This window comes from Reyranella sp. GW821-FHT14A01 (assembly GCF_058803965.1).
In genome coordinates, this window is sequence record NZ_JBXAPM010000007.1 from 163,587 (window position 1) to 275,503 (window position 111,917).

General features: G+C 66.8%; 107 protein-coding genes and 1 pseudogene (2 of these 108 cut by a window edge). 54 read left to right on the forward strand and 54 right to left on the reverse strand.

From position 1 onward, the window contains the following. Window positions 1–763: the beginning of an ATP-binding protein gene (locus tag AC1ROX_RS13955; RefSeq protein ID WP_493126503.1), read on the reverse strand. Its footprint begins 2,684 nt before the window's first position; the window shows 763 of its 3,447 coding nt (coding positions 1–763); its start codon is at window positions 761–763; its stop codon lies beyond the left edge, outside the window. Window positions 764–839: 76 nt separating this feature from the next. On the opposite strand from AC1ROX_RS13955, the gene ettA reads away from it, so the two are divergent. Both ettA and AC1ROX_RS13965 read left to right on the forward strand, forming a co-directional pair. Beyond that, the gene (ettA, locus tag AC1ROX_RS13960; RefSeq protein WP_493126505.1) at window positions 840–2,516 is read left to right on the forward strand and encodes an energy-dependent translational throttle protein EttA; all 1,677 of its coding nucleotides are present in this window, start codon (window positions 840–842) and stop codon (window positions 2,514–2,516) included. Window positions 2,517–2,533: 17 nt separating this feature from the next. After that, on the forward strand, window positions 2,534–3,127 hold the full coding sequence (locus tag AC1ROX_RS13965) for a hypothetical protein (protein WP_493126507.1): 594 nt from the start codon (window positions 2,534–2,536) through the stop codon (window positions 3,125–3,127). A gap of 103 nt (window positions 3,128–3,230) precedes the next feature. On the opposite strand, the gene AC1ROX_RS13970 is transcribed toward AC1ROX_RS13965, so the two are convergent. After that, the gene (locus AC1ROX_RS13970) at window positions 3,231–3,917 is read right to left on the reverse strand and encodes a hypothetical protein (protein WP_493126509.1); all 687 of its coding nucleotides are present in this window, start codon (window positions 3,915–3,917) and stop codon (window positions 3,231–3,233) included. Window positions 3,918–4,024: 107 nt separating this feature from the next. Next, entirely contained in the window at window positions 4,025–5,677 is a 1,653-nt protein-coding gene (locus AC1ROX_RS13975; protein WP_493126511.1) for a hypothetical protein, read from the reverse strand. Between the two features lie 102 nt (window positions 5,678–5,779). Between AC1ROX_RS13975 and AC1ROX_RS13980 the strand changes: the two genes are divergently transcribed. After that, the gene (locus AC1ROX_RS13980) at window positions 5,780–6,445 is read left to right on the forward strand and encodes a response regulator transcription factor (protein ID WP_493126513.1); all 666 of its coding nucleotides are present in this window, start codon (window positions 5,780–5,782) and stop codon (window positions 6,443–6,445) included. Beyond that, window positions 6,442–7,761 (forward strand): ATP-binding protein, encoded by a 1,320-nt coding sequence (locus AC1ROX_RS13985; RefSeq protein WP_493126515.1) that lies wholly within the window; start codon window positions 6,442–6,444, stop codon window positions 7,759–7,761. The genes AC1ROX_RS13980 and AC1ROX_RS13985 overlap by 4 nt, the downstream gene beginning before the upstream one ends. Here AC1ROX_RS13985 and AC1ROX_RS13990 read toward each other — a convergent pair. Beyond that, window positions 7,751–8,344, reverse strand: a complete 594-nt coding sequence (locus AC1ROX_RS13990) for an energy transducer TonB family protein (RefSeq protein ID WP_493126517.1) — start codon at window positions 8,342–8,344, stop codon at window positions 7,751–7,753. The two genes, AC1ROX_RS13985 and AC1ROX_RS13990, sit on opposite strands and share 11 nt — an antisense overlap. A gap of 159 nt (window positions 8,345–8,503) precedes the next feature. Here AC1ROX_RS13990 and AC1ROX_RS13995 point away from each other — a divergent pair, with 159 nt between their 5' ends. Then, window positions 8,504–9,325 carry an FTR1 family iron permease gene (locus AC1ROX_RS13995; RefSeq protein WP_493126519.1) on the forward strand — a complete coding sequence of 274 codons (822 nt, stop codon included), beginning with the start codon at window positions 8,504–8,506 and terminating at the stop codon, window positions 9,323–9,325. Window positions 9,326–9,366: 41 nt separating this feature from the next. After that, entirely contained in the window at window positions 9,367–10,467 is a 1,101-nt protein-coding gene (locus tag AC1ROX_RS14000) for an NAD(P)/FAD-dependent oxidoreductase (RefSeq protein ID WP_493126521.1), read from the forward strand. Here the strand turns inward: AC1ROX_RS14000 and AC1ROX_RS14005 are convergent. Then, window positions 10,464–10,991 (reverse strand): hypothetical protein, encoded by a 528-nt coding sequence (locus tag AC1ROX_RS14005; RefSeq protein WP_493126523.1) that lies wholly within the window; start codon window positions 10,989–10,991, stop codon window positions 10,464–10,466. The two genes, AC1ROX_RS14000 and AC1ROX_RS14005, sit on opposite strands and share 4 nt — an antisense overlap. Window positions 10,992–11,193: 202 nt before the next feature. Next, entirely contained in the window at window positions 11,194–12,027 is an 834-nt protein-coding gene (locus AC1ROX_RS14010; RefSeq protein ID WP_493126525.1) for a sugar phosphate isomerase/epimerase family protein, read from the reverse strand. A 150-nt stretch (window positions 12,028–12,177) separates the two neighbouring features. On the opposite strand from AC1ROX_RS14010, the gene AC1ROX_RS14015 reads away from it, so the two are divergent. Then, entirely contained in the window at window positions 12,178–13,551 is a 1,374-nt protein-coding gene (locus AC1ROX_RS14015; protein ID WP_493126527.1) for a DUF1254 domain-containing protein, read from the forward strand. A gap of 91 nt (window positions 13,552–13,642) precedes the next feature. Then, entirely contained in the window at window positions 13,643–13,861 is a 219-nt protein-coding gene (locus tag AC1ROX_RS14020) for a hypothetical protein (protein WP_493126529.1), read from the forward strand. On the opposite strand, the gene cysE is transcribed toward AC1ROX_RS14020, so the two are convergent. The 3 genes from cysE to AC1ROX_RS14035 form a co-directional block, all read right to left on the reverse strand. Next, entirely contained in the window at window positions 13,858–14,670 is an 813-nt protein-coding gene (gene cysE / locus AC1ROX_RS14025; protein ID WP_493126531.1) for a serine O-acetyltransferase, read from the reverse strand. The two genes, AC1ROX_RS14020 and cysE, sit on opposite strands and share 4 nt — an antisense overlap. Window positions 14,671–14,781: 111 nt before the next feature. Then, window positions 14,782–15,360, reverse strand: a complete 579-nt coding sequence (locus AC1ROX_RS14030; protein ID WP_493126533.1) for an MlaC/ttg2D family ABC transporter substrate-binding protein — start codon at window positions 15,358–15,360, stop codon at window positions 14,782–14,784. Between the two features lie 87 nt (window positions 15,361–15,447). Continuing rightward, window positions 15,448–16,242, reverse strand: coding sequence for an MlaA family lipoprotein (locus AC1ROX_RS14035; protein ID WP_493126535.1), 795 nt, complete (start codon window positions 16,240–16,242; stop codon window positions 15,448–15,450). A gap of 249 nt (window positions 16,243–16,491) precedes the next feature. On the opposite strand from AC1ROX_RS14035, the gene AC1ROX_RS14040 reads away from it, so the two are divergent. The 8 genes and pseudogenes from AC1ROX_RS14040 to AC1ROX_RS14075 all read left to right on the forward strand — a co-directional run bounded on the left by AC1ROX_RS14040 (window position 16,492) and on the right by AC1ROX_RS14075 (window position 27,730). Then, complete coding sequence (locus tag AC1ROX_RS14040) at window positions 16,492–17,472, forward strand: ArsR/SmtB family transcription factor (RefSeq protein ID WP_493126537.1); 981 nt, start codon at window positions 16,492–16,494, stop codon at window positions 17,470–17,472. A 29-nt stretch (window positions 17,473–17,501) separates the two neighbouring features. Further along, a complete protein-coding gene (gene metF, locus AC1ROX_RS14045; protein WP_493126735.1) occupies window positions 17,502–18,389 on the forward strand; it encodes a methylenetetrahydrofolate reductase [NAD(P)H] in 888 nt (295 codons plus the stop codon). Next, window positions 18,386–22,096 (forward strand): annotated as a pseudogene (metH, locus tag AC1ROX_RS14050) (methionine synthase). The gene metF and the pseudogene metH overlap by 4 nt, the downstream one beginning before the upstream one ends. A 214-nt stretch (window positions 22,097–22,310) precedes the next feature. Beyond that, entirely contained in the window at window positions 22,311–23,900 is a 1,590-nt protein-coding gene (locus tag AC1ROX_RS14055) for an ABC transporter substrate-binding protein (protein WP_493126539.1), read from the forward strand. Next, on the forward strand, window positions 23,900–24,847 hold the full coding sequence (locus AC1ROX_RS14060; RefSeq protein ID WP_493126541.1) for an ABC transporter permease: 948 nt from the start codon (window positions 23,900–23,902) through the stop codon (window positions 24,845–24,847). Before AC1ROX_RS14055 ends, AC1ROX_RS14060 begins: the two co-directional genes overlap by 1 nt. A 1-nt stretch (window position 24,848) precedes the next feature. Then, window positions 24,849–25,745: an ABC transporter permease gene (locus AC1ROX_RS14065; RefSeq protein WP_493126543.1), complete on the forward strand. Its 897-nt coding sequence runs from the start codon at window positions 24,849–24,851 to the stop codon at window positions 25,743–25,745. 33 nt (window positions 25,746–25,778) lie between these two features. Further along, window positions 25,779–26,750 carry an ABC transporter ATP-binding protein gene (locus tag AC1ROX_RS14070; RefSeq protein ID WP_493126545.1) on the forward strand — a complete coding sequence of 324 codons (972 nt, stop codon included), beginning with the start codon at window positions 25,779–25,781 and terminating at the stop codon, window positions 26,748–26,750. Further along, window positions 26,747–27,730, forward strand: coding sequence for an ABC transporter ATP-binding protein (locus AC1ROX_RS14075; protein WP_493126547.1), 984 nt, complete (start codon window positions 26,747–26,749; stop codon window positions 27,728–27,730). The genes AC1ROX_RS14070 and AC1ROX_RS14075 overlap by 4 nt, the downstream gene beginning before the upstream one ends. Window position 27,731: 1 nt before the next feature. On the opposite strand, the gene AC1ROX_RS14080 is transcribed toward AC1ROX_RS14075, so the two are convergent. From AC1ROX_RS14080 to AC1ROX_RS14090, 3 genes are all read right to left on the reverse strand, one after another. Continuing rightward, the gene (locus tag AC1ROX_RS14080; RefSeq protein WP_493126549.1) at window positions 27,732–30,161 is read right to left on the reverse strand and encodes a TonB-dependent siderophore receptor; all 2,430 of its coding nucleotides are present in this window, start codon (window positions 30,159–30,161) and stop codon (window positions 27,732–27,734) included. A 118-nt stretch (window positions 30,162–30,279) separates the two neighbouring features. Then, window positions 30,280–31,263, reverse strand: a complete 984-nt coding sequence (locus AC1ROX_RS14085) for a FecR family protein (protein WP_493126551.1) — start codon at window positions 31,261–31,263, stop codon at window positions 30,280–30,282. Between the two features lie 82 nt (window positions 31,264–31,345). Continuing rightward, complete coding sequence (locus tag AC1ROX_RS14090) at window positions 31,346–31,855, reverse strand: RNA polymerase sigma factor (protein WP_493126553.1); 510 nt, start codon at window positions 31,853–31,855, stop codon at window positions 31,346–31,348. A gap of 170 nt (window positions 31,856–32,025) precedes the next feature. Between AC1ROX_RS14090 and glgX the strand changes: the two genes are divergently transcribed. From glgX to AC1ROX_RS14115, 5 genes are all read left to right on the forward strand, one after another. After that, complete coding sequence (glgX, locus tag AC1ROX_RS14095) at window positions 32,026–34,251, forward strand: glycogen debranching protein GlgX (RefSeq protein ID WP_493126555.1); 2,226 nt, start codon at window positions 32,026–32,028, stop codon at window positions 34,249–34,251. Window positions 34,252–34,305: 54 nt separating this feature from the next. Beyond that, window positions 34,306–35,028 carry a sulfite exporter TauE/SafE family protein gene (locus AC1ROX_RS14100; protein WP_493126736.1) on the forward strand — a complete coding sequence of 241 codons (723 nt, stop codon included), beginning with the start codon at window positions 34,306–34,308 and terminating at the stop codon, window positions 35,026–35,028. Window positions 35,029–35,079: 51 nt separating this feature from the next. Beyond that, window positions 35,080–35,613, forward strand: coding sequence for a hypothetical protein (locus AC1ROX_RS14105; RefSeq protein WP_493126557.1), 534 nt, complete (start codon window positions 35,080–35,082; stop codon window positions 35,611–35,613). 97 nt (window positions 35,614–35,710) lie between these two features. After that, a complete protein-coding gene (locus tag AC1ROX_RS14110) occupies window positions 35,711–36,574 on the forward strand; it encodes a phytanoyl-CoA dioxygenase family protein (protein ID WP_493126559.1) in 864 nt (287 codons plus the stop codon). Between the two features lie 214 nt (window positions 36,575–36,788). After that, the gene (locus AC1ROX_RS14115; protein WP_493126561.1) at window positions 36,789–37,301 is read left to right on the forward strand and encodes a DUF992 domain-containing protein; all 513 of its coding nucleotides are present in this window, start codon (window positions 36,789–36,791) and stop codon (window positions 37,299–37,301) included. Window positions 37,302–37,308: 7 nt separating this feature from the next. Here AC1ROX_RS14115 and AC1ROX_RS14120 read toward each other — a convergent pair whose 3' ends face one another. The 5 genes from AC1ROX_RS14120 to AC1ROX_RS14140 all read right to left on the reverse strand — a co-directional run bounded on the left by AC1ROX_RS14120 (window position 37,309) and on the right by AC1ROX_RS14140 (window position 42,962). Continuing rightward, window positions 37,309–38,163: a TauD/TfdA dioxygenase family protein gene (locus AC1ROX_RS14120; RefSeq protein ID WP_493126563.1), complete on the reverse strand. Its 855-nt coding sequence runs from the start codon at window positions 38,161–38,163 to the stop codon at window positions 37,309–37,311. 22 nt (window positions 38,164–38,185) lie between these two features. Continuing rightward, window positions 38,186–39,163 carry an AEC family transporter gene (locus AC1ROX_RS14125; protein ID WP_493126565.1) on the reverse strand — a complete coding sequence of 326 codons (978 nt, stop codon included), beginning with the start codon at window positions 39,161–39,163 and terminating at the stop codon, window positions 38,186–38,188. 118 nt (window positions 39,164–39,281) lie between these two features. Further along, window positions 39,282–40,424, reverse strand: a complete 1,143-nt coding sequence (locus AC1ROX_RS14130; protein WP_493126567.1) for an acyl-CoA dehydrogenase family protein — start codon at window positions 40,422–40,424, stop codon at window positions 39,282–39,284. Between the two features lie 40 nt (window positions 40,425–40,464). Beyond that, window positions 40,465–41,673, reverse strand: a complete 1,209-nt coding sequence (locus tag AC1ROX_RS14135; protein WP_493126569.1) for an acyl-CoA dehydrogenase family protein — start codon at window positions 41,671–41,673, stop codon at window positions 40,465–40,467. A gap of 92 nt (window positions 41,674–41,765) precedes the next feature. After that, on the reverse strand, window positions 41,766–42,962 hold the full coding sequence (locus AC1ROX_RS14140) for an acyl-CoA dehydrogenase family protein (protein WP_493126570.1): 1,197 nt from the start codon (window positions 42,960–42,962) through the stop codon (window positions 41,766–41,768). Between the two features lie 184 nt (window positions 42,963–43,146). Between AC1ROX_RS14140 and AC1ROX_RS14145 the strand changes: the two genes are divergently transcribed. Continuing rightward, window positions 43,147–43,617: a DUF2867 domain-containing protein gene (locus tag AC1ROX_RS14145; RefSeq protein WP_493126571.1), complete on the forward strand. Its 471-nt coding sequence runs from the start codon at window positions 43,147–43,149 to the stop codon at window positions 43,615–43,617. A 2-nt stretch (window positions 43,618–43,619) separates the two neighbouring features. On the opposite strand, the gene AC1ROX_RS14150 is transcribed toward AC1ROX_RS14145, so the two are convergent. Then, window positions 43,620–44,825, reverse strand: a complete 1,206-nt coding sequence (locus tag AC1ROX_RS14150) for a CaiB/BaiF CoA transferase family protein (protein WP_493126573.1) — start codon at window positions 44,823–44,825, stop codon at window positions 43,620–43,622. Between the two features lie 104 nt (window positions 44,826–44,929). On the opposite strand from AC1ROX_RS14150, the gene AC1ROX_RS14155 reads away from it, so the two are divergent. Together AC1ROX_RS14155 and AC1ROX_RS14160 are read left to right on the forward strand one after the other, a co-directional pair. Next, complete coding sequence (locus tag AC1ROX_RS14155; RefSeq protein ID WP_493126575.1) at window positions 44,930–46,057, forward strand: CaiB/BaiF CoA transferase family protein; 1,128 nt, start codon at window positions 44,930–44,932, stop codon at window positions 46,055–46,057. After that, window positions 46,057–47,262, forward strand: coding sequence for an MFS transporter (locus AC1ROX_RS14160; protein ID WP_493126577.1), 1,206 nt, complete (start codon window positions 46,057–46,059; stop codon window positions 47,260–47,262). The genes AC1ROX_RS14155 and AC1ROX_RS14160 overlap by 1 nt, the downstream gene beginning before the upstream one ends. Before the next feature lie 49 nt (window positions 47,263–47,311). Here the strand turns inward: AC1ROX_RS14160 and AC1ROX_RS14165 are convergent, their stop codons facing one another. The 3 genes from AC1ROX_RS14165 to AC1ROX_RS14175 form a co-directional block, all read right to left on the reverse strand. Further along, window positions 47,312–48,460 (reverse strand): DSD1 family PLP-dependent enzyme, encoded by a 1,149-nt coding sequence (locus tag AC1ROX_RS14165; RefSeq protein ID WP_493126579.1) that lies wholly within the window; start codon window positions 48,458–48,460, stop codon window positions 47,312–47,314. Beyond that, window positions 48,457–49,335 carry an SDR family NAD(P)-dependent oxidoreductase gene (locus AC1ROX_RS14170; protein WP_493126581.1) on the reverse strand — a complete coding sequence of 293 codons (879 nt, stop codon included), beginning with the start codon at window positions 49,333–49,335 and terminating at the stop codon, window positions 48,457–48,459. Before AC1ROX_RS14170 ends, AC1ROX_RS14165 begins: the two co-directional genes overlap by 4 nt. A 76-nt stretch (window positions 49,336–49,411) precedes the next feature. Beyond that, on the reverse strand, window positions 49,412–50,614 hold the full coding sequence (locus tag AC1ROX_RS14175) for a pyridoxal phosphate-dependent aminotransferase (protein WP_493126582.1): 1,203 nt from the start codon (window positions 50,612–50,614) through the stop codon (window positions 49,412–49,414). A gap of 78 nt (window positions 50,615–50,692) precedes the next feature. Here AC1ROX_RS14175 and AC1ROX_RS14180 point away from each other — a divergent pair, with 78 nt between their 5' ends. Both AC1ROX_RS14180 and AC1ROX_RS14185 read left to right on the forward strand, forming a co-directional pair. Beyond that, entirely contained in the window at window positions 50,693–51,541 is an 849-nt protein-coding gene (locus tag AC1ROX_RS14180; RefSeq protein ID WP_493126583.1) for a LysR family transcriptional regulator, read from the forward strand. Window positions 51,542–51,597: 56 nt separating this feature from the next. Next, window positions 51,598–52,755, forward strand: a complete 1,158-nt coding sequence (locus tag AC1ROX_RS14185) for a M23 family metallopeptidase (RefSeq protein ID WP_493126584.1) — start codon at window positions 51,598–51,600, stop codon at window positions 52,753–52,755. Between the two features lie 95 nt (window positions 52,756–52,850). Here AC1ROX_RS14185 and ppc read toward each other — a convergent pair whose 3' ends face one another. Together ppc and AC1ROX_RS14195 are read right to left on the reverse strand one after the other, a co-directional pair. After that, on the reverse strand, window positions 52,851–55,625 hold the full coding sequence (gene ppc, locus AC1ROX_RS14190) for a phosphoenolpyruvate carboxylase (protein ID WP_493126585.1): 2,775 nt from the start codon (window positions 55,623–55,625) through the stop codon (window positions 52,851–52,853). Window positions 55,626–55,665: 40 nt separating this feature from the next. Beyond that, on the reverse strand, window positions 55,666–57,513 hold the full coding sequence (locus tag AC1ROX_RS14195; RefSeq protein ID WP_493126586.1) for an AMP-binding protein: 1,848 nt from the start codon (window positions 57,511–57,513) through the stop codon (window positions 55,666–55,668). Between the two features lie 121 nt (window positions 57,514–57,634). Between AC1ROX_RS14195 and oxlT the strand changes: the two genes are divergently transcribed. After that, window positions 57,635–58,885, forward strand: a complete 1,251-nt coding sequence (gene oxlT / locus AC1ROX_RS14200) for an oxalate/formate MFS antiporter (RefSeq protein WP_493126737.1) — start codon at window positions 57,635–57,637, stop codon at window positions 58,883–58,885. Here the strand turns inward: oxlT and AC1ROX_RS14205 are convergent. Continuing rightward, window positions 58,882–59,979, reverse strand: a complete 1,098-nt coding sequence (locus AC1ROX_RS14205; RefSeq protein WP_493126587.1) for a mandelate racemase/muconate lactonizing enzyme family protein — start codon at window positions 59,977–59,979, stop codon at window positions 58,882–58,884. The genes oxlT and AC1ROX_RS14205 overlap by 4 nt on opposite strands. Window positions 59,980–60,089: 110 nt before the next feature. Between AC1ROX_RS14205 and AC1ROX_RS14210 the strand changes: the two genes are divergently transcribed. Both AC1ROX_RS14210 and AC1ROX_RS14215 read left to right on the forward strand, forming a co-directional pair. Beyond that, entirely contained in the window at window positions 60,090–61,313 is a 1,224-nt protein-coding gene (locus tag AC1ROX_RS14210) for an acyl-CoA dehydrogenase family protein (RefSeq protein ID WP_493126588.1), read from the forward strand. Between the two features lie 75 nt (window positions 61,314–61,388). Continuing rightward, window positions 61,389–61,757 carry a YidH family protein gene (locus tag AC1ROX_RS14215; RefSeq protein ID WP_493126589.1) on the forward strand — a complete coding sequence of 123 codons (369 nt, stop codon included), beginning with the start codon at window positions 61,389–61,391 and terminating at the stop codon, window positions 61,755–61,757. Window positions 61,758–61,808: 51 nt separating this feature from the next. Here the strand turns inward: AC1ROX_RS14215 and AC1ROX_RS14220 are convergent, their stop codons facing one another. Beyond that, the gene (locus AC1ROX_RS14220; RefSeq protein ID WP_493126590.1) at window positions 61,809–62,414 is read right to left on the reverse strand and encodes a VOC family protein; all 606 of its coding nucleotides are present in this window, start codon (window positions 62,412–62,414) and stop codon (window positions 61,809–61,811) included. 86 nt (window positions 62,415–62,500) lie between these two features. On the opposite strand from AC1ROX_RS14220, the gene AC1ROX_RS14225 reads away from it, so the two are divergent. The 5 genes from AC1ROX_RS14225 to AC1ROX_RS14245 all read left to right on the forward strand — a co-directional run bounded on the left by AC1ROX_RS14225 (window position 62,501) and on the right by AC1ROX_RS14245 (window position 67,352). Then, the gene (locus AC1ROX_RS14225; protein WP_493126591.1) at window positions 62,501–63,136 is read left to right on the forward strand and encodes a TetR/AcrR family transcriptional regulator; all 636 of its coding nucleotides are present in this window, start codon (window positions 62,501–62,503) and stop codon (window positions 63,134–63,136) included. Further along, window positions 63,133–64,134, forward strand: a complete 1,002-nt coding sequence (locus AC1ROX_RS14230) for an HlyD family secretion protein (RefSeq protein ID WP_493126592.1) — start codon at window positions 63,133–63,135, stop codon at window positions 64,132–64,134. Before AC1ROX_RS14225 ends, AC1ROX_RS14230 begins: the two co-directional genes overlap by 4 nt. A gap of 10 nt (window positions 64,135–64,144) precedes the next feature. Further along, window positions 64,145–65,071, forward strand: a complete 927-nt coding sequence (locus AC1ROX_RS14235; protein WP_493126593.1) for an ABC transporter ATP-binding protein — start codon at window positions 64,145–64,147, stop codon at window positions 65,069–65,071. A gap of 132 nt (window positions 65,072–65,203) precedes the next feature. Then, window positions 65,204–66,355, forward strand: coding sequence for an ABC transporter permease (locus tag AC1ROX_RS14240; protein ID WP_493126594.1), 1,152 nt, complete (start codon window positions 65,204–65,206; stop codon window positions 66,353–66,355). Window positions 66,356–66,425: 70 nt separating this feature from the next. After that, a complete protein-coding gene (locus tag AC1ROX_RS14245; protein WP_493126595.1) occupies window positions 66,426–67,352 on the forward strand; it encodes a DMT family transporter in 927 nt (308 codons plus the stop codon). Window positions 67,353–67,377: 25 nt separating this feature from the next. Here AC1ROX_RS14245 and AC1ROX_RS14250 read toward each other — a convergent pair whose 3' ends face one another. Beyond that, a complete protein-coding gene (locus tag AC1ROX_RS14250; protein WP_493126596.1) occupies window positions 67,378–67,977 on the reverse strand; it encodes a hypothetical protein in 600 nt (199 codons plus the stop codon). Window positions 67,978–68,200: 223 nt separating this feature from the next. On the opposite strand from AC1ROX_RS14250, the gene AC1ROX_RS14255 reads away from it, so the two are divergent. The 4 genes from AC1ROX_RS14255 (at window position 68,201) to AC1ROX_RS14270 (ending at window position 71,539) form a co-directional block, all read left to right on the forward strand. Further along, a complete protein-coding gene (locus tag AC1ROX_RS14255) occupies window positions 68,201–68,971 on the forward strand; it encodes a glucose 1-dehydrogenase (RefSeq protein ID WP_493126597.1) in 771 nt (256 codons plus the stop codon). Window positions 68,972–69,037: 66 nt separating this feature from the next. Continuing rightward, window positions 69,038–69,832 carry a 3-oxoadipate enol-lactonase gene (pcaD, locus tag AC1ROX_RS14260; protein ID WP_493126598.1) on the forward strand — a complete coding sequence of 265 codons (795 nt, stop codon included), beginning with the start codon at window positions 69,038–69,040 and terminating at the stop codon, window positions 69,830–69,832. Between the two features lie 31 nt (window positions 69,833–69,863). Continuing rightward, window positions 69,864–71,030 (forward strand): acyl-CoA dehydrogenase family protein, encoded by a 1,167-nt coding sequence (locus tag AC1ROX_RS14265; RefSeq protein ID WP_493126599.1) that lies wholly within the window; start codon window positions 69,864–69,866, stop codon window positions 71,028–71,030. A gap of 125 nt (window positions 71,031–71,155) precedes the next feature. Next, a complete protein-coding gene (locus tag AC1ROX_RS14270) occupies window positions 71,156–71,539 on the forward strand; it encodes a hypothetical protein (RefSeq protein ID WP_493126600.1) in 384 nt (127 codons plus the stop codon). Here AC1ROX_RS14270 and AC1ROX_RS14275 read toward each other — a convergent pair whose 3' ends face one another. Both AC1ROX_RS14275 and AC1ROX_RS14280 read right to left on the reverse strand, forming a co-directional pair. Continuing rightward, on the reverse strand, window positions 71,540–72,091 hold the full coding sequence (locus tag AC1ROX_RS14275) for an SRPBCC family protein (protein WP_493126601.1): 552 nt from the start codon (window positions 72,089–72,091) through the stop codon (window positions 71,540–71,542). Continuing rightward, window positions 72,088–72,453, reverse strand: a complete 366-nt coding sequence (locus tag AC1ROX_RS14280) for an ArsR/SmtB family transcription factor (RefSeq protein ID WP_493126602.1) — start codon at window positions 72,451–72,453, stop codon at window positions 72,088–72,090. The genes AC1ROX_RS14275 and AC1ROX_RS14280 overlap by 4 nt, the downstream gene beginning before the upstream one ends. 121 nt (window positions 72,454–72,574) lie before the next feature. On the opposite strand from AC1ROX_RS14280, the gene AC1ROX_RS14285 reads away from it, so the two are divergent. Beyond that, window positions 72,575–72,889 carry a hypothetical protein gene (locus AC1ROX_RS14285; RefSeq protein WP_493126603.1) on the forward strand — a complete coding sequence of 105 codons (315 nt, stop codon included), beginning with the start codon at window positions 72,575–72,577 and terminating at the stop codon, window positions 72,887–72,889. Here the strand turns inward: AC1ROX_RS14285 and AC1ROX_RS14290 are convergent, their stop codons facing one another. Then, complete coding sequence (locus AC1ROX_RS14290) at window positions 72,890–73,312, reverse strand: VOC family protein (protein WP_493126604.1); 423 nt, start codon at window positions 73,310–73,312, stop codon at window positions 72,890–72,892. 67 nt (window positions 73,313–73,379) lie between these two features. Between AC1ROX_RS14290 and AC1ROX_RS14295 the strand changes: the two genes are divergently transcribed. Genes AC1ROX_RS14295 through AC1ROX_RS14305 form a run of 3 tightly spaced genes read left to right on the forward strand, consistent with a single transcriptional unit; the run spans window position 73,380 to window position 76,543 of the window. Continuing rightward, complete coding sequence (locus tag AC1ROX_RS14295; protein ID WP_493126605.1) at window positions 73,380–74,519, forward strand: alpha/beta fold hydrolase; 1,140 nt, start codon at window positions 73,380–73,382, stop codon at window positions 74,517–74,519. Further along, the gene (locus AC1ROX_RS14300) at window positions 74,516–74,995 is read left to right on the forward strand and encodes a GNAT family N-acetyltransferase (RefSeq protein ID WP_493126738.1); all 480 of its coding nucleotides are present in this window, start codon (window positions 74,516–74,518) and stop codon (window positions 74,993–74,995) included. Before AC1ROX_RS14295 ends, AC1ROX_RS14300 begins: the two co-directional genes overlap by 4 nt. A gap of 18 nt (window positions 74,996–75,013) precedes the next feature. Continuing rightward, window positions 75,014–76,543, forward strand: coding sequence for an MFS transporter (locus AC1ROX_RS14305; protein WP_493126606.1), 1,530 nt, complete (start codon window positions 75,014–75,016; stop codon window positions 76,541–76,543). Here the strand turns inward: AC1ROX_RS14305 and wrbA are convergent, their stop codons facing one another. Together wrbA and AC1ROX_RS14315 are read right to left on the reverse strand one after the other, a co-directional pair. Further along, window positions 76,544–77,143, reverse strand: coding sequence for an NAD(P)H:quinone oxidoreductase (gene wrbA, locus AC1ROX_RS14310; RefSeq protein ID WP_493126607.1), 600 nt, complete (start codon window positions 77,141–77,143; stop codon window positions 76,544–76,546). It lies immediately after the preceding gene. A gap of 49 nt (window positions 77,144–77,192) precedes the next feature. Continuing rightward, window positions 77,193–78,062 carry a pirin family protein gene (locus tag AC1ROX_RS14315; RefSeq protein ID WP_493126608.1) on the reverse strand — a complete coding sequence of 290 codons (870 nt, stop codon included), beginning with the start codon at window positions 78,060–78,062 and terminating at the stop codon, window positions 77,193–77,195. Between the two features lie 91 nt (window positions 78,063–78,153). Between AC1ROX_RS14315 and AC1ROX_RS14320 the strand changes: the two genes are divergently transcribed. Then, complete coding sequence (locus tag AC1ROX_RS14320) at window positions 78,154–79,047, forward strand: LysR family transcriptional regulator (RefSeq protein WP_493126609.1); 894 nt, start codon at window positions 78,154–78,156, stop codon at window positions 79,045–79,047. A gap of 14 nt (window positions 79,048–79,061) precedes the next feature. On the opposite strand, the gene AC1ROX_RS14325 is transcribed toward AC1ROX_RS14320, so the two are convergent. Further along, window positions 79,062–80,327 carry a M28 family peptidase gene (locus AC1ROX_RS14325; RefSeq protein WP_493126610.1) on the reverse strand — a complete coding sequence of 422 codons (1,266 nt, stop codon included), beginning with the start codon at window positions 80,325–80,327 and terminating at the stop codon, window positions 79,062–79,064. Window positions 80,328–80,330: 3 nt separating this feature from the next. Beyond that, on the reverse strand, window positions 80,331–81,209 hold the full coding sequence (locus AC1ROX_RS14330) for a LysR family transcriptional regulator (protein WP_493126611.1): 879 nt from the start codon (window positions 81,207–81,209) through the stop codon (window positions 80,331–80,333). A 116-nt stretch (window positions 81,210–81,325) separates the two neighbouring features. Between AC1ROX_RS14330 and AC1ROX_RS14335 the strand changes: the two genes are divergently transcribed. The 5 genes from AC1ROX_RS14335 to AC1ROX_RS14355 all read left to right on the forward strand — a co-directional run bounded on the left by AC1ROX_RS14335 (window position 81,326) and on the right by AC1ROX_RS14355 (window position 85,872). Continuing rightward, the gene (locus AC1ROX_RS14335) at window positions 81,326–82,090 is read left to right on the forward strand and encodes an amino acid ABC transporter ATP-binding protein (RefSeq protein ID WP_493126612.1); all 765 of its coding nucleotides are present in this window, start codon (window positions 81,326–81,328) and stop codon (window positions 82,088–82,090) included. A gap of 25 nt (window positions 82,091–82,115) precedes the next feature. Continuing rightward, a complete protein-coding gene (locus AC1ROX_RS14340) occupies window positions 82,116–82,925 on the forward strand; it encodes an ABC transporter substrate-binding protein (RefSeq protein WP_493126613.1) in 810 nt (269 codons plus the stop codon). Between the two features lie 79 nt (window positions 82,926–83,004). Continuing rightward, window positions 83,005–83,670 carry an amino acid ABC transporter permease gene (locus AC1ROX_RS14345; RefSeq protein WP_493126614.1) on the forward strand — a complete coding sequence of 222 codons (666 nt, stop codon included), beginning with the start codon at window positions 83,005–83,007 and terminating at the stop codon, window positions 83,668–83,670. Next, complete coding sequence (locus AC1ROX_RS14350; RefSeq protein WP_493126615.1) at window positions 83,670–84,926, forward strand: M20/M25/M40 family metallo-hydrolase; 1,257 nt, start codon at window positions 83,670–83,672, stop codon at window positions 84,924–84,926. The genes AC1ROX_RS14345 and AC1ROX_RS14350 overlap by 1 nt, the downstream gene beginning before the upstream one ends. Before the next feature lies 1 nt (window position 84,927). Beyond that, entirely contained in the window at window positions 84,928–85,872 is a 945-nt protein-coding gene (locus AC1ROX_RS14355) for an arginase family protein (RefSeq protein ID WP_493126616.1), read from the forward strand. A gap of 83 nt (window positions 85,873–85,955) precedes the next feature. On the opposite strand, the gene AC1ROX_RS14360 is transcribed toward AC1ROX_RS14355, so the two are convergent. Together AC1ROX_RS14360 and AC1ROX_RS14365 are read right to left on the reverse strand one after the other, a co-directional pair. Further along, on the reverse strand, window positions 85,956–86,741 hold the full coding sequence (locus AC1ROX_RS14360; protein ID WP_493126617.1) for a dienelactone hydrolase family protein: 786 nt from the start codon (window positions 86,739–86,741) through the stop codon (window positions 85,956–85,958). Window positions 86,742–86,778: 37 nt separating this feature from the next. Continuing rightward, window positions 86,779–87,759, reverse strand: coding sequence for a Bug family tripartite tricarboxylate transporter substrate binding protein (locus AC1ROX_RS14365; RefSeq protein WP_493126618.1), 981 nt, complete (start codon window positions 87,757–87,759; stop codon window positions 86,779–86,781). Between the two features lie 60 nt (window positions 87,760–87,819). On the opposite strand from AC1ROX_RS14365, the gene AC1ROX_RS14370 reads away from it, so the two are divergent. After that, a complete protein-coding gene (locus AC1ROX_RS14370) occupies window positions 87,820–89,505 on the forward strand; it encodes an N-acyl-D-amino-acid deacylase family protein (protein WP_493126619.1) in 1,686 nt (561 codons plus the stop codon). A 6-nt stretch (window positions 89,506–89,511) separates the two neighbouring features. Here AC1ROX_RS14370 and AC1ROX_RS14375 read toward each other — a convergent pair whose 3' ends face one another. From AC1ROX_RS14375 to AC1ROX_RS14430, 12 genes are all read right to left on the reverse strand, one after another. Then, window positions 89,512–91,974 (reverse strand): TonB-dependent siderophore receptor, encoded by a 2,463-nt coding sequence (locus AC1ROX_RS14375; protein WP_493126620.1) that lies wholly within the window; start codon window positions 91,972–91,974, stop codon window positions 89,512–89,514. A gap of 117 nt (window positions 91,975–92,091) precedes the next feature. Next, window positions 92,092–93,078, reverse strand: a complete 987-nt coding sequence (locus AC1ROX_RS14380) for a FecR family protein (protein ID WP_493126621.1) — start codon at window positions 93,076–93,078, stop codon at window positions 92,092–92,094. A 69-nt stretch (window positions 93,079–93,147) separates the two neighbouring features. After that, complete coding sequence (locus AC1ROX_RS14385; RefSeq protein WP_493126622.1) at window positions 93,148–93,651, reverse strand: sigma-70 family RNA polymerase sigma factor; 504 nt, start codon at window positions 93,649–93,651, stop codon at window positions 93,148–93,150. Window positions 93,652–93,708: 57 nt separating this feature from the next. Beyond that, entirely contained in the window at window positions 93,709–96,177 is a 2,469-nt protein-coding gene (locus tag AC1ROX_RS14390; RefSeq protein ID WP_493126623.1) for a TonB-dependent siderophore receptor, read from the reverse strand. A gap of 127 nt (window positions 96,178–96,304) precedes the next feature. Then, window positions 96,305–97,303 (reverse strand): FecR family protein, encoded by a 999-nt coding sequence (locus AC1ROX_RS14395; protein ID WP_493126624.1) that lies wholly within the window; start codon window positions 97,301–97,303, stop codon window positions 96,305–96,307. 85 nt (window positions 97,304–97,388) lie between these two features. Further along, window positions 97,389–97,901 carry a sigma-70 family RNA polymerase sigma factor gene (locus AC1ROX_RS14400; RefSeq protein ID WP_493126625.1) on the reverse strand — a complete coding sequence of 171 codons (513 nt, stop codon included), beginning with the start codon at window positions 97,899–97,901 and terminating at the stop codon, window positions 97,389–97,391. An 84-nt stretch (window positions 97,902–97,985) separates the two neighbouring features. Further along, window positions 97,986–98,387, reverse strand: coding sequence for a Fur family transcriptional regulator (locus AC1ROX_RS14405; protein WP_493126626.1), 402 nt, complete (start codon window positions 98,385–98,387; stop codon window positions 97,986–97,988). 4 nt (window positions 98,388–98,391) lie between these two features. After that, the gene (locus AC1ROX_RS14410) at window positions 98,392–99,135 is read right to left on the reverse strand and encodes an energy transducer TonB (RefSeq protein ID WP_493126627.1); all 744 of its coding nucleotides are present in this window, start codon (window positions 99,133–99,135) and stop codon (window positions 98,392–98,394) included. Beyond that, entirely contained in the window at window positions 99,132–99,545 is a 414-nt protein-coding gene (gene exbD / locus AC1ROX_RS14415; RefSeq protein ID WP_493126628.1) for a TonB system transport protein ExbD, read from the reverse strand. Before exbD ends, AC1ROX_RS14410 begins: the two co-directional genes overlap by 4 nt. A 3-nt stretch (window positions 99,546–99,548) precedes the next feature. Continuing rightward, entirely contained in the window at window positions 99,549–100,397 is an 849-nt protein-coding gene (exbB, locus tag AC1ROX_RS14420) for a tonB-system energizer ExbB (RefSeq protein ID WP_493126629.1), read from the reverse strand. Next, the gene (locus tag AC1ROX_RS14425; RefSeq protein WP_493126630.1) at window positions 100,397–100,717 is read right to left on the reverse strand and encodes a DUF3325 domain-containing protein; all 321 of its coding nucleotides are present in this window, start codon (window positions 100,715–100,717) and stop codon (window positions 100,397–100,399) included. The genes exbB and AC1ROX_RS14425 overlap by 1 nt, the downstream gene beginning before the upstream one ends. Window position 100,718: 1 nt before the next feature. Then, window positions 100,719–101,009, reverse strand: a complete 291-nt coding sequence (locus AC1ROX_RS14430; RefSeq protein WP_493126631.1) for a hypothetical protein — start codon at window positions 101,007–101,009, stop codon at window positions 100,719–100,721. 175 nt (window positions 101,010–101,184) lie between these two features. Between AC1ROX_RS14430 and AC1ROX_RS14435 the strand changes: the two genes are divergently transcribed. The 3 genes from AC1ROX_RS14435 to AC1ROX_RS14445 are packed head-to-tail and all read left to right on the forward strand — an operon-like array spanning window position 101,185 to window position 104,225. Next, window positions 101,185–102,429, forward strand: a complete 1,245-nt coding sequence (locus tag AC1ROX_RS14435) for an MgtC/SapB family protein (RefSeq protein WP_493126632.1) — start codon at window positions 101,185–101,187, stop codon at window positions 102,427–102,429. Between the two features lie 19 nt (window positions 102,430–102,448). After that, a complete protein-coding gene (locus AC1ROX_RS14440) occupies window positions 102,449–103,522 on the forward strand; it encodes a patatin-like phospholipase family protein (RefSeq protein ID WP_493126633.1) in 1,074 nt (357 codons plus the stop codon). Between the two features lie 10 nt (window positions 103,523–103,532). Continuing rightward, the gene (locus AC1ROX_RS14445; RefSeq protein WP_493126634.1) at window positions 103,533–104,225 is read left to right on the forward strand and encodes an alpha/beta fold hydrolase; all 693 of its coding nucleotides are present in this window, start codon (window positions 103,533–103,535) and stop codon (window positions 104,223–104,225) included. 90 nt (window positions 104,226–104,315) lie between these two features. On the opposite strand, the gene AC1ROX_RS14450 is transcribed toward AC1ROX_RS14445, so the two are convergent. From AC1ROX_RS14450 to AC1ROX_RS14470, 5 genes are read right to left on the reverse strand one after another with little or no spacing between them, the layout of a single operon-like run. Beyond that, entirely contained in the window at window positions 104,316–105,185 is an 870-nt protein-coding gene (locus AC1ROX_RS14450; RefSeq protein ID WP_493126635.1) for a DUF3592 domain-containing protein, read from the reverse strand. A 3-nt stretch (window positions 105,186–105,188) separates the two neighbouring features. Next, window positions 105,189–106,151 carry a Bug family tripartite tricarboxylate transporter substrate binding protein gene (locus tag AC1ROX_RS14455; protein WP_493126636.1) on the reverse strand — a complete coding sequence of 321 codons (963 nt, stop codon included), beginning with the start codon at window positions 106,149–106,151 and terminating at the stop codon, window positions 105,189–105,191. Between the two features lie 14 nt (window positions 106,152–106,165). Beyond that, the gene (locus AC1ROX_RS14460) at window positions 106,166–106,849 is read right to left on the reverse strand and encodes a hypothetical protein (RefSeq protein ID WP_493126637.1); all 684 of its coding nucleotides are present in this window, start codon (window positions 106,847–106,849) and stop codon (window positions 106,166–106,168) included. After that, window positions 106,846–107,613 (reverse strand): SDR family NAD(P)-dependent oxidoreductase, encoded by a 768-nt coding sequence (locus tag AC1ROX_RS14465; RefSeq protein WP_493126638.1) that lies wholly within the window; start codon window positions 107,611–107,613, stop codon window positions 106,846–106,848. The genes AC1ROX_RS14460 and AC1ROX_RS14465 overlap by 4 nt, the downstream gene beginning before the upstream one ends. 10 nt (window positions 107,614–107,623) lie before the next feature. Beyond that, complete coding sequence (locus AC1ROX_RS14470; RefSeq protein ID WP_493126639.1) at window positions 107,624–108,490, reverse strand: aldose 1-epimerase; 867 nt, start codon at window positions 108,488–108,490, stop codon at window positions 107,624–107,626. Between the two features lie 57 nt (window positions 108,491–108,547). On the opposite strand from AC1ROX_RS14470, the gene AC1ROX_RS14475 reads away from it, so the two are divergent. Continuing rightward, entirely contained in the window at window positions 108,548–109,330 is a 783-nt protein-coding gene (locus AC1ROX_RS14475) for an HpcH/HpaI aldolase family protein (RefSeq protein WP_493126640.1), read from the forward strand. A 4-nt stretch (window positions 109,331–109,334) separates the two neighbouring features. Next, the gene (locus tag AC1ROX_RS14480) at window positions 109,335–110,522 is read left to right on the forward strand and encodes an amidohydrolase family protein (protein ID WP_493126641.1); all 1,188 of its coding nucleotides are present in this window, start codon (window positions 109,335–109,337) and stop codon (window positions 110,520–110,522) included. Here AC1ROX_RS14480 and AC1ROX_RS14485 read toward each other — a convergent pair. Together AC1ROX_RS14485 and AC1ROX_RS14490 are read right to left on the reverse strand one after the other, a co-directional pair. After that, window positions 110,519–111,298, reverse strand: a complete 780-nt coding sequence (locus AC1ROX_RS14485; protein ID WP_493126642.1) for a 3-hydroxybutyrate dehydrogenase — start codon at window positions 111,296–111,298, stop codon at window positions 110,519–110,521. The genes AC1ROX_RS14480 and AC1ROX_RS14485 overlap by 4 nt on opposite strands. Before the next feature lie 33 nt (window positions 111,299–111,331). Beyond that, a protein-coding gene (locus AC1ROX_RS14490; RefSeq protein ID WP_493126643.1) for an IclR family transcriptional regulator crosses the window boundary here: on the reverse strand, window positions 111,332–111,917 show its 3' portion. It continues 182 nt past the right edge of the window; only the last 586 of its 768 coding nucleotides appear in the window; the start codon falls outside the window, past its right edge; it ends in the stop codon at window positions 111,332–111,334.

The window sequence follows — 111,917 nt, forward strand, 5'->3', positions numbered from 1 at the left end:
GCAGCGACATCACCACCCAGGTGAGCGGCGAGCCCTCGCGCGTCAGCCGGTCGGCCAGCGCCGGCGCCTCGGCCAGGCGCGTCGCCATGTCGACCGGACCGTCGAACAGGAACCACACCACGAAAGGCCCGACCGCCAGCAGCGCCAGCAGCTTCACCACCGATTCGAAGGCGATGGCCAGCATCATGCCACGATGCTGCTCGGAGGCCTGCACGTTGCGCACGCCAAAGAGAATGGTGAACAGCGCCATCAGCGCCGCCACGATCAGCGAGGTATCGGCATGGACCACGCCCGGCGCGCCACCGACCCAGGGCGAGGGCGCGGCGATGGTGCGGAACGACGAGGATACGGCCTGGAGCTGCAGCGCGATGTAGGGCAGCACGCCCACCGTGGCGAACAGCGTCGCCGTGACGCCGACGGCGCGGCTCTTGCCGTAGCGCGAGGCCAGGAAGTCGGCGATCGAGGTGACGTTGTGCTGCTTGGCCAGCCGCACCATGCGGCGCAGAATCGGGTAGCCCAGGGTCACGACCAGGACCGGCCCGGTATAGATCAGGATGAAGTCGATCCCCGAGGTCGCCGCCCGCCCGACCGCGCCATAGAAGGTCCAGGAGGTGCAGTAGATGGCCAGCGACAGGCCATAGACCACCGGCGCCACCGAATTCCGCGACCAGTCACGCGCATGCCGGTCGCCGAAATAGGCGACGGCAAAGAGCAGCCCCAGATAGGCCAGCGACAGGGCCAGGACAGCCGGTTCGACCAGCATGCGTGCGCGTTTCTCCCGGCCATCATTGAACCGTCTGGGCGGGGCCGCTACAAGCTCCGCACACCAAGGAATCAGAATGGCTTCTTACCAGTACATCTACGTGATGAAGGGTCTGAACAAGACCTTTCCCGGCGGCAAGCAGGTCCTGAAGGACATCTGGCTCTCGTTCCTGCCCGGCGCCAAGATCGGCGTGCTCGGCCTCAACGGCTCGGGCAAGTCCACCCTGCTCAAGGTCATGGCGGGGCGCGACGACAATTTCACCGGCGAGGCCTGGGCGGCCGAGGGCGTGAAGGTGGGCCTGCTGGAGCAGGAGCCGGGCCTCGACCCTGCCAAGGACGTGCTGGGCAACGTCATGGACGGCGCCGGCGACATGGCGAAGGCGCTGGCGCGCTTCGAGGAGGTCTCCAACGCCTTCTCCGACCCCGACGCCGACATGGACAAGCTGATCGCCGAGCAGGCCGAGCTGCAGGAGAAGATCGACGCCGGCAACGGCTGGGACCTCGGCCGCACCGTCGAGATCGCCATGGACGCGCTGCGCTGCCCGCCGTCCGACGCCAATGTCGAGAAGCTCTCGGGCGGCGAGAAGCGCCGCGTGGCGCTGTGCCGCCTGCTGCTTAGCAAGCCCGACATGCTGCTGCTCGACGAGCCGACCAACCATCTCGACGCCGAGTCGGTCGCCTGGCTGGAGCGCCATCTCGCGGAGTTCCCCGGCACCGTCGTGGCGGTGACCCACGATCGCTACTTCCTCGACAACGTTGCCGGCTGGATCCTCGAACTCGACCGCGGCGCCGGCATCCCGTGGGAAGGCAACTACTCGTCCTGGCTGAAGCAGAAGGACAAGCGCCTCGAGCTGGAAGAGAAGACCGCGGACGCCCGCCGCCGCACCATGCAGCGCGAACTCGAATGGATGGGCACCAGCCCCTCGGCCCGCCGCTCCAAGAGCAAGGCGCGTATCGCGGCCTATGAGCAGATGGTGGCCGAGGACAGCCAGCAGACGCTCGACCGCGCGCAGATCGTCATCCCCGCGGGTCCGCGCCTCGGCGATCATGTCATCCGCGCCGAGGGCATCTCCAAGGGCTTCGGCGACCGGCTGCTGATCGACAATCTCACCTTCAACCTGCCGCCGGGCGGCATCGTCGGCGTCATCGGCCCCAATGGCGCCGGCAAGACGACGCTGTTCAAGATGATCACCGGGCAGGACAAGCCCGACAGCGGCACCTTCTCGGTCGGCCCGTCGGTGAAGCTGGGCTATGTCGACCAGAGCCGCGAGACGCTCGATCCCAACAAGAGCGTGTGGGAGGAGCTTTCGGGCGGCCTCGACATCATCAAGCTCGGCAGCAAGGAAATCTCCAGCCGCGCCTATTGCGGCTCGTTCAACTTCAAGGGCGCCGACCAGCAGAAGAAGGTCGGCCAGCTCTCGGGCGGCGAACGCAACAGGGTGAACCTCGCCAAGATGCTGAAGAGCGGCGCCAACGTGCTGCTGCTCGACGAGCCGACCAACGATCTCGACGTCGACACCTTGCGCGCGCTCGAAGAGGCGCTGGTCGAGTTCGCCGGCTGCGCCGTCGTGATCTCGCATGATCGCTGGTTCCTCGACCGCACCGCCACCCACATGCTGGCCTTCGAGGGCGACAGCCATGTCGAGTGGTTCGAGGGCAACTACCAGGATTACGAGCTCGACCGGCATCGCCGCCTCGGCACCGACGCCGACCAGCCGCACCGCATCAAGTACAAGCCGCTGGTCCGCAGCTAGGGGCGCACGGAGGTCACATGAACCCGCTCCAGGAAGTCGAGTGGGGCGTCGACTGGGCATGGGGTATCCCCTTGACCGCCCTCACCTGCGTCATCCATGTCCTGTGCATGGCGCTGTTCACGTCGCGGGTGGAGTACGCGATCGACCACGTGAAGCACCGCCGCCACTTCTCCATCACCTTTTCCTGGGTGATGGCGCTCGCAGTGACGCTGGTCACAGCGCTGCACATCGTCGAGGGCGCCATCTGGGCGATCGCCTACCGGTGGACCGGCGCCATTGCCGACAACCGGTCGGCGATGCTCTATTCGCTGGGCGCCCTCACGACTTACGGCGACACCAATATCCATGTCGAATACAGATGGAAGATGCTGGGCGCGCTGGAAGCCCTGAACGGCATGCTGCTGTTTGGCCTCACGACGGCCTTCCTGTTTGCGATGATACAGCGGGTATGGCCAGCGTCAGCGCGCTACACATCCCGTTCCAGTCAACTGAGGGACGGGCTCGACGGCCGTAAGGCAGACGCCCGGCCTACGCAGCTTCCCGCCGGCAGAGACACGATGCCCGCACCAGCATCTCCGGCCGCGCCGACGCGAGATCCAGGCGCGCCGTGATCGGCGGCGGCTCGGTGAACGGGCACGCTGCCGTTCAAGCTTATGAACCGCCTTCCTGTTCGCGATGATCCAGCGGATGCTGCCGGCGCCGAATCGGTGACCGCTACTTAACCAGCGCGCCGGCTTCGGTCGCCGCCCATGCCGCGAGGTCGCGCGCTGCCGCGTCGAATTCGCTGCGCACCCTCGTGGGCGAATCCGCGCCCATGAAGTAGCGGGTGAGCGTTTTGTGACTGCGGAAAATCACCACCTGGTCCGGCGACTTCGCTTGCGCGCGAGCCTGCAGGAGGGCTTCCGACTTAGGCTGCAGATTCAACGCACCGACGAACTGCAACGGGCGCTGTTCGCCGCCGAGTGAGTAGTGAATATAGAAAGTGAGGACAGCGTCGGCTGTCGAGGCATTGAGAGCGGCATCCCATTCCTGGGAGGAGCGGGCAACTTTCGGCGAGACGCGGATCCGGGTGGTGTCGACACCAGCAAAGGCCTGCTGCGTCGCCTGCAGCGTGTCATCCCCGTAGTTGAACGTTGCCAGGGCCTTATTGACCAGGTCGACGCGCTCCATGAGCAGGCCCTTCCCCAAGCCGCTCGAGATGCCCGTCGCCAGGTTCGTTCCGGGGGCCGGCATTGCCGAGGCATAGATAGGAGCCTGGAACTGGGCGACGACGACCTCGATGCTCCCCACCTTGCCGCGGGCGTCCGGCACCAGCGGGATCTTCGTGTACGGAAACGGCGGCTCCTCGCAACCGCTTAGCGCGAGAGCGGCGAGAACGATGGCAATGAGCCTGAGATACATGAGTGTCCGATGCGATGGCTGGCGATGCAGGGACGCCAACCTAGACACTCCCGGCGAAATGACGAAGAGATTTTCGCCGGTTTGTTGCTGACCAGGCGACGCCCGATCTAAGCGGCTTCCCGTCGGCAGAGACATGAAGCGCGGACAGGGAATTCCGTCCGAGCAGAAGCCAAGTCGAGACGCGCCTTGATCAGCGGCGCCTCGACCGTCTCGCCGCGGCGGACGAGGCATTCGTGGAGGCCGTGCAGGCTCCAGACGTTCTCGGGATGCCAGCAGGCGCGGTTGGTCTTGCCGTCGAAGCCGAGGTCGGCACGATAGACCGCCTCGGCCTCGGCGAGATGGCCCTGCTCCAGCAGCAGCGCGCCGAGCGCATGGCGGGTCGGCTGCATCCAGCCCCAGGGCTCGTCGTAGGGCAGCGAATCGTCGAGCTCGACGGCGCGGCGCAGGTGGGCGAAGGCGAGATCGAAGTTGCCGCGGCGATATTCGAGCTCGCCGGTCAGCATCTCCTCGCCGATCGCCAGCAGGTCGCGCATCGTGTTGTTGTGCAGGCGCCGGCTCTCCGGCACCCGCGCGCAGGCGGCGCGGAAGTCGGCGCGCGCCTGCTCGGCCTTCTCGATCTGGCCCAGCACCGAATGCGCCACGCCCCTGGCGTAGAGCGTCATTGCCGTGGTCCCGCAGTAGAGGTCCGGGTCCTGGGGCAGCTCCTGGGCGATGATCTCCTCCCACTTGCCGAAACGCACCAGCACATGCTGCTTCATCGAGAGATAGCCCTCGATGAAGTCGGCCATCGGCGGCGAGGGAATGCGCAGCAGCTCCTCGGGCGTGGTGTCGATCAGCTCCTGCGCCGCCTTGAGGGCCGGCGTGTACTGGCCGAGGAACATGGCGCCGTAGACGATGAAGTGATGGTCGTGGCTGCGATAGAGCGAGTAGACGTTCATCGCGCCCTCGCGAGCCAGGAACTTGCGGTCGACCGTGACGGCTTTCTGGTTGTAGACCACGACGTCGCGATAGTTGCCGCACAGCACGTCGATATGGGTCGGCATGTGCACCAGGTGCCCGGAGTCCGGCACGAGGTCGCGCAGCCGGTCGCCCGCGCGCAACGCCCGCTGCGGGAAGGGCGACATCTCCATCAGGTGGACATAGAGGTGCAGCAGGCCGGGATGGTCCCAGCTCGCCGGCATGTCGCGAAAGGCGCTCTCCAGCACCTCGACCGCCTCGTCCGTGCCGGCGCCCGGCGTCGCCTTGCCGGTCTTGAGATCCCACATCTGCCACGGCGTCTCGTTCATGATCGATTCGACGAAGACCGAGCGCAGGTCGAGATCGTCGGGATGGGCCTTGAAGAGCTTGCGCATCTCGACGGTGAATTCCTTGTCCCAGCTCGTCTGGTCCTCGATCGCCTCGCGCTGCGGATAGCGCGCCGGCAGGGCGCGGATCAGTGCCTGCTCGACCGGCGAGGCGTTGGGCGCGGCCGCAAGGGCTGCCTGCATGGCGTCGTAGGAGGCTTCGAGCGCCCGCGCCTTGCCTGCCGGATCGTAGCGGTGCCAGGGCAGATTGTAGTTCGGGCCGGCGGCGTAGGAGATGCCCCAATGCGCCATGGCGCAGCCGGGATCGTGCTCCAGCGCCTTGCCGAAGCATTTGATCGCCTCGGCATGGTTGAAGCCGTAGAGCCAGTTGAGGCCGCGGTCGAACCAGGTCTGCGCCTCCGGCGACGTGGTCGTGACGGTACGCTTGTAGGCGCCAAGATCGTAATAGTCGTCCATGGCCTTCTCCCCGCTGTGGTTCGAGGCCCATGGTGCCGCCCAGAGCGGGCGGTCTGCAACACCGGCGCGCGCCTCTTCCGGATGATCTAGACTGAAGCCGCGATGCGTATCCTCCTCATCGAAGACGATCCCATGATCGGCCAGGGGCTTTCCCGTGCGCTTCACGAGCAGGGGATCCAGGTCGAATGGGCGCGCGACGCCGAGCGCGGCGAGGCCGCCTGGCGTCGCGGCGACCATTCCGCCGTGCTGCTCGATATCGGGCTGCCCGGGCGATCGGGGGTCGACCTGATGAGGTCGATGCAGGCCACGGACATCGACACGCCCGTGCTGGTCGTCACCGCCCGGAGCGAGATCGAAAGCCGCGTCGCCGTGCTCGACCTCGGCGCCGACGACTATATCGTGAAGCCCTTCGAGCTGCGCGAACTGCTGGCGCGGGTCCGCGCGGTCATGCGCCGCCATGACAAAATCGGGCGGTCCGTCCTGGCGGCCGGCGAGCTTGCCATCGATCTCGCGACCCATCTGGTGAGCTACCGGCAGAAGTCCATGAGGCTGCCGGCGCGCGAGTTCGCCCTGCTGCAGATGCTGGTGCGGCAGGCCGGCAGGATCGTGCCGCGCGATTCGATCGAGCGAGAGATCTACATCGCCGGGGAAGAGATCGAGAGCAATGCCGTGGACGTGCTGATCCACGGCATCCGGCGCAAGTTCGACCGGGAGATCATCCGCAACGTGCGCGGCGCCGGCTGGCTGGTGATCCGGGAGACGTCGTGACGTCCGTCCGCTGGACGGCCTACCGGTGGATCGTCTCGGTCCTCGCCGTCGTCGCCGTGATCAGCACGACCGTCTCCTACCTCGCGGGCCGGGACGAGGCGAATCACGTTTTCGACGGCCAGCTGGCCCAGATCGCCCTGCATGTCGGCAGCGACACCCGCGCGCCGCCGCCCGGAGTGCCCAAGCCGGATCCCGAGGACGAGTTCGTCGTGCAGATCTGGGACGAGCGGAACCAGCCGGTGCGGGCAACAGGCGGTGCCGACATTCCCCGGCAAGGCACCCCGGGCTTCGCGGATCTCACGGTCGGCGACACCGCTTGGCGCGTGTTCACGACCATGGACAAGGGACAGACCATCCAGGTCGCGCAGCGCCAGAAGGTGCGCGACACGCTGGCCGAGCATCTGGCGCTCGCCGCGGCGCTGCCCCTGCTCGCCGCGATCCCCCTCGCCTGGGGCTTCTTCGTGTTCGGCCTCGGGCGGTTGTTCAGGCGCCTCGACCTGGCCAGCACGAACCTCGCGCACCGCAGTGGCGATCCCACGGCGCTGCTGCCGCTCGACATCGCGCCCAGCGAAGTGAGACCGCTCATCGTCGCCATGAACGAGCTGCTTCAACGGCAGCGGGCCGCCGGTATGCAGCAGCGGCAGTTCGTGTCGGATGCCGCGCATGAGATTCGCACGCCCCTGGCGGCGATCCAGATCCTCGTCGACACGCTGGCCGAGCGATCGTCGACACCGGGCGCGGCTGTCGCCGACATCGTCGGCGACTTGTCCCTGGCGGCGGGCCGGGCACGGGCGCTGTGCAATCAACTGCTGAAGCTGGCCGAGCTCGATGCAGGCAAGGACCGGACGCCGTCGACGGAAATCGACCTGCATCGCCTGCTCCTGGAGGTGGTCGCCGGCCATGTGCAGTTCGCTTCCCGCAAGGGAATCGAACTGAGCCTGAACGTCACGGCCGAGCTTCGGGTCAAGGCGGAGAAGACCGACCTCGCGAGCCTCTTCTCCAATCTCGTCGACAATGCTGTCCGCTATGGCGATGCCGGAATCGTGGAGATTTCGATGCGGGCCGCGCCCGACGGGTCCGGGCTGATCGAGGTCGTCAACGGCGGCAGCGGGATTCCCGCCGAGGCCCTGCCGCGGATCTTCGACCGCTTCTTCCGCGCGGCGTTGCAGGAGATCGAGGGAACGGGCCTCGGCCTCGCGATCGCCAAGGCGACGGCCGACCGCTACCGCTTCACCCTGGCGATCGCGAACCGGCCCGCGGGCGGTGTGATGGCCTCGGTCGTCATCCCGGCTGAAGTGCTGCTGATCAACGCCTGAGCGAGAATTCCACCGGCACGACGATGCTCAACGTGTCGCCCGATTGCTCCTGCGGAAATCCCGGCAGAGGCTCTGCCCCGCGCACCATCTCCATTCCCGCCTGATCAAGGGCAGTGAAACCAGAGGTTTGAAGGACGTGCGCCTCCAGCACGCGGCCGTCGCGGCACATCGTGAAGACGATGTGGGGCGTTCCTTGCTGCCCTTTCCGCTGCGCCTCCGCAGGGTATCGCTTGTAGCGATCCAGGTGATGCTGCAGGGCGCCCTGCCATTCCTTCAGGGTCGTCTGCGTCTGCTTCTCAGGGTCGGCCGCCTGCGGATCGCAGGTCGGTGGGGTCTCCGCCGTGTTCGGTGCCGTTCCTTCCGGGTCCACCGAGGGAGGCGGTTGATCTTGCGTCTCGGCCCTCTCGGGGTCCGGCACGATCTCCGTTTCCACCGGCAGCGGCGAGAGTTCCAGCAGGATCGCCGGGAGCGGCGGCAGGGAGGTTTCCTCCGTGTGGCCCTTGGCGAGCAGCATGCCGATCGCCAGGGCATGCAGCGCCACGGCGAGGGCGAAGCTGAAGGTCCAGCGGAGGGCAGCGTACATGCCGGCGATTATCCGACAGCGGCCGCCGCACTGATTTAGGGAGCGCTAATTCTCGGGCAATTCTTTGCTCCGGATGACCGCGGATTGACACGCCGAACACCCCGAACCTATGTTGCAATCGATACGCAATTGCAGATACTGGAGGTTGTAAATCCGCCGATGATCGCGGTCCTCGTCATCGTGTTCCGGGAAGTCCTGGAGGTGGGCCTCGTCGTCGGCATTGTCCTCGCGGCAACCCGCGGGGTCGCCGGCCGCGGCCGATGGATCGGCGCGGGCATCGCCGCAGGAATCGCGGGCGCCGTGGTCATGGCGGGCATCGCCGACCAGCTCGGCGACGTCTTCGATACGGCCGGCCAGCACCTGTTGGACGCCGCCATCCTGAGCGTCGCCGTCGTGATGCTCGCCTGGACGGTGGTGTGGCTGTCCGTGCACGGCCACCAGATGACCGCCGCCATCAAGAAAGTCGGCCGCGACGTCGCCGAGGGTCGCAAGCCCCTGAAGGCGCTGGCGGTGGTGGTCGGCGTGACGGTCCTGCGCGAAGGCTTCGAGATCGTCCTCTTCGTCTACGGCGCGGTGGCCGCCGGGAACCTCACGACCCTCGATGTCGCGGCGGGCGTCGGCCTCGGCGTGCTCTATGGCGCGGCGATCGCCGGCGCGCTCTATCTCGGCCTGGGCACGATCCCGCTACAGCATGTCTTCAAGGTGATCTCCGTGCTCATGACCCTGCTCGCCGCCGGGCTGGCCGCACAGTCGGTAGGGCTGATGCAGTCGGCTGGCTACCTACCCTTCTGGTCGGGACAGGCGTGGGACACGTCGCAGGTCCTGCGCCAGGACAGCATCGTCGGACGGATCCTGCACACGCTCATCGGCTACCTACAGCGCCCTACCGGCCTGCAGGTCGTGGCCTACGCCGTGACGATCGTCGCGATCGTCATTGCGATGCTGTCGGTCGAACGGACCCGCGCCCGGAGCCGGCGCTAGCACCGGGCAGCGCCGGTCGTTTCGCGCTAGTCTCGGCGGGCATGAAAGACCCGGGACGCATCGTTATCTGCGGCGGCGGCGCCATCGGCACCGCCATCGCCTATTTCCTCAGCCGGCGCGGCGCCAGGCCGATCGTCGTCGAACGCCACGAGGTCGCGGGCTCGGCGTCCGGCAAGTCCGGCGGCTTCCTGGCCTTCGACTGGTGCCGCGGCACGGCGCTCGACCGGCTGGCGCGGCGCAGCTTCGCGCTGCATGCCGAACTCGCGGGAGAGCTGGGCAATCCGTGGGGCTACCGGACGCTCTCAACCTATGCAGGCCATGCCGCTGCGGGCCGAAACACGCACGGTCGCGCCGGACGTCCGTGGCTGTCGCCCGACGTCACGTTGACCGGCCAGATCGGCTCGCCGCAGACGACGGCCCTGGTCGAGCCGCGCGCCTTCACGACGGGACTGATGCGCGCGGCCGAAGCCAACGGCGCCGAGCTGCGCCACGGGACGGTCGTGGACCTGCTGCGCGGCCCCGCAAGCGAAGCGCGTGGCGTCGTGCTCGAGGGCGGCGAGACCGTCGAGGGCGACGGCGTGGTGATCGCGATGGGGCCCTGGTCGATCCTGGCCTCGCGCTGGCTGCCCCTGCCCGCGGTCTACGGCTTCAAGGGCCACAGTCTCGTGTTCCGGACCGGCGATGCCGTGCCCGCCGAGGCGCTGTTTCTCGAATACGAGGAAGCGGGCGGCGAGACGCTGACGCCCGAGATCTTCGCGCGCGCCGACGGCACGGTCTGGGCCTGCGCCGTGTCGAGCACCGCAGCGCTGCCGGTCGATCCTGCCGACGTTGCGGGAGACGACGGCGCGCATGAGCGGCTCGAAGCGCTGTGCCGGCAGGTCTCGCCTGCGATCGCCGCCGCCCCCATCGTGGCGCGCCAGGCCTGCTTCCGCCCCGTCACCGACGACGGCTTGCCGCTGATCGGCGCCGTGCCAGGCGTAGACGGCGCCTGGATCGCGACCGGCCACAGCGTCTGGGGCATGCTCAACGCGCCCGCGACGGGCGAGGCGATGGCCGAGCTGATTCTCGATGGGGCAACCAGTCACGTTCAGCTCAGGCATTTCGATCCGCGCCGGCTGAAAGCTTTTGCGGGGCTGCGTTAGCTTTCCGGCTTGCTCGTCCACCGTGGCGGCAGCAGCCGCGTGTTGAGGACGAAGGGCGCGCTGTTGTCGCCGAGGCGGATCATGCCGATGAAGGGCAGGTCGTAGGTGGCGCGGAAATAGATCTGGGAGCGGTGGACGACGCTGTAATCCTCGTTGAACGGCGGCAGGCCGAACAGCGCGCGGAAGGGGCACTTGAAGGTCGCGGACTCCCCCGGCTTCAGCTCCGCGGCCGATCCGTCGGGAAACCGCACGTCGGTCGCCTCGATGAGGGTCGGCTCGCGGCCCGAGGCGCGCACGTAGTCGAGCACGCAGGCGAACTTCAGTCCCTTCATCGCAAACCACGGGCTCGTGTTTTCCGCGGTGAAGGTCGCGTCGAACGGCGAGCCGGCCTTCTGCTCTTCCGACGCGTAACTCGGCGTAGGCCGAATAGACCAGGCGCCGATCCCTGCGCCCGCGATCACGACCAGCACGGCGAGGAAGACGATCAGGCTCTGCAGCGACTGCGCACCGCTATGCGCCATCATGCGCAATTCCTGCTGCAGGGTCGTTGTCGGCGGCGGCAGTGGCCTAGGCCTCGCTGGCAGTGCAGCCTTCTTGCGCGCCCTTGGCTTGGAGCCGGAAGGAGGGGGCTTCGAGCCGGAAGAGGCGCTCTTCCGGGGTTTGCTCGGGGACTTCTTCTTCTGCGCCATGGCTGGCAGGCCTAACGCATCCCGCGATGTGCCACCATCACGCCGCTGGTCGCAGGGCTTCCTCCAGTTCGCGCCGCGTCGCCGCAGCACCCTCGCGCGCGGCATCGACGGCGGGCTGCGCCCAGTGTGCGGGATTGGGTGCTTCGTAGCTCACCCACCCCTCATAGCCCTTGGCGGCGAGCGCCTGGAACAGCTCGCTCCAACGCACCACGCCCTTGCCCGGCGCCAGACGATCGACCGGCGGCGCGGCATTGGGCGGCGCATCGGGCACGTCGCTGTACTGCACATAGAAAATCTCGGAACCCGGCACCTCCTCGAAGCCGCGGCCGGGACGGCCGCCGCGCTGCAGGTGATAGGCATCGAGCAGCAGGCCGACGCTCTTCTGCCCCGCCTTGGCGATCAGCTCGCGCAGGATTTCCAGGCGGCTCACGATCGGATGCTGGAACTGGTATTCGAGCGCCAGCCGCAGACCATGCCGCGCCACGATCTCGCCGGCGTGCCGGATGTTCGCCACGCCCTCTTCCATGGACGCGGTGCCCGTACCGATGCCGCTCATCACCGTCGCGCAATCGAGCGTCACCGCCCGCTCGCAGGCCTCTTCCAGCGAGGCGAACAGCCGCTCGCGATCGTCCTTCGCCGCAAAGGTCCAACCGTACTCGCAGCCAACGGCGCTCACCGGCAAGCCATTGGCTTTCACCCGACCCAGCACCTCGGTGTTCGACAGACCGCGCTCCTCGGCGCGCTTGAAGTCGACGCGCCGCAGCTCGACCGCATCGAAGCCGCCCTCCTTTGCCGCAGCAAGCGCTGCCTCGAACGGTGTCGTGTCGACGGTCCAGAGATGGAGCGCGATACCGCGGAACTTGTGATGCATCGGAGACTTCCTCATTCGTTCATTGCCGTGGCCTGCGAAGGCGATGCAGCCTCCGCCAAGTAAGGTACCTGACGCCAAGCTTACGCCAGATGATCGTTGCCGGCCTGCAGCGAGCGGCGCAGAATCAGGCATCTGCACCTGGAGGTCCAGATGAGTGTTTCCCGTCGCGCCACGCTCGCAGGCCTCGGCACTCTCGCCCTCACGCCGATGGCCCACGCCCAGATCCCGCCGCGCCCGACGCCGACCCTTGCCGAGGCGACGGCCATCGCCAAGGGGGCATGGATCTACGCCTATCCGATGATGGAGAACTACAACACGATGTACCTTCAGGCGGTGGACGCGACGTCGCCCGCCTATGTCGGCGGCTTCAACAAGTATCGCCACTATGCCGAGCCCTTCACGCCGGCAAACAAGGACATCGTCACGCCCAACAACGACACGCCCTATTCGTGGGCGTGGCTCGACCTGCGGGCCGAACCGATCGTGCTCACCGTGCCGACGGTTCCGAAGGACCGCTACTACGTCTGCCAGTGGTTCGACCTTTTCACCTACAACTTCGCCTATGTCGGCGTGCGCGCCACCGGCTTCGAGGGTGCGAGCTATCTGTTCGCTGGTCCCAGGTGGCAGGGTGAGACGCCGCACGGCATCAGGAAGGTCTTCCACGCCGAGACCGAGCTCGTCGGTACACTCACCCGCACCGCTCTCAACGGACCTGACGATGTCGCCAACGTGCGCGCCATCCAGGCCGGAATGAAGCTGCAGCCACTCTCCTCGTTCCTCGACCAGCAAGCACCGCCAGCGGCGCCCGTCATCGACTTCCCCGTTCCCGACAAGACCAAGCAAGCGTCCACCGACTTCATCGACTATCTGAATTTCCTGCTGCAGTTCGCCGTGCCACCGCATCCCGCGGATGTGGGCCTGCGCGAACGCTTCGCCCTGATCGGCGTCGCACCCGGCGGACGTTGGGATCCGCGGAATTTCGATCCGGCGCTGCTGGTCGCAATCGGCGAAGGCGTTCGCGAGGGCCAGCGGGAACTGCGACACAGGGTGGATGCCACCGCGAGTTCCAACGGCCTGTTCGGCCCGCGCAATCCACACCGGCCCAACTATCTCGAACGCGCGGTCGCCGCCAACCTGGGCCTCTACGGCAACTCACGCGAGGAAGCCTGGTACGGCGGCTATGTCGGCGTCGGCACGAGACGATCCACCATCCGCTTCGACAGCGGCAAGCTTCCGCCCGCCGACTTCTTCTGGTCGGTCACGCTCTACACCCTGCCCGAACGCCAGCTCTACGCCAACGCCATCGACCGCTATTCGATCGGCGATCGCACCAAGGGCGTAAAATACGGCGCCGACGGATCCCTCACGCTCACCGTCAGCCACGAACCGCCGGCCGAGCCCGACGCCCGGCCGAACTGGCTTCCCGCGCCGACCGGTCCCTACAGCTTGGTCGTCCGTGTCTACGGTCCCAAGCCGGAACTCCTGAACGGCTCCTGGAAACTGCCGCCGCTGCGGCCCGCGTAGCGATGGCCGTGTCGGGAGAACGCTCAGGACGGAATGATGTAGTTCAGGATCGCGATTTGTAGCGCGCATCGATCTGCTGGATCTCGATGCCGTGATCGAACTCGATGTGTCGATGAAGGCCAACGCCAATCACCTCGCCCGCCACGTCGGGCGTGATCGCGAGGACATGACGGCTGCGATGTGGCCCGGCAGCCAGCCCATGATGCAGATGACGGCGATCGTGCTGATCGCCGGCACGACGAGGACGATCCAGGCGAAAAGATCGAGACCCGACATGCCTCTCTCCCGAGGCCGGGCGCTGCCCGACTAGATGCGGTGATCCATGTCCAGCGCCGGCTCCGGCACGTCGACGCAACCGATGATGCGGGCGGGGACGCCGGCGGCGGTGCAGCCGGCCGGGACGGGATCGAGCACGACGCTGCCGGCCGCGATCTTGGCGCAGGCGCCGATCTCGATGTTGCCCAGCACCTTGGCACCGGCGCCCAGCAGAACGCCGCGCCGCACCTTCGGGTGGCGGTCGCCGCGTTCCTTGCCGGTGCCGCCCAGGGTCACGCCGTGCAGCATGGAGACGCCGTCTTCCACGACGGCGGTCTCGCCGATCACCACGCCGGTGCCGTGGTCGATGAAGATGCTCTTGCCGATCACCGCGCCGGGATGGATGTCGAGACCGAACAGCGCGCTCGACCGGCTCTGCAGGAAGTGGGCAAGCGTCCGCCGGCCCTGCAGCCAGAGCCAGTGCGCCGCACGATAGGTCTGCAGCGCGTGGTAGCCCTTGAACCAGAGCAACGGGTCGAGATGCGAGGTGCAGGCGGGGTCGCGGTCGGCGACCGCCATGATGTCGGCGCGGGCAGCGAGGCCGATCCCGGGATCCGATGCCAGCGCCTCCTCGAAGGTCTGGCGGATCAGGGCGGCGGGCACCTCGGTCGTGCCGACGAGCCGCGCCAGGTGATAGCTGAGGGCGCTTTCGAAGCGCGGCTGGCTCAGGATAGTCGCATGAAGCGTTCCCGCGAGCACGGGTTCGGCGGCGGCGGCCGACTGGGCGGCCTCGCGGATCCGGTCCCAGACCGGATCGACCGATCTCAAATGCTCGGCCGGGCTCTTGGCAACTGCGCTGTCCATGTGGCGCTCTCCTCCGCTCCGCTCTCGTCCCTGCGACGCCCGCGGGAGCGATCGACGCGCCTCCCTGTCGAGAGCCTACGCCGAGCGCCTCACGGAGGCAATTGAAGCGACCTAGCGGGCCGCTCGCGCTTCCAGTTCCTTGACCAGCGGCTCGACCTTGCCGCCATTGTTCTGGATGTAGGAATTGAAATCCGAACGTCTAGTCATGACCATGCTGACGCCCTCAACCTTCACGTCGGTGATGCGGTCGTTGCGGATTTCCCATTCCAGCTTGATCGGCTGGCCGCTGGTCTGGTTCAGGCGGCTGTCGACGATCGACACGCCGTTGGCACGCGGCGTCACCTTGCCGACGGTGAGGGTCTGGCCGGCATACTGGCCGAAACGGTCGGCATAGGCCTTGGCTTCCGCCGTGGCGACCGCCTTCATGAAGCGCGTACGCTCGTCTTCGGTCGCGGTATTCCAGTGGGTACCGAGCGCCGACCGCGCCATCGCGGGCATGTCGAAGCTGGTGTTGAGGACGCCCAGGATCGCGGCCTGCCGATCGGCCCCGGTCTTGTTCTTCACGATCTCGATGACCTGCTGCGCCGTCCCCTGCACGAGCTGCGCAGGATCGGCGGCGGCGGCCGGGAGGGCGGCAAGGATTGCGGTAGCGGCGGCAAGCTGCAGGACGACACGACGAGAGGCGAGCATCGACACCATGCGCTCCTTTGCAAGGATTGTGGGAGGGGTTTCTAGCCCAGTCGCCGGATCAACGCACCCTTTGCCGGGTGCGTTGCCCTAGCGCACCAGCGCCAGGCTGTCGCGGCGCTCCAGCTCGCTGCGCGTGTCGGTCTTCTCGCGCTTCTGGCGGATCAGGTCGGCGCGATTCTGGGTGTAGGCCGAGCGCAGCGCGGCGTAGTAGTCGACGCTGTTCTTTTCCAGGTCGTCGAGCGCGAAGATGGTGCGCGAGCGGTAGTCTACGGCGTTCAGGCCGTAGCGGGCGAACTGGTAATAATCCCAGTCGACGGCCAGGTTGAACGTCAGGATGCGGAACGGATCGACCAGGTAATCCATCATCAGGCCGGTGCCGTCGCGGGCATTGGACGGGCCGATGCCCGGCAGCATGAGATAGAAGCCGCCATTCTCCGGCTCGACGCCGGCCCACAGGCCGATCGTCTTGCCGAAATCCTCCTTGGTGCGCTCAAGGCCGAGGCTGGTCGCCACGTCGAAGATGCCGGCGACGCCGATGGTCGAATTCACGAGGAAGCGGGCCATGGTCGTCGCGGCGCGGTTCGGATCGCCCTGGAAGACCTCGTTGATGGCCGTCACCGGCTCACCGAGATTGTCGAGCAGGTTCCGCACGCCGGTCTGCGCCCGGTCGGGCAGCAGGTCGCGGTACATCACGGCCAGGGGCCGCAGCGCGATGATGTCGACGACGCGGTTGACCGAGAAGATGAAGCGGTTCGGGGTTTCCAGCGGATCCCAGACCTCGGCGGCCCCGGTATCGCCGGAGGCGCATCCCCCGACCATCGATCCGGCCAGGGCGACCGCGAGAATCCAGCGGTGGAAGAGTGCAGCAACGGCTTTCGTCACACCGAACATCAACGCCGACCTCGGATCCATCCCGCTGACCCAGGGACGCCGGGCCAAAAAAGCGTGACGCGACGTTCATTCGTCGCATTGGGGCCGGAGTGTTGCACACCGAAGCTGCAGATTGAAGTGATTAGGGGCAGAACGCCCACCGCTCGTGATTTCTTGTGTTTCGAGTGTTTCAGCGGCCACAAATTTCATCCCCCCGACCGGGTATTGCATACATAAAGATATGCTTATATCATTCTTCTCATGGAACGTCTTCTCACCCTCCTGCGGGCTGCCGCCGAGGACACCAGGCTGCGGATTCTTGCCTTGGCCGCGCGCGAGGACCTGACCGTCAGCGATTATGTGAACGTGCTGGGGCAGAGCCAGCCGCGGGTGTCCCGGCACCTGAAATTGCTGGTCGAAGCCGGCCTGCTGGAGCGGTTCCGCGAGGCCCAGTTCACCCGGTTCCGCCTGACCAACGGCGGCGAGGATGCCGCTTTGGTGCGCGAGTTCGTGCGCCGTCTCGATCCCAAGCATCCGCGCATCGCCACCGACCGCGCCCGGCTCGACGCCGTCCAGCAGCGCCGCCAGACCGCCGCCGCCCGCTTCTTCCGCGACAATGCCCAGCGCTGGGACGAGTTGCGCGCCCTGCACGTGGCCGACCGCGAGATCGAGCGGGCGCTGGTCCATCACCTGCCGATCGGCGCCCGCCGCCTGCTCGACATCGGCACCGGCACCGGCCGGCTGCTCGAAGTCCTGGCGCCCAAGGTCGAGCAGGCGATCGGCGTCGACCAGAGCCGCGAGATGCTGGCGCTGGCGCGCGCCAACCTCGCCCGCGCCGGCATCGACAATGCCGACATCCGCCAGGGCGACATGTATGCCCTGCCCTTCGAGTCCGACTGGTTCGACGTCGTCACCATCCACCACGTGCTGCACTACGCCGACGATCCGGCCGCGGCGCTGGCCGAGGCGGCGCGCGTCGTGAAGCCCGGCGGCTCGGTGCTGGTCGTCGACTTCTCGCCGCACGATCTGGTCGAGCTGAAGCGCGAGCATGCGCATGTCCATCTGGGCTTCGCCGACAACCAGGTGCAGGGCTGGCTGCGCAGCGCCGGCCTCAACCCACTGGAGCCCATCCACTTTCCCGGCCGCCGCCTGATGACGGGCATCTGGCGCGGCGAGCGCGAGCTCGCGGCCGTCGCCGCCGCGCGGCCCGCCCCTGTTTCTTCCCTTGGAGTTTCACGATGAGCCCCGACACCGGTCCGATCGGTAACCCGATGAGTACGACCGCGACTGAGTTCCCCGCGCGCGCGCCGCAGCGTCTCGCCGTGTCGTTCGAGTTCTCGCCGCCCAGGACCGACGCCGCGGAGAACACGCTGTGGGAGACGGTGAAGCGCCTGACGCCGCTCCATCCCTCCTTCTTCTCGGTGACCTACGGTGCCGGCGGCTCGACGCGCCAGCGCACCCACGACACGGTGGCGCGCCTCAAGAGCGAGACCGGCATCGACGCCGCCGCGCACCTGACCTGCGTCGCCGCCACCCAGGGCGAGATCGACGATATCGCGCGCGCCTACTGGGATGCCGGCATCCGCCACATCGTGGCCCTGCGCGGCGATCCGCCGGGCGGCATGGGCGGTGCGTACACGCCGCATCCCGGCGGCTACGCCAATGCCGCCGCACTGGTGACCGGCCTGAAGAAGATCGGCGACTTCCAGATCAGCGTCGCGGGGTACCCTGAGAAGCACCCGGCTTCGGCCGACGAGAAGGCCGACCTCGACAACCTGAAGGCCAAGGTCGATGCCGGCGCCGACCGCTGCATCACGCAATTCTTCTTCGAGGCCGAGGATTTCCTGCGCTTCCGCGACCGTGCGGCGGCGGCCGGCATCAACGTGCCGATCGTGCCCGGCATCATGCCGGTGTCCAACTTCTCGGCCGTGAATCGCATCGCCGGCCTGTGCGGCTCCAAGGTGCCGCCGTGGTTCTGCAACATGTTCGCAGGACTCGACGACGATCTCGAGACGCGCCGCATGATCGCGGCCACCGTCGCCGGCGACCTCTGCCGCCGCCTGCACGACGAGGGCGTGGAGCAGTTCCACTTCTATACGCTGAACCGCGCCGATCTCACCTTTGCGATCTGCCACCTGCTGGGAGTGCGCCCGCAATGACACGCCAGGAAAAGGCCGAGCAGCTCCGCGAGATCGGCTCGGAGCGCATCCTGATCAAGGACGGGCCCTACGGCTCGATGATCCAGAGCTACAAGCTCGACGAGGAAGGCTTCCGCGGCGGCCGTTCGTTCAACCATGACCAGAAGGGCAACAACGACCTTCTGAACCTGACGCGCCCCGACGTGGTGGGCGAGATCTGCAACGCCTATCTCGACGCCGGCGCCGACATCGTGGCGACCAACACGTTCAATTCGAACTCGATCAGCCTGTCCGACTACGGCATCACCGGCATGGCACGCGAGATCAACATCGCCGCGGCAAAGCTGACGCGCGCCTGCGCCGATGCCGCCACGGCGCGTGATCCGTCCAAGCCGCGCTTCGTGGCGGGCGCCCTGGGGCCGACCAACAAGACGCTGTCGGTGTCGCCCAAGGTCAGCGATCCCGGCTTCCGCGCCGTCACCTTCGACGAGGTGAAGGACATGTATCGCGAGCAGATCGACGGCCTGCTCGACGGCGGCGTCGACTTCATCCTGGTCGAGACGGTGTTCGACACGCTGAACGCCAAGGCAGCCCTCGTCGCGGCCGACGAGGCGGGCGAGGCGCGCGGCGAGGTCCTGCCCGTAATGGTCTCCATGACGCTAACCGACTTGGCCGGCCGCAACTTGTCGGGCCAGACGGTCGAGGCCTTCTGGCATTCGGTGCGGCATGCCAAGCCGATCACCATGGGCCTCAATTGCAGCTTCGGCGCCACCGAGCTTCACCCCTACGTGCAGGCGCTGAACCCGCAGGTCGACAGCATGCTCTGCGTCTATCCCAATGCCGGGCTGCCCAACGAGCTCGGCGCCTACGACGAGCCGCCGGAGATGACCGGCAAGCTGGTCCAGGGCTGGGCCAAGAACGGCTGGATCAACGTTGTCGGCGGCTGCTGCGGCACGACGCCGGGCCACATCAAGGCGATCGCCGAGGCGGTCAAAGGCATCAAGCCGCGCACGTGGCATGTGCTACCACCCGCCCTGCGTCTCAGCGGCATGGAACCGGCGAGCTTCTTTTAAATGTCCCAGGATATCGACAACGACAACAAGCCCGCGCCGCGCGCGATGTTCATCAACATCGGCGAGCGCACCAACGTCACCGGCTCGGCCCGCTTCAAGAAGCTGATCATCGAGGGCGACTACACCGCCGCCATCGAGGTCGCGCGCCAGCAGGTCGACAGCGGCGCGCAGATCATCGACATCAACATGGACGAAGGCCTGCTCGACGCCGAGCTGGCGATGGACACGTTCCTGAAGCTGATCGCGTCCGAGCCCGACATCGCGCGCGTGCCGATCATGATCGACAGTTCCAAGTGGAGCGTGATCGAGGCCGGCCTGAAATGCGTCGCCGGCAAGCCGATCGTCAACTCGATCTCCATGAAGGAAGGCGTCGGGCCCTTCATCGCCCATGCCCGCAAGGTCCGCCGCTACGGCGCCGCGGTCGTCGTCATGGCCTTCGACGAGAAGGGCCAGGCCGACACCAAGGAGCGCAAGGTCGAGATCTGCGCCCGCGCCTACGACATCCTGGTGAACCAGGTCGGCTTCCCGGCCGAGGACATCATCTTCGATCCCAACGTGTTCGCGGTGGCGACCGGCATCGAGGAGCACAACAATTACGGCGTCGACTTCATCGAGGCAACGCGCGAGATCAAGCAGCGCTGCCCCGCCGCCAAGATCTCCGGCGGCGTCTCCAACCTCTCCTTCGCCTTCCGCGGCAACGAGCCGGTGCGCAAGGCGATGCACTCGGTGTTCCTCTACTATGCCATCCAGGCGGGCATGGACATGGGCATCGTCAATGCGGGCCAGCTCGAGGTCTACGACCAGATCCCGCAGGAGCTGCGAGACGCCTGCGAGGACGTGATCCTCAATCGCCGTCCCGATGCCACCGACCGGCTGCTCGAGCTGGCGCCGAAGTACAAGGGCACCGGCGCGGAAGCGGCGGATCCCAAGGATGCCGAATGGCGGAGCTGGCCGGTCGAGAAGCGGCTGGAGCATGCGCTGGTCAAGGGCATGGACCAGTTCGTCGTTGCCGACACCGAGGAAGCGCGCCTGGCGATCGCGCGGCCGATCGAGGTGATCGAAGGTCCGCTGATGGCCGGCATGAACGTGGTCGGCGATCTGTTCGGCGCCGGCAAGATGTTCCTGCCGCAGGTGGTGAAGAGCGCGCGCGTCATGAAGAAGGCAGTGGCGCACCTGCTGCCCTACATCGAGGCGCAGAAGACCGAGGGCTCGCGCTCCAAGGGCAAGATCGTCATGGCGACGGTCAAGGGCGACGTCCACGACATCGGCAAGAACATCGTGGGCGTGGTCCTGCAGTGCAACAACTTCGAGGTCATCGACCTCGGCGTCATGGTGCCGTTCCAGGACATCCTGAAGAGCGCTAACGACAACAAGGCCGACATCATCGGCCTCTCCGGCCTGATCACGCCCTCGCTCGACGAGATGGTGACCGTGGCCGAGGAGATGGCGCGCCAGGGGATGAACCTGCCGCTGCTGATCGGCGGTGCCACGACCTCCAAGGTCCACACCGCGCTGCGCATCGCGCCGCGTTACGCCGGCCCGACCGTGCACGTGCTCGACGCGTCGCGCGCCGTCGGTGTCTGCTCGGCGCTGGTCTCGGAGTCGGGCAAGCAGGCCGAGGAGTTCGCCAGCAAGGTCGCCGCCGAATACGAGGCGATCAGAATCGAACGCGCGGGCGGCTCCAAGGAAAAGGTGATTCCGCTCGAAGCCGCGCGCGCCAACGACTTCAAGATCGACTGGTCGGGCTACACGGCGCCGAAGCCGGCGCTCAGCGGCACGCGCGTGTTCGCCGAATATCCGCTGCACGAGCTGGTCGAGCGCATCGACTGGACGCCGTTCTTCCGCGCCTGGGAGCTGGCCGGCAACTATCCGGCGATCCTCGAGGATCCGGTGGTCGGCGAGAGCGCCCGCAAGCTCTACGCCGATGCGCGCAAGATGCTCGACCATGTCGTGCGCGAGAAGTGGTTGACGGCCAAGGGCGTGGTCGCCTTCTGGCCGTGCCGCCGCGACGGCGACGATGTCGTGATCTACAGCGACGAGACGCGCACCAAGGAGATCTCGCGCCTCTATTTCCTGCGTCAACAGATCGAGAAGCGCGCACCGCGGGCCAACATGTGCTTGGCCGACTTCATCTCGCCCGAGGCCGACTGGATCGGCGGCTTCGCCGTCACCGCCGGCCACGGCATCGAGGAGCATCTCGCCCGCTTCAAGGCCGACCACGACGATTACTCGGACATCCTGCTGAAGGCGCTGGCCGACCGTCTGGCCGAGGCTTTCGCCGAGCGCCTGCACGAGCGTGTGCGCAAGACGCTGTGGGGCTACGCGCCCGAGGAGGCGCTCTCCAACGAGGAGCTGGTGCGCGAGAAGTATCGCGGCATCCGCCCGGCGCCGGGCTATCCCGCCTGCCCCGACCACAGCCAGAAGCCCGAACTGTTCCGGCTGCTGAACGCGGGCCAGAACGCCGGCATCCAGCTCACCGAGAGCTTCGCGATGATCCCGACCTCGGCGGTCTCCGGCTATTACTTCGCCCATCCCGACGCGCAGTATTTCGGCGTCGCCCGCATCGGCAAGGACCAAGTTGAAGACTATGCCGCGCGGCGTGGTGTTTCGATTGAGCAGGCCGAACGCTGGCTGCGGCCGAACATCGGCTACTGATCCGGTCCCGATCTGCGCCCTAGTGCTCGTCGGCCCTGAAGGCGGCCGGCGACCACGTTTGACCAATTGTCAGGCAATCGTGCGTCGAGTGCACGCTTCGTAAACGCAATCGCCTGCGGGACGATCGTCGATTCTCTGCAACCTCTGCGATTCTGCACGTGGCACGAGAACTGCAGAGTGTATGTCGACTTCATCGCGGAACAAGGGTGTCCAGATGGCGATCGATCATAAGCAGATGTTGGCCAACACACTGGCGGCGCGCTTCGGTCGCCGCCGCATGCTCCAGGGCGCGGGCGCAACCGCCGCGGCAGCAGGTCTTCCCGCCGTTGCGCGCGCTGCGGGTGGCGGGCACATCAGGCTCGCCTGGATCGACTTCGTCGACACGCTCGACCCGCACTTCACCAGCTATCTGGGTGCCATCAAGATCCACAACAACATCTACAACGGCCTGCTGAAGGTCGAGTACGACGGCGAGAAGGTGTCGTTCGTGCCCGACCTCGCGGAGTCGTGGACCCTGCTCGACGACAAGACCCACCTGTTCAAGCTGCGCAAGGGCGTCAAGTTCCACGATGGCGAGATCTGCGACGCCGAGGCGGTGAAATGGAGCGTCGAGCGTGTCTGGCGCGGCACGCCCAAGTCGCCGCATGCCTGGAAGTACGACTATCTCGAGAGCGTCGAGGTCATCGACCCTCTGACCGTGAAGCTCAACTTCAAGAATCCCTATGCCTTCCTGCCGGTGGCGCTGACCGGCAGCACGGGCCGCGCCGGCACGATCGTGCCGCGCAAGGCTGTCGAGAAGTACGGCAAGGACTTCGGCCGCAATCCGGTGGGCACCGGGCCGTTCAAGTTCGTGAGCTGGAAGGAAAACGATTCGATCGTGCTCGAGAAGAACCCCGACTATTTCGAGCCGGGCCTGCCCAAGCTCGACCGGGCCACCTACCTCATCATGAAGGAGGCATCGAGCGCCGTGGCGGCGATGCTGGCCGGCCGCGTCGACGCCATGGGCAACAGCCCGCTGCAGTTCATCAGCCAGCTCAAGGCGAACCAGAACCTGACGGTCTACGGCGAGATCGAAGGCAACTACTCGCTGATGGCCATGAACTGCCGCCGCGCCCCGTTCGACGACATGAACGTGCGCCGTGCGGTCGGCTTCGCGATCGACCGCGAGGCGTTGATCAAGCAGGCGTTCTTCGGCATCGGCATTCCGGCCTACACGCCGATTTCCCCGCCCATGACCGGCTTCTTCGACAAGAACATCGCCAAGAGCGGCCGCGGCCAGTTCTTCGATCTGGAAAAGGCCAAGGCGTTCCGCGCCAAGGCGAAGACGCAGGGTCCGATCGAGGCCGTCATCCTGACGTCCGAGCAGGGCCAGTACGGCACGCGCGTGGCGCAGACCATCGTGCCGATGCTGGACAAGGTCGGCATCAAGGCCAAGCTCGAGCTGGTCGAACGCGCGGCCTGGATCAGCCGCCGCAATGCCGGCGAATTCGACATGCTGGACATGACTTGGACGGCCGACCTCGATCCCGACGAGACGATCTTTCCCGAATGGCATTCGGGCAACGCGTGGAATTTCTCGGCCTGGTCGAGTCCCGCGTTCGACAAGCTGGTCGAGCAGGCGCAGGTCGTCCTCGACGTGAAGACCCGGCGCGACCTCTACGTCAAGGCCGAGGACATCCTCATGGACGAGGCGCCGATGGCGATCCTGACGCACATGCCGGAGTTCAAGATCCTCAGCAAGAAGGTCAAGGGCTTCAAATACATCCCCGTCGACAGCCTGGATCTGCACACCGTGAGCCTCTGATGCTGCGCTGGACGCTGGCGAAGGTCCTGCAGACCGCCGCCGTCCTGCTGATCGTTTCGGCCGCCAGCTTCAGCCTGCTGAAACTGGCGCCGGGCGACCCGGTCGAGCTGATGCTCGGCGACGACTATTCGAAGGAATCGCACCAGTCGCTGATGGTCCAGCTCGGCCTCGACCGGCCTCTGCCAGAGCAATATGTCAACTGGCTCGGACGATTCGTCAGAGGCGATTGGGGGACGTCCTTCGTAAGCCGGACGCCGATCTTCCAATATGCCTTCGTCGAGGCCCTCCCCGTCACGCTCACCCTGTCGGCGGCGGCGCTGGGCCTTGCCCTCCTGATCGGCGTCCCGCTCGGCGTCCTCTCGGCTGTCCGCAAGGACTCCGCCTGGGATGCCGCGGCGGCAGCCTTCTCGCTGACCGGATCGGCGTTCCCCAGCTTCTATCTCGGCATCCTGCTGATCTGGATCTTCGGCGTCGCCTTCGGTCTGTTTCCCACCATGGGTTTCGTCGCGCCCTGGCAGGACTTCTGGGGCGGCGCCTATCATCTCGTGCTGCCGGCCATCACGCTCAGCACGCCCTTCATGGCGCTGATCGTGCGCATCACCCGCGCCAATCTCGTCGAGGTGCTGGAGCAACCCTACATCGCCGCCGCCCGGGCGCGAGGCGAGCCGGCCTGGCGCATCACCTGGGTCCACGGCATGCGCAACGTGCTGATGCCGCTGGCCACCATCGTCGGGCTCCAGCTCGGCGCGCTGCTGCACGGCGCCGTCCTGACCGAGACGGTATTCTCGCTGCCCGGTGTCGGACGCATGATCACCGATGCCGTGCTGAACCGCGAATACATGGTGGTACAGGCCGGCGTGATGATGACCGGTTGCCTGGTCATCTTCACCAACCTCGCGGTCGATCTCTCCTACCCCATCCTCGATCCGCGCCTGAGGCCGCGCTGACATGGCCGTCCGCGATCTCTCCGGGGCGGATCGCGGCGTGCGCCTGCGCGCGCCGGGGCTGCTGCGCTTCCTCGCCCGCCAGCTCGATGTGCGGCCCTTCTTCGTCATCGGCACGGCGGTTTCCCTGGCATTCCTGTTCGCCGCGATCTTCGCGCCGTGGGTGGCGCCCTATGCGCCGAACTTCCAGGATCCCGACGCCCTGATGGCGCCGCCGAGTGCCGCCCATTGGTGCGGCACCGATTCCTTCGGCCAGGATCTGCTGTCGCGTGTCATTTTCGGCACCCGCTATGTGTTCCTGATCGGATTCTCCTCGGTCATCATCGGTGCCCTGGGCGGCCTCGCGATCGGCCTCGCCGCCGGCTTGACGCACGGCGCCGTCGAGTGGGGCCTGATGCGGTTCGTCGACGCGATCCTGGCCCTGCCGTCGCTGATCATGGCGATCGCCTTCATCTCCATCCTCGGGCCGGGCATCGACAAGGTCATCTACGCCGTCGGCTTCGCCATGATCGGCCCCTTTGCCCGTACGGTGCGGGCCGATGTCCTCCAGGTCAGGGCCCAGGCCTTCGTCGAGGCGGCGGGGCTGATGGGGGTGGACCGGCTGCGCATCATCTGGCGCCACATCCTGCCGAACGTGATCTTTCCCCTCGCCGTCCAGGCGACGATCCGGATCGCCGAAGCGATTCTCGTTTCCTCGGCCTTGTCCTTTCTCGGCCTGGGCGTGGTGCCGCCGGCGCCCGACTGGGGGTTGATGATCTCCGAAGGCCGCGCCTTCATCAGCATCGTGCCATGGATCTCCGGCGTGCCGGGCGCCGCCCTGGCCCTCCTGCTGATCTCCCTCAGCATCGTCGGCGACGGCGTCCGCGAGCAGTTCGACCCCAAGCTGCGGGCAAACCGGTAGGCCCGGGACATGATCCAGCAATCCTTGCGACAAATGAACGTCCTGCCCTTGACGCGCCCCCGCGCCCCCCTGCTGTCCCTCGCCGACATCTCGCTCGCCCGCAACGGACATTCGGTGCTCGATCGCGTCAGCTTCGACCTCGGCCGCGGCGAGACACTGGGCCTGGTCGGCGAATCCGGCGCGGGCAAATCCACGATCGCGCTGGTCGCGATGGGTCTGCTTCGTCCCCCGGCGGTGACGCTCGAGGGGCGCATGCAATTCGCCGAGCACGAGAACCTGCTCGCCGAGCCGGAGGCCGGGTGGGCTGCGCTCCGCGGCCGGCGGATCGCCATGATCTTCCAGGATCCGGCATCGGCCCTGAACCCCTGCTTCACCGTCGGCCGCCAGCTCGGGGACCCGCTTCGCCGCCTGCTCGGTTTCGATCGCGCGGCGACCCGGCGGCGCTCGATCGAGCTGCTGGAGAGCGCGGGTCTCAACGATGCCGAGGCCAGGCTCGCCGCCTTCCCGCACGAGCTTTCCGGCGGCATGCAGCAGCGGGTGATGATCGCCATCGCGCTGGCCTGCAATCCCGAGCTGCTGCTCGCCGATGAGCCGACCAGTGCCCTCGACGTCACCATCCAGGCGCAGATCATGCAACTCATCCTGAGCCAGGTCCGCGCGCGCAACGCGAGCTGCATCTTCGTCCTGCACGACCTGGCACTCGCCTCGCAGGTATGCGATCGCATCGTCGTGCTCTATGCCGGCCAGGTGGTCGAGGCCGGACCGGCCGAAAGCGTCCTGCGGCACTCGCTGCACCCCTATACCAATGCGCTCAAGTCCTGCGTGATCGAACTCGACACCGAGACGCTGACGCCGCCGGAAGGCGGCCTGCCGGCGATCGGGGCCATGCCGGCGGGCTGCCGGTTCGCACCGCGCTGCTCGCGCGCCACCGCCCTGTGCGCCAGCCAGACCCCGCCGCTTCGTTCGATTGAGGGCCGCGACATCGCTTGCTGGCATCCGGGATGAGCGACACTGCGCCGATCTTCCGGCTGCTCGACGTCGAGAAGGTCTACCAGATCGATCGCGGCGGCTGGTCGCGTCTCGGCCGGCGCCCGCCGCGGCGGCTGGCCGCCCTCGATGGAATCCGGCTCACGGTACGGGCGGGCGACAGCGTCGCTCTGGTCGGCGAGAGCGGGTCGGGCAAGTCGACCCTGCTGCGCGTCCTGCTCGGATTGACGGAGAGCAGCGACGGTCGTGCGCTCTATCGCGGCGACGACATCGAGACCCTGACGGCCGACAAGCGGCGCTCGTTCCAGCGCGACGTCGCCATGATCTACCAGGATGCGCGCGCCTCGCTCAATCCGCGGCTCAAGGCGCTCGACCTGATCGGCGAGCCCATCCGCCAGCACGCGCTCTGCCCGGAGTCAGGCCTGCGCGATCGCGTCGCCGCTCTGCTTGCCCGTGTCGGCATGCCGGCCGACACGGCCGACCGCTATCCAAGCCAGTTGTCGGGCGGCCAGGTGCGGCGCGTCGCGATCGCCCGCGCCCTTGCCTCGGAGCCCAAGGTCATCGTGGCCGACGAGGCGGTCTCGGGCCTCGACGTGTCGACCCAGGCACAACTCCTCAACCTCCTGCGCGGCCTGCAGCAGGAGATGGGGCTGACGCTGATGTTCATCACCCATGACCTGGCCGTGGCGAGCTATCTCTGCCGCCGGATTGCGGTGATGTATCTCGGCCGGATCGTCGAGACCGGCCCGACGAAGGAGGTGCTGCGGCACCCGCTGCACCCCTACACGAGGGCGCTCCTCAACGCCTCTCCCCGCTTCTTCGAGCCGATTGCCGAGACATTGCCGGGCGAGATTCCGAGCCCGATCGACCTGCCGCCGGGCTGCCGGTTCGCCGGCCGCTGTCCCCGGGCGGCACAGGACTGCCGCACGCACGAACCACCGCTCGCCACGACGCGCACCAACCGCGAAGTCGCCTGCCTCCACCCGCTGATCGATTGACTCAGAAATCCGCTGACAACGAGACGAGCACCGTGCGCGGCGCGCCCATGGCCAGGCCGTACAGCGAGTTCGCCGATTCCCAGTAGTTGTTGTTGCCGACGTTCAGGACGTTGAGCTTGGCGCTGAGCGGCCGGCCCTGTAGCTCGAAGCCGTAGCGCGCACCCACGTCGAAACGGACCCAGCTCGGGATCTGCTGGGTGTTGGCATTGTCGTAATATTGCGCGCTGGTGTAGATCGCACGGCCCGTCAGGGTGAGGCCGCGCACCCAGGGCGTGTCCCATTCCAGTCCGACATTGAGCTGCACGTCGGGCACGCCCGTCGCGACCTTGCCGTCGGTGAGGCCGCTGGCGGTCTTCTGCAGCCGGCCCTGCAGGAAGGTCACGCCGCCCAGCACGCGCACCGTGTCGGTGAGCAGTCCCATCGCATTCAGCTCGATGCCGCGATTGCGCTGCTCGCCGTCGGCCGTGAAGGTGTTGGTCGCCGCATTGGCGATGCCGCTGGGCTGGGTGATCTGGAAGAGCGCCAGCGTGGTGATCAGGCGTCCCCAGTCGACCTTGGCGCCGACTTCGAACTGGTTCGACACGAAGGGCGGCAGCGCCTGGCCGGCATTCGCGAAGTTTGCGGGAACGATGCTGCCGGGCTGCAGGCCCTGCATGTAGCTGCCGTAGAAGGAGACGTTCTCCCACGGCTTGAAGAGCACGCCCACGGCCGGCGTCAGCGCGCCGCTCGAATAGTTGGAGGTCCGCAAACCCGAGACGTTGTTGTAGTTGTTGCTCTCGATCTGCTGTTGGCGCAGGCCCCAGATCAACTGCACGCGGTCTTCGGCCGCCGACATCGTGTGACCGAAGCCGTAGCTGTAGAAAAGCGAATCGCTGGAGCGGTTGGGATTGAGGAACGGCGTGACGGGCGCCGCGACGAAAGTCGGATTGTAGATGTTGGACGTGACGGTCGTCAGCGTCGGAAGCTGGTTCGACGTGACGGTAAACAGCCGGTTGCCGACCAGCGACACCTGGTGATGGATCGGCCCGGTCTCGAAGCGACCGCGGACACCCACTTCCTCGCTGTCGGTCTGGCTGAGGAACGGAATGTACTGGATCGGGTTCGTGAAGTTGCCCATCGCGTTGGTGATCGTCGGCCGCCCGCCGACGGCGTTCGACCGGGTCGTGCGGCCGCCGATCATTCCATAGACCGTCCAATCCTCCGAAATGTCGAACTCGCCGCGAAAGCTGCCGAACCTGTCCTCGATGTCGGAGTAGGTCCAGGGCTGCGCCGCATTGGACATGGCGCTCGGCGCCGCCGGAATGGCGATGCCGGGATTGATGCCGAAATTGCGGAAGGGCGCGGTCGCATATTGCCGCTGGTATCCGAGATCGACCGCCAGCCGCGCCCGCTCGCCGCGATAGTCGAGCGCAAGCGCCAGGAGACCCATCTCCTGCGACTGGTTCTGTACCGCCGTGTTGCCGCCGCGATAGCTGCCGTTGAAGCGGACGCCCCACTCCTTGTTGTCGCCGAAGCGGCGGCCGACATCGACATGGCCGCCGAACTGGCTGTTCATCGCGTAGTTCGTGGTGACCCGCGTCGTCGGCGTCTCCACCGCGCGCTTCGGGACAATGTTGAGCATGCCGCCGATGCTGCCCTGCGGTGGCATGCCGCTCACCAGCGCGCTGGGACCTAGCAGGAGCTCCACCCGCTCGACGAAGTCGGCGCTGATCGTCTGACCCGGCAGGACACCGTAGAGGCCGTTGAACGAGATGTCCCAGGGCGCAACGAAGAAGCCACGGATGTAGGTGGTCGGCACGAACGAGGTTTCCGACGTCGCCATGCGCACCGAGGGATTGTTGGCCAGCACCTCGGTAACGGTGCGGGCCTGCTGGTTCTCGACGGTCTCGGCCGTGTAGCTGGTCTGGCTGAACGGCGTGTTCATCACGCCCTTGTTCCCGAACAGGCCAAGCTGCGCGCCGGTTGCGACCTGGCCGCCGGCAAAAGGCGGCGGGACATTGTCGATGATGGCCTGCGGCGGCACGGTCGAACCCTGCACCTGTACCGGATCGAGCTGAAGCGCGCCGCTGCTGCTGCTATCGGACAGGCGCTGCAGCATCGCCGTGTTGCCGGTGATGCGATAGGTGATGCCGGTGCCCGACAGCAACCTGTCGAGCGCCTGCGTCGGCGTCAGGGCGCCGCTCGCGCCCGGCGAGGAGACGCCCTGGGCGAGGCCGGCGCTGATCGAGACCTGCATGCCCGATTGCTGGCCGAAGGCGGCGAGTGCGCCGGCCAGCGGCTGCGGCGGGATGTCGAAGGTCCGTTGCGCCTGGGCGACGTTGATCTCGGGCTCGGCCTGGGCCAACACCTCACCGCTCATGCCGGCGACCGTCGCCAGCGCCAACGCAGCACCTCGCAGGGCCTGCCGGCCCCCGTTGCGGACAACCGCCATACGCACTCTCTCCCCAAACGACTTGGCGCGGCGACCGGGTCTGCGGCGGCGTCTCAGATCGGCGCGTGGTCAATCAACGTCCGGCACAGGCAAAGTTTTTGAAAAAAGTTCGCGCGGGTCAGTTCGCGGAGACGACGATCAACCAGGGCGACACCTGGCGGACGAACCCGCCATGCACGCCAGCGGCCGCGCGCAGCGCCGCGACCGGATCGTCGAGATTGTAGACGCCGGTCACGCGCTGCCCTGCGAGCGCGCTGTCGGTGACGAGCACGATACCGCCATAGGAGCGGCGTACCTCTTCGACGATGTCCGAGATCGCGCGATCGCGGGCGACGATCTGCCCCCGCTGCCAGGCCGCGACCTCAGTCGGCGGCACGATCCCGCGCGCGAGGGCACCGTGCCCTTCCACCCTCACCCAGTCGCCCGCTTTCAGGCGCTCCGAGACACGCGGCGCGGCAGCCCGATCGACACGCACCTCTCCCTCGCGCACGGCGACGAACGCGCCCTCGTCCAGCAGCCTCACGTCGAACACGGTGCCGAGCACGGTCGTCTCGACGCCGCCGGCCTCGACACGGAACGGGCGCGCGCTGTCCGGCACCACTTCGAACAGCGCCTCGCCCCGCAGCAGCCGCACCCCACGGCCGGTTCCGGCCATCACCTCGATGGCGCTGCCGGGCGCCAGGCGCACCGCGGAGCCATCGTCGAGAACGACCGAACGGCTTTCGGCGACGGAAGTCACATGGTCAGCCCGCCATTGCAGCAATAGGCCAGGCAATGCCGCAAAAGCGAGGCAGGCGGCAATCGCCAGCGAAGCGGCCGACAGCGCGAACCGCCGGCGGCGCGCGCGGTCCAGATTGACGACAGGCCTGTCTGCTGCCGGCCGGGCGTCCCGGGCAGCACGATGCGCGACATAGGCCGGCGTGCCGACCGCCTCATAGACATCGGAAACGCCGGCCCAGGCGGCGGCATGCTCGGGGCTCTCCGCGAGCCATGCCTCGAACCGCTCGCGCAGTCCGGCATCGTCCGGCGAATCCTCCAGCGCCAGCAGCCAGTGGGCCGCCGCGACCGAAGCATCCTTGTCATCCTTGCCGTCGATCGACATGTCCATCCTTGGCCAGGGCAGCCGTCCACCCACGTCTCACCAGACGCTGCAGCATCCGGAAATTTTTGAAGAATCTTTTGGCCTACCGGCCCGCCTTCAGCCGGCGATGGCAATGCGCCAGTCCCTCGGCCACGATCTGGTAGGCGACGGGCACGGAAATGCCCAGCCGGGCGGCGATGTCCTTCAGCTTGCAGCCCTCGATGCGGCGCATCTCGATGGCGATGCGGGTGCGCTCGGGCAGCTCCTCCATCACCTCGATCAGCAAGCGGATATCCTCGCGCACAGAGGCCTGGACTTCGGGCGACGCCACGCCATCCGGCAGCGATTCCGCCTTGGACAGGTCCTCGTTCTCGACCACCCGTTCGCGCGCCATTCGGCGGCGACAGTCGACCGACAGGTTGCGCACGATGCGGTAGAGATAGCCGACCGGCTCTTCGAGCGAGCCCTTGGCCATGGCCGAGACGAAGCGCAGCCACGCTTCCTGGACGACATCCTCGGCACGCGCATGATCGCCGACGATGCCGCTCGCATAGCTCGTCAATGCAGGTCGATGCGCTGCGTACAGCGCCAATGCGGTCGGCTCGCCGCCCAAGCAGGGCTCCTCATTTGCGAATTATTCGCAAGTGACCTTATAGGCGCCCCCCAACGCCTCCGGCAAGCGCAGCAACGACTCGTTCCAGCGTGCGTTGAGCGGCGTATCGGGCACGGCCGGGGGACATACATGATCATCGCACGCAACACCGACATTGCCGGCCTTGGCTCGTGAACGACCATCGGCCCTCGCGGCTCAGCGAAGGACTTCCCTATCCGCTCGGCGCCACCTGGGACGGGCTGGGCGTCAATTTCGCGCTCTTCTCGGCGCACGCCACCAAGGTCGAACTCTGCCTGTTCGACTCATCGGGCGAGCGTGAGATCGAGCGGATCGTGCTGCCGGAATACACCGACGAGGTCTGGCACGGCTATCTGCCGGACGCGCGGCCGGGCACGATCTACGGCTTTCGCGTTCACGGTCCCTATGAGCCGGCTGCCGGCCATCGCTTCAATCCCAACAAGCTGCTGCTCGATCCCTACGCCAAACAGGTGATCGGCAAGCTGACCTGGAACCCCGCCCTCTTCGGCTACAAAATGGAGAGCGGCGACGATCTCACCTTCGACGATCGCGACAGCGCGCCGTTCACCTACAGAAGCTGCGTCATCGATCCGGCCTTCAGCTGGGGCCGCGCGCCGCGGCGGCACACCGCCTGGGAGAATACGATCGTCTACGAGGCCCATGTCCGCGGCCTGACGCAGCTTCATCCCGCCGTGCCCGAACCCCTGCGCGGCACCTATGCCGGCCTCGCCTCGGCCGAGATCACCAGCTACCTCTCCTCGCTCGGCGTCAGCGCCGTCGAGCTGCTGCCGGTGCACACCTTCGTCGACGACAGCAACCTGCTCGAGAAGGGGCTGAAGAATTATTGGGGTTACAACACGATCGGCTTCTTCGCGCCGGCCCGGCGCTACGCCGCCAATCCCGACTTCGCCTTCGCCGAGTTCAAGGAGATGGTGGCGCATCTCCATGCCGCCGGTCTCGAGGTCATCCTCGACGTCGTCTACAACCACACCGCCGAAGGCAACCAGCTCGGACCGACGCTCTGCTTCAAGGGCATCGACAACGCCTCCTACTACAGGCTGGCGCCCGAGCCGCGTTACTACATCAACGACACAGGCACCGGGAACACCGTCAACCTCAGCAATTCGAGGGTGCTGCAGCTGGTGATGGACAGCCTGCGCTACTGGGCAACCGACATGCGCATCGACGGCTTCCGCTTCGACCTCGCCACCATCCTCGGCCGCGAGCCGCACGGCTTCGAGGAGGAAGGACGCTTCCTCGATGCCTGCCGCCAGGACCCGATCCTGTCGGAGGTGAAGCTGATCGCCGAGCCGTGGGACATGGGACCGGGCGGCTACCAGGTCGGCCGCTTCTCGCCCGGCTGGGCCGAATGGAACGACGCCTTCCGCGACACGGTGCGCGCCTACTGGCGCGGCGACGAGGGCAAGCTGCCGCCGATGGCGGCGCGCCTCACCGCGTCCGCGGATCTTTTTGCCAAGCGCGGCCGCAAGCCCTGGGCCTCGATCAACTTCATTACCGCGCATGACGGATTCACCTTGGGCGATCTCGTCGCCTACAACGACAAGCACAACGAGGCCAACGGCGAGAACAACAAGGACGGTCACTCGCACAATCTCTCGAACAATTACGGTGCCGAGGGACCGACCGAGGATCGCGACATACTCGAGACGCGGCTGCGCCAGATGCGCAACATGCTGTCGACGCTCATCCTGTCGCGCGGCACGCCGATGCTGCTGGGCGGCGACGAGTTCGGCCGCAGCCAGAAGGGCAACAACAACAGCTACTGCCAGGACAACGAGATCTCGTGGGTCGACTGGCAGGGAATTGGCCCCGACCAGCGCGACCTCGCGGAGTTCGTGCGCAAGCTGATCATGATCCGCCACGCGCTGCCGATGCTGCGCCGCGGCCGCTTCCTCACCGGCGCCTTCGACGAGGAGCTTGGGGTGAAGGACGTGAGCTGGCTGACGCCGGCGGGTGCGGAGATGACCGACGAAAACTGGAACGACGGCAACGCGCGCTGCCTCGGCGTCCTGCTGGACGGCCGTGCGCAGGAGACCGGCATCCGTCGCGTCGGTTCGGATTCGACGTTGCTCATCATCCTGAATTCCCACACCGATACGGTGCCGTTCACCTTGCCCGAGGCGGTCGGCGGGTCGCGCTGGGTCAGGCTGATCGACACCAGCGATCCCGAGGGCGAGCCGCTGGCGCTGCGCGACTTCGGCCACGCCTACGACGTGTCGGCGCGCTCTTTGCACCTCTTCGTGCTGCAGCCTTCCCGTACGCCGCAGCGCGACACCGCCGCCGAGCGCTCGTTCCAGCGCGTGGTCCAGGCGATGGACGAAGCCTCGACGAAATCGGTGCGTTTCGGCTTCGACTGAGGTAGCCCTGATCGGGATGCGGCAGCACGCGGACCGAGGTAGGGAGACACGATGCTGAGCTATGCGCTGGTGCTGTTCGTCGGCCTGATTGCCGGGACGGTGAGCGGCGTCGTGGGCACCGGGGCGACGGTCATCCTGCTGCCGGTGCTGGTCATCGTCTTCGGGCCGCGCGAGGCGGTGCCGATCATGGCGGTGGTCGCGCTGATGTCGAACTTCGCCAAGATCACCGCCTGGTGGCGCTTCATCGACTGGCGCGCGGCCGGGGCCTATGCGCTGGGCGGCATTCCGACCGCGGCGCTCGGCGCCCGCACCCTGCTGGCCCTGCCCGAGAACACGGTCGAGACGGCGCTCGGTGTGTTCTTCCTGGTGATGATCCCGGGCCGGCGCTGGCTCGCCGCGCGCAACGTCACGCTCGGCTATGGCGGCATGTTCGTGGCCGGAATCGTCATCGGCTTCCTGACGGGCATCGTGGTCTCGACCGGGCCGCTCAGCGTGCCCGCCTTCGCCGCCCATGGACTGGTCAAAGGCGCGTTCATTGCGACCGAAGCGGCGGGCTCGCTCGCGCTCTACATCAGCAAGGCCATCACCTTCCAGGCGTTCGGCGCGCTGCCGACCGACATCGCGATCAAGGGGCTGATCACCGGCTCCTCGGTGATGGCCGGCACCTATCTCGCGCGCCTGATCGTCGAGCGGTTGAGTATCGCCGCGTTCCAGAACCTGCTCGACGGCGTCATGCTGCTATCGGGTGTCGCACTTCTTTGGCAGGCGCTGAGGTAGACGGCTGCAATTTCCTTCGGCATGGATGTCGTCCCTTCGAGGAGATCGACAATGGCAATCACGAAGAAGCAGGAAGAGCGGGCGCTGAGCGCGGACGAGAAGGAACTGGTCGGCATGTCGGCCGTGCGGGCCTCGCGGGCGCTGACCGATTCCGAGCTCACCCGGCTGGTGAAGCGCCTGCGCACCAAGCGCGACCGCGCGAAGACGGTGGCCGAGCGCCAGCGCCGCGAGATGCGCGGCAAGGTACGCGCGCGCGGCGCCGCGCCGGCCAAGGACGACGACGGTTCGCAGCTCAAGCTCACCATCCTGTCGGCGGCGCTCGCCCGCCTCGACACCGAGACCGAGCGTCGCGCCAAGGTGAAGGCCAAGGAGGCGCTCGTCGCCAGCGCGAAGAAGGCCCTCGCGCAGAAGCGGGAAGCGAAGTCGCCCGCCAAGGGCAAGACCGCGCCGAAGACGGCCCGCGGTACCCGAGGCGGCCTGCGTGGCAAGGCGCGCGTCGAAGTCGAGCACCACGTTCCGGCCTCGGTGCGCGGCGCCGTCCGCAAGCAGAACGCGCGCGTACAGGCCAAGCGCGACGCCCGCTGAAGTCGCGCCCGCAATACGGGCCGCGATGCGATAGGGCGACGCCGACAGGGGCGTCGCCACACGCTAGACTGGCAGCAAGCTTCCAAGGGAGGAACGCATGCTGGCCAACACCACGCGTACGCTTACCGAGGCACAACGAGAGCAGTGGGCCGTCGACGGCTACCTGCAGATCGAGGGCGCGCTGTCGTCCGCCGAGGTCGATTTCTTTTCCAAATTGCTCGACGACAAGGTTCGCACCGAGCCGGGCTACGAGCCCGCGCCCGGCACGCTGCCGCGCGGTCATTACGCGTGGAAACTGCCCGACCAGAACAAGGACGCGTTCATGGACCGGCGCGACCTGCTGCCCTACCACCAGGCCTTCATCGACCTGATCGACCGGCCCGCGATCTTCGACCTGATCCTCGACCTGATGGGTCCCTACATCCAGTTCTCGATGAGCCAGGCGATCGTGCGCGCCTCGACCGACCTGTTCCCGGGCTACACTCACACCGACGGCGGACAGGCGCAGAAGGCGATCCGCGTCAGCGAGACCAGCCGGCCGCTGGCGGTGAAGGTCATGTACCTGCTGACCGACGTGACGGCGGAGAACAGCGGCAACTTCACCGTGTTCCCCGGCAGCCATCTGCGGCCCTTCCCCGAGCGCGCCGAGCGCGTGCCCAGCCCGGGCATGCCGGGTGCGGTGCCGCTGCTGGGCAAGGCGGGCGACGCCTATGTCTTCCCGCACGCGCTGTGGCACGGCCCCTCGCCCAACCATTCCGGCAAGGCGCGCAAGACCCTGCTCTACAATTACTGCCAGATGTTCATGCGGGCCTACGATTTCAGCGGGCCGTACGCTGCGATCCTCGACCGCTGCACGCCGCGCCAGCGCCGCCTGCTGGGCGACCTCGGCCACGATTTCCGCCCCGGCGACTTCTTCTATTCGCCCGAGGACCAGGAAGCGGTGATGACGGGTACCGCCTAACCCCAATCCCGTCGTCTCGACCGAAGCGCCCTCTCGGGAAACCTCGGGGCAGGCTCCACTCCGCCTCGCTGCGCTCGGCTCCGGTCGAGACGACGGGAAGTTTTTGCATCAGCACTTGTGAAAACCGTCTTCTCTTTTCAGCGCTTGTCCGGCGTCGTAATGGCTGTGTCCGGACGGGCGCTCGTGTGGGCGGCCCTCCCCTAAAGGAGTGTCTATGAAGAACGTCGTCATGGCGGCCGCGATGGCTGCCCTCGCCCTCTCGACCGGCGCCTGCAGCATGCAGCAGTCGTCCGCGCAGCAGCTCAACACCACGAATGCGAACTCGCGCATCTATATCGGCTCGCTGACCTGCAACGTCGGCGGCAGCACCGGCTACGTGCTGGGCTCGGCCAAGCCGCTCGACTGCGTGTTCCTCGGCAAGGACGGCGTCTCGACGGCGCAGTACACCGGCACGATCGACAAGGTCGGCATCGACATCGGCTACACCAAGGCCGTGCACACGATCTGGCGCGTCTACTCGCTGGGCTCGGACCGCGGCGTGAACCAGATCGCGGGCACCTATGTCGGCGAGCAGGGCACGGTCGCGGCCGGCAACCAGGCCGGCGGCAACTGGATCTATGGCGGCCCGAACGCCGAGATCGGCATGGTCTCGTCGGGCGTCGTGAAGGACGCCGGCTACAACCTGGCGACCGGCGTCGCCGCGATGACGATCCGCCTGAAGCAGTAGCTTCGGCTCAGACCCGAGCCGCCGTCGCCGCCTGCAATGCGCAGCCGGCGACGGTGATGCGGTGCATCAGCCGCCGCTCGCCGTGATAGTCGTTCTGGGCGCTGTGCCAGGTGGCGCGGTTGTCCCAGAAGGCGATCGAGCCGTCGCGCCACTGGAAGCGGCTGGTGAACTCGCTCCGCGTGACATGCGCGTAGAGATATTCCAGCAGCGGATTGCTGTCCTCGACGCTCCAGCCCTCGAAGTGCAGGGTGAAGTCCGCATTGACGTAGAGCGCCTCGCGGCCGCTCAGCGGATGGCGAATCACGACCGGATGCAGCACGTCGCCGACCTGGTCGCCGTTGTGGAAGACGAGGTCGCTGCCGCTCGCCTTGCGCGCGGCGGTGCCGAAACGATGCGCCGACGAATGCACGGCATTCAGCCCGCGCAGCGTCTGCTTCAATCCTTCCGACAGCGTCTCGAAGGCGCGGTAGACGTTCGCGAACAGCGTGTCGCCACCCTTCGACGGCAGCTCGCGCGCCACCAGGATCGAGCCCATGGCGGGGATCTGGTCGTAGGTGTGATCGGTGTGCCAGCGCTCGCCGATGTTCTTCTGCTGCTGCGGCTCCTTGCGCACCTCCGCGATCTGCGGATAGCCGGCGACCGGCGTGAAGTAGCGATTGATGTCGATCTGGCCCCAGCGCTGCGCGAACGCGATGTGCTGCTCGGGCGTCAGCTCCTGGTCGCGGAAGAAGATCACGCCATGCTCGACGAAGGCGCGCTGCACCTCGTCCCACTGTCGGTTGCTCATCGACTTGAGATCGAGCCCCAGCACCTCGGCGCCACAGCCCTCGAGCTCGCGAACCTGAACCGTCTCGTACGTCATGGGGCTACCTCCGGTCCCGAGCTTACCGCGCCTGCACTCCGAGCAACAACAATGCCACGGACAGCGTGAAGACGCTGGCGGCGGTCGAGATCACCACGGCGTTGGTCGCGCGGGCGACGCCGATCCCGTACATCTGGGCGATCAGGTAGACGTTGGTACCGGCCGGCAGGGCAGCATTCAGGGTCGCCACGTTAAGCCACAGCGGATCGAGCGGAATGACGTAGCGGCCGATCGTCCAGACCAGCACCGGCAGCACGGCGAGCTTGAACACCGACACCACGACGGCCGACTGCCAGTGCCCCTTCAGTCCGACATGGGCGAGCGAGGCGCCGACCATGATCAGGCCGCAGGGCGCCGCCGCCACCGCGAAGGCCTGCAGGATGCGGTCGATCACCGCCGGCGTCGCGACCCCGGGCACGTGCGTCGTGATTTCGCCCCACAGGAGGCCGGCGAAGATCGCCGGGATCACCGGGTGCTTCAGCATCGATAGCGCCGCGCCGCCCAGGCGCTTCAGCACGTTGGCGCGCCGCCCGCCCGCGCCGTCCATCTCCATCAGGAAACAGGTGAAGGTGAGCAGGATCAGCGAATGCACGCTGATGATCATCAGCAGCGGCACCAGCCCCTGTTCGCCGAAGGCGTAGCTGATGAAGGGGATGCCGATGCCGACGCCGTTGGAGAAGGCGCCGCTCAGCGCGAACATGGCGCGGTCGCCGAGCCGCAGCCCCTGCATCCGGCCGAGCACCATCAGCAGGCCGTAGAGGACGGCGACGCCGCTGAAGAAGGCCAGCAGCACCTGCGGCTCGAGCGTCTCCAGCCGCACCTTGGCCATGGAGCGGAAGAGCAGCGCCGGGAACAGGACGTAGAAGGTGACGGCGGTGAAGCCGCGCAAGCCCTCCGGACTGAGGAGCTTGCTGCGGCCGATCATCCAGCCGACCAGCACCATGCCGAAGACCGGCAGGATGATGTCGAAGATGGCGTTCATGCGCTGGGGGCGCGCCACGCCCGTGGCGCGTCCTTACTCATTCTGCCGGGCGCGGGCTCTCGCGCCCCAGCGTTTTCGCCGGAGTCGGCGAAAACGCGAGAAGGCGCCGCCGCCCGCCGGCGCATGTGAATGCGCCTTAAGCCGCCATCGCGAGGTTGCTGTAGCGCGTCAGGTGATGCTGCTGGTTGCCGAACATCAGGTCGATCATCGTCAGCCGCTTGAAGTAGTGGCTGACCGACAGCTCGTCGGTGACGCCCATGCCGCCGTGCATCTGCACCGCGCTCTGGCCGCAGAACTTGCCCGACTTGCCGATCTGGACCTTGGCGCCGGAGGCCGCCTTGGCGCGCACCGTCGGATCCTTGTCGTCGATCTTGAGCGAGGCCATCAAGGTCATCGAACGCGCTTCCTGCGCGTTGGTGAAGCAATCGACCATGCGGTGCTGCAGCACCTGGAACTTGCCGATCGCCACGCCGAACTGCTTGCGGGTCTTGATGTAGTCGAGCGTCGCGGCGTTGATCGCGTCCATGCAGCCGGTCGCTTCGGCGCAGAGTGCCACGATGGCGCGATCGACCGCTTCCTCGACAGTCGGGAACGCCTCATCGACCTTGCCCAGGACGGCGTCGGCGCCGACCGAGACCTTGTCGAAGGTGAGCTCTGAGGCGCGCAGCGAATCCTGCGTCGGGTAGTCGCGGCGGGTGATGCCCTTGGCCTTGGCGTCGACCACGAACAGCGTCAGGCCCTTGGGCTCGCGCGCCGAACCGGCGGTACGCGCCAGCACGATGATCTCGTCGGCCGAGGCCGCATTGTAGACGACGCCCTTGTGGCCCGACAGCGACCAGCCATTGCCTTCCTTGGTCGCCTTGAGCGACACGTCGGCGAGATTGTAACGGCTCTGGCGCTCCAGCCAGGCGAAGGCGAACTGCTTCTTGCCCTCGATCATCGGGGCCAGCAACGCCGCCTTCTGATCGGCCGATCCGGCGCGGGCGATCATGCCGCCGCCCAGGACCACCGTCGGCAGGAACGGCTCGAGCACCAGGCCCTTACCGAACTGCTCCATGACGATCATGGTCTCGATCGGGCCGCCGCCGTAGCCGCCGTCTTCCTCGGAGAAGGCCATGCCGAGCCAACCCAGCTCGGCGAACTGCGCCCAGTTTTCCGTCAGCCAGCCCTGCTCGGTCGCCGCGATCTTGCGGCGGTTCTCGAACGTGTACTTCTCGCGCGCAAAGCGCTCGGCCGATTCCTGCAGCTGCTTCTGTTCGTCGGAAAGGGACAGATCCATGTTTCTCCTCCGGAATTCTTGATCGCGGTTATAGCCCCCGTCAGAGGCCAAGCACCATCTTCGAGACGATGTTCTTCTGAATCTCGGTGCTGCCGCCGTAGATGCTGGTCTTGCGCATGTTGAAATAGCGCGGCGCGGCCGGCGGGGCGTGGTCGGGCCCGATCGGCGTCTCGTTCGTGTCGTGGAACAGCATGCCGGGCTGGTAGGGCTGGGCATACTCGCCCACCGCCTCCATCGTGAGCTCGGCGATGCGCTGCTGGATCTCCGAGCCGCGCACCTTCAGGGTCGAGACCTCGGGGCCGGGCGCGCCGCCCTGGGCCATGGTCGAGAGCACGCGAAGCTCGCTCATCTCAAGCGCCTGGACCTGCAGGTCGATGTCGGCGATCTGCGCGGTGAAGGCGGGATCGTCGGCCAGGGTGCCGCCATTCTGCGGCTCGATGCGGGCGATCTGGCGCAGCACCGAGACGCCGCGCTTGGAGGCCGGGACCTCGGCGATGCCCAACCGCTCGTTGGCCAGCAGGAACTTGGCGCAGGTCCAGCCCTCGTTCTCCTTGCCGATCAGGTTCTCGACCGGGACCTTCACATTGTCGAGGAACACGTCGTTCACGTGATGGGCGCCGTCGGTCATGATGATCGGCCGCACGGTGACGCCCGGCGTCTTCATGTCGATCAGCAGGAAGGAGATGCCTTCCTGCGCCTTCACTTCCGTGTTGGTGCGCACGAGGCAGAAGATCCAGTCGCCCCAATGCGCGAACGAGGTCCAGGTCTTCTGACCGTTCACGATGTAGTGGTCGCCACTGTCGTCCTTCTGGCGCACCGCGCGCGTGCGAAGGTTGGCGAGATCGGAGCCAGCGCCCGGCTCGGAATAGCCCTGGCACCACGACACGTCGGAGCTGCGGATGCCCGGCAGGAAGCGCTCCTTCTGCGCCTCGGTGCCGAAGGTGTAGATCACCGGGCCGACCATCTTGGGGCCGAACGGCAGGATGCGCGGCGCGCCCTCTTCCGCCAGCACGTTCTCGAACAGGAAGCGCTGCGTCACGTCCCAGCCCGGGCCGCCGTACTTCTTCGGCCAGGTGTAGGCGAGCCAGCCCTTCTTCCCGAGCGCCTTCTGCCACACGATGTGGTCGTCGCGGTCGTAGTGCTTGCCCGAGAAGGTCTTCTCGCGCGTCGCGGGTGACAGGTTCTCGTGGACGAAGGCACGCACTTCGTCGGCGAACGCCTTGTGTTCGGGCTTGAGGGCGAGGTCCATCTAGCTCTCCGTCATAGCGTCATTGGAGCGCGCCACTCCAGTGGCGCTCATGATGTCCGCGCGCCACTGGAGTGGCGCGCTCCCATGAATGATCACAGTCCCAACACCATCTTGCTGATGATGCCCTTCTGGATCTCGTTGCTGCCGCCATAGATCGTGGTCTTGCGCGTGTTGAAGTAGCGCGGTGCGGCGAGGTGGGCGTAGTCGGGACCGACCGGCTCCTCGTTCGTGCCCTGCCACAGCAGGCCCGGCAGGTACGGCGCGGAATATTCGCCGACCGCTTCCAGCGTGAGTTCGGTGATGCGCTGCTGGATCTCCGAGCCGCGGATCTTCAGGCCCGACACTTCCGGTCCCGGCTGGCCGCCATGCGCCATCGTCGAGAGCACGCGCAGCTCGGTGAATTCGAGCGCCGTCACCTGGATCTCGAGATCGGCGATCTTCTCGGCGAAGCTCTGGTTCTCGATCAGCGGGCGGCCGTTGTCCTGCTCGGCGCGGGCGATGTCCTTCAGCGCCTCGACGCCGCGCTTGGACTGCGGCACGGCGGCGATGCCCAGCCGCTCGTTGGCCAGCAGGAACTTGGCGCAGGTCCAGCCCTCGTTCTCCTTGCCGACCAGGTTCTCGACCGGGACCTTCACATTGTCCAAGAAGACCTCGTTCACCTCGTGGCCGCCGTCGGCCATGATGATCGGCTTCACCGTGATGCCCGGCGTCTTCATGTCGATCAGCAGGAACGAAATCCCTTCCTGCGGCTTCGACTTCGAATCGGTGCGGACGAGGCAGAAAATCCAGTCGGCCCAGTGGCCCATCGTGTTCCAGGTCTTGGACCCGTTCACGATGTAATGGTCGCCGTCCTTCTCCGCCTTGGTGCGCAGGCTCGCGAGGTCGGAGCCCGAGCCCGGCTCGGAATAGCCCTGGCACCACCAGATGGTGCTCTCGCGGATCGCCGGGAGATACTTCTCCTTCTGCGCCTCGGTGCCGAACGTGTAGATCACCGGCCCGACCATCTTGCTGCCGAACGGGATGATGCCCGGCGCATATTCCTCGGCGCAGATATTCTCGAAGATGTAGCGCTGGGCCGGCGTGAAGCCCGGGCCGCCATGCTTCTTCGGCCAGGTGTAGACCAGCCAGCCCTTCTTCCCGAGCGCCTGCTGCCAGCGCATGTAGTCGTCGCGGATCAGGTGCTTGCCGTTCTTCACCTTGTCGCGCGTGTCGGGAGACAGGTTGGCGCGCACGAAGGCCCGCACCTCGTCGGCGAATTTCTGTTCTTCAGGCGTGAAAGCGAGGTCCATGGTCCCCTCCCGAGGAGGCATTTTCGATTTGGCCGGAGTTTAGCCACGAGGCCGGTCCGGACAAGCGCAGAGAAACCGACTGGCGGCTGACCACGCCGAGATGCGGAACGGGTTTACGTAAAAAAATCCCGCGTCATCAGGCGTTTCAGGGCCCTCGCAGCGCGCCGTCACCATATTCGATCCAATGAGCCGTATCGACCCGCCCGCCGAGAGCCGCATCAGTGACTGGTATGCCGGCGCCAGCCTGGCCGACAGCTTCGCCGCCACCCTGACGCCGGAAGCGCCCGCCGATATCGACACCCTCGCCACGCTCCTCTTCGCCGATCCGCCGGTGTGGTTCACAATCCTGCTGGCGATTCGCGACCGGGTGATGACGCTGTTCGACGTGAGAGCCTCGCACACATTGAGCGCCGCCGAGCACATCGCCTTCTTCCCCGTCCTGTCGCGCTCGACCGACGAGATCGTCCTGGGTGCCGACGACCGCCATCTCGATTTCCGGGCCTCGGTGCTCCTGCGCCGCGCCGACAATACGCTCGTCGCCACGACGGTCGTGCGTTGCCACAACCTGCTGGGCCGCCTCTATCTCGCGGCGATCCTGCCCTTCCACATCCTGGTGGTGACCGATGCGTTGCGCCGTCTGCGCCGCCGCTTCTAACGTCACGACGGGACGATCAACACCCGGTCCGCCTTCATCTTCTCGATCGCCTCGTCGCTCAATCCGGCCTCGCGCAGGACCTCGACGCCGTCGCCGCCGATCGGGGGCGCGTGGCGGCGGAACTCGACCTTGGTCTTCTCGAAGTCGAGGGGGCTCGCGAAGGTGGTGATCGGCCCCTCGGTCGGGTGCTCGCGCTCGGTGAAGAAGCCGGTGGCCTTGAGGTGCGGATCGTCCTTCAGCTCCTCGAGCGTGCGCACCGGCATGGCCGGGATGTCGGCCTCGTCGAACACGTCGAGCCATTCCTGGGTCGGCCGGTGCTTCAGGAGCTCAGCGAGCACCTGGTAGAGCTCGCTGAAATGCTTGGCCCGCTCCATGCGGTCGACGAACTTCTTTTCCTGGGCAAGGTCGGGCCGTTCCGCCAGCTCGAAGAACTTGACCCAGTGCGCGTCGGTATAGGGCAGCGCGCAGATGTAGCCGTCCTTCGTCGGGAACGGATGGCGGAACTTGTTGATGATGCGGTCGTAGCCCATCGGCGCGCGTTCGGGCTGCCAGGTGGCGCCGAACAGGTGCTCGGTCAGCCAGAAGGACGCCAGCGTCTCCAGCATGGGCACCTCGATCATCTGCCCCTCGCCGGTGCACTTGCGGTGGTAGAGCGCGCCCAGCACCGCGATGCAGAGATGCAGCCCCGTCGTCTTGTCGGCGATCAGGCTCGGCATGAAGCGCGGCGGCAGCCCGTCGACCCTGCTCTGCAGCGAGGCCGCGCCCGAGACGCCCTGCACCAAGTCGTCGAAGGCGGGCTTGTGGCCGTACGGCCCCTTGCGCGCATAGCCCAGCGAATAGGCATAGATGATCGACGGGTTGATCTTCTTCAGCTCCTCGTAGCCCAGCCCCAGCCGCTCGATCGCCTGCGGGCGGCTGTTATGGATGAAGAGGTCGGCGTCCTTGATCAGGTCCTTGAGGACGGCGCAGGCGGCGGGTTTCTTGAGGTCGAGACAGATCGAGCGCTTGTTGCGGTTGGCCGCCATGTAGATCGGGCCCATGGCCGGGGCGTTGCCGAGGCTGCCGCCCGAGGCGCGCAGCAGGTCGCCTTCCGGCGGTTCGACTTTGATCACGTCGGCGCCCATGTCGGCCAGATGTTGCGTGGCGAACGGCCCCAGCAACACCGCCGTCAGATCGATTACGCGTACACCCTGCAACGGTCCCGGCATTTCCTCGCCCTCGCTCTTTCGTTATTCGTTCCTTGGCGCGCGCACTATGGCATACACGAATGCGCCGGGGCATGTTCGGGCCCTGAACGGAGAGAAGGTTAGCAATGCCTGGAGCGCTGGACGGTCTGCTGGTGGTGAGTGTCGAGCAGGCGGTGGCCGCTCCCTATTGCGCCGCCCGGCTGGCGGATGCCGGCGCCCGCGTCATCAAGATCGAGCGGCCCGAGGGCGATTTCGCGCGCGGCTACGATGCCTATGTGCACGGCCAGTCGAGCTACTTCGTCTGGCTGAACCGCGGCAAGCAGTCCCTCACCCTCGACTTCAAGGCCAAGGACGACCTCGCTTTGCTGCACCGGCTGATCGGCAAGGCGGATGTGCTGATCCAGAACCTGGCACCGGGCGCCGCCGAGCGTGCGGGCTTCGGCTCGGCCGCCATGCGCGCGGCGCACAAGAAGCTGATCACCGTCGACATCTCGGGCTACGGCGACCACGGTCCCTACAAGAACCGCCGCGCCTACGACCTGCTGGTCCAGGCCGAGAGCGGCCTGGCCTCGATCACCGGCACCGAGCATGCGCCCGGCCGGGTCGGCATCTCGGCGACCGACATCGGTACCGGCATGTATGCCCATGCCGCCGTGCTGGAGGCGCTGATCGCGCGCGGCCGGACCGGCGAGGGCCGCGCCATCTCTGTCTCGCTCTTCTCCTCGATGGCGGAATGGATGACCGTGCCGCTGCTCGGCATGGAATATTCCAACTACGAATGGCCGCGGCTTGGCCTCACCCATCCGTTCATCGCGCCCTACGGCGTCTATCCGACCTCGGACAAGGTGCCGGTGCTGATCTCGATCCAGAACGATCGCGAGTTCGAGCGACTGTGCCACAACGTCATCGACCGGCCCGGTCTGGAGAAGGACCCGGACTATGCGACCGGCAAGGCGCGCAACGCGCGGCGCGACGACACCAACGCGATCGTGGCCAGGAGCTTCGCGTCGCAGACCTTCGCCGATCTCTCCGCCCGCCTCGACGCCGCGCAGATCGCCTGGGCAAGGGTCAGCGGCGTGAAGGACCTGTCGACGCATCCGCAGCTCCGTCGCACCGGCTTCAATTCGATCGGCGGCGAAGACGTCTCGATCCCGGCGCTGGCCGCTTCCTACACCGGCGAACCCGAGCGGCTGGGCGATGTGCCGACCTTGGGCCAGCACAGCGACGCGATCCGCAAGGAGTTCGCCGCCTGATGTCCAAATGGCTGACGGGCTTAAGGCTCGCGGCCTATGGCGGCGCCTACTTCTTCGCCGCCGGCGCCTTCATGAGCTATTGGCCGGTCTGGCTGCGCGACCGCGGCGTCACCGACACCGAGATCGGCACGCTGTTCATGTCGCGCCAGATCATCACCGTGATCGCCACGCTCTCGGTGGGCTGGATCGTCCATCGCCTGGGCGGCCCGCGCGGCGTCATCGTGGCGCTGGGCATCGGCGCCGTCGTGATGATGGGTGCCTACCAGTTCTCCTACTCGTTCCTGGCGATCTTCATCGTCACCATGATCTGGGGCTTCCTCTGGTCGCCGCCGATGCCGCTCTATGATGGCGTGCTGGTGACGGAGACCAAGAAGCACGGGCTCGACTATGCGCGGGTGCGCATGTGGAGCTCGGTCGCGTTCATCTTCGGCACGTTCCTCGCGGGCATCGCCGTCGACCGCTACGGCCCGCCCTGGGTGCTCTATGTCGGCATGGCGAGCATCGTGCTGCTGGCGCCGCTGGCGATGCTGCTGCCGGCCACGCCGCCGCGCGCTGCCGCCGCCGCGCACGGGCACGCGCCGTTCCGCGTCAGCGACCTGCTGCGCCAGCCGGCGTTCCTCCTGTTCCTGCTGGCCTGCGGCCTCTGCCAGGCCAGTCACTCCGTGCTCTACAGTTTCGGCACGCTCACATGGCGCGGCGCCGGCATCGATCCCGTGACGATCAGCGCGCTGTGGGCCGAGAGCGTCGCCATCGAGATCGTGCTGATGCTATTCGGCGGCTGGCTGCTGGCAAAGCTGGGCGTCTGCGGCCTGATCGGTCTCGGCCTCGCCGCCGGCCTGGTGCGCTGGACCGGCATGGCCTTCACCACCGAGCTGTGGGCGCTGGTGCTGCTGCAGGCATTGCACTCCTGCACCTTCGCCGCCTGCCATCTCGGCGCCATGGCCTTCCTGCAGCGCGCCCTGCCGACGCACGGCGCCGCGATCGGCCAGAGCCTCTATTACGCGCTGGGCACCGGCGCCACGCAGGCGGTCGTCTACCAGTTCTCGGGCCTGCTCTATTCGGAGTACGGCCAGCGCGCGTTTCTCGGCATGACGATCGTCAGCGCCATCGGCATGTGTGCCCTGCTTATGCTCGCCCGCACGTGGAAGGGTGGGCTGCTGGTGGGACAATCAGAAGCGAAAGGTCCCTCGCTGCGCTCGGGATGACAATAAAGCGAAGTTTGTCATCCCGAGCGCAGCGAGGGACCTTTAATTTTCAGCGCGACCTTCCGCGCGCCGTGACCGGCCAGATCTCGACCAGCGTGTCGCCCTTCACCACGTGATAGCTCTCGTAGAGGTTCACGGTCGGGTCGCAGTGCGGCGGCGTCAGCACGACCTGCTCGGCGAGCTTGGGGGCCTGCTGGCCTTCCGGCGCAATCACCGCGAGATGCTCGTCGCCCATGAAGCGGGTGGTCGCGCCCGGGGCGGCGCCCTTCAGGATCATCGGCGGGCCCTTCTCGGTGGCCATCGCCTTCAGGCCGGCATCGACCGTCACCATGCCCGGCGTGTTGGCGCTGACCACGCGCGCGTCGATCTGCAGCGCCTGCTCGAAGGTCGGCTTGTCGAGGCCGCGCAGGTCGCAGACGTTGTAGTCGTGGTCCATGAACACGTAGGAGCCGACCTGCAGCTCGGTGAAGACGCCGAGCTTGGCGTCGATGTAATGCGTGCCCGTCCCTGAGCCGGTGACGATGCCGGGCTTCAGCCCCGCCTCTTCCAGCTTCGCCAGGATGCCCTGCAGGTATTCCGTGCGCTCCTTGATCTCGGCGGTGCGCTGCTTGAAGTCGACGATGTGCTGGTGGCGGCCACAGTAGAACTGGACGCCGGCATAGTGCAGCGACTTGAAGTTCGCGATCTTCTGCACCAGCGCGACCGTGGCCTCGGGCGAGGCGGTGCCGGTGCGGTGGATACCCGGATCGATGTCGACGATCACGGTGAGGGGCTTGCCAGCCTTTGCGGCAGCAGTGGCCAGCGCCTCGGCATTGGCGGGATGGTCGACCACCAGCATCAGGTCGGAGACCTTGGCGTTCAGTTCCACCAGCCGCTGGATCGCCTGCGGCGTCACCACCGGCGAGGTGATGTGCAGGCTCTGCACGCCCGCCTCGCCCAGCGCCTCGGCCTCGCCCAGCTTGGCGCAGCAGACGCCCAGCGCGCCGGCCGCCATCTGGCGCTTGGCGATGTCGGCCGACTTGTGGGTCTTGGAATGCGGCCGGAGCTTCACGTTGTGCGCCTTGGCGAAGTTCGCCATCTCCGCGATGTTGCGGTCGAGCATGTCGAGGTCGAGCACGAGGGCCGGCGTGTTGAGCGATCCGCGCGATCCCTGCTGTCCGATGAGGTGGCCGTGCAGGCGCTGGGCTTCGCTGGTCATTTCTTCTGTCCTTCGGTTTGCAATGTGCGGACGACCATGGCTTCGCCGGTCGTGCCGCGGTTGACGCCGGCGCTCTTCATGAAGGTGTTGTCGGCGCCGGTGCCCCAGAGCGCGACGCCCTGGGCCAGCAGGCCGCCATCCACCTTCACCGTCTCGCCGGTGATGAAACGTGCCTCGTCGGAGGCGAGGAAAGTCGCCACACCGGCGATATGCTCGGGCTCGCCGCGATCGGGCCAGGGTTGCTGCGCGAACTGCTTCTCGTACTTGTCGGGCCGGCCGCGATGGACCAACGGCGTCGAGATCACACCCGGCGCGATGCCGACGACGCGGATGCGATCGGGGCCCAGCTCCGTCGCCACGTTCTCGATCAGGCTGATGCAGGCCGCCTTCGCCGCCGAATAGGCGTGGCTGCCGCCGCCGCCCACCATGCCGGCGATCGAGGCGGTGACGAGGATCACGCCGCCGTCACCGTGTTCCTTCATCGCCTGCGAGGCATGCTTCATGCCGAGGAACACCGAGCGCGTCAGCACCGCGAACGTATAGTCCCAGTCCTCGACGCTGGTCTCGGCGATCGGCCCGAAGGCGCCGCCGACACCGGCATTGAGATAGGCGATGTCGAGCCGCCCGAAATGGCTTTTGGCCTCGGCGACCATCGCCGCGACATCGGTCTCCTTTGAAACGTCACAGCGCACGAAGCCGATCCTGTCGCCATGGCCCTGCGTCTTGGCGACCGCCAGCGTCTCCGCACCATTGGCCTCGTTGAGATCGGCCACGATCACCTTCGCGCCTTCGGCCAGGAAGCGCATCACGGTCGCGCGGCCCATGCCGCTCGCGCCACCCGTGACAATGGCCACCTTGCCCGCCAGTCGATTCATGCCGGTTTCGTCCTCCGATGCCATGGTGGTGTCGTCGGCATCGCGAGGCAAGTCTGACGTTTCGCCACCCCACGGCTCAGGTAAGCGCGGCGCACGCCTCTCCGATCGACCGCCCGGCCTCGTGGATGTGTTCGGTCGGCACAGCGAAGGTCATACGCACATAATGGGGAAGCCCGTAGCCCTCGCCCGGCAAAAGCGCGACGCCGGCCCGATCGAGAAGATAGTCGGAGACATCCTCGCCCGAGTTGAGCACGCGGCCCTGCGGCGTGCGCTTGCCGACCACGCCGGCGCAGGAGATGCAGAGATAGAACGTGCCCTCGGGCGGCGTGGCGGAGAGGCCCTCGCAGCCGTTGACGAGAGAGACGGCGAGGTCGCGCTTTTCCTGAAGGAGGGCCAGACGCTCCGCCAGCACGGTCTGTGGACCGCTGAGCGCTGCGGTCGCGGCCGCCTGGCTGATCGACGAGGTGCAGGAGGTCACCAGGTACTGGACCTTGGTCATCTCCGCCACGAGATCGGCCGGCGCCGCGGCATAGCCGATGCGCCATCCCATCATCGAATAGCTCTTGGCCACGCCGCTGATCGTGACGGTGCGGTTGCGCAGGTCCGGCGCAGCCTCGAGGGGCGTCACCGCCTTCCGGCCGTCGTAGACGGAATGTTCGTAGAGATTGTCGGCCAGCACCCAGACATCGGGATGTTGCCGCAGGACCGCACAGAGGTCGGCCAGTTCGGCACGCGTATAGACCGCGCCCGTTGGATTGACCGGACTGTTGAGGACGACCCAGCGCGTGCGCGGCGTGATAGCGCGCGCAAGATCCTCGGGCCGCAGCTTGAAGCCGTTGTTCTGGGCGCAGGACACCGGCACCGGAACGCCGCCCGCGAGCCTGGTCTGGCCGTAATAGGTCGCCCAGGTGGGGCTCGGCACGATGACTTCGTCGCCCGGCTTCAAGGTCACCGCGAAGGCGGTGGCGATGGCCTGCGATGAGCCGTTGCTGACGATGATCTCCGAGCGCCCGAACTCCAGACCGTTCTGGCGTCGGAAATGTCCGCGCACCGCATCCTTCAGCTCGGGCGTACCGTCGACGTTGGTGTAGCGCGTGTCGCCCGCTCGCGCCGCGGCCACGGCGGCCTCGACGACGTGCGGCGGCGTGGGGAAGTCGAGGTCGCCGGCGGTCATGTCGATGACCGTGCGGCCCTGGCTTCGAAGGTCGAGCACCTTTCGGCGAAAGGCGGCGGCCGGCGAGGAATGAAGACTCTGCGTCTTGGATTGGACAATGGACATGACGCGATAGGTAGTCCGGATTGATCATTTCAAAAATAGATGATTAGATGTTTCAGAGATAACGGAAGGATATGGTAGATGCTGGACGCATCGGCGGTTCAGGCCTTCGTGCTCGTGGCCGACCTGGCGAGCTTCACGCGCGCGGCGGCGGCGTTGAATTCGAGCCAGGCCGCCGTCAGCCTGAAGATCCGCCGCCTCGAGGAAGCGCTGGGTCGCCGCCTCCTCGACCGCACGCCGCGCCTCGTCCGGCTGTCACCCGACGGCGCGAACTTCCTCACCGCCGCGCGCGAGCTGGTCGCGGCGCAGCAGAAGGCCATCGGTGCCTTCACGCAGGAGCAGCGGCGCATCACGGTGTCGATCAGCCATCATATCGTCGGCGCCGATCTCACGACCCTGCTGCAGCACCTGCACCGCTCCGATCCCGGTCTCGTCGTCGAAGTCAGGATCACGACGTCGGGCGAAGCGATGGCCTCGATCAACGACGGCTCCAGCGATTGCGCCATCGTGCTCAATCACGACGGCAAGCGTCGCGGCGGCGAGGTGCTGTTCAAGGAGGAGTTCCGCTGGACCGCCGTGCCGGACTTCGACTTCCGACCCGGTGCCGTATTGCCTCTTGCGACGCAGGCATCGCCCTGCAACGTCCGCGCAATGGCGGTCAGCGCGCTCGACAAGGCCGGCATCCGTTGGTCCGAAGTGTTCGTCGGCGGCGGCGCGCAGACGATCGGCGCTGCGGTCCGCGCCGGTCTTGCCGTCGCCGCCCTGGCACGACGCGTCGCCCCCATGGGCACGGTCGATGTCGGGAAACGCCTCGGCCTGCCGCCCTTGCCCGCCCGCGACGTCATCCTGATTTCAGGAACCGGCAGCGTGGCGAAGCGTCAGGCAATCAAGCTGCTGGGGGGCTCGTTCCGGGCGCTGGCCGGACGCTGACGCTTCGCGTGTTGCATGTACCGCGAGGCAAGCATAGCGTTTCACGAATGAGATTCATGCTCCTGATCTCACTCATTGTCGCGGCGCTGCCGGCCGTCGCCCAATCGCCGGTTCCCAACCCGGTGATGACCCCGCTGGTCGCCAGGGTACTCTTCCCGCCGCAGGCGGTGCCGGGCTCCGACGGCAGACGCCATCTCGTCTACGAGCTCGATCTCGCCAATGCCAGCCCGGCCGCGACGGCGCTGCAGAAAATCGAGGTGCTCGAGACCGGTACGGCGAAGACGCTCCTTACCCTGGATCGCGACGCCATCGCCCGGCGCCTGTCGATCGGCGGCCGGCGCGGGGCCGAATCGGCCGATCTCGGCACCGGCCAGTTCGGCGTGGTCTTCCTGCACGTGCCGCTCGAGGCCGAGGCTCCGATCCCGTCCTCGCTGGTGCACCGCCTCTCGTTGCGCCTCGCTTTGCCCAACCCGGTCGACATGACCGAGACCGTCGGCACGACCGACGTGAATCGGGCGCCGCCGCCGGTGCTCGGACCGCCGCTGACCGGCACAGGCTTCGTCGCGGCCGATGGCTGCTGCGACACGATCCGTCACGTGCGGGCGCTGTTGCCCCTGAACGGCAGCTTCGCGCTGGCGCAACGCTTCGCCAGCGATTGGGAGCAGATCGACGGAGAGAACCGCGTGGTGAAGGGCGACCTCGCCGATCCGAAGAACTACACGATCTATGGCCGTCCCGTGCTGGCCGTCGCCGACGGCACCGTGGTCTCCGCGCGCAACGACTTGGCCGAGCAGGTCCCCGGCGCCCTGCCGGCAGGCCTGCCGATCGCCGAGGCCGACGGCAATTTCATCGTGCTCGACATCGGCGGCGGCGCCTATGTCCTCTATGCCCACCTGCAGCCCGGCAGCGTGCTGGTCGGCGCCGGCGCACGGGTGAAGCGCGGCGACATCCTCGGCAAGGTCGGCAACACCGGCAACAGCCAGGCGCCGCACCTCCACCTGCATGTGATGGATGGACCCTCTCCGCTCCTGGCCAACGGCATTCCCTACGTCTTCGATTCCTTCACCATCACGGCGATCGACCGTGCCGGCACGCCGGACTTCGACAGAGCGGAGGCCACCGGCACGCCGCTCACGCTGACGCCCTTCACGCCGTCGCGGCGTTTCCAGAATGTCCTGCCGCTCGATCTCTCGGTCGTCGAGTTCGCGCGCTGACGGCTGGCCTATCAGCCGCGTAAACGAAACAAACGAAATAAACGAAACGAATGAAACGGACAGGCGCTCCCCCCGCCCGGGGCGCGATTCCTGGGTCAGCCGCTGTTGCGCAGGCCGGCGGCGATGCCGTTGATGCTGAGGTGGATGCCCTGCACGACACCCGGGTCGCCATCGCCGGCGCGGTGACGCTTGAGCAGCTCGATCTGCACATGGTTGAGCGGGTCGATATAGGGGAAGCGGTTGCGGATCGAGCGCGCCAGCAGCGGGTTGAGTTCCAGCAGCGTCTTCTGTCGCGTGATGGCGCAGACCGCGTCGATCGACGCCTGCCACTCCTGCTGCAGGCGGCCGAAGACTTGGACCCGCAACGCCGCATCGGTCACCAGCTCGGAGTAGCGTGAGGCGATGGCGATGTCGCTCTTGGCCAGCACCATGTCCATGTTCGACAGGATGGTGCGGAAGAACGGCCAGTTGTCGTGCATCTCCTGTAGCATCGCCATGCCGTCGCCGGGCCGCGCGGCTGTCCACGCCTTGATCGCCGCGCCGAACCCGTACCAGCCCGGCAGCATCAGGCGGCATTGCGCCCAGCTGAACACCCAGGGGATGGCGCGCAGATCCTCGATGCCCTGCTTCTTCGAGCGCGAGGCCGGGCGGCTGCCGATGTTGAGCGAGGCGATTTCGTCCAGCACCGTGGATTCACGGAAATACCGGTCGAACCCCTCGGTCTCGTAGACGAGGTCGCGATAGGCGCGGAAGGCGTGCGCCGACAGCTCTTCCATGACGGCGAGATAATCCGCGGGCGGCGGCGGCCTGTCGGCGTCGAGGAGCGAGGCTTCCAGGGTGGCGGCGGCCAGCGTTTCGAGATTGCGCCGTCCGATCTCGGCGTTGGAATACTTGCCGGCGATCACCTCGCCCTGTTCGGTGATGCGAATGGCACCCTGCACGGCGCCCGGCGGCTGCGCCACGATCGCATCGTAGCTCGGCCCACCGCCACGTCCGACCGAGCCGCCGCGGCCGTGGAACAGGCGCAACCCGATCTCGTGGCGCCTGAAAGTTTCGATCAGCGCCAGCTCGGCCTTGTACAGTTCCCAGGTCGAGGTCAGGTAGCCGCCGTCCTTGTTGCTGTCGGAGTAGCCCAGCATCACCTCTTGAGTGTTGCCGCGCGACGCGAGCAGCCGGCGATAGGCCGGCAGGCCGAGCAGATCGTCCATGATCCGCCCGCAGCGCTGCAGGTCGCCGATGGTCTCGAACAAGGGCACGATGTCGACGTCGAGGCGGTCCTCACGCGGATCGAGCAGTCCGCCTTCCTTGAGCAGCACGGCCACTTCCAAGATGTCGGAGACGCTGTCGGCCTTGGAGATCACGTAGTGCGGCATGGCGGCCCGGCCGTAGCGTCGATGCGCATCGGCGGCCACGCGCACCAGGTCCAGCTCGGCGGTCGTTTCGTCGCCATAGGAGAGATAGGCCGACGACAAAGGCCGCATGTTGCCGAGCTCGCCGGTCAACAGGGCCACGCGCGCCTCCTCGTCGAGCGCGGCATAATCGATGCCGGTCCCGGTCGCCGCCAGCAGCTCGGCCATGACGCGCGCATGCACGTCGGAGTTCTGCCGCAGGTCGAGCGATGCGAGATGGAAGCCGAAGACATCGACGGCGCGTCGCAACGACCGCAGGTGGCCGCGCGCGAGATCGGCGGAGCCGTTTTCGGAAAGCGACCGGTCGATGATGTCGAGATCCGCATTCAGATCGGCCGCCGTCTCGTAGACGGGCGCCGTCCCGACCGGCGGATGCGGCGGCTCCAGCCTGTCGAGCGTCCACGCGGTCGCGGCCAGCCGCGCATAGATGCCGACGATGGCGCGCCGGTAGGGCTCGTCCTTGCGCTCCGGCGCGCGATCCGCCGAGCTTTCGACCAGCCCGCGCAATCCCTCCGAGACGTGCACGATGCGGCCATCGAGTGACAGTTCGCTGCCCAGCCGGTGCAGTTCCTCGAGATAGAAACGCAGCGCCCGCTGGCTCTGCATGGTGAGCGTCTGGCGCGTGACGTCCGCAGTGACGTAAGGATTGCCGTCGCGGTCGCCGCCGATCCAGCTCCCCATGCGCAGGAAGGACGGCACGTCGATGTTTTGCCAGGCCGCATCGACACTACCGAGCCGATCCTCGAGGTCGGCATAGAAGACCGGCAGGGCGCGCAGGAACGTATGGTCGTAATAGGCCAGCCCATTGGCGACCTCGTCGATCACCCTGAGCCGCGTGTCGCGCAGGATGCTGGTCTGCCACAAAGTGAGCACGGCGCGGCGCAGCGCCAGGCGATTGGCCCGCAGCTCGTCCGGCGTGAACTCGACCCGGTCACGCTCATCCAGCAGCCGCGCGATCTCCATTTCGCGGTCGATCGAGCTCTTGCGCCGGATCTCGGTCGGATGAGCCGTCAGGACGGCGCTGCAAAGCGCATGGGCGAAGAAGGCCTGAAGTCGCTCGCGCGAAATGCCGGCCTTCGCGGCACGGCCGAGCGCATAGGCCATCGTGCCCTGCTGCGGCGGCGCCTTGGCCACGGCGTAGGCCCGCGTGCGACGGATATGGTGCTGGTCCTCGGCGATGTTTGCGAGATGCGAAAAATGACCGAAGGCGCGGATGATGCGGATGGCCTGGTCCGTCGGCAGCCCGCTCATGGTGGCCTGCAGCTCCTGCCGCGCCGCCTCGTCGGCATCGCGATGGAACAGCACTCCGATGCGACGGATATGTTCGACCAGCTCGAACACGGCATCGCCTTCCTGGTCGCGCACCGTTTCGCCGAGGATGCGCCCGAGCAGCCGCGTGTCGTAGCGCAGCGGCACATCCTTCTTGGCCGCTTCCCTATTGGGCGTTTCGATCTGGTCCATGGACTGCCCCTCAGTTCCTGTCCTGCGACCGATGCACGGTCTAGGCCACGATGACACCCTCGCCGCCGGCATAGAGCTTGTCGACCAGCGCCTTGCGGCGTTCGAGCGTGGCGCGCTGGTTGATATAGCCCTTGTCGGTGATTTCCTGGCCATCGACCTGCGGCGGCTCGGTCATCAGCAGCACGCGTTTCACCTTCATCGACGAGCCGCGGCCCTCCGCATTCATCTTCGCGAGACCCTCCTTCACCCGGCCGACCACGGCGGGATGGGCGAGCAGCTTGTCGAGCGGCAGTTGCGCGCCGCTGTCGCCCGCGAGCTGACGGCAGGCCGCGACGTTGGGGAAGCCCAGCAGGCCGACATACTCGCGGTCCTGGCCGCAGACCACGGCGTCCTGCAGCACCGGCGAGACGGCGGCGATGGCGGTCGTGCGCAGGGTGCCGACCAGCACGAAGGTGCCGCTGGTCAGCTTGAAATCCTCGACGACCCTGCCGTCGAAGATGATGCCCTGGGTCGGATCCTCCGGATCGACGAAGCGGCCGGCATCGCCGATCCGGTAGAAGCCCTCCTCGTCGAACATCTTCGCGGTGAGGTCGGGCTGCTTGTGATAGCCCGGCGTCACGATCACGCTCTTCAGCCGCAGCTCGTAGCGGCCCTCCTCGCCCGTCGGCGCCATCTTGAGCTGCACGCCCGGATACGGAAGACCGATCAGACCGACACGTTCGGATGCCCAGTGCACGCTGGTCGCCGTCGGCGCCGTCTCGGTCGAGCCCCAGCCGGTGACGAAGGGGATGCGGCAGCCGGTGTGCTTCACCGCCAGCGCCTCCATTCGTTCGTAGAGATCGTCCGGCAGCGTCGCGCCGCCATAGGACAGCACGTTGATGTTCTTGAAGAAGCGCTTGGCGAGGCTCTCGTCCTTCTCCAGCGCTGTCGCCAGCATCGCGTAGCCCGCCGGCACGTTGGAAAACGAGGTCGGCGAGACCTCACGCAGATTGCGCAGCGTCTCCTCGAACAGGCCGGGCAACGGCTTGCCGTCGTCGATCCAGGTCGTACCGCCCTCGTTCAGGTTGCCTTGGAAAGTCGCGTTGCCGCCCATCGTGTGGTTCCACGGCAGCCAGTCGAGCATGACCGGCGCGGGCGCATCCGCCTTGCGCACCCTCGACATGCTCATCATGGCGACGTTGGCGCACATCATCTCCTGCGTGTTGATCACCGCCTTGGGCATGCCGGTGCTGCCCGAGGTGAACAGGAACTTTCCAACCGTCTTCGGCTCGATGGCGTCGATGGATTTCGCCACCGCATCGGTCGCCTTGGTCGCGACCAGCTCCATCCACGGCAGCGACTGCATCTTCGGCGGCGCCTTGTCGACATGGACCAGCAGCACGCCCTCGAGATCGAGCGCCGCCAGGGCGCGGGCATAGATCTCGCCGTTCTGCACGAAGACCAGGCCGGGCTTGATCAGGTCGAAGACGTATTTCAGCTTGGCATGGTCCTGGCTCATCACCGAATAGGCCGGCGACACCGGCGCGACCGGCGCGCGCGCCTGCATGGCGGCCATGGTGAGCAGCGCGAACTCGATGGAGTTCGAGGACAGGATCATCACCGGCCTGTCGGGGCCGAAGCCGCGATCGAGCAGTGCCTGCGTCACCGCATCGACCTGGCTCCTGGCCTCGCCATAGGTGACCTTCAGCCAGTCACGCTCGGGACCGCGGCGCTGCGCCAGCCACAACCGGTCCGGCACCTCGGCCGCCCACTTGGCCAGCAGCGCCGGCACGTGGCGGGCATAGGGCTTCAGCTTGTGGTTCGACTGCAGCACCACGGTACCGTCGGCGCGCCGCTCGATATCGATGTCGCGGCTCAGGAATTCGGTGGGCTTGAACGGAACCTGCATTACACTGTCCAACGACGTTCTCCCCGGCGCTTGTCCTGTCGACCGCGATTTAGGGACGGGAACCATTGCGGGGCAAGGGAGCGTTTCGAGAGTGTCGCTCAGCAATTCGTCGCTGCCAGAATTGGGGCCGGAATCGGTGCCAGCATCGCCTGCAAGCCGCTGGGTGCAATTGTGCGCCGGCCTGCTCTGCATGGTCGCGGTCGCCAACCTGCAATATGGCTGGACGCTGTTCGTCCATCCGCTCAACGAGAAGTACGGCTGGAGCCTCGGCAGCATCCAGACCGCCTTCGCGATCTTCGTCATCGCCGAGACTTGGCTGGTGCCCTTCGAAGGCTGGGTCGTCGATCGCTTCGGTCCCAAGTATGTGGTGTTCGCGGGCGGCGTGCTGGTGGCCACGGCCTGGTCGCTCAACTCCGTGGCCGATTCGCTCTTCCTGCTCTACCTCGGCGCCGCACTGGGTGGCGTGGGCGCGGGCGCGGTCTACGGGACCTGCGTCGGCAATGCCGTGCGCTGGTTCCCCGACCGCCGTGGCCTCGCAGCCGGCCTCACCGTCGCGGGGTTCGGCGCGGGCTCGGCGCTGAGCATCATCCCGATCCAGGACGTGATCGCCTCACGCGGCTATGAGACGGCCTTCCTCTGGTTCGGGCTGGCGCAAGGCCTGATCGTGGTCGTCACGGCCTGGGCGCTGCGCCCTCCGCCCGGCGGGCATACGGTGGCGACACCCTCTCGCCTGGTCCAATCCGCGCGCGACTTCGGACCGTTCGAGATGCTGCGGTCCAAGGTCTTCTGGCTGCTCTACGTCATGTTCATCCTGGTCTATTCGGGTGGGCTCATGGCGACGGCGCAGATCGCGCCGATCGCGCGCGACTTCAAGGTCGCGAACGTGCCGGTCGACCTGCTCGGCCTCACCCTGCCCGCCCTCACCTTCGCCATCACCCTGGACCGCGTCATGAACGGCGTGACACGACCGTTCTGCGGCTGGGTCTCCGACCATATCGGCCGCGAGAACACGCTGTTCATCGCCTTCCTGCTGGAAGGCGCCGGCATCTGGGCGCTGTGGGTCTACGGTCACGACCCGCTTCTGTTCGTGATCCTGGGCGGCCTCGCCTTCTTCGCCTGGGGCGAAACGGCGAGCCTGTTCCCGACGATCTGCACCGACACGTTCGGCACCAAGTACGCGACGACGAACGCTGCCCTCCTCTACACGGCCAAGGGCGTGGCCTCGCTGCTGATCCCCCTTGCAAGCTTCTGGGTCGCCAAGACCGGGAGCTGGCACGACGTCTTCCTGGCGGCGGCGCTGTTCAACATCGTCGCCGCCTTCCTTGCTTTAGCCGTCCTGAAGCCGCTACGGCTGCCGTCGCGGCCTCACTAAGCCCTGAAGCTCGCCAATGCCTTCTCGTCGAACTTGAGGCCGAGGCCCGGCTTCTGAGGCAGGACAAGTTCGCCGTTTTCGATGGCAGGCGTTTCCTCGTAGAGCGCGACCATCCACGGCATGTATTCGACGGTGAGGCCGTTAGGGCAGGCCGCTACCATGTGCAGCAGCACCTCGGGCATGACGTGGCTGACGACCGGTAGGTTGAAGGCCTCGGCCATCGCCGCGACCTTCATCCATTGGGTGACGCCGCCGACCCTCGCGAGGTCGATCATGACGATGTCGACCGAGCGCGCCTCGATCATGTGGCGGAAGGGCACGATGCCCCAGACATATTCGCCGCCGGCGATCGGCGTCTTCAGCGCCGCCGTGACCCGTGCGAGGCCGGCGAAGTCGTCGGCCGCCGTCACGTCCTCCAGCCAGAACAGGCCGACGCCGGCCTCCTCGACGCGGGAGCCGATGTCGATCGCCTGCTCGGGCCGCCAACGCTGGTTGATGTCGCACATCAGCTTCACGTCCGGACCGATCGCATCGCGCACCACGCGCACGCGGCGTACTTCCTCGGCAGGCGTCGGCGCGCCGGGAAGCGCCATCTGGGTCTTCATCTCGCGGAAGCCCTTCTGCAGCAAGGTGCGCGCCGCTTGCTGCGCCTGCTTGTCGGTGAGGCCGCGCCGCAGCGAGCCCGAGGCGTAGGTCGCGATGCGGTCGCGATGGCCGCCCAGCAGCTTCCACAGCGGCTGGTCGAGTGCCTTGCCCTTGATGTCCCATAGCGCCGTGTCGATCGCCGACAGAGCGAGCGTGAAGATGCCGGCCGGACCGCTGTCGCCCGCCGCCTTGCGCAGCTTCGCGACGATGTGCTCGATCCGCATCGGATCCTCGCCCACCGTCAGCGCCGAGAGTTCCTCGACGGCGGCGTGCAGGCTGCGGCTCATCTTGCCGCCATAGAGGGTTACGGCGATCCCCTCGATGCCGTCGTCGGTGCGCAGGCGCAGCGCCACCGCGGGCCGGGTGCGGCCGGCTTCCTCCGGCATGTTGGCCAGCGGGTCGTCCTCGGGGACCTGGAGCGCGATGGCTTCAAAGCTTGCGATTTTCATTCGACTTCCTCTCCCGCGACCGCAATCCGAAACCGGAATGCGACCTGAATGCCCGTTCACATTGCGCCCATTTTCGGCCAGAGTCCGCCGCAGCACAAAGGGAGAGAGCGATGGATTTCGAATACTCGGATCGCAGCAAGGCGCTGCTCGAGAAGCTGAACAAATTCATGGACGAGGTCATCTATCCGGCCGAGCCCATCTACGAAGAGCAGATGGAGAAGGCCAAGGATCGCTGGCAGCTCCCGCCGATCATCGAGGAATGCAAGGCCGAGGCGAAGAAGCGCGGCCTGTGGAACATGTTCCTGCCGGCCGACCGCGACAGCGGCGACACGCACGGCACGATGGGCCTCTCCAACCTCGACTACGCGCCGATCTGCGAAGTGCTCGGCCGCTCGTCGATCGCCTCGGAGTCGGTCAACTGCTCGGCGCCGGACACCGGCAACATGGAAGTGTTCGCCCGCTACGGCACGGCAGAGCACAAGGAGAAGTGGCTGAAGCCGCTGCTGAACGGCGAGATCCGCTCCTGCTTCGCCATGACCGAGCCGGCGGTCGCCTCGTCGGACGCGCGCAACGTCGAGTGCCGCATCGAGAGCGACGGCAACGACTATGTCATCAACGGCCGCAAGTGGTGGTCGTCGGGCATGGGCGACCCGCGCTGCAAGGTCATCATCCTGATGGGCAAGAGCGATCCCAGCGCGCCGGCCTACCGCCAGCAGTCGATGATCGTCGTGCCGCGCGACACGGCCGGCATCAAGATCGTGAAGATGCTCCACGTGTTCGGCTACGACGACGCGCCGCACGGCCACGCCGAAGTGGTCTACGACAACGTCCGCGTGCCGAAGTCGGCGATCCTGTTGGGTGAGGGCCGTGGCTTCGAGATCGCCCAGGGCCGCCTCGGACCGGGCCGCATCCATCACTGCATGCGTGCCATCGGCGTCGCCGAGCGGGCGCTCGAAATGGCGATCAAGCGCGCCAAGAGCCGCACGGCGTTCGGCCAGAAGATCTCCGAGATGGGCGTTACCAAGGCCCATGTCGCCGACATGCGCATGGAGATCGACATGGCCCGCCTGCTGGTCCTCAAGGCCGCCTGGGCGATGGACAAGTACGGCAACAAGGAAGCCCGCCAGCAGATCGCGATGATCAAGGTGGCGGTGCCGAACATCACCTCGAAGGTGGTCGACCGCTGCCTGCAGCTGCATGGCGCCGGCGGCGTCAGCCAGGTGTTCAAGCTGGCCAGCATGTACGCCCACCAGCGCACCCTGCGCCTGGCCGACGGCCCGGACGAGGTCCATCGCGACCAGGTTGGCCGTCTCGAGATCGCCAAGTACAACTGAGGTCCCCAACCGGGACGGAACGAGGCGCGATCCCCCGGGATCGCGCCTTTTTCTTTGGCGCACAGGAGATACGTCGTGGACAGTCCGAAGAAGAACCCGCACGTCACCGATCACCTGGCCAACGAGCGCACGTTCCTCGCCTGGATCCGGACGGCGATCGCGGTGATGACGCTGGGCGTCGCCATCAACCGCTTCGCCCTCTTCCTGATGGAGATGCATCAGGTCGTGCCGGAAGTGCGCAATCTCGCCAACCGCCACGTCGAGAAGCTCGGCATCGGCCTGGTGATGCTGGGCATCGCCATGCTGGTCGGCGCGACCTGGCACTATCTCCGCGTCGGCAAGACGATCGACGACGAAAGTTACCGCCCGGCCGTCAGGGTCATGATCGGCACGGCCGTCGTGATCGGCCTGATGGGCGGCTCGGCGCTCATTTGGCTTTTTTAGAGGGACCCCCTCCCTCCGTTTCATTTGTTTCGTTTATTTCGTTTATTTCGGTTATCGGGGCCTGCCCGATTGCGGCGCGGCGGGCGGACCGTCGGGCATGTCGAGCAGTTCACTCTCCCGGGCGCCGGCTTCGTAAGCCTTCACCAGCGCCTCCGGATCGAAGGCGATGCCGATCGGGTTCTTCCGGAACGCCTCGGTCTGGAAGTAGGCCGCCGTCGCCTCCTTCGTCGCGTAACGGTCGACCTGGAGCTCCACACCGTTGCCGTCGGGATCGCGATAGTAGATCGACACGGTCGGGCCGTGATGGATGCAGCGCGACGGCTCGATGCCCAGCGCCTTCACGCGGCGGTAGGTCGAGAGCAGCGCGCCGATGTCGGCGAAGGTGTAGGCGACGTGTGCCAGGCCCGCAGTCTTCGCGTCGGGCGCCTTCAGCCCGGCCAGGTTCACGATGCCGAGGCGATGATGCTCGTCGTCGTAGGTCAGGAAGCAGATGTATTCGGTGCGCTGCACGATGTGCATGTTCAACACGGCCGAGTACCAGTCGATCATCGGCTGCACGTTCGACGAGCGCAGCACGAAGTGCGCGAACAGGATCGGCGTGGCGGGCTCTTCCGAAAGCGCCCGGCGGCGCGACGCGGTCTCGATCACTGTGTCCATGGCGACCTCCAAAACCGAGTGTAGGCCTTCTCTTCAACAATCCACAGCCCCTTGCCAAACAACTAACTGACCGGTAAGTTAGTTTTATGAAAGCGCAAAAACAGCGTCGCGCGCCGGCCGCCCGGCCGCAGGAAATCATCGACGCGGCCCTCGCCCAGTTCGTCGAGACCGGCTTTGCCGGCACGCGCCTCGACGACGTGGCCCGACGCGCCGGTCTCTCCAAGGCGGCGATCTACCTCTACTTCGAGGACAAGACCGCGCTGTTCAAAGGCGTCGTCCAGCACGCGATCGCCAGCAACCTCGGCCAGATGGAAGCGATGCTGGCCAGCCATCGCGGACCGGTCGCACCGCTGCTGCCGCGCATCCTCGAATTCATGGCCAACCGCATCGAGCACACGCCGATGGCGGCGGTCGCCAAGTTGGTGATCTCCGAGTCGCGCGCCTTCCCCGAGATCGGCCAGTTCTACCTGAAAGAGGTGATCGGCCGCGGCCTGCCCCTGATGGAAGGGCTGCTGAAGCGCGGCATCGAGCAGGGCGAGTTCCGCACGGTCGACAGCTTCATGACCGTGCGCTCGATGATCGGGCCGATGCTGCTCGCCATCATCTGGCGAACCGTGTTCGAGCCGATCGGAGCCGAGAAGCTCGATGTCCAGGCCCTGGCGCGGCATCACGCCGACCTGATGCTCCACGCCCTGCGGCCCATCGCCGGAGAGGCAACATGAAACGCACACCGCTCCTCGTGGTCGCCGCCCTCGCCGCCGCACTGCTCGTCTCCTACGTCGTGTGGGGCGACCGCCTGCTCGCACTGGTCGGCATCGGCGCCGACGACGGCCGCTACCTCGGCTATGTCGAGGGCGAGACCAGCCTGATCGCACCGCCGACCGCCGGCCGGCTGATCGAGCGACCGGTCGATCGCGGCGGCCGGGTGAAAAAGGGCGACCGGCTGTTCGTCATCGATCCCGTGGCCGCGAAGGCCGAGGTCGCGCGCGCAGAAGCGATGCTCGCGGAAGCCAAGGCGCGGCATGAGAACATGCTGACCGGCAAGCGGCAGGAAGAGCAGGACGTGATCCGCGCCCAGCGCCGCGAAATCGAGGCGGCGCTGCTGCAGGCCGAGACCGAGCTGAAGCGGCAGACCGAGCTGGTGGCGCGCAACATCTCCACGCACCAGGCCTTCGAGCAGGCCGATTCGCAGGTGCGCCAGCTCAAGTCGCGTGCGGCCTCGCTGGCGGCGCAGGAGCGCGTCGGCGACCTCGCCGCGCGGCAGAGCGAGATCGCCGCCGCCGCCGCGCTGATCGAGCAGAGCCAGGCCAATCTTGCGCAGACGAAGAAGCGGCTCGAGGACCTGATGCCGGTGGCGCCCGAGGATGCGCTGGTCGAGAACACCTTCTTCAATGTCGGCGAATGGGTGCCGGCGGGCTCGCCCGTCGTGTCGCTGCTGCCGGACTTCCGCGTGAAGCTGCGCTTCTTCGTGCCGGAGGAGGAGGTGGCGCGCGCCCGCACTGGCCGCGAGGTGTCCTTCACCTGCGATTCGTGCCCCTCAGGACTCAAGGCCACGATCATCTACGTCTCGCCGCGCGCCGAATACACGCCGCCGGTGATCTACTCGCAGAGCGCACGAACCAAGCTCGTCTTCCTGGTCGAGGCGCGGCCGCTGAATGCGGGCACGCCGCTGCCGCCGGGCCTGCCGGTCTCGGTCGAGCCCTTCGGGTCCGCGCCGTGACGGTCTTCCCATGACCTTGGCAATCGACGTCCACGACCTGGTGAAGCGCTACGGCACGCGCACGGTCGTCGACAAGTTCAGCCTCGCCGTCGAGCAAGGTCGTATCTGCGGCTTCCTCGGTCCCAACGGCTCGGGCAAGACGACGACCTTGCGCATGATCTGCGGCCTGCTGACTCCCGACGGCGGCGGCGGCACCTGCCTTGGCCATGACCTCGTGCGCGAGCGCGAGGCGATCAAGCGCCGGACCGGCTACATGACGCAGCGCTTCGGTCTCTACGAGGATCTGACGATCCGCGAGAACCTCGAATTCGTCGGCCGCGTCTATGGCCTCGACCGGCTGAAGGAGAGAGTCGACCAGTCATTGGAGCGGCTCGGCCTCGCGACACGCCAGGGACAGCTCGCGGGCTCGCTCTCGGGCGGCTGGAAGCAGCGGCTGGCGCTCGCCGCCTGCGTGCTGCACGAGCCCAAGCTGCTGTTGCTCGACGAGCCGACCGCCGGCGTCGATCCCAAGGCGCGCCGCGCCTTCTGGGACGAGATCCATTCCTACGCGGCCGACGGCATCACCGTGCTGGTCTCGACCCACTACATGGACGAGGCCGAGCGCTGTCATGAGATCGCCTACATCGCCTATGGCGAGCTGATGGCGCGCGGCACGGCCGAGGAGATCATCCGGCAATCCGGCCTCTTCGCCTTCATCGCGAGCGGTCCCGGCGCCGACCGGCTGGCCGCAAAGCTGCGTGACGCGCCCGGCGTCAGCGCTGCCGCGGCCTTCGGCACGACGCTCCATGTCTGCGGCCCCGACCGCGCCACGCTCGAAGCGGCCATCGCGCCGTATCGCAGCGATCCCAATCTCGTCTGGCAGGAGGCCGAGCCGACCCTCGAAGACATCTTCATCCACCTCATGGGACGGGCGCGCGACAATGCACCGGGTGCGTGATCTGCGTAAGACGCAAAGGTCCCTCGCTGCGCTCGGGATGACAGCGGTTTCCGGATCAGCGCGTAGCGCAAATCCCACCAATATTGTCATCCCGAGCGCAGCGAGGGACCTTTCGCTTTTAGGAGCCAGCCGATGATGCGCTGGCTCACCTCTCGACGCGGCTTCCTGCGGCGGTTGCGCGCCATGATCGTGAAGGAGGTGCTGCAGCTTCGCCGCGACCGGCTGACCTTCGCCATGATGTTCGCCATGCCGATCGTGCAGCTCCTGCTGTTCGGCTATGCGATCGATGCCGATCCGCATCGCCTGCCAACCGCGGTGATCGCCGCCGACCAGAGCCAGATCACGCGCACCGTGCTGTCGGCGCTGAACAACACCGGCTACATGCGCTTCACGCACCATCCCTCGACCGAGGAGGAAGCCAACGCGCTGCTGAAGCAGGGCGAGGTACAGTTCGTGGTCATCATCCCGTCGGACTTCACGCGCCGCCTGGTGCGCGGCGAGCGTGCGCAGATCCTGATCGACGCCGACGCCACCGATCCCATGGCCGCCGCCAATCCGCTGGCCGCAGCCGGCCCCTCCATCGCCCAGGCACTCTCCCGCGACTTCGTCGGACCGCTCGCCGGCCTGCGCGACAAGCCCGACTCCGTCGAGATCGTGGTGCAACGCCGCTACAATCCCGAGGGCAAGTCGCGGCTCAACATCGTGCCCGGCCTGCTGGCGGTGATCCTGACCATGACCATGGTGATGATGACGGCGCTGGCCGTCACGCGCGAGCGCGAGCGCGGCACCATGGAAAACCTGTTGGCCATGCCGGTGCGGCCGATCGAGGTCATGATCGGCAAGATCGTGCCCTATATCGTCATCGGCGCGGTGCAGGTGACGGTGATCCTGCTGGTCGCGCGCCTGCTGTTCGACGTCGCCATCCAGGGCAGCGTGTTCCTGCTGGCGACCGGCACGGCCCTGTTCATCACCGTGAACCTCGCCATCGGCTTCACCATCTCGACCCTGACCCAGAACCAGCTTCAGGCCATGCAGGCCTCGTTCTTCATGATGCTGCCCTCGATCCTGCTCTCCGGCTTCATGTTCCCCTTCCGCGGCATGCCGGTCTGGGCGCAGTGGATCGGCGAGGCCCTGCCCGCCACGCATTTCATGCGCGTGGTGCGCGGCGTCATGCTGAAGGGCGCCGGCTTCGACGACATCTCGACGGAACTGGCAGCCCTTCTGGCGATGCTGCTGATCGTCTCGCTGGTCGCGATCAGCCGATATAAGGTGACGTTGGATTAGTTCCTTGAGGGGCTGACCTGCGAAAGCAGTAGCTTGACCCGACTCGCGTCCCGGCATCCTCTGCCGGGCCATGTCTGCGCCCGCCATCGACACGACCGACACGCTATCGCGCCTGATTCCCTCGCGCACCGCGCGTGGCTTCTTCCTGGCCGTCGTCTCGGGCATCTTCTTCAACTTCCTGAACGCTTCGGTGAAGGAGCTGGCGAGCGAGATGCCGCCGCTCTACGTCGCCTGGGGGCGCTGGGTCGCGGGCGTCGCGCTGATCGCGCCCTATCTCTTCTGGCGCGCCGGCCTCGCCGGCATGAAGACGCAGGACCTGAAGCTCCATTGTTTCCGCGGCCTCTTCCACACGTCGGGCTATGCGCTGTGGTACGAGGCCGTCGTCTGGCTGCCGCTCGCCACCATGGCGGCGCTGGGCTTCACCGGGCCGATCTTCGTGACGATCGGCGCCGTGGTCTTCCTGCGCGAGACCGTGCACTGGCGGCGCTGGATCGCCGTCGGCATCGGCTTTGTCGGCATGCTGATCATCGTCCGGCCGGGCCTGGTCACGGTGAACCCGGGCATCGTCATGATGCTCTGCGCGGTGCCGCTGATCGCCGGCTCCAACTTGGTGGCCAAGGTCGTGTCGGGCCGCGACAAGCCTGCCGTCGTCGTGCTGTGGCAGAGCGTGATCGGCGCGATCTGCTTCACGCCACTCGGCCTCTGGTTCTGGCAGACGCCGAACCTCGACCAGCTCCTGCTGTTCCTGGCGGCCGGCTTCTTCGGGACGATGGGCTACTTCTTCATCACCTGGGCCTACCGCCTGCTCGACATTTCCGCCCTGCAGTCGATCACCTTCCTCGGCATCGTCTGGGCCGCCCTGATGGACGTGGCGGTGTGGGGCAAGACCTCGGATATCTGGACCTTCGTGGGTGCAGCCATCATCGTGGCCTCCACAACCTACATCGCCCACCGCGAGGCAAGAGCCGGGGCTGCCGCGGCCGGAAAGAAGGCCTGACGGCGGCGCCCCGGCGAGGTCGGGGTCAGCCCACCCTCGGCGAGGGCACGACCATCGCCTCCGCCTCTTCCTCCTCCGCTTCATAGTCGAGCACATGCTGCTCGACGACGGCGAAGCAGGCGATCCAGAGGAGGGCGTCGTAACTGCTGAGCATGTCATCGGTGTCGCCGCTCTGAAATCCCTCCCATGCCCACAGGGCGGCGCACGCGACCACGATGGCGTAGAGGGTGACCTTCACGGCGTTGCGGATGCGCCATTCGAGCCCGCCATATTCGCCCGGCGCGTACACGTCGTAGCCAATCGAGGCGCAGATCGCGAGCCATGTGGCTGAATTGACGAAGCTGAGCATGTCGCCTTCGGCCCAGTAGGCGGCGCAGGTGTAGATCGCCAGGCCGTAGCCGACGGTCTGGGCGGCATAGAGCCCATATTTCTCGAAGCGCGAGGCGTAGGCCTGGTCGAGTGCCGACGTCTCGTACAGGAAGACGATCAGCAGGATCAGCCAACCGCACTGATCAAGCGCCTCGTTCAGGGTGCCGACCCACATGAAGAAGGCCACGTCCAGCGCGAGCAGGGCGAAAATGACGACCTTGAAAAACTGTACGCCTTTCTTTCGCGCCGCGACCACTACGCTCCCCGATCTTGCTGCCTTCGACGCGACTGTCGCCCAACGCGATGCAGCAATTGTTTCGGACCGCTGAAACTCCGGTGACCTTCCGCCCTCAAACGGTGGGCGCCGCGCCGGTATTTCCGCCCTGCAACCCGTCGCCATCCCCGGCAGGGTCCGGGCCGCCTTGATGGGCGTGGCCGTCTGGGGCAAGACCTTTGACATCTGACGGGAGGAGAAAAACATGACGGATCGTCTGGCCGGCAAGGTTGCGCTCATCACCGGCGGCGCCTCGGGCCTCGGCGCCAATGCCGCCGAACTGATGGCCAGGGAAGGCGCCAGGGTCGTCGTGGCCGACATCGCCGCCGACCGCGGCAAGGCGGTCGCCGACCGGCTGGGCTCGTCGGGCCACTTCGTGAAGCTCGACGTGACCAGCGAGGACAACTGGAAGGCCGTAATCCAGGAGACCGTGACCAAGTTCGGCGCGCTGCACGTGCTGCTGAACTCCGCCGGCATCGGCCTCAGCAAGACGGTCGAGGAGATCGAGCTCGAGGAGTGGCGCAAGGTCCACGCGATCGACCTCGACGGCGTGTTCCTGGGCTGCAAGCACGGTGTCGCCGAGATCAAGAAGCACACGGCGCGGCTGGGCGGCTCGGTGATCAACATCTCGTCGATCTCGGGCATCATCGCCGGCGCCAACATGGCGGCCTACAACTCGGCCAAGGCCGGCGTCCGCCTGCTCAGCAAGTCGGTCGCGCTGCACTGCGCCAAGTCGGGCTACAACATCCGCTGCAACTCGGTGCACCCGACCTTCATCGACACGCCGATCCTCGACAAGTATCGCGACCGCTTCGGCCAGGACCTGATGCAGCAGAAGCTCGGCAAGCAGGTGCCGATCGGCCGCCTCGGGCGCCCTGAGGAAGTGGGCTGGGCGCTGGTCTTCCTTGCCTCCGACGAATCGAGCTTCATGACCGGCTCGGAAGTGATCATCGACGGCGGCATCTCGGCGATGTGACAGGCGCATCGCGCCTGTCATCGCGGGCGGGGTAGCCCCGCCCTGGAGCAAAGCGAAGGATCTCTCATGCTTCTCAATCTCGACGGACGTAAGATCTACTTCGACCTGGCCGGGCCGCAGAATGCGCCGACGGTCTGCTTCACCCATTCGCTGGCGGCCGACGGCGGCATGTGGACCGAGCAGCTCGTGCCGTTGCTCGCCGCGGGCTATCGCGTGCTGCGCCTCGACATGCGCGGCCACGGCGGCAGCCAGCCGGTCGAAGGCGACTACACGATGGACGAGTTGGCCGGCGACGTGAAAGGCGCGCTCGACGTGCTGGGCATCTGGAAGGTCCATTACATCGGCCTGTCGATCGGCGGCATGATCGGCCAGGGCTTTGCGCTCAAATACCCCGAGCGTCTGAACTCACTGACGCTTTGCGACACACATCCGTCTTCCCCAGACGATTCGGCCGGCCAGTGGGACCAGCGCAAGGCGGCCGTGCGCAAGGGCGGCGTCAAGGCGCTGGCCGACGGCAACATGGAGCGGTGGTTCACCTCGGAGTTCAAGGAGGCCAATCCGGCGCGCTGGAAGGAGATCCATTCGACGATCTGCGGCACGTCGGATGTGGGCTTCCTGGGATGCGCCGCCGCCATCCAGAATTTCGACTATCTCGACCGCCTGCCGACCATCAAGATCCCGACCCTGGTGATCTGCGGCGACGACGATCCAGCGACACCGCCCGAGCGTAACAAGCTCATCGCGTCGAAGATTCCCGGCGCGCGCTACGAGGACATCGCCAAGGCGCGCCACCTGCCCAACGTGGAGCGGCCCGAGCCGTTCAACCGGCTCATGATGAGCTTCCTCGGCCTCAACCGCTAACCATCGCCGTCACCGCGCGTAAGGATCCGCCATGGAATTCGCTTTTTCCGAAGACCAGCTCGCCATCAAGGACAGCGTCGCCAAGCTCTGCGCCGGGTTCGACGACAAATACTGGCTGAAGAAGGACAAGGACGGCGGCTTCCCGGAGGACTTTTATCGCGCGATGGCCGATGCCGGCTGGCTGGGCATCGCCATGCCCGAGGAGTATGGCGGCTCGGGCCTCGGCATCACCGAGGCGGCGATCATGATGCAGGCGGTGGCCGAATCGGGCGCGGCGCTGCAGGGCGCCTCGGCGATCCATCTCAACGTGTTCGGTCCCAACCCGATCGTGGTGTTCGGCACCGAGGAGCAGAAGAAGCGCATTCTGCCCGACATCATCCAGGGCAAGGTGAAGGGCTGCTTCGCCGTCACCGAGCCGGATGCCGGCCTGAACACTACCGCGCTCGACACCAAGGCCGAGCGCGACGGCAACGGCTACGTCGTGCACGGCAAGAAGACCTTCACCACAACAGCGTCGGTCGCCGACAAGATGCTGCTGATCGCGCGCACCACGCCCAAGGACAAGTGCAAGAAGCCGACCGACGGGCTGTCGCTCTTCTACACCGACGTCGACCGCTCGAAGATCGAGATCACCGAGATCGACAAGATGGGCCGCAAGGCGATCGACACCAACCAGGTGTTCATCGACGGGCTGAAGGTGCCGCTCGAGGATCGCATCGGCGAGGAAGGCAAGGGCTTCCACTACCTGCTGCACGGGCTGAACCCCGAGCGCATCCTGATCGCTGCCGAAGCGATCGGCATCGGCAAGGTGGCGCTCGCCAAGGCGACGCAGTACGCCAAGGAGCGGGTCGTGTTCGGCCGGCCGATCGGCAAGAACCAGGCGATCCAGCACCCGCTGGCCGAGAGCTGGATGCAGCTCGAGGCGGCCAACCTGCTGACCTTCAAGGCGGCCTGGCTGTACGACAACGGCAAGGAGTGCGGCGCCGAGGCCAACTCGGCCAAGTATCTCGGCGCGCGCTCGGCCTACGATGCCTGCGAGCGCGCGATCCTGACCCATGGCGGCTACGGTTACGCCAAGGAGTTCCATGTCGAGCGCTTCCTGCGCGAAGTCATGATCGCCCGCATCGCACCGGTGAGCGAGCAGCTCATCCTCTGCTACGTGGCCGAGCGGGTTCTGGGACTGCCGAAAAGCTACTAGCTCTGGGCCAATTGAGGCGGGAAAGGGGCGACTGCAAGCGATTGTATCGTTTGTATTGGCAACCCCTTGGCGATTCAGGGCGTTCCTTCAATACCTGATCGCAACCAATTCAATTGGAGCCACCCATGACCCGCAACCAGCTACATGCCGGCCTGGCGCTGGGAAGCGTCTTTCTCATGGCGGGCGTCGTGACCCTCGCTCCGCCCATTCCGCCCGCGTCGGCCCAGAGCCAAGCCGAGCGCATCTGCCGGGAACAGGGCATCACCTCGAAGACCGAGGGCTATGAATACTGCCTGTCGCAGGCAACGCGGGCGCTCGAATGGGGCAAGCCCGAGATCGCCTACACGATGGCGCGGGTAACCGCCGATGCGCGTGACTCCTGCCTGGAATACGGCCTGTCGCCGGCCACGTCCGGCTACAAGAGCTGCATGGAGCGCGAGACCCATGCCCGCCGCCTGCTCGTCTTCACCGACGAGCCGCAGTACGGCAAGGACATCGCCGAGCAGTAGTCACGGCCCAGTAGTCAAAGCGTGGGGATAGAGCTTCTCGTACTCGCCCTCGATATCTCCGAACACCGCCCAGAAAGCCGGCGGTGTTCGACCGTTGGCCCGCTCGACCAGAATTTCGAGATGGGTATGCCAACCGCCGCTGACCATCACCATCTCGTCGCGGCTGCCGAGCTTGCGGTGAGTGACGGTTAGCAGAACCTTAGAGCCCTGTGGCTTCAGCTCAAAGGTGACTTCCGAGTCCGGCGGCCAGGTGAAGGCCAACATGTGAGGCGCATCGATGCGGGTGATGGTGTGCTCGCTGGTCGGAGCCTCCTTGTCGAGGTTCTTGTACTTGGCTGGCGCCGGCACCTTGTGGGGCGACAACTCGGCATGACGAAAGGTGAAATTCGCCTTGCCGCCGACTTTGAGATCCATCGGCCCGGACGCCAGCCACTCCCCGCGTTTCTCGGAGTCGGTGAGAAAGGCCCAGACGGTTTCGATCGGGCCGGGCAGCAGTCGTTCGAAGTGGACTTCGGCAGGCGCGATGATGCGGCCGTAGTTCCTGGCGGTCATTTGCGGCTCCTGGTGGGTTCGTTTCGTTTATTTCGTTTGTGACGCAGCAGCGCCGCTTCGAGGGCATCGAGACGCCCGGTCCAGAAGCGCTGGTAGTAGGCTATCCACCGGTCGGCCTCGGCGAGCGGGCCGGCCTCGATACGGCAGCGATGGGTGCGTCCTTCGACCGTGCGTTTCAGCAGCCCCGCCCCCTCCAGCACCTTCACGTGCTTGGCGGCGGCGGCGAAGGACATGTCGAAGGGTTCGGCGAGTTCGCCCACGCTGTGCTCGCCGCCGGCCAGACGCCGCAGCATTGCCCGGCGGGTGGGATCTGCAAGGGCATGGAAGACACGGTCCAGGCCATCGGTTCTTAATTCAACCATGTGGTTGAATATATCTCATTACCTGGTCTCGTTCAACCATATAGTTGAATGATTACCGACCGTCATTTCCGGCAACTCCCGCTTGCCGGGAGGCGTTTTTCCAGGAGCAACGGAGGATGCCATGAATCGCCTCAACACGATCTTCATCGCCGTCGGTACTGCCGCAGCTGCAGCGCTTTTCGCGCCGTCGGTGCAGGCCCAATCGGGTCATGCGCTCGCCGTGGCCGAGCAGGCCTGCCTCGGCAAGCACATCAAGCCGAACACCAGCGCCTTCAACCTCTGCGTCAACGACACCGCGCGCGCCTACGATCGTGGCGAGTTGCTGTCGGGCCGCGACGCCTGTCTGTCCTATGGCCTCAATCCACAGACTGCGGGTTTCCGCCAGTGCATTGAAGACAAACAGGCCGGCTACCGGGAGGTCGCGCATCAACAGTGATCAGATGCCGAAGGTGACGCGACCCTCGGCGTCGATCGGCCAGGCGGGATTCCAGGCGATCTCCCAGGCATGGCCATCGGGATCGGCGACATAGCCACGGAAGCCGCCATGAGGCGGCGCATCGGCCGGCCGCAGGACACTGCCGCCGGCCGATGCCAGCCTGTCGATCAGCGGCTGCACCGCCTCCTTGCTCGCGACGTTGTGCGCCACGCTGAAAGCGCCCGGCGTTCGACTGGTGCGACGTGAGTCTTCGTCCAACGCCGAAGCGAGCCACGTGCCCAGCATCAGCCCATTCATCTGATAGAAGACGATGCCCTCGGCCTCGAAGACTGGCTTCCAGCCGAAGCCTTCGGCATAGAACCGCTTCGAGCGCGCGACATCGGCGATGCCCAGCGTGACGACCGAGATTTGTTGCTGCTGCATGAATCCTCCTTCGCAGAGCGGATCAAAACACCTGACATTCTAACCGAGGGCAGCGTAGGCTCGTTGCATGCAACCGCTATCCGCCTCTGTCCTCCCCGCCGGCGTCCGCGCCCGCATCCTCCCCGGCATCAACGGCCTCGATATCCATATCCTGGAGGCGGGCTTCGACAAGAAGGCCCCCGCGGTGATGCTGTTTCACGGCTTCCCCGAGATCGCCTATAGCTGGCGCAAGGTGCTGCCGGCGCTGGCCGAAGCGGGCTACCACGCCATCGCGCCCGACCTGCGCGGCTACGGCCGCACGACCGGCTGGGACGCCGACTTCGACGCCGACCAGTCCGGCTTCCGCTATACCAACCTGCTGCGCGAGGCGATCGGCGTGCTCTATGCGCTGGGGCACCGCACGGCCGAGGCTGCCGTCGGCCACGATTTCGGCTCCGCGGTCGCGTCCCACGCCTCACTGGCGCGACCCGACATCTTCAAGCGCATGGTGTTGATGAGCGCGCCGTTCGCCGGCCCGACGGCGGTGCCGTTCGATACCGACGGCAAGCCCGCGCCGGCGGCACCCGACATCCATGCAGCGTTGGCGGCGCTGCCGCGCCCGCGCAAGCATTACCACTGGTACCAGTCGACCCGCGGCGCCAACGAGGAGCAGTGGCACGCCAGGCAGGGTCTGCACAATTTCCTGCGCGCCTACTATCACTACAAGAGCGCCGACTGGAAGGGGAACAAGCCGCACGAGCTGAAGGGCTGGACCGCCGAAGAACTGGCGAAGATGCCGACCTACTACATCATGGATCTCGCCGAAGGCATGGCCGAGACGGTCGCCAAGGAGATGCCGAGCCCGGCCGAGATCGCGGCCGCCAAATGGCTCACCGACGACGAGCTCAAGGTCTATGTCGGCGAATACGAGCGCAACGGCTTCCAGGGCGGCCTCAACTGGTACCGCGCGCGCACCAGCGGCAGGGTGTCACCCGAACTCGATATCTTCACCGGCCGCACCATCGACCAACCCTCGACCTTCATCTCGGGCAAGAGCGACTGGGGCAACCACCAGTCGCCCGGCACGCTCGCAAAGATGCAGAAAAGCGTCTGCACCAACATGAAGGAGATCCACATGGTCGAGGGCGCCGGCCATTGGGTGCAGCAGGAACAGGCCGCCGAAGTGAGCCGGCTGCTGATCAGGTTCCTGAAGGAGACGAACGCCTGACCGGACTGGCCAGCGTTTCAGCCGGCGAGGAGGCCGCCCTCCTCGCGCTCAACAACGACCATGCCGTCGAGCTGTCCTGGCTCGACGCGGCGAGGCTGCGGCACCTCCTGAAGGAAGCCTTCTACGCCCGCCGCGCGGGCAACGTCGCCGCCTTCCTCATGGCCTTCGACCAGGGCGCCGACTACGACAGCCCCAACTATCTCTGGTTCCGCGAACGCTATCCGCGCTTCGTCTATGTCGACCGCATCGTCGTCGATCCGGCGATGCGCAAGCGCGGCCTGGCGAACCGCCTTTACGAAGACCTGTTCCGTGTCGCCGTAGAGGCGGGGCATGACCGCATCGTCTGCGAGGTGAATTCCGATCCCCCCAACCCGGCCTCGGATGCCTTTCACGCAGCGCTTGGCTTCGTCGAAGTCGGCCACGCCGCCATTCACGGGGGCGCAAAGTCCGTTCGTTACCTTGCCCGCTCTCTCTGACGCGGTAACCATCGCCCCGTGACCGATGCCTCTCCCGGCCCTTTCTCCCTCGGCGCACTGCGGGCCGCCGCCTTCGAGGGGCGCGAACCGCCGCCGCTGAAGGCGGTCGCGCGCCTGAAATCGTATCGCTGGTTCGTCGTCGGCACGGTCTGCATCGGCGCCGTCATGGGGCAGGTCGATGCCAGCATGACCCAGGTGCTGCTGCCGCGGCTCGAGGTCGAGTTCGGCGCCCGCCTGAGCAGCGTGAGCTGGATCGCCGTCGCCTATCTGCTCGCCATGGCGTCGTTCATGCCGATCTTCGGGCGGCTGGCCGACCTGTTCGGCCGCAAGCTCCTCTACATCGCGGGCTTCCTGCTGTTCATCGCGGGCTCGGCCCTGTGCGGCTATGCGACGAGCCTGCCGTGGCTGATCTTCTTCCGCGTCCTGCAGGCGATCGGCGGCGCGCTGATCACGTCCAACAGCGTCGCCATCGTCGTCATGATCATGGGGCCGGAGGAGCGCGGCCGCGGCCTCGGCGTGCAGTCGGCGGCGCAGGCGATCGGCCTCGGCGCCGGCCCGGCGATCGGCGGCCTGGTCCTCGATACCTTGGGCTGGCACTGGGCCTTCTGGATCAACGTGCCGATCGGCATTGCCGGCGCGATCCTCGGCTGGTTCGTCCTGCCGAGCAGCGAGCGGCTGCCCAAGGGCGAGCACTTCGACTGGCGTGGTGCCCTGCTGATCGCGCCGGCCCTGACGGGCTTCATCGCCGTCCTGAACGAGGCGCATACACTCGGGCCGACCTCGCCGATCCTGCTCGGCTGCCTCGCCGTCGGTATTACCAGCGCGATCCTGTTCGTACTGGCCGAGCGGCATTCGCCGTCGCCGCTGCTCGATCTCCACCTGCTCACCAAGCCGGCCTTCCTGCTGGGCAACCTGGCGAACTTCGCGTCCTATGCCGTCCTGTTCGGCGTCTTCTTCCTCGTCCCCTTCGCCCTGGTGCGGCTCTACGACGACTCCGCCCTCGCCGCGGGCCTTCGCCTGTCGATCCTGCCGGTGATGCTGGGCCTGGTCGCGCCTTTGGGCGGCATGCTCTACGACCGGCTGGGCCCACGCGTTCCGACCTGCGTCGGCATGCTGATCTGCATCGCGGGCCTCGCGCTTCTCTATCTCTATCTCGACGGTAACGCGGCGCACCTCTGGCACGTCACCCTGTCGCTGGCCGTGATCGGTGTCGGGCAAGGCCTGTTCATCTCGCCCAACAGCAGCGCCATCATGTCCGCGGCTCCCGAGAGCGAGACCGGCCAGGCGGGCAGCGTGCTGAACGTCGTGCGCTTCCTCGGTGTCAGCACCGGCATCGCCGGCGCCTCGACCGTGCTGGCACTTTCCCTCGGCGGCAGCAGCGGCAGCACGCTGGGCCTGCCCACGGCGACGCTGGTCGCCGCCGGCCGTGACGTGATCATCCTGATCGTGTGCTGCGCCGCCGTGGCCGGCCTGATCTCACTGATCCGGCCACGCGGCGTCGCGGGACGCGACGCCGGTGCCGGTTCGAGAGGCCCGATCGTGGAGTGATCAGGCGGCGAGCTTCTTCGCCGTCTCCGCGATCTTGCGACCCTGGTAGCGGGCGCCGACCAGCTCGTTCTCCGAGGGCTGGCGCTGGCCGGTGCCGCCGGCGATCGTGGTGGCGCCGTAGGGGCTGCCGCCGGTGATCTCGTCGATCGTCATCTGGCCGGCGTGACCGTAATCGAGGCCGACCACCACCATGCCGAAGTGCAGCAGGTTGGTGATGATGGAGAAGAGCGTCGTCTCCTGGCCGCCATGCTGGGTCGCCGTCGAGGTGAACGCACCGCCGACCTTGCCGTTCAGCGCGCCCTTCGCCCACAGGCCGCCGGCCTGGTCGAGGAAGCTCGCCATCTGCGAGGACATGCGACCGAAGCGCGTACCGGTGCCGACGATCACCGCGTCGTAGTCGGCGAGATCCTCGACCTTGGCGATCGGCGCCTTCTGGTCGAGCTTGAAGTGCGAGGCCTTGGCCACCGCTTCCGGCACGGTCTCAGGCACGCGCTTGATGTCGACCTGGGCGCCGGCCTCGCGGGCGCCGGCCGCGACGGCTTCGGCCATCGTCTCGATGTGGCCGTAGGTCGAATAGTAAAGAACGAGAACCTTGGTCATTTCAGTCTCCAGTTGTCGATTGAGGTTGAGGGTTGAGGGAAGAGAGGTTTCAGGCGGGGACCTGGCCCATGCGGCCGGCGTGATAGTCGCGGACCGCCCGTTCCAGCTCGTCGATCGAATTCATCACGAAGGGACCGTGGCGCAGAATCGGCGCATCGAGCGGGTCGCCGCCGACCAGCAGGATCTCGCTGTCCGCGGCGGCCGTGATCTCGAGGGCGTCGCCCGACGTCAGCCGCGCGAGCTGGCCCGCCTCGATCCGCCGCTCGTCGTTGCCGACGCGCACCGCGCCGACCATGACATAGACGCCGAGTTCGGCTGGGCTGCCCGCCGGAAGTTCGACGCGGGCACCGTCCTTCAGCGAGGCGTGCACCACGAAGGGCGCACCCGACGTCGCGATCGGTCCCTTGAGGTCGCCCAGGCTGCCCGCCACGAGCCGCGCCACGACGCGTCCCTCGTCCGCCGTGACCGTCGGGATCTCCGACGCCTCCACATGGCGATAGGCCGGTTCCGCATGCTTCCCGCCCTTGGGCATGTTGATCCAGAGCTGGACGCCGTGGACATGACCGCCCTCGCGACGGAGCTGCTCGTCCGGGCTCTCGTCGTGGACGACGCCGCGACCGGCGCGCATCCACTGGACCTCGCCCGGCCGCATACTGCTGACATTGCCGAGACTGTCCTTGTGGGTCTGGCTGCCTTCCAGCAGCAGGGTCAGGGTCTCGATGCCCGCGTGCGGATGCGCCGACGCGCCCTTGGCCTCGCCCGGTCGGACATCGATCGGGCCGAACTGGTCGAGGAAGATGAACGGGCCGATCGCCTCGTAGGCGTTCGACGGAATGGCCCGGCGCACTTCGAACCCGTCGCCTTCGAGGGTCCGGAACGCGTCATGGATGGAAATGAGCTGGCGCTTGTTACTGTTCATGGCCGTCTCCTTGGCTGTGACGGCTATGTAGAGACTGCCTCTATTCCTGAAAATCCGTATAATATTGAATGATCTTTTCAGTATTTTAGAAATGTCTACGACACCCGGCACGCCCTCCTTCGCCCAGCTCCAGGTCCTGCTCGCCGTGGCCGATGCCGGCAGCTTTGCCGCCGCCGCACGCCGTCTGAACCGCGCCACCTCGGCGATCACCTACGCCATCGACAATCTCGAGGCCCAGCTCGGCCTGCCCCTGTTCGACCGGGTCGCCACCCGCAAGCCCGAGCTGACGCAGGCGGGCCGGGCGGTACTGGCCGAGGCCCGCGCCGTGACCCACGGCGTCGACATGCTGCGCGCCAAGGTGAAGGGCCTGCTCGAAGGTCTGGAGGCCGAGGTCTCACTCGCCGTCGACGTCATGCTGCCAACCGCGCGACTCGTCGATGCGCTGCAGGGCTTCCAGACGACCTTCCCGACCGTGCAGCTGCGGCTCCACGTCGAGACGCTGGGCGCCGTCACGCAGCTCGTGCTCGACGGCACGGCGAACATCGGCGTCAGCGGACCGAACGTTGCCGCGGACGGGACCGAGAGCATCGCCATCGGCGGCGTGCGGCTCGTGCCGGTCGCCGCGCCCTTCCATCCCCTCGCCCGTCTCGGCGGTCAGGCACGCGGCTCGGCGCGCGAGCATATCCAGCTCGTCCTCACCGATCGTTCGACGCTGACCGAAGGCCAGGATTTCGGCGTGGTCGGCCCCAAGACCTGGCGACTGGCCGATCTTGGCGCCAAGCATGCGCTGCTGCTGGCCGGCGTCGGCTGGGGCAGCATGCCGGCGCCGATGGTGAAGGGCGACATCGAGGCCGGCCGCCTGGTCGAGCTCGCCCTCTCCGACTGGTGGGCCGCGATCTACCCGCTACGCGTCCTGCACCGCATCGACAGCCCGCCCGGCCCGGCGGCGCAGTGGCTGATCGAGCGGTTCAAGAGTCAGGTGTGACGGGGTGTTTGGGTTTAACTCCGCCACTTCGCAGCTTCGCCCGGATCGGCATTGCAGGCCGCAGCGACCAACGCCGCCGTGAGCAGAGTCGCCTGGCGCAGTTCGCTTTGCGCTACCTTGTCCCGCGTATCGGCGGGTGTCAGCACGACGCGCAGATGGGCGTTGGGATCGTCGAAACCCGCCACGAGTCGGATCGCCGGAATACCGCCCGCCGCAAAGTTCGCGTGGTCGGAATTGGTCATCAGCGGGCGCACGGTGCGCAAGGATTGGCCATTGGCTTCGGCCACGCCCAGCAGGAATAGCTCGACGCCGCCATAGCCACTCGAAAGAGCGGCGAGATTCGGACTGCCCGCCACCGAGTCGAGATTGACGTTGAGCGCGATCTTTCCTCGCTCGGCGTCGCTCAAGGCCTTCACATATTGCGCTGAGCCGGTCAGCGCCCATTCCTCGACGCTGAAGAACATCACACGAAGGCCGCGCCGCCACTTGGCGACTTCAGGCGATAGCGCGCGCGTCACCGCCAGCACGGCGGCGAGGCCGGTGCCGTTGTCCATCGCGCTTTCGGCGAGGTCGTGGCCGTCGACATGCGCCGACAGCACGACCCATTCGTCGGTCTGGCCGGGATAGTCGTACACCAGCGTCTCGGTCTCGGCCGGCCCCTCATCGGTCTCGATGGCGATCGTGACCATCGGAAAGCCCGTCGAGCAGCGCGCCAGCTTGGCGGCCGTCTCCGGTGAGATGCCGAGTGCGGGAATGCCGTCGCCCGAATCGCGGCCGGAAGAACCCGCCACCACGTGGCCGGCCAGGGGACCGCCTATCAGGAAGCCGACCGCGCCGTTGGCGCGCGCCATGTCGTACTTGCGGCGACGATGGATCGTGCCGGCGGCGAACATCAGCTCGTGCCGCACCAGCACGATGCGGCCGGCGATCTCCGCCTTGTGCGCTTCGAACTCATCGGGCGTGCCGCGGCCGAGATCGATCACCTCGGCGGTCAGCCCGGGCGTCGCGATGGTGCGCACCAGCGGATGACAGGGTGCGAAGGCACCGCCCGGCATCTTGAGCGTCGCCGACTTCGCCTGCCAGCCATTGTAGGGCACCGGGATCGAGCGGCCGGAATTGGCCGGTGACGCCGCACGCACCCGCTCGCGCAGCAACGCGAACGCCTTCTTTTCGCTCTCCGTGCCCGACAGACGACCACCGCAATCGCAGATGTCGTTGAAGTCGCGCCACAGCGCCTCGTCGGCCGCGAGGCGGCCCATCAGGTTGGCGTCGAGACGCATGATTTACCCTTTCAACTTGTCGTCGAGCATGTCGAGGAAGGCGGTCGCGAGCAGCGAGGGCTCGCGGTCGCGGCGATGGAAGGCGCCGATCTCGTAGGTGACGGCCGGCTCGAAGGGCCGTGTCACGAGACCGAGATGCTCGAAGCTGCGGGCCGACAGCGGATCGACGATCGACCAGCCGGTGCCCGCTGCCACGAGACCGCAGAGGCTGGCGAAGAACTCCGCCTCGACGACGGAATTGATCGTGACGCCCGCCGCCGAGAAGACGCCGCGGATACGATTGGGCACCTGGTGAGATCGCGCCGGCATCACCATCGGATGCGGGCCCAGGAGATCCGGCGTCAGCAGCTTGCGCGAAGCGAGCGCATGGCGGGGCGGCAGGATGGCGACGCAGCGCATGCCGTAGCGCCGGACCTCGACCTGGCTCTCGTCGATCGGCAGCTCGGCGATGCCGATGTCGAAGCTCTCCGTCGGCAGGAGCTGGCTCACCACGTCGGAATGGCGCGAGATCAGCCGCACCGAGACACCCGGCCGCTCGGCCAGGAATTGCGCCACGAGGTTGGGCAACAGGGAGATGGCCGCCGAGGGATGGCTGGCGATCACCAGCCGGCCCGATTGGCCCTCGCGGATCTGCGCCGTCGCGGCCTGCAGCCGGTCGACCTCACCCAGCACGCGGCTTGCTTCGGCATAGAACAGCACGCCCTCGGCCGTCGGCTTCAGCCGGCCGTTGGCCCGCTCGAACAGGGGGAAGCCCACCGTCTCTTCGAGGCGGGCGATCTGGGTGCTGACCGCGGGCTGGGTCACGCCCATGGCGCCCGCGGCGGCGGTCATGGAGCGGTGATCGACCACCGCCCGGAAGGCTTCGAGGAGCTTTACGTCCATACTCTATAAACAGCCGTTATTGGTCATTTTGGCAATTCTCCCGGCCTCTACTAGCAAAACCCCTGCCGATCCGGCAGTCTTCAATGGAGCGGCATAGGAATTGCTTATGGAGTGACATGAGCAGCACGAGCCCCCTCATCCTCGCGGACGGCATCACCAAGCGCTTTGGCGCCAACCAGGTGCTGACCCGCGTGACGCTGGAAGTCCTGGAGCGCGACGTGGTCTGCGTCGTGGGCCCTTCGGGCTCGGGCAAGACCACCTTGCTGCGCTGCCTCGCGCTGCTCGAAGAGCCGAGCGAGGGCAAGGTCGTGATGGAGGGCGTGCCGATTTCGACGCCGTTGCCGAACAAGCAGGTGAAGGCGGCGGCTCGCGACGTGCGCTCCGAGATCGGCATGGTCTTCCAGCACTTCAATCTGTGGCCGCACATGTCGGTGCTGCAGAACCTGATCGAAGCGCCGATCCGCGTGAAGAAGATGCCCCGGGACAAGGCCGTCGCTATCGCCGAGTCGCTGCTGAAAAAGGTCGACCTGTTCGAAAAGCGCGACGCCTATCCCGCACGCCTGTCGGGCGGCCAGCAGCAGCGCGTGGCGATTGCCCGCGCCTTGGCCATGTCGCCCAAGGTCCTGCTGTTCGATGAGGCAACCAGCGCGCTCGACCCCGAGCTGCGCCGCGAGGTGCTGGCCGTCATGCGCCAGCTCGCGCGCGAGGGCATGACCATGCTGGTGGTTACGCACGAGATGGGCTTTGCGCGCCATGTCGGCACACGCACCGTGTTCATGGACCGCGGCGAGATCGTCGAGGCGGCGCCGGGGTCTGCGTTCTTCGACGCGCCGCAGACGGAGCGCGCCCAGCGCTTCCTGCAGCAGTTCGCGGATGAGTGACGGGGAAGGTCAACAAGGGAGACCGATGATGGGTGTAGCAAGGATATTGGGAGCGCTCGCGCTGGCGGGCACGATCGGTGCGTTTTCGATCACGGGCGCGCAAGCGCAGCAGACGCAGTCGCGTCTCTACGAGGTGACCAAGAGCAAGAAGCTCCGGGTCTGCCAGTTCCCGCTCTACTATTCGATCTCGTTCCGCAATTCCAAGACGGGCGAGATCGAGGGCATCGACGCCGACCTCGCGAAGGAATTCGCCAAGGAGCTCGACGCCAAGCTCGAGATCGTCGAGTCGAGCTTCGGCTCCTTCATCGCCGACCTGCAGGCCGGCAAGTGCGAGATCGGCATGTTCGGTGTCGGCGCCACCATGAAGCGCGGCCAGGCCGTCGAGTTCTCCAAGCCCTACCTGCTGACCAACCTCTACGCGGTCACGCGCAAGGACAGCAAGATCAAGGAGTGGAAGGACATCGACCAGAAGGGCGTGAAGGCTGCCGTCTCTCTGGGCAGCTACATGGAGCCCTTCATGAAGGGCTACGTGAAGAACGCCGAGGTCGTGTCGGTGGCGCCGCCCAACACGCGCGAGGCCGAGCTGGTCGCGCAGAGGGTCGACGTCATCATCACCGACTTCCCGACCGCCATCAAAGTGACCGACGAGTTCGACTGGGCCACCTACATCCTGCCCAACGAGAAGCTCGCCATCACGCCCTACGCCTATGTGGTGCCGCAGGGCGACCAGATCTGGCTGAATTACGTCAACCTGTTCGTCGACACGATCAAGCTCGACGGAAGGCTGCTGAAGTACGCCAAGAAGCACAAGCTCGACCCGATCGTGGCGCCGTAGCTCTTCGGAGCGCGCCACTCCAGTGGCGCTCATCAAGAGGGAGAGCGCCACTGGAGTGGCGCGCTCCATTGAGGCTTGAATGTTCAAGTATCAATTCCGCTGGGACACGGTCTGGGGAAGTTTCGACTTCCTGATGGGCGGCCTGCAGATGACGCTGATCATCTCGGCCATCACCCTGGTCCTGGCGATGGTCGGCGGGTTGATCATCGCCCTGCTCGACATGTCGCGCTTCCGCGCCTTGCGCTGGGTCGGCATATCGATCGGCGAGGTCGTGCGCAACACGCCGATCCTGGTCCAGCTCCTGTGGGTCTATTACGTGCTGCCGATCGTATTCGGGGTGCGCATCGAGGCGCTGGTCGCGCTGATCATCGGCCTTGCGCTCTATCAGGCGTCCTTCATCTCCGAGGTCTATCGCTCGGGCATCCAGAGCGTGCCCAAGGGCCATCGCGAGGCCGCCCAGGTGCTGGGCCTGACGCCGTTCCAGTCGTTCAATCGTATCGTGCTGCCGCAGGCAATCCGCATGACCCTGCCGCCGCTGGCCTCGAACTTCGTCCAGCTCATCAAGTTCTCCTCGCTGGGCGCCGTCATCTCGGTGAGCGAGATCACAAGGCGCGGCATGGAGCTTTCGGCGACCAATTTCCGGCCGCTCGAGACCTTCACCTTCATCGCCGTCGTCTATTTCTTCATCTGCTGGCCGCTCGCCATGGCCATCCGCTTCTGGGAACGCAGGCTGCAGGCTCGCTGATGTCTCCGAAAATTCGCAACGAGCTGGCACGCAAGGTCGACGCCTCGCTCGACCGTCTCATCGAAGTGACGCAGCGGCTGGTGGCCGTCGCCTCGCCCAACCCGCCGAGCGATACGTTCGACATGGCACAGGTTGCCGAAGCGCTGCTACGCGAGATCCCCGGCATCGAGATCGAGCGGGTCGAACCCGAGCCGCGCATCGTCTCCTTGATCGGCCGCATCCGCGGCCGGGCGCCGGGACGCCGCCTGATCTTCAACGGCCATCTCGACACCTTTCCGTTGCTGGAGAACCTGCCCTGGACCGTGCCGCCGCTGGGCGGCGTGCTGAAGGACGGCAAGCTCTACGGCCGTGGTGTCTGCGACATGAAAGGCGGCATCGCCTGTTCCTTGCTCGCGGCATTGCTTCTCGCCGAGAACCGCGACGCCTGGGACGGCGAGGTCGTGCTCACCCTGGCGGGCGACGAGGAGAACATGGGCTCGTTGGGTTCGGGCCATCTCCTCAAGAACTTCCCGCATGCCGCCGGCGACGCCAATATCTGCGGCGATGTCGGCTCGCCCAAGGTCGTGCGCTTCGGCGAGAAGGGCCTGATGTGGGTCGAGGTCGAGGCCACCGGTTCGCCGGCGCATGGCGCGCACGTCCACAAGGGCACCAACGCCATCGACCGGCTGCGCAGCGCGCTCGATTGCCTGAAGCAGCTCGAGGACGTGCCCTTCCAGTCGCCGCCGGTCGTCACCCATGCGATCGGCAAGGCCAAGCCGATTTCCGAACCGCTGTCGGGCGACGGCGAGGCCGACACCCTGTCGAGGGTCACGGTGAACATCGGCACCATCGAGGGCGGCACTTCACCCAACCTGGTGCCCACGCATGCCATCGCCCGCGCCGACATCCGCCTGCCCGTCGGCATCACCACCGATGTCCTCGCGGCCAAGCTCGACGAATGGCTGGCACCGCTGGAAGGCGTGAGCTGGAAGGCGATCCGCCGCTTCGAGCCCTCCTTTACCGATCCGGGCCACGAGATCGTGACGCGAACCGCCTCGGTCGCCGCCGAGGTCCTGGGCGAGACGCCAGCGGTCAACATGAGAGTCGGCGGCTCGGACTCGCGCTGGTACCGCATGTTCGACGTGCCGACCGTCGTGCTGGGGCTCACGCCCTTCAACATGGGCGGCGCCGACGAATATGTGCTGGTCGACGAGCTCCTGGCCGTCGCCAAGATCCACACCCTGGTGGCCTACGATTTCCTCTCCACGGAGCCCTGACATGGACCGCCTGTCCGACGACGATCTGTTCACCCTGCCCATGACCTTCATGGGCGTGCCCTACGGAAGGCCCGGCCCGGCGAACAAGGCGGCGATCCTCGGCATCCCGTTCGACTGTGGCACCAACATGCGCATCGGCTCGCGCGGCGGTCCGGACTCGGTGCGCCAGCAGTCGCAGCTCATGCGGCGCTTCAACCCGACCAATGCCGACTTCGATCCCGCACTGGCGCTGGGCCTGGTCGATTGCGGCAACGTCAAGCTCACGCCGTCGAAGATCGTCGACGCGTTCGAGCGGATCGAGCAGGCCGCCGACCGCATCGTCGAGGCCGGCGCCGTGCCGATCACCATCGGCGGCGACGGCTCGGTCACCGTCCCGGTCGCGCGCGCCGTCGGCAAGAAATACCCGAAGATGGCGGCGCTCCACATCGATTCGCACACCGATTCGTACCCGTACGGCTCGGAGGAGAAGTACAACTCCGCCACCCAGTTCACCCATGTCGCCGAGGAAGGCCTCGTCGATCCGGAATTCTCCTGGCATGTCGGCATCCGCAGCACGACCTACGCCCAGGGTGTCGTGCCGCGCGCCATGAGCCTCGGCTACAAGGTCGTGTCGATCGACGAGCTGATCCGCGGCGGCTTCGCCCAGCGCATGGCCGAGTTCCGCGACAAGGTCGGCAAGCGGCCGGTCTATCTCTGCTTCGACATGGACGTGTTCGACCCGTCCTGCGCACCCGGCGTCTGCACACCCTCGTGGGGTGGCCTCAGCGCGCGCGAGGGCATCGACCTGTTGCGCTGCCTCACCGACCTCAACATCGTCGCCGTCGACGTGAACACGGTGAGCCCGCCGCAGGACGTGAACGGCATGGCCGCCCACCTTTGCTCGCACGTGATCTACGAGACGCTCGTGCTGCTCTGTCGACAGATGGGCCTCGACGACGCGAAGTAGTCGCAACGGAGCGCGCCACTCCAGTGGCGCTCGTGGTTCGCCGATAGAGTATGAGCGCCACTGGAGTGGCGCGCTCCAATGAGTCAGCGCAGGTACTTCGCGAAGAACGCCTTTGTCCGCGCTTCGGCGTCGGGCGCCGCCACCGTATCGTAAGCCAGGTGATGCTGCTTGCCCGCCGCGCCGGGCACGGTGCGATCGGCAACCTTCGAATCGAAGCTGTGATAGGCGTTGGGATAGTAGACCGCGTCGACGAGGCCGCCGCGCGACAGGCCCGAGACCAATGTCCGGCAACGATCGGACGGCGTCCAATCGTCCTTGTCGCCGACCAGCAGCAGGACGGGAATGTCGATGCCGCTATCGAACTGCGGATTGCAGCCGGGATAATAGGCGACGCCCGCTGCCAACCCGCGCTGCGCGAGACCAAAATTCTTCTGCGTCGAGCGAAGCACCGTCGAGCCACCGTGACTGTGGCCGATGATGCCGATCCTGCCCTTCACCACGTCGGGCCGCGTCGCGAGATAGTCGAGGGCGCCCGCGATGTCGGCCACGCGCATGTTGGGCGTCACCACGCCGGGCGTCGTGCACACGGCTCTGGTGCCGCGCGGGCCGAACGAGTCCGGCGCCAGCACGAGATAGCCCCAGCCCACCAGCCGCTTGCCCCAGCCCTCGGTGTGCGGGTTCGTGCCCGCACAACTATGGGCCAGGATGATCGCCGGGAACGGCCCGTTGCCCGGAGGCTTGTAGATCCAGCCCTTCACCTCCGGCCCCGCCTGGCTGCTGCCGACAGTGACGCTGGGGAAACTTACCGACTGGGCCCAGGCGGGCGTGCCCAGCAGCATGAGAAGGACAATCGCGAACAAGCGGATCATGTCGCATCTCATCTGCCGGGGCGCGCCACTCCAGCAATCACTCGGGTTCAATACCCGCCAGCTTGGCGACTTCGCCCCAGGTCACCAACTCCTTCTTGATGCGCTGCGCGAAGGAGTCGGGCGACTCGCCGCCAGGGAGGCTCGACAGGTCGCGGATCTTGGCCTGCATCTCGGGCTCGGCCAGGACGGCCACCACGTCGTCGCGCATGCGGTTGGCAAGCGCGGGCGACATCTTGCCCGGCCCGAACATCGCGAACCACGCCAGCGTGTCGACGCCCGGCACGCCGGCCTCGGCGATGGTCGGAATGTCCTCGAGGCCCGGCAGCCGCTTGTTGCCGCTCACCGCCAGCATGCGCAAGGTGCCGGCGCGGTGGTGCGACATCACCGTCAACGGACTGGTGAAGCCCACCGGGATATGGCCGCCGGCCAGCTCCTGCATCATCGGCGCCGCGCCCTTGTAGGCGACGTTCTCGATCTTCAGCCCGCTCTTCACCCGGAACAGCTCGCCCACCATCCGCGTCGTGTTCTCGGTGCTGCCGAATTGATATTTGCCGGGATTGGCCTTCGCCGCGGTCATGAACTTTTCCATCGTGTCCATGCCCGCCTTGGGCGAACCGACCAGCGCGAGGGCGCCCTCGATCAGCGGCGTGACCGGCGTGAAGTCGCGTTCGGTGTCGTACGGCAGGACCTTGGTGGTGTAGGGATTGATCGTGTGCGCGCTGGTCGTGACCAGCAGCGTGTAGCCATCGGGCGGTGCCTTGGCGACGATCTCGCTGCCCAGGATGCCGCTCGCCCCGCCCTTGTTGTCGATGATAACGGTCTGCTTCCAGCGTTCCGCAAGGCGCGGGATGACGAGGCGCGCGACGAGATCGGTGCCGCCGCCTGCCGGATAAGGGACCACCACGCGAACCTGCTTGGTGGGATAGTCCTGTGCGCGCACGATCGCCGGCGCCATTCCGAAGGCCGCTCCTGCGACCGTTCCTGCCGCCACAAAGCCGCGTCGTGTCATGCCTGTCATGCAATCCTCCCGTTCCATTTCCTTGCCGACAGACTAGGGTTCTTTTGGGAGGAAAAAAACATGTTCGACCTGGTCATTAAGGACGCAGAAATTCACGACGGTTCGGGCGCCAAGGCAGTGCACGGCGACCTCGGCGTGAAAGATGGCAAGATTGCCGGCATCGGCCCGAAGCTCGGGGCCGCCAGGGAGACGGTGAAAGCCGATGGCCTCGCCCTGGCACCCGGCATCATCGACGGCCACACCCATTACGACGCGCAGATCACGTGGGATCCCTTCGTCGATCCCTCGCCGGCGCTGGGCGTTACCACAGCGATCCTCGGCAATTGCGGCTTCACCATCGCGCCCTGCAAGCCCGCCGACCGCGACCTCACGATGCGTCACCTGACGCATGTCGAGGGCATGTCGCTCGATGCGCTGCGCGCCGGCATCAACTGGGGCTTCGAGAGCTTCCCGCAATATCTCGACATGCTGGAGAAGAACGGCGTCGGCCCCAACGTCGCCTGCTTCGCCGGCCATTCCGCCATCCGCACCTTCGTGATGGGCACCGACGCCACCGAGCGCGCCGCCACCGAGGCCGAGGTCTCAAAAATGGCCGACCTGGTGCGCGAGGCGATGGCAGCGGGCGCCATCGGCTTCGCCTCCTCGACCTCGGAAGCGCACAATGGCGAAGGCGGCACGCCGATGCCGTCGCGCCTCGCCGACGACCACGAGTTGCGCACGCTGGTGAAGGCGATGGGCCAGGGTGGCACCGGCGTCTACATGCTGACCAAGGGCCGCACGACCACGATCCCGTATCTCGAGGAGATCGCGGCCGAATCGAACCGTCCGGTGGTGATCGCAGCCCTCTTCCATTCCAACACCAACCCCGAGGCCGCGTTCACCACGCTCAACCAGGTGAACGAGGCCCGCGCGCGCGGCCGCGAACTGGTGGCGCAGACCTCGTGCTGCCCGCTCAGCATGGATTTCACCTTCCACAGCCCGTACCTGTTCGAGAGCATGCAGGCGTGGAAGCCGGCGATGGCCGCGCACGATCCGGCCGAGCTCAAGAAGATCTATCGCGACCCGGCGTGGCGCGCCTCGGTGCGCGAGGAGCTTTTAGCCAAGCGCGGCCGGCTGCTGTTCAACGGCGAGTGGGAGAAGCTGTTCGTCGTCGAGACCGCGAAGGACGAGAACCGCGCGATGGAAGGCGCAACGCTCGCCGAACTGGCCAAGCAGGCCGGCAAGGACCCGTTCGACTTCATCCTAGACTTCGCTTTGTCGGAGAACCTCGACACGATGTTCGTGGCGCAGCTCCTGCACAATGACGACAAGCAGGTCGGCCGCATCCTGGCCGATCCCAACACCCACATCTCGCTGAGCGACGCCGGCGCGCATCTCACTTTCTTCTGTGACGCGGGCTTCGGGCTGCACCTGATGGGCCACTGGAGCCGTGACTTGGGCGTGCTCGACCTGCCGCAGGCGGTGCATCGCCTGACCGGCCAGCCGGCCAGGCTGTTCGGCATCCAGGACCGAGGCTTCCTGCGCGAAGGCCTGGGCGCCGACCTGATGCTGTTCGATCCCAAGACCGTCGCGCGCGGCCCCAAGCGTCGCGCGCACGACCTGCCGGCGGGTGCCGCGCGCCTGACCGCGGGCGCGATCGGCCTGCATGGCGTCTGGATCAACGGCGCCCGGGCCGCCGACGAAAAAGGCTTCTGCGCCGACCCAACTTCGAGGCCCGGCAAGGTGCTGCGCTCGTTCGCGGCTTAAGCCCTCTCAGAAGTCCGTGGTCAGCGACAGGCGGAAAGTCCGCGGCGCGCCAAGGGACAGCGTTCCGTTGGCGCCGCTGGCCCAGTAGTCGTTGTCGAGTACGTTCTCGACATTGAAGCGGATGGCGACCGGCCCGCCGGTCGGGCTCCGGCTGTTCTCGAACAAATAGCGCGCGCCGAGGTCGAAGCGGACCCATTCCGGCAGGCTGCGCCGAGGGGCGACCGTGTCGATATACTGCGAGCCGGTGTAGATGATGCGGCTGGTCAGGGTCAGGCCCTTCACGAAGGGCAGGTCCCATTCGCCGGCAAGATTGCCCTGGAAGTTGGGTGTCTGCGGCGCGGTCCAGCCATCGGTCAACCCGCCTTGCGTGTTGGTCAGCACGGCGTTCAGCAGCATGAAGCCGCCGAGCAGCCGGACGCCCGGCATCGGCTCGCCGAAGACGTTGAATTCGAGGCCTTGGTTGCGCTGCGAACCCGAGGGCACCAGCGTGTTGGTCATCACGTCGACGATGGTGCTGGGCCGGGTGATCTGGAACAGGCTGGCGGTCGTGGTGAACTTGCCCCAGTCGACCTTCACGCCGATTTCGTACTGCGTGGACTTGAAGGGTTTGAAGACCTCGCCGGCATTCGCGAAGTTGGCGCCGACGATCTGACCTGCCTCCAGGCCCTGGATGTAATTGCCGTAGAGCGAGACGTTCGCCCAGGGCTTGACCACCAGCGCCACCGACGGGCTGAGCGCACTTTCGTCGTAGTAATCGATCTGCGCGCCGCTCACCGGATTGTAGTTGGCGGCGATGACGCGCTGCTGGCGCGCGCCGACCGTCAACTGGATTCGCTTGTCGACGGCCGACAGGGTGTCGGCGAGCGCAACGGTCGAAAGGGCATTGTAGGAGGTCTGGTTCGATATCGGCGTGCCCAGCGTGTTCCGGGCCACCACGCTGGGATTGTAGATGTTCGTGGCATAGGCCGCGCCGTTGGCGAAGGCGCTTCCGCTGTAACGCATGAAGGCGTTGGCGGTGAGTGAAATCTCGTGACTGACAGGACCCGTATCGGCGAAGCCACGGAGGCCCGTCTCGCCCGTAAGATTGGTGGCGTAGAAGCTCTGGTTGGCCGGCGACGACGTACCGTTTCCGTTGAAGTCGTTGACCTGGACGCTGTTGCCCGCGTTCAGGCTGATGCTCCGGGAGTCCTGCGCGCCAATGGCCGCGTAGGCCGTGATATTCTCCGTGAGGTCGACCTCGCCCCGCACGACACCGAACAGGTTCTTGCGCTCGGCCTGGCTCCAGGCCTGGCCAAAGAGCTTCCGGGCGTCCGGCGCGTAGGGCAGCGGAATACCCGGATTGAGGCCGACGAAGGGAATGAGGCCGGTCATGTTCTGCAGCTGATAGCCAAGATCGGCCGAGACCCGGACGCGCTCGCCGCGGAAATCGAGACCGAGCAGCGCGAGCATCCTCTGGTCGGTGTTGTTGACCACGGCGGTCTCGCCCGACCGGTAGGCGACATTCATTCGGACGCCCACCTGCTTCTCGGGCCCGAAGCGCCGCGCGAGATCGGCATGGCCGCCGAACTGCGTGCCCGAGGCGTAACTGGCGGTGAATTGCGTCAGGTCCTCGTCGGGCGCGCGCTTCGGCACGATGTTGATCCTGCCGCCCAGCGACCCCTCGACCGTCATGCCGTTGAGCATGGCGCTGGGCCCCTTCAGCACTTCGATGCGCTCGGCCATCTCCGGCATGATCGAGCTGCTGGGCATCAAGCCGTAGAGATTACCGTAGGTCGCCGTCGCGTTGCCGACCTGGAGGCCGCGAATCAGCACCTGATCGGCACCGACGCCGCCGTCCGGAAGCCAGGAGCGAACCGAGGGATCGTCGACCAGCACGTCGCGGATGGTCTGTGCCTGCTGGTCCTTCGCCTTCTTCGCCGTGTAGCTCGTCTGGTTGAACGGCGTGTCCATCACGTTGCGGTTGCCGAGCAGGCCGAGTTGGCTGCCGGTCGCGACCTGGCCGCCGGCATAGGGCGGCGGGATATTGTCGATCATCGCCTGCTGCGGGATCGGAAAGGCGCCCTGGACCTGCACGGGATCGAGCTGGATCGCACCGGGCGCGCTGCTCTGGCCCGGCCGCTGCACCGCGATCGTCGTGGTGCTGGGAAAGGAATAGATCAGGCCCGTGCCGGCAAGCAGCTGCCGCAGCGCCTCGTCGATGCTCATCGTGCCCTGCACGCCGGGCGTGTCGAGTCCGCGGACAGCAGCACCGTCGACAGTGACCTGGCGGCCCGCTTGCTGGCCGAAGATGCCCAGCGCCGATCCCAGCGGCTGGGCCGGGATGTTGAAGGACCGCCGTTCGACCATCTGCGCCACGCTGGGCGACAGGTCCTGTGCCTCTGCACGCATCGGCACCATCGCCATGAGCGACAGGAACGTGACAGCGGAAATTTCCGAGAATGCGACCGCGCGCGATATCCGAATGCTCAACCCCAAACTCCGTCATTCGTGGGGGTGACTTGCGCTGGTCGCGGCGGCTTGGCGCTCCCCCTTATCTAAGACGACGAGGCTGGAATCGCGGTTTACAAAAAAATTCCCCGGAGGTGTTCAATCGTCGGACATGACGATGAGCCAGGGCGAGAGGCGTCGCACCTTGGCGCCATGCGCGCGCGCCATGCCGCGCAACGCATCTTCGGGATCGTGGAGATTGTAGGCGCCCGTCACCGACTTGGCCGCCAGCGCATTGCCGGCAACGACGATGGCGCCGCCATAGTAACGGCGAAGCTGGTCCACCGCCTCGCCGATCGGTCGATCCTGGAGGATGAGCTGTCCCTGCCGCCAAGTGGCGACGAGTTGCGGCGGCACGGTCGACCGCTGCGCTTCGCCCCGCCAGGACATCCACACCGCATCGCCTGCGCCCAGCAGTTCCGACTTGGACGCCGCCGAGACCGCCACGCGCCCCTCCTCGACGCTCACCGCGACACCCTCCGCATCGCGCCGCACGTTGAAGCTGGTACCGACGACCTTGGTCTCGACGTCGCCAGCCACGACCCGGAAGGGCCGCGCGGGATCGGGCGTCACCTGGAAGAACGCCTCGCCCTTCAGAAGCGTCACGCGCCGGTCGTTGCCGGCCATGTCGAGCGCCACCGCGCTGGCGGCGGAAAGAGTGACCCGGCTGCCGTCGGGCAGGCTGAGCACGCGCGATTCCGCGGTCTCGGTCAGGGCATCGGACTGCAGCCTGATCAGCAGGCCGGGACCGGCGATGAAGGCAAGGCAGGCCGCCAGCGCCAGGGCGCCCGCGCCGATCCGCCAGCGCCGCACCGTTGGCCACCTCACAACGCGCGGCGATTCCGTCGCGCCGGCCCGCTCAAGCGCGGGCCGCCATTCGGCCGACAGTTCCGGCGTCATGCCGCGGGCAAGGCGCGACAGGCTCTGCACCGAGGTCCAGGCGCGCGCGTTTGCCGAGCTGGCGGCGATCCATTCGCCCAGCCTGCGGCGCATCGTCGGATCGTCGGGATCCTCCTGCAGCTCGATCAGCCACGCCGAGGCTTCCCGCGACGCGCGCGCTTCCGCCGATTCCGGCGCTGATGCCATCACCATCCCTCGGTCATGCCCCCATTCTTAAGACGAGCCATCGTGAGGCAATTACAAAAATTCGCGCCCTCAGGGCCAGCCGAGGCGGCTCTTGCAGTGCTGAAGGGCATCCATCACCAGAAGCTGTGCCGTAGGTATCGAAACTTCGAGCACGGCAGCGATCTCGCGCAGCTTGCAGCCCTGGAGGCGATGCATCTCGAAAGCAATGCGCGTCCGACGGGGCAGCTCGCGCAGCGCCTCCTGCAGGAGGCGAAGATTGTCCCGATCGATCGAGGCCTGTTCGGCCGACGGCGCGACGTCGGGCAGCGACGCGACAACGTCCGGGGAAGGCTCGTTGAAGATACGCCGCTCGACTTCACGCCGCCGCCGCCCATCGAGCGCGAGATTGCGGACGATCCGGTAGAGATAATTGCGCGGCTCGCGGAGAAGCTCCTCCTTCGCCGCCTCGTTGAAGCGGATCCAGGCTTCCTGGACGAGATCCTCGGCCTGCGACCTCGAGCCGACGATGCCGGTCGCATAGTCGACCAGCTCCCGGCGGGTCTCCACGAACAGAAGGTTTGCGTTCGAAGCCACGATGGGCGTGACTTAGCGCAACTGCGAATTGTTCGCAATTCTCCGCGTGAGGACGACTCAGAAGTCGGCGGTCAACGACAACCGGAAGGTGCGCGGTGCGCCGAGGAACAGTGTGGTGGCGCCGCTGCCGCCGGCCCAGTAGGTGGCATCCAGCAGGTTCTCGACGGCGAAGCGCGCGACCAGCGGCTTGCCCTTGGCGCCGGGATTGTCGAACCGATAGCTCGCGCCGATGTCGAAGCGCGTCCAGTCCGGCAGGCTCCGGCGCGGCCAGGTCGTATCGATGTATTGCGAGCCGGTGTACATGACGCGACCGTTCACGGTGAAGCCCGGCAGGAACGGCAGGTCCCATTCTCCGGCGAGGTTGAGATTGAAGCCCGGCGAGAACGGTGCGGTCCAGCCATCGGTGGCGCCGCCCTGCGTCTTGGTCAGCACCGCATTCAGCAGCATCACGCCGCCCAGCAGACGGACACCCGGCAACGGCTCGCCGAACACGTTGAACTCGAGGCCCTGGTTGCGCTGCTCGCCGCCGAGATACTGCGTGTTGGCGGCGACGTTGGTGAGGAGGCTGGGCTGCGAGATCTGGAAGAGGCTCATCGTGGTGGTGAACTTGCCCCAGTCGGCCTTGATGCCGACCTCGTACTGCGTGCTCTTGTAGGGCGGCAGCGCTTCGCCGGCATTGGCGAAGGCGATGCCGACGGTCGTGCCTTGCTGCAGGCCCTGGATGTAATTGCCGTAGAGCGAGATGTTCTGCCAGGGCTTGAAGACCAGGGCGACCGACGGGCTGATCGCACTCTGGTCGTAGCCCGATGTCTGAAACCCCGAGACGCCATTGAAGTTGGCCGCCGTCACCTGCTGCAGGCGCGCGCCGACTGTGAGCTGGATGCGCTTGTCGACAGCGCTCAGCGTATCGGCAACGCCGATGCTCGACAGGCTCTGGGTCGAGAGCTTGGTCGCGTTGGGCGTCGGGATGTTTGGCCGAGCGATGACGGTCGGGTTGTAGATGTTCGAGGCAAAGGCGGTGCCGGTGACCGAACCCGCGCTCGTCTGGTCGCCATAGGTCGTGGCGGTGATGGCGACATCATGGCCAATCGGTCCGGTCTCGACCTTCGCCCGCACGCCGATCTCGCCCGTCAGGTAGGAGCGCGGCTGGCTGGAATTGAACGGCGCGCTGGCGGTGGCCGCTCCCGTGGCGGCATTCGTGACGGCGACGTTCGCGCCGTAGAGGCCTTCCCAGCGGCTGTCGTGGATGCCGAATGCGGCGTAAGCGGTCACGCTTTCGGTCATGTCGACCTCGGCCCTGACGATGGCGAACGAGTCCTTGCGCTCGTTATAGGCCCAGGGCTGGCCCTGGTTGATCCGGGCACTGGGCGCGTAAGGCAGCGGGACGCCGTTGGCGAGAGCGAGATAAGACAAGGTGCCGCCGATATACTGGTACTGGTAACCGAGATCGGCGGAGAGGCGGACGTGGTCGCCGCGGAAGTCGAGGCCGAGGACGGCGAGCTCGCGCTGGTCGGTGTTACTGTTCACAGCCGTCTGGCCGGCCTTGAACACGCCGTTGAAGCGTATGCCGAACTGCTTGTCCTCGCCGAATCGCCGGGCGATGTCGATGGCACCACCGAACTGGGCACTCGAGCCATAACCCGCGGTCGCCTGCGTCAGCGGCTCGTCGGGCGCGCGCTTCGGGACGATGTTGACCGTGCCGCCGATCGAGCCGCCCGGCTGCATGCCGTTCAGCATGGCGCTCGGCCCTTTCAGCACTTCGACCCTCTCGGCGAGCTCGGACCCGATCGAGAAGGCCGGCAGCATGCCGTAGAGACCGCCATAGGAAATGGCACCCAGCGCACTTGCGTTGAAGCCACGGATGTAGAAGCTCTCGGCGCCGGGCCCGCCATCGGGGAAGAGAATGCGCACCGACGGATCGTCGAGCAGTACGTCACGGACAGTCTTGGCCTGCGCCTCCTGTGCGCGTTTGGCGGTATAGCTGGTCTGGTTGAACGGCGTGTCCATAACGCCGCGATTGCCGAGCAGGCCAAGCTGGCCGCCGGTTGCGACCTGTCCGCCGGCGTAAGGCGGCGGGATGTTGTCGATCAAAGCTTGCGACGGTACGGCATAGCCCTGCACCTGCAACGGATCGAGCTGCATCGCACCCGGCGTGATCGCGGATGCCCGTTGCAGCATCGCCGTGTTGCCACCGGTCAGCCGGTAGGTGATTCCCGTCCCGGCCAGCAGCCGCGCCAACGCCTGCTCCGGCGTCATCAGGCCGGTCACGCCCGGCGAGGCAACACCGCGCGCGGCATCGCCATCGACAGAGACCTGCATGCCCGACTGGCGGCCGAACGAGGCCAGTGCATCGGTCAGCGGCTGCGCCGGAATGTTGAATGTGTACTGTCGTTGCGATCCGCTTTGAGGTTGCGCGATCTGCGGCGCTTCTACGGTTTGCGCCCATGCTCCATTTGCGGAGAAGGTCGCCATCAACGCCGCGGCGGCCGCAGCCACCAGACGCGCGTGCTCACGCGCATTTACCATCGCAATCCCCGCCCATTACTCGACTCTGGACAGATGCGACGTCACTCGTGAATGCGTCTCGGCATCGTGCCTTTCACCCAAGCAACGCTGCGACGTTCCTGCTTTTCGGCCGAGCACCGAAAAAAAATCAGCCGCCGCGAACCACCAGCAGCCAGGGCGTCACCTGGGTCACCGAGCCGCCATGCGTGCCGACGATCGCACGCAGCGCGGACGCGGGATCGGCGAGATTGTAGACGCCGGTCACGCGACGGCCACCCAGGCCGCTGCTCGCGACGACGATGGCGCCGGGAAAATAGCGGCGCAGCTCGTCGACCACGTCGCTGAGCGGCCGATCGCGCGCGACGATCTGGCCGTGCAGCCACGGTGCCACCTCGTCCGGCGGGATGGCGCCACGTTGGACGCCGCCATTCCATCCGACCTGCGCCCAGTTACCTGGCTCCAGCCGCTCCTGACTCGTTTTGCTATCGACGCCAACCAGGCCACTGCGCACCGAGACTTCGGCGCCCTCGCCCATGAAGCGCACGTTGAACGACGTACCGAGCACCACCGTCTCGACATCGCGCGTCACGACCCGGAACGGCCGGCCGGGATCGGGCTTCACCTCGAAGAAGGCCTCGCCCTTCAGCAGGCGCACGCGCCGCTCGCCGGCTTCGTAGGCCACATCGATGGCGCTGTCGGGCCCCAGCCGCACGACACTGCCATCGTCGAGGCCGAGCGACTGCACCTCGGCCGTCGACGTCACGTGATCGGCCTGGAAGCGGATGACGAGGCCCGGCACGAAGAAGAGCGCAAGGCAGGCCGCAAGCGCCGCCGCGACGAGACCCGCCGCCGCGCGACGCGGCATCGACGGGCGCTGTGGTGCCGGTACGTCACGACGCGCATAGGTCTTGGGCGTAGGCAGAGTCGCCGCGCCCTGCCAGCGCGTGGCATGGACTGGCGCCGTTTGGGCCATCAGGCCGTAGATGCCCGACGTGTCCGCCCATGCGGCTGCATGCGCCGGATCCGCGCTGTGCCATGCCTCGAACCGCGCGCGCAGCTCGACATCGTCGGGATCGTCATCGAGCGCAACCAGCCAGCGGGCGGCTTCGGTCGTGACGCGGTCGAGTTCCTCCTGCGATCCGGTCATCTCGCTGCCCCCGTCGCTTGCAGGGGTCCTTCTCCAGAAGACGCCCGGCAGACGCGCGATTTCGGAAGGCGCATGAAATCGTGTGTCATGACGGCGGCCGCACGCGCTGGCGGCAATAGGCGATGCCGTTGGCCACGATCTCGTGGGCCACCGTCACCGACACGCCGAGATGGGCCGCGATCTCGCGCAGCTTGAAGCCGCCAAAGCGGCGCATCTCGAGCGCGATGCGGGTGCGTTCCGGCAGCTCGGCCAGCGCTTCCTGCAGCAACGCCAGTTCCTCGCGCGCGGCAGCCGTGGCCTCGGGCGAGGCATGGTTATCGACGCCTTCGGGCGCAGCGACGATTTCCACCGGCGCCACGACCCGCTCCTCGCGCGTGAGCCGGCGCCGGACATCGACGGCGAGGTTGCGCACGACGCGATAGAGGAAGCCCACCGGCTCATCGAGGGTGCGGTCCTGCGAGGCCGAGCCGAAGCGCAGCCACGCTTCCTGCACGACATCCTCGGCGCGCGCCCGGTCGCCGACGATGGTGGTGGCGTATTTCACCAGCTCGCCGCGATGGGCCAGGTAGAGGGCCAGTATGCTTCGGTCGTGCCCCAATAGCCTTCCAGTAACTGCGAACCATTCGCAATTGAGTTATAGGGGCGATGAAAAAATCCGGCAAGCATCCCGCCGGACGGCGCGTCAGGACTTCTCGCCGAACAGTCTCAGCCTGAACTCGACGAGGCGGAAGCCCATGCGGCGCGCTTCCTCCTCGATCATACGCGTGAGTTCGCCGTCGTCATCCACTTCGACGACATCCCCCGTCGTGACGTCGATCAGGTGTGGATGCGCGGCCTTGCCGGCGCGTTCATAGCGCGCCTTGCCGTCGCGGAAGACGTGGCGCGTCACGACGCCCGCCGTCGCCAGGCTGTTCAGGGCGCGATAGACCGTGGCGACGCCGATGCGGCGGCCGACCGAGGCGCGGCGATGGATCTCGAAGGTGCAGGGATGGTCGGTCGCCGCCTCCAGCACCTCCAGCACGATGCGGCGCTGATCGGTCAGCCGCACGCCGCGCTCGCGGCACAGATCCTCCAACCGTTCCATCCCCTCACCTCTTCAGGAAGAAATTCACCGGCACGGTGAGGTCGAGGCTCTCGCCGGGCTGGTCCTGCGGCAGCGGCGGCAGGGGCTGCGCCCGCTGCAGCAGGTCGAGCGCCTCCTGGTCGAGCGCGGCATTGCCCGACGAGCGCACGATGCGCGCGGCCAACACCCTTCCGTCGCGGCTCATGGTGAACAGCACCGCGGGCTGTCCCTCGCGGCGCGCCCGCTGCTCTTCCGGCGGGTAGCGCTTGTGCTTCTCGAGATGACGCAGCAGCAGGCCCTTCCAGGTCGGCAGGGTCGCCGACGGCGGATCGGCCGACGCACCCGGCCTCGGCGCCGACGCCGTCTGCGCCTGCTCGGGGGCCGACGGCGGCGCCTGGACCTTGGGCTGCGGCGGCTTCTTCTCGACCTTCTTCTCGATCGGCTTGGGCGGCGGCGGTGGCTTGAGGTCGAGCGGCGGCGGCGGCTCGGGCTCCGGCAGCGTCACCTCCGCCAGCACCGGCGGCGGCATCTCCACCGGCGGCGGTTCCTCGGGCTCGGGGATCACTTCGCTCAGCTCCGGGCCCGGCGGGATCTCGCTGGGCGTCGGCTCCGGCGCGACGGGCAGCGGCGCCAGCTCCAGCATGATCGCCGCCGGCGGCGGCGAATACGGCACCTCGGCGGTCGCCCAGCCCAGCGCGATCCGGATCGCGCCCGCGTGCAGCGCCAGCACGAAGACGAACGCGCCGATCCAGCGGGCCGCTTCCCTCATTGCTCCAGCCCGACCAGCGCCACCTTCAGGTAGCCCGCCGTCCGCAGCACGTTCATCGCCTGCATCAGCTCGCCGTAGGGCACCGCCTTGTCGGCCCGCAGGAAGATGCGCTCGTCCTTCTTGCCGCCAGTGGCTTCATCCAGCGCCTTGGGCAAGGCCTCGCGGCTGATCGGCGTGTCCTTCAAGGTGAACGACAGGTCGCCCTTCAGGGTCAGGAACAGCGGCGTGTCGGGCTTCGGCTGGCGCTCCGCCGTCGACACCGGCAGGTCGACCGGCACGTCGACCGTCGCCAGCGGGGCCGCCACCATGAAGATGATCAGCAGCACCAGCATCACGTCGATGAACGGCGTGACGTTGATCTCGTGGTTCTCCGGCAGCTCGTCGCCGCCATGGTCGAGCTTGACCGACATCGCCTACCTCCGTCCCAGGTCGCGCGAGACCAGCCGCAGCACGGCGGCCGAGGTGTCGCCGACCAGCGCGCGATAGCCGGACACCTGGCGGGCGAAGTGGTTGTAGATCACCACCGCCGGGATCGCCGCCGCGAGCCCCAGCGCGGTGGCCAGCAGCGCCTCGGCGATGCCGGGCGCCACGACGGCGAGGTTGGTCGTCTGCGACTTCGAGATGCCGATGAAGGAGTTCATGATGCCCCACACCGTGCCGAACAGGCCCACGAACGGCGCCGTCGAGCCGATCGTCGCCAGCACGCCGGTGCCCTTCAGCATGCGCCGGCCGGTCGCCGCCTCGATCCGCTCCAGCCGCGACGCCACCCGCTCCTTCAAGCCATCGCGATCGTCGACCGTGTCGGCGCTCAGCCGCTGCTCGGCCTGCGCCGCCGCCACCAGCTCGCTCGACGGCGCCTTGTCGAGCGACGGGGCATTGTTGATGGCCCCCAGCAGGCGGCGTTGACGCCGCACCGCCATCATGAGCTCCAGACTCTTGGCCACGAACACCGTCCAGGTCAGCACCGAGGCGACCACCAGCCCGATCATCACCCCCTGCACCACCCAGTCGGCCGCCTGGAACATGCCCCACACCGACAGGTCCTTCGGCAGCACCGATGAGCCGGCGACCGGCGGCGGGGACGCAGGCGGGACAGCGGCCGGCGTTGCAACGGGATCGGCGGGTGTGGCCGGAGCAGCAGGATCGGCGGGCGCAGTCGACGCAGCCGGTGGCGCGGGCTCCGTCGTCACCGGCGCCGGTGCTTGCGCCCAAGCCAGCGACGGGAACAGGAAAAGCAGAACCAGCAGACGACGAACCAACATTACGCGATACCTTGAAGAGTACGAACGACGGGACGCAGCCAGTTGGCGCGCCAGGTGAGAGTGCAGGTCACGGCGATCGCCCCGACGCTGAGCATCGTGGCCCAGACGAGCGATCCGAAGCCGGGGCCGTCGCGCCACAGCGCGAGGGCGAGCGACGCCGCCAGCAGGACGTAGCCGAGGATCCGCATCGGCGGGACGAGCCGGGCCGGGCAATGGCGCCCCCCGCCCACGCGCTCCCAGTGGCGGTCCTGGCTCAGCGCCAGCAACGCGAAGCCGAAATAGGAGGCGAGCGCCAGGGACAGCAGGAGAGCGGGTGCCATTTCAGCCCCCGGCGGTCAGGCGCAGGAGGCCCCAGGCGCCGCCCCAGGAGGCTATGCCGGCGCCGACCATGACCAGGCAAAGGCGTATGAGTTGCCGGTCGGCGAAAGCCCAGATCAGCAGCGCCAGATACACGAGGAATGCAAGCATCGAGGCCAGGACCACGGCCTCGCTGCGGGCCATCAGCCCGCCGGCCGGCAGGGCTACCGCCATGAGCGCGGCCAGACCGGCGGCCACGGCGTAGCCGCCGCCGATGGCCGCGACGAGGCGGACAAGGACGGAAAGACCGGTCATGACGGAACCACGTTGCAATTACCTCTCAGTCCTAAGACGAATGAGAGGGGCCGATTTCTCCCCCGCCGGAGCGCCGGGGACGGATTTATTTTCGCCCGGACTGGCGGCAATGCCTGCCGGGATGGTTCATGTTTCCGCTCCGTGACACCAGGAAGTGTTACAGTCACCCTGCATCATGTTCGAACTCCATTCCCTCTTCCTGGGCTTCGCCGTGGCCCTTGGCGTCGGCCTGCTGATCGGCATCGACCGAGAGCGCAAGAAGGTCGAAGGCTCGCGACGCGGCGCGGCAGGGTTGCGAACGTTCACCCTCGCCTCGCTGGCCGGCGCATCCGGCGCCGCGGCGGGCGGCGAGATCCTGCTGGCGGCGGTCGTGCTGGGCATGGTGGCCTTCGCCGGCCTCTCCTACTGGCATGCGCGCGAGACCGATCCCGGCCTGACGACGGAGACAGCGCTGGTGGCGACCGCTTTGCTGGGCGGCCTTGCCATTCGCGAGCCCGCTTTTGCCGCCGGTGTCGGCGTCGTGGTCGCGGTGCTGCTGAACGCCCGCGCCGAGCTCCATCGCTTCGTGCGCTCGGTGCTGACCAACGAAGAGATCCGCGATCTCCTGATCTTCGCCGGCGCCACGCTGGTCGTACTGCCGCTGCTGCCCGACCATCCGATCGGCCCCTATGGCGCGCTGAACCTGCGCACGATCTGGCTGGTGGTTATCCTGGTGATGGGCATCGGCGCGCTGGGCTACATCCTCGTGCGCATCGTCGGACCGCGCTACGGCCTGCCGCTGGCAGGCTTCGCCTCGGGCTTCATCTCGAGCTCGGCCACGATCGGTGCGATGGGCGGACGGGCCGCCAAGGAACCGGACGTGATGAAGCCGGCGGCGGCCGGCGCGGTCCTGTCCTCGGTCGCCACGGTCGTGCAGCTCGGCATCCTGATCGCCGCCACCGACCTCGCGGTCCTCAAGGCCTTCATGCTGCCGCTGATGTTCTCCGGCGGTGCGGCCGTCCTCTATGGTGGCGCCTTCACCCTGTGGGCGTTGCGGGAGAAACGCGGCGAGGTCGAGGAGACGCAGGGCAACGCCTTCAGCCTGAAGACGGCCCTGATCTTCGCCGGCATCCTGGCCGGCGTCCTGCTGCTCGCCGCCGCCTTGCAGGACTGGATGGGCGAGGCCGGCGTCATCATCGCCGCCGGCGCGGCGGGTTTCGCCGACACGCATGCGCCGTCGATCTCGGTCGCGTCGCTGGTCGCCGATGGAAAGCTTGCAGCATCCGCCGCCGTGATTCCCATCCTCGCGGCCTTCACGACCAACACCGTGACCAAGATGGTATTCGCCTTCACCGCCGGCGGTCCGCGTTTCGCACTCTATGTCATTCCCGGCCAGCTCCTGATGCTGGCGGCAGCCTGGGCGGCTATGCTGGTCGCGTGATCGCGTCCGAAGGAAATCCATGACCGTCGAAGAAAAGTTTGGCCGCCGCGGCCTCATCGCCGCCGGAACGCTCGCCGCTGTGACCGCGATTGCGCGGCCTGGGCTGGCGCAGTCGCCAACACCAACGGCTGCAGGTGCCACGCCCGCCGGCTGGAACGACGACCTCGCGCATCCCATCCCCTACACGCCCTCGCCCGGCGCCGGAAAGGAACGCGGCCTCGTGCTGGGCGGCGGCGGCGCCTATCTGGTCTCGTGGATGATGGGCTACTTCCACGCGCTGAAGCAGTACGGCGTCGACCTCGCGACGGCCGATGTCGTGGTCGGCACCTCGGCGGGCTCCGTCGCCGGCGCGGTGCTGTGCAGCGGCCGGCTGTGGCGCCTCACGGGCGAACTCAACTTCTTCGCCGACTTCCCCAAGCTCTTCGCCGAGCTGGTGCCGGCGCTGCAGGCCAATCCCAGCCAGGAGCGCGCGCGTAAATTCGCAGTCGATGCCAAGGATGCGAGCTTCGAGACCATCCGGGCCATCGGCCGCGCCGCGATGGCGGCGCGCAACCCCGCCGGCAGCGACAAGTATTTCAGCACGCTGCACCGGCTGATCGGCCCCACGACCTGGCCTTCGCCGGCCCTGCATACGACGGCGACCGACTGCTACACGGGCGAGCGCATCGTTGTCTCGGCAAGCGCCGGCCTGCATGTCGACGTCGCCTGCGCGGCGAGCTCCTCGCTGCCGGGCTCGATGGGACCGACCTGGCTGAAAGACCGGCTGTGCATGGACGGCGGCATCTGCCAGACCAGCACGCATGCCGACGTCGTGGCCGGCGTGAAGCGCGCGCTGGTCATCTCGCTGAGCGACGGTGGCCCCGAGGCGGTGACGCAGGGCCTGCGCACCTCGGGCATGCCGAACACCTTGCAGCAGGAGATCCGCGACCTCGAAGCCGGCGGCACGCGCACCCTTCTGACCGTCGCCGGCCTGCTGCCGGGCACGCAGCATGTCGACAACATCATGGATCCCAAGTGGATCGGCCCGATGCTGAAATACGGCCACGAGCGCGGCCTGGCCGAATTGCCCAAGGTCAAGGCGCTCTGGGCATAAGACTTCGACGATGCGTTCCCTCGTGCTTCTCCCCGGCTTCATGTGCGACGCCGATCTGTGGACCGACATGGTCCCGGATCTCGAAGCGCTGGGCTCCCTCCATTTCGGCAATGTCTACGAGGACGATTCGCTCGAAGGCATGGCAACGCGCGTACTGTCCGAAGCACCGGAGCGCTTCGTGCTGGTCGGATTCTCGATGGGCGGGTTCGTGGCCCGAGTGCTCACCCTGATGGCGCCGGAGCGCGTGGCGGGCGTTGCCTTCGTCGCCTCGTCCGCACGCGGCTATTCCGACGAGGAACGGGCACGGCGGCTTGAGGGTTATCGCCCGGGCGACCGGCCGCCACGCGCCGCTGGCGCGGTCTCCAACGCAATGGGGCTGCATCCCGATCGCGACACCGATCCGGTACTGCTCGACCGGCTGCGCGGCATGCAGCGACGGTTGGGGCCGCAAGTCCGCAAGCGCCAGGCCGCTCTGGTGCGCCGCGACGGCTACGCCGACCTCGAGCGCATCGCCTGCCCATCGCTGGTCGTGGCCTGCCGCCAGGACCGCCTGCGCACCTTCGCCGAGACCGAACGCATGGCGCAGGCGCTGCCCAACTCGAGCTTCAGTATCCTCGAAGATTGCGGCCACATGGCCCCGCTGGAGAAGCCGCATGAACTGTCCGGGCTGCTGGCTGCGTGGATCAAGCGGATGGGTCTGTAGATCTCATTGGAGCGCGCAACTCCAGTTGCGCTCATGCTCATGAATGCTTGAGCGCAACTGGAGTTGCGCGCTCCATTGATGCATCCCGGCTCAGGGTTTTCTTCGACTCCACCGTGACAAACGCACGGCGGCGCCGAAGACCAGCGCCACCGCGAAAGCCACGGCCGCCGGCAGCCAAAGATCGATGAAGGAGATAATGCGGGCGCGGCTCGGCTGATTGCGGTCGTAGACGACGTCCACCCCCTCGCCCGCCGCGAACGCCGTGCCGCTGCCGCCACGGCCGTGGAACTCGACCTCGCGACCTTCCGGCGTGGTGAAGCGCACGATGGGCGCGAAGGAGATGCGCTCGACGTCTCTGCGCACTTCACGCCCGGCTGGCGTCGTCACCTCCTCCGTGACGATCGAGCGGCTCTCGCGAATCTCCGTCACCGTGCCGCGCGCCCGGCCGCCACTCGCATAGAGGTCGACTGCATTCCACAAGGTGAAGACGCCAATCAGCAACGCCGACAGTGCGATCACCGTGAAGGCGCGCTCGCCCACCAGCGCGAGATCGGCATTGCGCGACAGCGCCCAGGCGACGACGCCGAACATCAGCCAGAAACAGCCGAATCCGACCGCGATGATCGGCACCAGCCAGAGCCGTTCGAACGTGTCGAGGCGGATATCCTCCGGGTTTTCGGGGAAGTAGAGAACGGTGACGGTGTCGCCCGCGGAGAAATCAGGCGCACCGGCGCCAAGGTCCTTCACCTCCATCGACTCTCCGTCGGGGAGCCGGAAGCGCACCACCGGCAGATACATGTCGCCTTCGCGCACGATCCCGGTGATCACGCCGTCGGCGCGCTCGCCGTAGAGCGTGTGGCGAAGATTGCCCAGCCCCAGCAGGACGCCGCCGGCCACGAGCAACCCGCCAATCCCGAGGATCGTCCAGGCGATCCAGCGCCAGCTCGCGTCGATGGCCATCGACTATTCGAGCTTGAGGTTGGCCTTGCGGATGACCGGGATCCAGGTGTCGGCCTGGGTCCGCATGATCTCGAAGAACGCCTCCGGCGTGGTGAAGCGCGCCTCGGTGCCCAGTTCGTCGAAGCGGCGGATGACGGTCGGATCCTGCAGCACGGTCTTCATCGCCGCGCTCAGCTTCGACAGCACCGGAACCGGCAACTTGGCCGGCGCGATCAGGCCCAGCAGGTTGATCGACTCGTAGCCCGGGATCGTCTCGGCGACCGTCGGCACGTCGGGCAACGCCGGCGCGCGCTGCAGCGAGGTGACGGCCAGCGCCCGTAGCTTGCCCTCCTTCAGGAGCGGCAGCGCCGTGGCGATCGGCTCGAACTGGAACTGGATCTGGCCCGCCATCAGGTCGACCAGCCCGGGGGCGGTGCCGCGATAGTGGACGGACTCGAAGCGCACGTCGGTGCGCTGCTCGATGAGCAGTCCGGCGAGGTGCGTGAACGAGCCGGCGCCGGCCGTGCCCATCGTCATCTTGCCGGCGTCCTTGCGCGCCAGCTCCAGGAACTCCGTCATCGTCTTCGCCGGCATCGACGGATTGACCAGCAGGACCAGCGGCTGGAACGAGACGGCGGTGACGAAGGTGAAATCCTTCTGCCAGTCGTACGGCGTGCGGCCGAACAAAGCCGGGCTGTTGGTCAGCGAGGCCGAGGTCATCAGCAAGGTGTAGCCGTCGGGCGCAGAGCGCGCGACGAACTCCGAGCCGATCATGGCGCCGGCGCCGGTCTTGTTCTCGACGACGACCGGTTGTCCCAGTTCAGCCTGCAGCCGCGCCGCGACGATGCGGGCGGTGACGTCGACGTTTCCGCCGGCTGCGAAGGGGGCGACGATCTTCACCGGCTTGGTCGGCCAATCCTGCGCGTGGGCGGGAAAGGCCAGGAGCGCAACGCCGCAAAGGAGCCGCAGAAACAACGAGGGACGCATGATCGAAACTCTCTTCAGACGTTGCGCCGGCGCAACCGGTCGACCAGCGCGACCAACCGGCTGCCCTGCGGCGTGGCGGGATCGAGCAACTGTTCGTGCGGCGTATCGCGTGCGAGCCGGCTGATCTCCATCAGCGCGCGGATGTGCTGGCGCCGCGTCAGGCGATATTCCGACGACCGGTGATGGAAGAAGAGGCGCCGCAACTGGCCGTCGCCGACCAGCGCATTGAGCTCGCTCGCGGCCACGTAGATCAGGAAGCAGACGAAGATCCAGACCTGCACCGCCACGAAGCGATGCCAGGTGAAGTCGAGCATCGCCGCCTGGGCAGCGGCATCGAAGCCGCGCGGATCGAAGGCGAAGTGCAGGAGCCTCTCGAGGAAGCGCACGATCGTGACGACAGTCGTGTAGAAGACCGACTTGTAGAGGATCGGCTGGATCAGCGGCGCGCCGCGGAACTTGTCGATGATCCGCACCTTGTCGACGACCAGCACGACCTTGCCAACGATCAGCGCCGTCGTGCTGGCCAGCATGAAGCTGCCGAGGTCGAACCAGTAATTGTGCGTCAGCAGGTTGGTCGTGAAGATGATCAGGTTGAAGGCGACGAAGAAATAGAAGGTCGGCGGCAGCAGGTGTTGAAACACATGCACCCAGCCGTGGAAGAAGCGCCTCGGCAGCGAGGCGATGGCGGCCGCGTTCACATCCGGCCTCCATCGACGACGAAGTTCTGCGCCGTCACCAGCCGGCTGTCGTCGGCGGCGAGCCACAGCACCATGCGGGCGATGTCGGGCGGATAGAGCAGCTCCTTGAGGCACTGTGCGCCGAGCTGCGCCGCCTTCGCCTCCGGCGTGACCCAGAGATCGAGCTGGCGCTGGGTCATGATCCAGCCGGGCGTCACGGCGTTGAGGCGGATGCCGTCGCCGCCGAGGTCGCGCGCGAGGCCGCGCGTCATGCCGATCACCGCCGCCTTGGCCGCCTGGTAGACGGAGAGGTTGGGCGTCATCGTGTGGTAACTCACCGAGCTGAAGTTCACGATCGAGCCGCCACCCGCCTTCTTCATGCCCGGCGCTACCGTCTGGATCGCGAAGTAGGCATGGCGCAGGTTGACCGCGATGCGTTCGTCCCAGAAGTCGGGCGTCACCTGGTCGATCGTGTGCCGGTCGTCGCGTGCGGCGTTGTTCACCAGCACCGTGATGGTCCCGAGCTGCGCCGCCACGCCCTCGATGGCCCTCTGATAGGCCGCCACATCGCGGATATCGCAGGGCACGAACAGCGGCACGGTATGGCGCCTTGCTTCGATCTTCTCGACCAGCGCCTTCGACGCCGCCTCGTCGATGTCGACGAAGCCGACCTTGGCGCCCTGCTCGGCAAAATGCTCGACGATCGAGGCACCGATGCCGGAGCCGCCACCGGAAACGAAGACGGTGCGCCCCGAGAGGCTGGGATAGGAGGCGAACGAGGACATGGCGTTCCTTCTAGATCCTGCTTAAGCGAAACGAGACCTCGCCGGCCAAAGTCGCGCCGGCGGCCAGCGGGCTCTGCCCGACGGCGCCGTTGGCGTGACTGACCGGCTCGACACAGAAGTATCGTTGGCCGTCGGGAACATAGATCACCAGATGGCGAAATGCTTCCGTCGCGGCGAGGCTGAGCCGCAGGCCGCGGTTCGGCCAGGTGACGGTGGCGTGGCCGTCCCAACCATCGAAGCAATGATCGAGCCCCAGCCCGTCGACCCGGCGCGATTGGGAGAAGTCCCATTCAGGTGGCATCGGCACGCGCTGCAGCGGCAGGACCTCGCGGTCGGTGCGCCACACGCCCGACAGGCGGCAGGCGAGCTCGGTCTCGGCATCGCGCACGAAGAACGGATGCAGGCCCAGCCCCGCCGGCACGTCGCGATCCTCAAGGTTCTCGATCGAGACGGCGACGGTAAGTCCCATTTCGTCGAGCCCGAACGTCTGGCGCGCGCGGTAACGGAACGGCCAGCCGGCGACGCCCTCACCGACCTCATGGACGAAGGCCAGCTCAGCGGACTGGCGGTCGTGCTGCACCACATCCCAGGCTCTCGCCCAGCCGTCGCCGTGCATGGGGTGACGCACGCCCGGCCAGTTCGTGCGCAGGTGAATGACCTCATCACCGAATGCGAGACGACCGTTCGCGATGCGATTGGAAAACGGCACCAGCGGATAGCAGGCCGTGTCCTTGCCCGTGCCCGACGCCAGCGCAGAATCCGACGCCGGGCGCAACAGATCGCCTTCACCATCGAGCGCAAAGCGCGCGACCGAGCCGCCAGCCTCCGGCGCCAGATCGACGGAAAGCCGGCCCACCCGCAGCGACAAAAGCGTCACACCATCCCCCGTCGCTGTGTAAACTCCCCCGTTCTCAAATCACGAGGAAACGCATCGATGTCGAACATGCTGAAGAAGCGGCTGCAGGCCGGCAAGGCCTGCGTCAACGGATGGCTGGCGATCCCCGACGGCTTCGCCGCCGAAACCATGGCGCAGTGCGGCTGGGACAGCGTCACGGTCGACATGCAGCATGGCGTGCAGGACTACCTCTCGATGGTCCGCTGCTTCCAGGCGATGGACAAGCATCCGATTACGCCGCTGGTCCGCGTGCCGTGGAACGAGCCCGGCATCGTCGGCAAGGTGCTGGACGGCGGCGCCTGGGGCGTCATCTGCCCGATGGTGAACACGGCCGCCGAAGCCAAGGCGCTGGTCTCCTATTCGCTCTATCCGCCGAAGGGCAAGCGCTCCAACGGCCCGATCCGCGCCGGCGCCTATGGCGAGGCGACGCCCTACCAGGCGATGGCCAACGACGAAGTGCTGATCATCCCGATGATCGAGACGCAGGAGGCGATCGACAATATCGACGCCATTCTCGACGTGCCGGGCATCAGCGGCATCTACATCGGACCGTCCGACCTCGGCCTGTCGCTTGGCCTGAAGCCGATGCTCGACCGCGAGGAGCCGCAGATCCTGTCGATCTACGACAAGCTGCTCGCCGCCACCAAGAAGCGCGGCCAGTTCGCCGGCCTGCACAACGGCACCGGCAGCTACGCCGCCAAGATGGTCCACAAGGGCTTCCAGCTCGTCACCATCGCCAACGATGCCGGCCTGATGGCCAAGGCGGCGCGCGAAGCGGTCGCCCAGACGCGCAAGGAAGGCGGCCCGGCCGCCGCCAAGTAAGCGGATGCCCGGCGTGCGCTTCACCAACGCTACGCTGCCGGACGGCAGCCGGCACGACATCGAGGTCGAGGGAGGGCGGATCGCCGCCCTCCTCCCGGCCTCGGGTACAGCTGCCGGTGCCGACACGATCAATCTCGGTGGCACGCTCGTCCTGCCGCCGCTGGTCGACGGCCACATCCATCTCGACAAGACCCTGCTCGGCCTGCCGTGGGTGCCCAATCAATCCGCGGGCAACCAGGTCTCCGACCGCATCGCAGCCGAGCGCCGGGTGCGCGCGGCACGCACGGTGCCTGAGTTCGAGACCGGCTCGAACCTGGTGCGCCAGATCGTGGCCAGTGGCACCCTGCACATGCGCAGCCATGTCGACATCGACAATCAGCTCGGTCTGAAAAACCTCCACGAGGTGCTGAAGATCCGCGAGCATTTCCGCGATCTCGTGACCATCGAGATCGTGGCCTTCCCGCAAAGCGGCATTTTACGCTCGCCCGGCACGGCGGAGCTGCTCGACGAGGCGATCGCGCAAGGCGCGGATCTTGTCGGCGGCCTCGATCCGGTCGGCATCGACGGCGATCTCGACGCCCATCTCGACGCGGTGTTCGCCATCGCCAGCCGGCGCGGCGCCGGCGTCGACATTCACCTGCATGACGGCGGCGAAGGCGGGCTGGCGCAGATCCTCGCCATCGCCGCGCGAACCGAGGCTGCGGGCCTGCAGGGCAAGGTCGTGGTGAGTCATGCCTTCGCGCTGGGCTCGGTTTCGACCGAGAGCGTCACCCGCGCTGCCGATATTCTCGCGCGTGCCGGCGTTGCCATCATGAGCCACGGACCGGGTGGCGCGACCATCCCGCCGCTCAAGCTTTTACGCGAGCACGGCGTCGAGATATTCGGCGGCTCCGACAATATCCGCGATGCCTGGTCGCCCTTCGGCAACGGCGACATGCTCGACCGCGCCATGCAGATCGGCTACCGCGCCAACTTCCGCCATGACGCGGAGCTGGCCTTGGCCTTCGACATGGTGACCGCCGCCGCCGCGCGCGTGCTCGGTCTCAAGGATTATGGCTTCAAGGTCGGCGGCCTCGCCGACTTCGTCACAGTCGAAGCCACGACGCTCGCCGAAGCCGTCGCCACCCGCAAACGCCGCAGCCTCGTCGTCAAGTCAGGCCGCGTCGTCGCGAAGGATGGGGTGCTGGCCTAGCTCGCACTCCAGCCGCCGTCGATGGGGATCGCCGCGCCGGTGACGTCCCGGCCGCCGGTACCGCAGAGGAAAGCGACCAGGGCCGCAACGTTGTCCATGGCGACGAACCGCTTCGACGGCTGCCGCGAAGCCATAAACTCGGCCTCCGCCTTTTCTCTGGTCAGGCCCCTTTCGGCCATGAAGGCCGTCAGGCGCGTTTCGATCGCGGGCGTCGGGGAGGATCCCGGGCAAACCGCGTTGCATGTGATGTTCTGATCCGCCACCTCCAGCGCGATGGCCCGGGTGAAGCCGATCAGGGCCGTCTTTGTCGTGACGTAGTCGACCCGATTGGTCGTGCCGAACAGGCCGAACACCGAGGAGATGTTCACGATCCGGCCGAAGTCGCGCCGCCTCATGCCCGGTAATGCAAGCCGCACGGTATGGAAGGCCGAAGACAGGTTCACCGCCAGCGAACGATCCCAGTCTTCGGGCTTGAACTGCTCGACAGGGGAGAAGTGCCGGACAACGGCGTTGTTGATCAGGATGTCTATGGCACCGAACGTCTGCTCCGCCGTCGCGACAAGGTCGGCGATCTGGCTGGGGTCCGCGAGGTCCGCACCATGGTGTATCGCACGCACGCCATGACGATCCTCGAGCTCGCGGCAGGCGTTCTGTATGTCCGAAGCGTTGCCGAAGCCGTTCAGCACGACGTTGCAGCCATTGGCCGCGAGCTCTTTGGCCATGGCGTGGCCCAGGCCTTGCGTGGACCCGGTGATCAGCGCGACTTTACCCTTCATAGTTCCTCCTCGACTTAATGGAATTTGCGCCCCTCACCGGTGTCTGGCTTCCGACAGCAGCCGGGCTTCCTGGGACAGCAGGGTCACGTATGATTTGAGCTTCGCTTTTGCGAAGCGGCTTTCGGGAATCGTCAACGTGAGAGAGCCGACGATCCGATCTTCGGAGAGCCTGATGGGAACGCCGATGCCGATCGAATCCGGCAGCTTGTCGCCGTTGCTGAGGGCGTAACCCTTGCGCCGCGTCGTCTCGACAAGATCGAGCAACGCAGCACTCGTCGGCCGCTTTCCGGTCAGCGGCGAAGAACGGGGAGACGCGCAGATCTTGGCCCGCACGTCGGCCGGCAGGAACGACAATATGGCGAGTCCCGATGCGCCGCATTCGACGGGCACGGGCTCGAACAGCGTGATGCGGTACCGCAGCGAATGCGGACTGTCGCTGTTCGCCGCATAGGCCGCCATCTGACGATCCGGCAGGTATTCGCAAAACAGCGCCGTCTCGCCGGTTTCCGCGGTGATCCGGTCGAGGGCCGGCTGGCAGAGCGTCGCGAACGACGTCTTCTGCGTCACCAGGTTGGCCACGCGCAGGAACTGCAGGCCCAGCCGGTAACGGCGCTGCGTG

Excerpts from the sequence above, each read along its gene's own strand:
- AC1ROX_RS14425 (WP_493126630.1), bottom strand. The coding sequence starts at position 100,717 with ATGGCACCCGCTCTCCTGCTGTCCCTGGCGCTCGCCTCCTATTTCGGC.
- AC1ROX_RS14270 (WP_493126600.1), top strand. The coding sequence starts at position 71,156 with ATGACCCGCAACCAGCTACATGCCGGCCTGGCGCTGGGAAGCGTCTTT.
- AC1ROX_RS14065 (WP_493126543.1), top strand. The coding sequence starts at position 24,849 with ATGGCCGTCCGCGATCTCTCCGGGGCGGATCGCGGCGTGCGCCTGCGC.
- AC1ROX_RS14265 (WP_493126599.1), top strand. The coding sequence starts at position 69,864 with ATGGAATTCGCTTTTTCCGAAGACCAGCTCGCCATCAAGGACAGCGTC.
- AC1ROX_RS14295 (WP_493126605.1), top strand. The coding sequence starts at position 73,380 with ATGCAACCGCTATCCGCCTCTGTCCTCCCCGCCGGCGTCCGCGCCCGC.
- wrbA (WP_493126607.1), bottom strand. The coding sequence starts at position 77,143 with ATGACCAAGGTTCTCGTTCTTTACTATTCGACCTACGGCCACATCGAG.
- AC1ROX_RS14185 (WP_493126584.1), top strand. The coding sequence starts at position 51,598 with ATGCTCCTGATCTCACTCATTGTCGCGGCGCTGCCGGCCGTCGCCCAA.
- AC1ROX_RS14155 (WP_493126575.1), top strand. The coding sequence starts at position 44,930 with ATGCCTGGAGCGCTGGACGGTCTGCTGGTGGTGAGTGTCGAGCAGGCG.
- AC1ROX_RS14450 (WP_493126635.1), bottom strand. The coding sequence starts at position 105,185 with ATGGCCATCGACGCGAGCTGGCGCTGGATCGCCTGGACGATCCTCGGG.
- AC1ROX_RS14080 (WP_493126549.1), bottom strand. The coding sequence starts at position 30,161 with ATGGCGGTTGTCCGCAACGGGGGCCGGCAGGCCCTGCGAGGTGCTGCG.
- AC1ROX_RS14370 (WP_493126619.1), top strand. The coding sequence starts at position 87,820 with ATGTTCGACCTGGTCATTAAGGACGCAGAAATTCACGACGGTTCGGGC.
- AC1ROX_RS14440 (WP_493126633.1), top strand. The coding sequence starts at position 102,449 with ATGACCGTCGAAGAAAAGTTTGGCCGCCGCGGCCTCATCGCCGCCGGA.
- cysE (WP_493126531.1), bottom strand. The coding sequence starts at position 14,670 with ATGGACAGCGCAGTTGCCAAGAGCCCGGCCGAGCATTTGAGATCGGTC.
- pcaD (WP_493126598.1), top strand. The coding sequence starts at position 69,038 with ATGCTTCTCAATCTCGACGGACGTAAGATCTACTTCGACCTGGCCGGG.
- AC1ROX_RS14170 (WP_493126581.1), bottom strand. The coding sequence starts at position 49,335 with ATGAATCGACTGGCGGGCAAGGTGGCCATTGTCACGGGTGGCGCGAGC.
- AC1ROX_RS14380 (WP_493126621.1), bottom strand. The coding sequence starts at position 93,078 with ATGGCATCAGCGCCGGAATCGGCGGAAGCGCGCGCGTCGCGGGAAGCC.
- AC1ROX_RS14145 (WP_493126571.1), top strand. The coding sequence starts at position 43,147 with ATGAGCCGTATCGACCCGCCCGCCGAGAGCCGCATCAGTGACTGGTAT.
- AC1ROX_RS14160 (WP_493126577.1), top strand. The coding sequence starts at position 46,057 with ATGTCCAAATGGCTGACGGGCTTAAGGCTCGCGGCCTATGGCGGCGCC.
- AC1ROX_RS13980 (WP_493126513.1), top strand. The coding sequence starts at position 5,780 with ATGCGTATCCTCCTCATCGAAGACGATCCCATGATCGGCCAGGGGCTT.
- AC1ROX_RS14290 (WP_493126604.1), bottom strand. The coding sequence starts at position 73,312 with ATGCAGCAGCAACAAATCTCGGTCGTCACGCTGGGCATCGCCGATGTC.
- AC1ROX_RS14430 (WP_493126631.1), bottom strand. The coding sequence starts at position 101,009 with ATGACCGGTCTTTCCGTCCTTGTCCGCCTCGTCGCGGCCATCGGCGGC.
- exbD (WP_493126628.1), bottom strand. The coding sequence starts at position 99,545 with ATGTCGGTCAAGCTCGACCATGGCGGCGACGAGCTGCCGGAGAACCAC.
- AC1ROX_RS14365 (WP_493126618.1), bottom strand. The coding sequence starts at position 87,759 with ATGACAGGCATGACACGACGCGGCTTTGTGGCGGCAGGAACGGTCGCA.
- AC1ROX_RS14195 (WP_493126586.1), bottom strand. The coding sequence starts at position 57,513 with ATGCAGGTTCCGTTCAAGCCCACCGAATTCCTGAGCCGCGACATCGAT.
- AC1ROX_RS14340 (WP_493126613.1), top strand. The coding sequence starts at position 82,116 with ATGATGGGTGTAGCAAGGATATTGGGAGCGCTCGCGCTGGCGGGCACG.
- AC1ROX_RS14475 (WP_493126640.1), top strand. The coding sequence starts at position 108,548 with ATGTCGAACATGCTGAAGAAGCGGCTGCAGGCCGGCAAGGCCTGCGTC.
- AC1ROX_RS14110 (WP_493126559.1), top strand. The coding sequence starts at position 35,711 with ATGCTGGCCAACACCACGCGTACGCTTACCGAGGCACAACGAGAGCAG.
- AC1ROX_RS14255 (WP_493126597.1), top strand. The coding sequence starts at position 68,201 with ATGACGGATCGTCTGGCCGGCAAGGTTGCGCTCATCACCGGCGGCGCC.
- AC1ROX_RS14150 (WP_493126573.1), bottom strand. The coding sequence starts at position 44,825 with ATGCCGGGACCGTTGCAGGGTGTACGCGTAATCGATCTGACGGCGGTG.
- AC1ROX_RS14140 (WP_493126570.1), bottom strand. The coding sequence starts at position 42,962 with ATGGACCTCGCTTTCACGCCTGAAGAACAGAAATTCGCCGACGAGGTG.
- AC1ROX_RS14395 (WP_493126624.1), bottom strand. The coding sequence starts at position 97,303 with ATGACCGGATCGCAGGAGGAACTCGACCGCGTCACGACCGAAGCCGCC.
- AC1ROX_RS14280 (WP_493126602.1), bottom strand. The coding sequence starts at position 72,453 with ATGGTTGAATTAAGAACCGATGGCCTGGACCGTGTCTTCCATGCCCTT.
- AC1ROX_RS14235 (WP_493126593.1), top strand. The coding sequence starts at position 64,145 with ATGACCTTGGCAATCGACGTCCACGACCTGGTGAAGCGCTACGGCACG.
- AC1ROX_RS14085 (WP_493126551.1), bottom strand. The coding sequence starts at position 31,263 with ATGTCGATCGACGGCAAGGATGACAAGGATGCTTCGGTCGCGGCGGCC.
- AC1ROX_RS14325 (WP_493126610.1), bottom strand. The coding sequence starts at position 80,327 with ATGCGTCTCGACGCCAACCTGATGGGCCGCCTCGCGGCCGACGAGGCG.
- AC1ROX_RS14000 (WP_493126521.1), top strand. The coding sequence starts at position 9,367 with ATGAAAGACCCGGGACGCATCGTTATCTGCGGCGGCGGCGCCATCGGC.
- AC1ROX_RS14005 (WP_493126523.1), bottom strand. The coding sequence starts at position 10,991 with ATGATGGCGCATAGCGGTGCGCAGTCGCTGCAGAGCCTGATCGTCTTC.
- AC1ROX_RS14480 (WP_493126641.1), top strand. The coding sequence starts at position 109,335 with ATGCCCGGCGTGCGCTTCACCAACGCTACGCTGCCGGACGGCAGCCGG.
- AC1ROX_RS14055 (WP_493126539.1), top strand. The coding sequence starts at position 22,311 with ATGGCGATCGATCATAAGCAGATGTTGGCCAACACACTGGCGGCGCGC.
- AC1ROX_RS14245 (WP_493126595.1), top strand. The coding sequence starts at position 66,426 with ATGTCTGCGCCCGCCATCGACACGACCGACACGCTATCGCGCCTGATT.
- AC1ROX_RS14130 (WP_493126567.1), bottom strand. The coding sequence starts at position 40,424 with ATGGATCTGTCCCTTTCCGACGAACAGAAGCAGCTGCAGGAATCGGCC.
- AC1ROX_RS14135 (WP_493126569.1), bottom strand. The coding sequence starts at position 41,673 with ATGGACCTCGCCCTCAAGCCCGAACACAAGGCGTTCGCCGACGAAGTG.
- ettA (WP_493126505.1), top strand. The coding sequence starts at position 840 with ATGGCTTCTTACCAGTACATCTACGTGATGAAGGGTCTGAACAAGACC.
- AC1ROX_RS14410 (WP_493126627.1), bottom strand. The coding sequence starts at position 99,135 with ATGAGGGAAGCGGCCCGCTGGATCGGCGCGTTCGTCTTCGTGCTGGCG.
- AC1ROX_RS14390 (WP_493126623.1), bottom strand. The coding sequence starts at position 96,177 with ATGGTAAATGCGCGTGAGCACGCGCGTCTGGTGGCTGCGGCCGCCGCG.
- exbB (WP_493126629.1), bottom strand. The coding sequence starts at position 100,397 with ATGTTGGTTCGTCGTCTGCTGGTTCTGCTTTTCCTGTTCCCGTCGCTG.
- AC1ROX_RS14205 (WP_493126587.1), bottom strand. The coding sequence starts at position 59,979 with ATGAAAATCGCAAGCTTTGAAGCCATCGCGCTCCAGGTCCCCGAGGAC.
- AC1ROX_RS14360 (WP_493126617.1), bottom strand. The coding sequence starts at position 86,741 with ATGATCCGCTTGTTCGCGATTGTCCTTCTCATGCTGCTGGGCACGCCC.
- AC1ROX_RS14320 (WP_493126609.1), top strand. The coding sequence starts at position 78,154 with ATGTCTACGACACCCGGCACGCCCTCCTTCGCCCAGCTCCAGGTCCTG.
- AC1ROX_RS14405 (WP_493126626.1), bottom strand. The coding sequence starts at position 98,387 with ATGGAACGGTTGGAGGATCTGTGCCGCGAGCGCGGCGTGCGGCTGACC.
- AC1ROX_RS14435 (WP_493126632.1), top strand. The coding sequence starts at position 101,185 with ATGTTCGAACTCCATTCCCTCTTCCTGGGCTTCGCCGTGGCCCTTGGC.
- AC1ROX_RS14015 (WP_493126527.1), top strand. The coding sequence starts at position 12,178 with ATGAGTGTTTCCCGTCGCGCCACGCTCGCAGGCCTCGGCACTCTCGCC.
- ppc (WP_493126585.1), bottom strand. The coding sequence starts at position 55,625 with ATGGACCAGATCGAAACGCCCAATAGGGAAGCGGCCAAGAAGGATGTG.
- AC1ROX_RS14315 (WP_493126608.1), bottom strand. The coding sequence starts at position 78,062 with ATGAACAGTAACAAGCGCCAGCTCATTTCCATCCATGACGCGTTCCGG.
- AC1ROX_RS14330 (WP_493126611.1), bottom strand. The coding sequence starts at position 81,209 with ATGGACGTAAAGCTCCTCGAAGCCTTCCGGGCGGTGGTCGATCACCGC.
- AC1ROX_RS14165 (WP_493126579.1), bottom strand. The coding sequence starts at position 48,460 with ATGACCAGCGAAGCCCAGCGCCTGCACGGCCACCTCATCGGACAGCAG.
- AC1ROX_RS14180 (WP_493126583.1), top strand. The coding sequence starts at position 50,693 with ATGCTGGACGCATCGGCGGTTCAGGCCTTCGTGCTCGTGGCCGACCTG.
- AC1ROX_RS14355 (WP_493126616.1), top strand. The coding sequence starts at position 84,928 with ATGGACCGCCTGTCCGACGACGATCTGTTCACCCTGCCCATGACCTTC.
- AC1ROX_RS13965 (WP_493126507.1), top strand. The coding sequence starts at position 2,534 with ATGAACCCGCTCCAGGAAGTCGAGTGGGGCGTCGACTGGGCATGGGGT.
- AC1ROX_RS14485 (WP_493126642.1), bottom strand. The coding sequence starts at position 111,298 with ATGAAGGGTAAAGTCGCGCTGATCACCGGGTCCACGCAAGGCCTGGGC.
- AC1ROX_RS14115 (WP_493126561.1), top strand. The coding sequence starts at position 36,789 with ATGAAGAACGTCGTCATGGCGGCCGCGATGGCTGCCCTCGCCCTCTCG.
- AC1ROX_RS14220 (WP_493126590.1), bottom strand. The coding sequence starts at position 62,414 with ATGGACACAGTGATCGAGACCGCGTCGCGCCGCCGGGCGCTTTCGGAA.
- AC1ROX_RS14105 (WP_493126557.1), top strand. The coding sequence starts at position 35,080 with ATGGCAATCACGAAGAAGCAGGAAGAGCGGGCGCTGAGCGCGGACGAG.
- AC1ROX_RS14285 (WP_493126603.1), top strand. The coding sequence starts at position 72,575 with ATGAATCGCCTCAACACGATCTTCATCGCCGTCGGTACTGCCGCAGCT.
- AC1ROX_RS14210 (WP_493126588.1), top strand. The coding sequence starts at position 60,090 with ATGGATTTCGAATACTCGGATCGCAGCAAGGCGCTGCTCGAGAAGCTG.
- AC1ROX_RS14345 (WP_493126614.1), top strand. The coding sequence starts at position 83,005 with ATGTTCAAGTATCAATTCCGCTGGGACACGGTCTGGGGAAGTTTCGAC.
- AC1ROX_RS14010 (WP_493126525.1), bottom strand. The coding sequence starts at position 12,027 with ATGCATCACAAGTTCCGCGGTATCGCGCTCCATCTCTGGACCGTCGAC.
- AC1ROX_RS13995 (WP_493126519.1), top strand. The coding sequence starts at position 8,504 with ATGATCGCGGTCCTCGTCATCGTGTTCCGGGAAGTCCTGGAGGTGGGC.
- AC1ROX_RS14230 (WP_493126592.1), top strand. The coding sequence starts at position 63,133 with ATGAAACGCACACCGCTCCTCGTGGTCGCCGCCCTCGCCGCCGCACTG.
- AC1ROX_RS14335 (WP_493126612.1), top strand. The coding sequence starts at position 81,326 with ATGAGCAGCACGAGCCCCCTCATCCTCGCGGACGGCATCACCAAGCGC.
- AC1ROX_RS14455 (WP_493126636.1), bottom strand. The coding sequence starts at position 106,151 with ATGCGTCCCTCGTTGTTTCTGCGGCTCCTTTGCGGCGTTGCGCTCCTG.
- AC1ROX_RS14445 (WP_493126634.1), top strand. The coding sequence starts at position 103,533 with ATGCGTTCCCTCGTGCTTCTCCCCGGCTTCATGTGCGACGCCGATCTG.
- AC1ROX_RS14350 (WP_493126615.1), top strand. The coding sequence starts at position 83,670 with ATGTCTCCGAAAATTCGCAACGAGCTGGCACGCAAGGTCGACGCCTCG.
- AC1ROX_RS14275 (WP_493126601.1), bottom strand. The coding sequence starts at position 72,091 with ATGACCGCCAGGAACTACGGCCGCATCATCGCGCCTGCCGAAGTCCAC.
- AC1ROX_RS14175 (WP_493126582.1), bottom strand. The coding sequence starts at position 50,614 with ATGTCCATTGTCCAATCCAAGACGCAGAGTCTTCATTCCTCGCCGGCC.
- AC1ROX_RS14120 (WP_493126563.1), bottom strand. The coding sequence starts at position 38,163 with ATGACGTACGAGACGGTTCAGGTTCGCGAGCTCGAGGGCTGTGGCGCC.
- AC1ROX_RS13990 (WP_493126517.1), bottom strand. The coding sequence starts at position 8,344 with ATGTACGCTGCCCTCCGCTGGACCTTCAGCTTCGCCCTCGCCGTGGCG.
- metF (WP_493126735.1), top strand. The coding sequence starts at position 17,502 with ATGAGTACGACCGCGACTGAGTTCCCCGCGCGCGCGCCGCAGCGTCTC.
- AC1ROX_RS13970 (WP_493126509.1), bottom strand. The coding sequence starts at position 3,917 with ATGTATCTCAGGCTCATTGCCATCGTTCTCGCCGCTCTCGCGCTAAGC.
- AC1ROX_RS14240 (WP_493126594.1), top strand. The coding sequence starts at position 65,204 with ATGATGCGCTGGCTCACCTCTCGACGCGGCTTCCTGCGGCGGTTGCGC.
- AC1ROX_RS14030 (WP_493126533.1), bottom strand. The coding sequence starts at position 15,360 with ATGCTCGCCTCTCGTCGTGTCGTCCTGCAGCTTGCCGCCGCTACCGCA.
- AC1ROX_RS14060 (WP_493126541.1), top strand. The coding sequence starts at position 23,900 with ATGCTGCGCTGGACGCTGGCGAAGGTCCTGCAGACCGCCGCCGTCCTG.
- AC1ROX_RS13975 (WP_493126511.1), bottom strand. The coding sequence starts at position 5,677 with ATGGACGACTATTACGATCTTGGCGCCTACAAGCGTACCGTCACGACC.
- AC1ROX_RS14075 (WP_493126547.1), top strand. The coding sequence starts at position 26,747 with ATGAGCGACACTGCGCCGATCTTCCGGCTGCTCGACGTCGAGAAGGTC.
- AC1ROX_RS14225 (WP_493126591.1), top strand. The coding sequence starts at position 62,501 with ATGAAAGCGCAAAAACAGCGTCGCGCGCCGGCCGCCCGGCCGCAGGAA.
- AC1ROX_RS14040 (WP_493126537.1), top strand. The coding sequence starts at position 16,492 with ATGGAACGTCTTCTCACCCTCCTGCGGGCTGCCGCCGAGGACACCAGG.
- AC1ROX_RS14070 (WP_493126545.1), top strand. The coding sequence starts at position 25,779 with ATGAACGTCCTGCCCTTGACGCGCCCCCGCGCCCCCCTGCTGTCCCTC.
- AC1ROX_RS14465 (WP_493126638.1), bottom strand. The coding sequence starts at position 107,613 with ATGTCCTCGTTCGCCTCCTATCCCAGCCTCTCGGGGCGCACCGTCTTC.